Origin of the sequence: Streptomyces sp. NPDC006643 (genome assembly GCF_042870175.1) — a bacterium.
Lineage (GTDB): Bacteria > Actinomycetota > Actinomycetes > Streptomycetales > Streptomycetaceae > Streptomyces.
The window spans coordinates 1-113,637 of sequence record NZ_JBIAHA010000024.1; the positions used below are offsets into that span (position 1 = coordinate 1).

Below are 113,637 nucleotides of genomic sequence, written 5' to 3' on the forward strand. Positions count from 1 at the left end.
GCGCTTTGTGTGGCGCGGGGGGGGGGGGCCGGGCGGGGCGTGGTGTTTTTCCCGCCGCCTTGTGTCGCCCCCCCCCCCCCCCCACACACCCCCCCCCCCCCCCCCCCCCCCCCCCCCCCCCGCGCGGCGCCCCCCCCCCCCCCCGCCGGGGGGGGGGGCCCCCCCGCCGCTCGTACGAGTGGTGTGGCCCGCGGCTACTTCTGGACGCCGAAGATCGGGACCAGCGAGTCGGGAAGCTTGTCGTTGCAGGCCAGTTGGCCCGTCTTCGTCAGCGCGTCGTTCACGCACGTGTAGTAGTCGCGGTAGACGAGCTGCACGGTGAACGTCCCCGCCACGATCAGCAGCGCGAGGGACGCCGTCACGATGCCGCTCACCGCGGCCGTCGTCTGCGGCTTGTGCGTCGTCGTGCCCTGGACCGGTGCGCCCGGCGGCGTGCCCGGTACGGGCGGTGCGCCCGGCGGGGTCGGCGCGGGCGACGCCGTACCGGATCCCGTGTCGGAGTCCGTACCGGATCGCGGGCCGGACGTCGTCGTACCCACGTCGGAACGGTCGGCGCCCGTCCGCTCGGCCGTCGGACGCGGCAGCGGCGCCTTGGCCCGCAGCGAGCTGATGCCCCAGTACAGGGCGAGTGCGCCGAGGAGCAGCGCGACCTCGGGGAGGTCGAAGAGGGCGAAGAAGAACGCCCACATGCCCGAGAGGATCGAGTACCGGGCACGGCGCTGGAACGGGTCGGTCGGGTCCCAGCGCAGACCGCCCCTGCCGGGCCGGCCGTCCGGACCGTCCTGGCGGCCACCGGGGCCGTTCTGCCCGCCGCCCGGTCCGTTCTGGCCGCCGGGCCTGCCGCCGAAACCGCCCGACGAGCGGCCCGGCTGACGGCTGCTCCACTGGCTGCCCCAGGACGAACGGTCACCGCCCGACGACTGGTCGTCCGGCGTCCCGCCGCCGTTCTGGGGGTGGCGCGGCTGCCACGGCTGCTCGGGCCTGTCCTCCGGCGGCGGCGCGAACGGATTGTCGTCCGAGGATCCGGAGCTGCCCGAGGACCCGGAGGACCCCGAGGATCCCGGGCCGCCGCCGGACCCGGAGCTGCCCGAACCGCCGGAAGAACCGGAGGACCCCGAAGAGTCCCCCGGCCCGGAGCTGCCCGAGGACCCGGAGGACCCGGAGGACTCCGGGGATCCCGAAGGCCCGGAGGACGAGGACTGGCGTTCCCGCAGCAGAAGCACCGGCCCGGTGGGCTGCGGGACAGGGAGTGCCGTGCGGTGTCGTCGGTCCGGCATCTGGTGAACGTCTTCCCCTCAGACCCTTGGCGTAAGGGGTCTTGTGTCGTATGGCCCGTCCTGGAGACAGGTCCGTGTCCCCAGACGCTACCTCCCGGCCGCGCCCCCGTCCCCCGGGGGCCGTTCGGTGTGCCGGTATCGTTGCTGACGGTCGGCGCATTCGTAGAGTTCCCCGACAAGGGAGACACGACTCGTTCGTACGACCACACAAAGCCGTACGACCCGCACGACCCGCGAGGCTCTGCTCGCGTCCAGAAAGGCGTTCCGCCGTGGCCTCCCCGCCGTCCCCGCCCGCCTCCGACGACCCGATGACCCCGCCGGAACCCGGCTCCCCGGTCGAATTCGGTTCCCCGGCCCGGCTCGTGGTCCTCGTCTCCGGCTCCGGTACGAACCTCCAAGCCCTGCTCGACGCGGTCGCCGCCGACCCGCGGGGCTACGGGGCGCGGATCGTCGCCGTCGGCGCCGACCGCGACTCCATCGCCGGACTGGAGCGTGCCGAGCGCGCCGGGCTGCCGACCTTCGTCCGGCGCGTCAAGGACCACGCCACGCGCGACGAGTGGGATGCCGCGCTCACCGAGGCCACCGCCGCGTACGAGCCCGACCTCGTCGTATCGGCCGGCTTCATGAAGATCGTCGGGAAGCGGTTCCTCGCCCGCTTCGGCGGCCGGTTCATCAACACCCACCCCGCCCTGCTGCCCAGTTTTCCCGGTGCCCACGGAGTGCGTGACGCGCTCGCGTACGGGGCGAAGGTCACCGGTTGCACCGTCCACTTCGTCGACGACGGCGTCGACACCGGCCCGGTCATCGCGCAAGGCGTGGTCGAGGTGCGGGACGAGGATCACGAGGACGGTGGCGTCGCTCTCCATGAGCGCATCAAGGACGTCGAGCGACGGCTGCTCGTCGATGTCGTGGGGCGTCTCGCCCGGCACGGCTACCGCATTGAGGGACGAAAGGTAACAATCCAGTGAGCGTCGAAAAGGCCCCGGCGGAGACCGCCGCGGCAGCAGCCGTCGAAGGTACGAAGCGGCCCATCCGCCGCGCGCTGGTCAGCGTCTACGACAAGACGGGTCTGGAGGACCTGGCCCGCGGTCTGCACGCGGCCGGCGTCACGCTCGTCTCCACGGGCTCAACCGCCGGGCGCATCGCCGCCGCCGGGGTGCCCGTCACCAAGGTCGAGGAGCTGACCGGCTTCCCGGAGACCCTCGACGGCCGCGTCAAGACGCTGCACCCGCGCGTGCACGCCGGCATCCTCGCCGACCAGCGGCTCGCCTCGCACCGCGAGCAGCTCGCCGAACTGGGCATCGAGCCCTTCGAGCTGGTCGTCTCCAACCTCTATCCCTTCCGCGAGACCGTCGAGTCCGGGGCCACCCCCGACGAGTGCGTCGAGCAGATCGACATCGGCGGCCCGTCGATGGTCCGCGCCGCCGCCAAGAACCACCCGTCGGTCGCCATCGTCACCAGCCCCGCGCGGTACGGGGACGTCCTCGCGGCCGTACAGGACGGCGGGTTCGACCTGACGACGCGCAAGCGGCTCGCCGCCGAGGCGTTCCAGCACACCGCCGCGTACGACGTGGCCGTGGCCTCCTGGTTCGCGGCCGACTACGCCGCCGCCGACACCTCCGGGCTCCCGGACTTCCTGGGCGTCACGTACGAGCGCGCCGACGTCCTGCGCTACGGCGAGAACCCGCACCAGGCCGCCGCGCTCTACACCGGCGGCTCGGGTGGCGGGCTCGCGGCGGCGGAGCAGCTGCACGGCAAGGAGATGAGCTACAACAACTACACGGACACCGACGCCGCGCGCCGTGCCGCGTACGACCACACCGAGCCGTGCGTCGCGATCATCAAGCACGCCAACCCGTGCGGCATCGCGATCGCCGACGATGTCGCCGAGGCGCACCGCAAGGCCCACGCGTGCGACCCGCTGTCCGCGTTCGGCGGGGTCATCGCCGTCAACCGGCCCGTCTCCGTCGAGATGGCCGAGCAGGTCGCCGAGATCTTCACCGAGGTCATCGTCGCGCCCGGCTACGAGGACGGCGCCGTCGAGGTGCTGGCCCGCAAGAAGAACATCCGGGTGCTGCGCTGCGAGGGCGGCCCCTCCGCCGCCGTCGAGCTGAAGCCCATCGACGGCGGCGCGCTGCTCCAGGTCGCCGACCGGCTCCAGGCCGACGGCGACGACCCGTCGACCTGGACGCTCGCCACCGGTGACGCCCTGTCGGAGGCCGAGCTGCGCGAACTGGCCTTCGCCTGGAAGGCGTCCCGCGCGGTCAAGTCCAACGCGATCCTGCTGGCCAAGGACGGCGCGAGCGTCGGCGTCGGCATGGGCCAGGTCAACCGCGTCGACTCGGCGAAGCTCGCCGTGGAGCGCGCGGGCGAGGAGCGGGCCCGTGGCTCGTACGCGGCCTCGGACGCGTTCTTCCCGTTCCCCGACGGGCTGGAGATCCTGCTGGACGCGGGCGTCAAGGCCGTGGTGCAGCCGGGTGGTTCGGTGCGGGACGAGCTGACGATCGAGGCGGCGAAGAAGGCCGGCGCGACGATGTACTTCACCGGGACCCGGCACTTCTTCCACTGAGCCGGCCGAACCGTCCCACGCCGCCGAACCGCCCCGCGCCGCCGGGCTGTTACGCGGTGACGGCCGCCCCTGTCACGTACCGGGGGCGGCCGTTGTGCGTCTCGGCCGGAGCACCCTCCGACCCGGTCGAGGGCCGGGTCAGGAGTGTTCGCCGCCGGGTACGTCCTGCTGTTCCTCGGCGAGCGCGCTGCCGGTGCCGGCCGGCGGGTCGGTCAGATGGCTGAGGGTGCCGGTCAGCCGCAGGAGGCGGTCCAGGGAGGCGGGGCGCCCGTCGAGATACAGCCGCACCCCGGCCGCGTCGGTGACCCGGTGGATCGCCAGGAGGGTGGCCAGGCCCATGGAGTCGCAGGTGACCAACCGCGAGCAGTCCAGGTGCAGTTGGCGGGTGCGGGGGTGGCGGGACAGTTGTCCGCGGGTCTCGTCCAGGAGCTGCTGGCAGCTGTCGTAATCGAGGTCGCCGTCGATGCTCACGCTCAGCGTGTCTTCATCGGTCAACGAGACGGTCAGCAGCAGGCCGGCGGGCGGAATCGTCGTCATCGGAGCACTCCTGATCCGGATCGTACGGCGCGAACGGTGGGACTCGTCCGGCGCCTGTCGGGCGTGGTTGATCGACGGCCGGCCCGGACCGGCCCGTGCGAGGTTGCCGGGGACGTACTCACGCCGTGAACCTGCCCGGTCCACGTCCGCCCACCGCGCTGAGGTGGTTGTTGCGCGGGGCGGTGATCGCGACCACGGCCATGTCGTCGTGCCGTCCGCCGCGGACCCACTGGGAGGCCAGCGTCTGGATGTGCTCAACCACGGCCGCGGCCGGCATCCCGGCGCACTGGGACAGAGCGTCGTGCAGGCGTTCCTCGCCGTACTGGTCGTCGCCGCGCGGGCCGCCCCTGGCCTCGGTGATGCCGTCCGTGAACAGCACGCAGGTCTCACCGGGCGCGAGGCTGGCCTCCACCGTGACGGCCGTCGCCTCGGGCAGCGCGCCCACCAGGGTGCCGCGTGTACGTGCCTCCTCGACGTGTCCGTCGCCGCGCACGATCAGCGGGGCCGGATGCCCGGCGCTGGTCAGCCGCAACCGCACGCTGCCGGCGTGCCGTACGGCGGAGGCGAGGACGAGCGTCGCGAAGCGGGTGTGGTGCGAGTTGAGCAGGGCGCCGTTGAGCAGGCTGAGGACCCGCTGGTGGTCGTCGGCCATCGGCAGCAGCGCGTGGAGCGTGTTGCGGATCTTGCCGGTGAGTACGGCGGCCTCCAGACCCTTCCCGCACACATCACCGAGGATGACGAGGGACTCCTGGTCCTTGGCGTCGGCGGGCGCGGGGTGGACGTCGTAGAAGTCGCCGCCGACACGTTCGCTCTCGGCCGCCGGCCGGTAGGCGCCGGCGAACTCCACGCCGGAGACGTCGTGCAGCACCGGCGGCAGCAGTTCACGCATCAGCGTCTCGGTGATCGAGCTCTGTTCCGCGTACAGCCTGGCGGCGGAGAGCGCGGCCCCCGCGCGGGCCGCGAACAGCCGGGCGAAGACCTCCTCGTTCTCGGTGAACGGTGCCTGGCCCGCCCGCCGGAGCAGCACCAGGGCGCCGGCGGGCACGCCATGGCCGGGCAGCGGGGTCACCACTATCGAGCCGACCCTGCCGAAGCCGTCGGGCACGATCCAGGCGGGCGCGGCGACGGGGTCGATCCAGCGCGAGGGCACCGGCGGGAAGCCCCGGAGAGCCTCGGACAGACCGGGGACACGGTCGGGTCCGACGCCGATCTGCCGGCGCACCGGCTCACCGTCGCGCGTGCACGAGACCATCGCCAGGCCACGGCCGGCGGTCGGTTCGATCACCAGGGCCGCGTCGGCGAGGTGCCCGGCGGCGAGTTTCGCGGTCGTCGCCGTGCAGCGGGCCAGATTCAGCGACGAGAGAAGTGCGTTCGACGCGTCACCCAGAAAGGCGGTCCGTTCGCGCTCCATGCGCAGCGCCATGCGGGCCAGCAGATGATCGGTGTCGTCCACCAGCCACCACACCACCTCGCCCGCCTCCTCGCAGGTGGGGTGCGCCTCGAAGCTGCGGTCACCGATCTCACCGCGGACGGTGGAGCTGACGGCGGGCGCCGTCACGGCCGTTCCCCCGCCCGACCGGCTTCCGGCCGCGACGGAGGACAGGCTCTGGTGTGCGTTGGCCAGCCATGCGGGCACCGCGCCGCTCACGCCCACGCCGGGCCGCGCGCGCGGGAGCAGCACCGAGGCGGCGTCGTTGAGGAAGCGCACGACCCCGTGCGCGTCCGCGACGAGCACCGGATACGGCGCCAGACGGAGAACGGATCTCTTCATGCCACCACCCGTATCGGTCGGTTGTTCCGCGAAAGTCACCACACTCGTGAGGTCCGCTGCGCGGCCCCGTCACCCCTTTCCTCTCGACATCAGATCAGTTGCCCGCTGAAAACCGTCCCGCACCTCCGACTTTGGCGGCAAAGGCCAGCAGATCACAGCACAATACGCAAAAGCGTTGATAGCGCTCAAGGCCGCCGCCGTTGTGGAGTTGGGGACCTCTCATGGCAAGCTGACGTGGTGCTTGAGGACTCGGAGAACGCGGTCACAGGAACCGTTGAGAATGACGCCTTCATCGTGAAGGTCGCGGGCGGAATCGATTTCGACAGCGCGCGAGAGCTGGCGGAGGCGCTGGCGGAAGCGTGCCGGGTGGACACCGGGCGGACGGTGGTCGACCTGTCGGGGCTGCTGTTCGCCGACTCCGCCGTGCTGCACGTGCTGCTCGGCGCCCAGCGCGAACACCGCGCCGAAGGGCGCCGGATGGTGATCGCCGGACCGTTCAGCCAGACCGTGCGACGCCTCTTCGAGGTCACGGGGACCGCGGACTTCTTCACCATGGCCCCGACCCTCGACGCCGCGGTGACGTCGTAGAGCTGTGGGCAGAGCGGTGACAGAACGGCGGAACACCCGGCGCCACCGCGTGAAGACCCGCCCTCGGGGCAGGCGCGGCATGCGGTGAATACGGAACAGGCACCATACGAAGCCCAAGGCGGAGCCCCGGACGCGGAGTCCGAGCAGGCCCGGCCGCGCCAGCCCCTGCCCGAGAACGCGGCGGCGGCGCGGGCGCGGGTCATGGCGGTGCTGCGCAGCGGGTTCTGCGAGATCGACGAGACCACGCTCGACGACGTCGTGCTCGCGGACGTGCTGCTCGTCACCTCCGAACTGGTCACCAACGCGCTGCGGCACGGCGGCGGCCTGACGGACTTCGTCGCCGAACTGGCCGACGACGGGCTGCGGATCGTGGTGGCCGACGCCAGCGATCAGCCGCCGGTCACCGTCGCGCGCCAACCCGGTGAACACACCGTCGGCGGATACGGCTGGCCGCTCGTCCGCCGGCTGGCCAAGAGCGTCGCCGTCACGATGACGGGCTCGGGCAAACGGATCGAAGCGCTCCTCAGGCTCTCCTGAGGCTTTCCCGAGCGGGTGACTTCCGAGCGGGTGACTTCCGGGCCGGTGACTTCCGCGGCGGAACGCCGGAAGGCCGTAAACCCCGCCGGTACGACGGGTGTTACGGCCTTCCGGGACACGACGCGCGAGCGCGGTGCCGATCAGTAACGGGGGCGCTTGAACCATGCCGCGCCGTCCGCCTTCGACACGAAGACGATCAGCAGAATGCTGAGAACGATGTGGACGATGCCCAGGATGCCACCGAAGGGGTAGAGACCCAGGACGATGGTCAGGGCGCCGTAGACGATCAGCGCGGTACGCAGGCCGCTGCCACCGGAGTTGAACTTGATCGCCAGGACGATCGACGCGACGGCCCACGCGAACGCGATGAAGGTCATGAACCAGACCACGCCGGTCGACTGGTCGACCAGGCTCTGGAACTGCGAGTCGTCGGCCAACTCGTCGCTGTCCTTGGCCGCGTTGAGCGCGATCGCGGCGAACAGGAAGATCACACCGCCGATGAGGCTGAGACCGCCGAGGATCCAGAGGAACACCCGGGACGCCGTCACGCCGCCGGGCATCTGCTGCGGCGCGCCGCCCGTGGGGCCGCCGGGGTAGCCGCCGCCGTAGGGCTGGACCGGGGGAGCCTGCGGGTAGCCGTAGTTGGACGACGGCTGCTGGGGCTGGCCCTGCTGCGGGTAGCCGTAGCCCGGCTGGCCGCCCTGGGGCTGCTGCCCCTGCTGGCCGTAAGGGTTGTTCGGGTCGCCAAAGCTCATGGCGGGTTTCCTCCGTTGGTAATGCGGGGACTTCGCGGAACCGTAAGGAGGTGACGTCATGAAACCGAGCGGTTCTCCCCCCAACACTGCCCGCGCACTGCGCGGCTCATCGTGCTGTTCGGATCATCTTTTTGTCCAGTCGGTATCCGTATGTGTTGTGCAAGTGCAACCTGGGGCGAACGGTTGATCTTGGCCACCGGGCCCCGTACATGACCTTGGATTGGAAGAGCGGTGGGGTCATCCGCGAAGATGGGCCCATGACCGCCCAAATTCTCGATGGCAAGGCCACCGCAGCCGCGATCAAGTCCGACCTGACCGCCCGCGTGGCGGCCCTCAAGGCGCAGGGCATCACCCCGGGTCTCGGGACCCTGCTCGTCGGGGACGACCCGGGCAGCCGCTGGTACGTCAACGGCAAGCACCGCGACTGTGCCGAGGTCGGCATCGCCTCCATCCAGCGTGAGCTGCCCGACACCGCCTCCCAGGAGGAGATCGAGGCAGTCGTACGCGAACTCAACGCGAACCCCGACTGCACGGGCTACATCGTCCAACTCCCGCTTCCCAAGGGCATCGACACCAACCGCGTCCTTGAACTGATCGACGCCGAGAAGGACGCCGACGGGCTCCACCCGATGAGCCTCGGCCGGCTGGTGCTGAACGAGACGGGGCCGCTGCCCTGCACCCCGTACGGCATCATCCAGCTGCTGCGCGCCCACGGCGTCGAGATCAAGGGCGCGCACGTCGTGGTCGTGGGGCGCGGGATCACCGTGGGCCGCTCGATCCCGCTGCTGCTCACCCGTAAGTCCGAGAACGCGACGGTGACGCAGTGCCACACCGGCACCCGTGATCTCTCCACGCATCTGCGGCAGGCCGACATCATCGTGTCGGCGGCCGGGGTGCGCCACATCATCAAGGCGGAGGACGTCAAGCCGGGGGCCGCGGTGCTCGACGTCGGCGTCAGCCGCGACGAGAACGGCAAGATCGCGGGCGACGTCCACCCGGATGTCGCGGGAGTGGCAGGCTGGATCTCACCGAACCCCGGTGGAGTCGGCCCGATGACCCGCGCGCAGCTGCTGGTCAACGTCGTCGAGGCGGCGGAGCGCGCCGGAAGCGGCAGCGGAACGTGAAAGGGGCACCCATGGGTGCTGGTACGAGTGCGGGTGCCGACGCGGCGGAGGAGCCCGCCGGCGGTGGCGCCGCCGCCGACGCGAGCGAGCCGGTGCGGGCGGCGGAGGCCGAGGGGGACGGCGACGCGGCCCCCAGCACCTCGCGGCGCTTCCCGACCGTCACCCAGGACACCGCGCGCCCCGAGGGCGGCGGCCGTGCCGCGGCCGGCGACGCGCCCGCGCCCGCCAGGCAGTGGCCGCTGCTCACCGTGCTGGGCGCGACGGGGCTCGGGCTGCTGATCGTGGGGCTCGACCCGTTCGAGGAGTCGTTCCGCTACGGCACGATCCTGATCGGTGTGGCGTTGATCACCGGCGCGATCCTGCGGCGGGTCATGCCGTCGGTCGGCATGCTGGCCGTACGGTCGCGCTTCACGGACATGGTGACGTACGGCCTGCTCGGTGTGGCGATCGTGCTGCTGTCGCTGATGACGCAGCCGGATCCGTGGCTGGAGATCCCGTTCCTGGAGGATGTGGTCCACTCCACGGTCCCGTAGCCCCTTGGCCGGTTCCACGGTCCCCGTGGTCGGTCCGACGCTGTTCCGCGGGTTTCCGCAGCTCGAAGCAGCAAGACGGCGCCCATCCCCTCCCCCGAGTCAGGACGGGCGCCGTCGGCATGTGGCCAGCGTCATGGACGCGCCAAACGGGATCAAGAGGCGGCAGATGCCTGTGGCATGGAAGTGACCATTCCGCCATGGTGTGATCGTCGGGCAACGGATGCGAGACTGGGGGCCGGAATCGGAGACGGCGCGCGAGGGGGCGCGGGGACTGTCCCGAATGCTCCGGTGCACTCCCATTTCTGGAACTGACACCCCGGCTCCACGCATCCCTTGGGGTAGTCGTCGGCCGGTGTGGGGGCGCGGGCACGGCGGAGCACAATCAGGCGCGTGCGGGGGGACAAGGGGGAAGTAATGCCTCGTTGGAAGGCACTACCGGAGGAGCTCGACCCACAGGTCAGGGAGTTCGCCACGCAGCTGCGCAGGCTGGTGGACAAGAGCGGCCTGAGCATCGCCGCCGTGGCGGACCGCACCGGCTACAGCAAGACGTCGTGGGAGCGGTATCTCAACGGCCGGCTGCTCGCCCCCAAGGGCGCGATCGTGGCACTCGCCGAGGTGACCGGTACGAATCCGCTGCATCTGACGACGATGTGGGAGCTGTCGGAACGGGCCTGGAGCCGTTCCGAGATGCGTCACGACATGACGATGGAAGCGATACGGATATCCCAGGCGCGCGATGCCCTGGGCGAGTTCGGCGGCGACGGCCCCGGCGCGTCCCGTCCGGGCACCGCCGCGCGGCCCGCCGCCTCCGGGGGCTGGCACGGCCCCGAGTCCCCCGGCGCCCCGCAGAGCCCGCCGCAGTCGGCCCCGCCACGGCCTCCGGCCCCCGCAGGCCCTCCTGGCCGGGGCGGCGGCGGGCGCGGCCGGCGCCGGACGGTGATCTTCGTGACGGCCCTCGTCGGCGCGCTGCTGGTGATCGCCGGGGCCGTACTGCTGACGGACCTGGGCGGCGGTGGCGGCGACGACACGGACAAGGTCGCCCGGACGCCGTCGGCGAAGCCGAGCGCCAGCGCGTCGGAACTGCCCGCCGGAGTGAAGTGCGCCGGCGACGACTGCATTGGCGAGGACCCCGAACTCATGGGCTGCGGCGGTGAGTTCGCCGAGACGGCGACGACCGCGAAGGTCGGCACGGCGGTCGTCGAGGTCCGCTACAGCGAGACGTGCGGGGTGGCCTGGGCCCGTATCACCGAGGCGGGGCCGGGCGACACCGTCGAGATAGCGTCCGCCAAGGGCGGCGGCCCACCCCAGACGGGCACGGTGAACGCGGACAAGGACGCGTACACCCCGATGGTCGCGGTGACCTCGGCGGCGGACGCGGAGGCGTGCGCGACGCTGACGACGGGCGTGGAGGGCTGCACGACGGCGGGCGGCTGAGCGGCCCGACTCGACGCCGAGGCCGCCCCTGCCGGGGGGCGGAGCGCTCCGGCTCGCGGCGCCAGTGGACTTACGGGGTGGCTGGTCGCCGTTCCGCCGTGGGGCGGCTGTCGGGGGAGCGGTTCGGCTCGGCGCCGAGGTCGCCCCTGCCGGGGGCGGAACGCTCCGGCTCGCGCTCCGGCTCGCGCTGCGGCGGCTGTCCCGCGCGGCACCCGGTTGTGGGCGGGCCCGAGGTGGGCCTGCCGGCGCGGTGAGCGGTTCGGCTCGCGGTGGCAGTGGACTTACGGGGTGGCTGGTCGCCGTTCCGCCGTGGAGCGGCCGTTGGGGGAGCGGCCCGGCGCGGCACCCGCCCGCGGGCACCGGCCGTGGGCGGGGGCTTCATCGTGCGGAGCGGTACCGGGCCAGGGACCCCGTACCCCACCGTCCGCGACCCCGTCGCGCCCCGCAGGGCGGTACCCCCGCCCCGTCGGATAGCCTGACCGGCGGTTGTCTCTTCACGTCAAGACAAGATTCACCCGCCGTCGGAGAGATGGCCCGCACCAGGGGCAGGGCCCCTGCCGCCCGCCGTTCCACCGCTGTCTAACGGAGACCGCCATGACCCGCACTCCCGTGAATGTCACCGTCACCGGCGCAGCCGGCCAGATCGGATACGCGCTGCTCTTCCGCATCGCCTCCGGCCAACTGCTCGGCGCGGATGTGCCGGTCAGCCTGCGTCTCCTGGAGATCCCGCAGGGGCTGAAGGCCGCCGAGGGCACCGCCATGGAGCTCGACGACTGCGCCTTCCCGCTGCTTCGCGGCATCGAGATCACCGACGACGCGAACGCCGCCTTCTCCGGCGCCAACATCGCGCTGCTCGTCGGCGCCCGCCCCCGTACCAAGGGCATGGAGCGCGGCGATCTGCTCTCCGCCAACGGCGGCATCTTCAAGCCGCAGGGCAAGGCCATCAACGACAACGCCGCGGACGACATCAAGGTCCTCGTCGTCGGCAACCCGGCCAACACCAACGCGCTCATCGCGCAGGCCGCCGCCCCCGACGTACCGGCCGAGCGCTTCACCGCGATGACCCGGCTCGACCACAACCGCGCGATCTCGCAGCTCGCCGCGAAGACCGGCGCCGCCGTCACCGACATCAAGCGCCTGACCATCTGGGGCAACCACTCCGCCACCCAGTACCCGGACATCTTCCACGCGGAGATCGCGGGCAAGAACGCCGCCGAGACGGTCAACGACGAGCAGTGGCTCGCCGACACCTTCATTCCGACCGTCGCCAAGCGCGGCGCGGCCATCATCGAGGCCCGCGGCGCCTCCTCGGCGGCCTCGGCGGCCAACGCGGCCATCGACCACGTCCACACATGGGTCAACGGCACCCCCGAGGGTGACTGGACCTCCATGGGCATCCCGTCGGACGGCTCGTACGGCGTCCCGGAGGGCATCATCTCGTCCTTCCCCGTCACCACGAAGAACGGTGCCTACGAGATCGTCCAGGGCCTGGACATCAACGACTTCTCCCGTGCGCGCATCGACGCCTCGGTGAAGGAGCTGACCGAGGAGCGCGACGCCGTCCGCGAGCTCGGCCTGCTCTGACAGCTTCCCGCACGACACGGCTCCCGCGCCGCCCGCACCTGGGCGCCGGGAGCTTTGTCGTGCCAACCGCCGTACACAGCGCGGCAATTCGCGCACACTGAGTACATGAACGGATACGGAGAGGGGCTGCCGGCGTACCGGACCATCCGCATGACGGTGCAGGACGGTCCGATCGCGGCGTTCGCCGACGAGGAGGCGTGGCGGGCCCGGGAGCGTTATCCCACCATCGTGGGCATGGGGCTGCCGGTCTTCGTCGCGGCCAGGGAGTCGGAGCGGGGCGGCTGGGAGATCCTCGGGTCCGCCGTCGACGCGCCGCAGGGGATCCGCGACTCCCTCGGCTCGCACTTCCGGCGGCTGGCCAAGGAGGCGGGCGACGCCGGGCGGACCCGGGACCTGAAGAAGTGCCGCGCGGCCTACGAGAAGCTCGACTGGGTCGCGGTGGACGAGCTGACGGTGCTCGGTACGCGGTATCGCGTGGTGCGGGTGGAGCAGTTCATCCGGCTGGGTCCCGACGGGCCCGAGCCGCCGCGGCCGTCGGACCCGGACCCCGGTGAGGTCGGGGAGGCGATCCGGCTGCCCGGCCGGCTCAAGGGGTTCGTCATCGATCCGTACACCGGTACGGGCGTGGCGGAGGGGCTGCTCAAGTTCGACCTGATGCAGTTCGTGCTGAAGGCGGGCAGCGCGCCGCCCGACGTGCGCGGGGATTCGCTGCGGGCGGTCGAGACACATCCGGGCGGGGTGCTGCTGCCCGCCGAGTTCGCGATCGCCGAGTGCGGCAAGGACGGGCAGTGGAAGCCGCATTCGGGCTCGGTGGCGAGTCCGCAGGCCGCGCGGGACCGGCTGGCGATGGACTTCCGTGTCATGGCGCCTGTGCAGCGGGATCTGAACGAGGCCGAGCGCGCGGAGTACGCGAGCGCGGCGGACCGGCTGGACGAGAAACGCGGGGCCGGGATCGCGGTGGGCGGGCGGCGGTTCCGCGTGGCGCGGGTGGAGCAGTTGGTACGGATCGGGCCCGACGGCCCGGAGGGACCCCGGCCTTCGGACTTCGACCCGGAACCGCCGATCGAGGCGCACGCGAGGCAACTGCGCGAGGAGGGACTGCTGGACGACGAGGGCGGCGCGCCCGTCGAGTTCAGCGACGAGATGAAGGAGATGAAGCGGCTGATGGACAAGGAGGAGGAGAGACGGGCCGCGCGCAGGCGGGAGAGGGAGGCGAAGAAGGGCTCCACGGTGAAGAAGGGCTCCACCGGGAAGAAGGGCTCCACGGGTTCGTAAGCCTCGAACGGCTCGAAGAACTCGAAGGGTTCCAAGCGGGGCTTCGGCGCACGCGTCCGCACACAACCGCGCGGACGCCGCGAAGCCGTGCCAACCAGGCGCGAACGGGCGCGAGTTCGGCGCCCGTGCGATAGGGGCCCGCCCTAGGGGTGTGTCCGGCGAGTGCCAAATGGTGGCTTATGTCGCCGAGTTGGCCCCCTGTTTCCCACTTGTTTCGTCATGAGCATGGTTACACCGCGCTCCATCTGGGGGACCATTCCGGCGTCGGTCATCGCGCGTAGACCCGGGTGGCGACCGCACCGCTCTCTGAGGAAGCCCCGTGTCACCGGACACGGAGCGTCAACCTGTCTCCCCACCGGAGGATTTCCATGCGCCGTCGACTGGCCGTGCCGCTCGCCGCCCTCGCCCTCGCTCTCCCCGCCACCCTGATGTCGGCGAGCTCGGCCGCCGCCGCGCCGGCCGACAAGCCGCAGGTTCTGAGCAGCTGGACGCAGACCAGCGCCGCCAGCTACAACGCGTGGGTCTCCGCGCGTAACAACCAGGGCTCCTGGTCCGCGTACGGCTTCGACTGGTCCACGGACTACTGCTCGTCCTCGCCGGACAACCCCTTCGGCTTCCCGTTCCAGACGTCCTGTGCGCGCCACGACTTCGGCTACCGCAACTACAAGGCGGCCGGTTCGTTCGACGCCAACAAGTCGCGGCTGGACAGCGCGTTCTACGAGGACCTGAAGCGGGTGTGCAACGGCTACTCCGGCGCCACGAAGACCTCGTGCAACGGCACGGCGTGGACGTACTACCAGGCCGTCAGCATCTTCGGCCGCTCCGCGCTGGTCGACGGCTACAAGACCGCCGCCTGACCTGGTGACGGCACGGCGGTGTGACCCGCCGTACCCCCTGACCGAGAGCCCTTCGCCTCCCCCAGCGAGGGGCTCTCGCGCGTCCGCGAGCCGCTTCGCCTTCCGCGCGCCGAGTGACCCTGAACACTTTCGGCCAGCAATGACGCATGCTTCCCCCTTCCCTGGGCAGGGGCCCGGATCGCCAGTTGTTGCTGGTGGTGGTGGATATCGGGAACGGAAGGCCAAACGCGACGTGTCGGCACAACAGACCATCTTTGTGGGCGGAGAGTGGCGCAAAGCTGTCTCCGGCGCCACCCGCGAGATCATCGACCCCGCCGATGCCCTGCCGTTCGCGGTGGTCTCCGAGGGTGGGGCCGAGGATGTCGACGCCGCCGTCGACGCCGCGCGAAGGGCCTTCGACGGGGGTGCCGGAGAGTGGCCCCGGACGCCCGTCGCCGAGCGCTCGGCGCTGCTGCGTCGGGTCGCCGGGCTGTTGCGGCGGGACCGGGAAACGCTGGGGGCGCTTGAGAGCCGGGACGCGGGCAAGACCGTCGAGGAGGGCCGCGTCGATGTCGACTGTGTCGCCGACGCCTTCGCCTACTTCGCCGATCTCGTGGCCAACGAGGGCGGCGGCCGGGTCGTGGACGCCGGGTCCCCGGACGTGCACAGCGTCGTCGTGCACGAGCCCGTCGGGGTCTGCGCGCTGATCACCCCCTGGAACTACCCGCTGCTCCAGGCGAGTTGGAAGATCGCCCCGGCGCTCGCCGCGGGCAACACCTTCGTCGTCAAGCCGAGCGAGATCACCCCGCTGAGCACCGTCGCCCTGATCGACCTCCTCACCGAGGCCGGACTGCCGCCGGGCGTCGCCAACCTGGTGACCGGCGCCGGTGACCCCGTCGGCGCCCGCATGGCCGAGCACCCCGACGTGGACCTCGTGTCGTTCACCGGCGGACTGGCCAGCGGTACGAAGGTGATGGCCGCCGCCGCGCCCGGTGTGAAGAAGGTCGCGCTGGAGCTGGGCGGCAAGAATCCGAACGTCGTCTTCGCCGACGCCTGCGCCACCGACGAGGGCTTCGACACCGCCGTCGACCAGGCGCTGAACGCCGCGTTCATTCACAGCGGCCAGGTCTGCTCCGCCGGTTCACGCCTCATCGTCGAGGAGCCGCTGCGCGAGCGCTTCGTCGCCGAACTCGCCCGCCGTGCCGCCAAGATCCGCCTCGGCCGGGGCACCGGCGACGGCGTCGAGTGCGGACCGCTCGTGTCGGCGGGGCAGTTGGCGAAGACCGAGGAGTACGTCGCGTCCGCTCTCGCCGAGGGCGCCGTGCTGCGCTCCGGCGGCAAGCGGCCCGAGGCCGGTGAACTCCGGCCCGCCGCCGGGTACTTCTACGAGCCGACCGTCCTCGACCAGTGTCACCGCGAGATGCGCGTCGTCCGCGAGGAGGTCTTCGGCCCCGTACTGACCGTGGAGACCTTCCGTACGGAGGACGAGGCAGTCGCGCTCGCCAACGACACCGAGTACGGCCTGGCCGGCGGCGTCTGGACGGCCGACCCCGGACGGGCCCGGCGCGTCGCCGGTCGGCTGCGGCACGGCACCGTATGGATCAACGACTTCCACCCCTATCTGCCGCAGGCCGAGTGGGGCGGCTTCGGCAAGTCCGGCGTCGGGCGCGAGCTGGGACCGGCCGGTCTCGCCGAGTACCGCGAGGCCAAGCACATCTACCAGAACCTCGCGCCGCGGCCCGTGCGCTGGTTCGCGGGCTGACGCGCCGGCGGTCGACGGACGGCCGATGCCCGTCAACTGCCTTACAGCTCAGCCTCATTACGCCTCATTACGCGCGAGAACCTTGAATCACCCCAGTGAAGTGGAGTAGACGACACCCATGGCCGAACACGACGCCGCATACGACTACGTCGTCGTCGGAGGCGGCACCGCGGGATCGGTGATCGCCTCCCGGCTCACCGAGAACCCCGACATCACCGTCGCCGTCATCGAGGGAGGGCCGTCCGACATCGACCGGCCCGACGTACTGACGCTCCGGCGCTGGATGGGACTGCTCGGCGGCGAGCTGGACTACGACTACCCGACGACCGAACAGCCGCGCGGCAACTCCCACATCCGGCACAGCCGCGCCCGGGTGCTCGGCGGCTGCTCCTCGCACAACACCCTGATCGCCTTCAAGCCGCTGCCGTCCGACTGGGACGAGTGGGCGGCGGCCGGCGCCGAGGGCTGGGACGCGGCGTCCATGGAGCCGTACTTCGGCCGGCTGCGCAACAACATCGTGCCGGTGGACGAGCGGGACCGTAACCCCATCGCCCGCGACTTCGTGGACGCGGCGCAGGCGGCGCTCGGTGTCCCGCGCGTCGAGGGCTTCAACAAGAAGCCCTTCCACGAAGGCGCCGGCTTCTTCGACCTCGCCTACCACCCCGAGAACAACAAGCGGTCGTCCGCCTCGGTGGCGTATCTCCACCCGTTCCTGGACCGGCCCAACCTCCATCTGCTGCTGGAGACCTGGGCGTACCGGCTGGAGCTGGACGGCACCCGCGCGTCCGGCGTACGCGTACGGGCCGCGGACGGCACCGAGTCGTACGTACGCGCCCGGCGCGAAGTCCTCGTCTGCGCCGGGGCCGTCGACACCCCCCGGCTGCTCCTGCACTCCGGCATCGGCCCGCGCGCCGACCTGGCCGCCCTCGGCATCCCCGTCGCACACGATCTGCCGGGTGTCGGCGAGAACCTGCTCGACCACCCCGAGTCGGTCATCGTCTGGGAGACCGACGGACCGATCCCCGAGAACTCGGCGATGGACTCCGACGCGGGCCTGTTCGTCCGGCGCGACCCGGAGTCCCACGGCCCGGACCTGATGTTCCACTTCTACCAGATACCGTTCACGGACAATCCCGAGCGGCTCGGGTACGAACGCCCCGCGCACGGCGTCTCGATGACACCGAACATCCCCAAGCCCCGCAGCCGCGGCAGGCTCTATCTGACCAGCGCGGATCCCGAGGTCAAACCGGCCCTGGACTTCCGGTACTTCACCGACGAGGACGACCACGACGGCCGGACCCTGGTGGACGGCATCAGACTCGCCCGCCAAGTCGCCGCCGCCGAACCGCTCGCCAACTGGCTGACCCGCGAGGTCTGTCCGGGCCCCGGCATCACCTCCGACGAGGAACTGAGCGAGTACGCCCGTAAGTGCGCCCACACCGTCTACCACCCGGCGGGCACCTGCCGGATGGGCGCGGACGACGACGAACTCGCCGTGGTGGGACCGGATCTGACGATCCGCGGTCTGACAGGCATCCGGATCGCCGACGCGTCCGTCTTTCCCACCATGCCGGCCGTGAACCCGATGATCGGGGTCCTGATGGTCGGCGAGAAGTGCGCCGAACTGCTCACCGCTACAGCCGACGCAGCCAACACAACCGCACCGGGAGGTGATGCGTGATGACCGCCACCGAACCGGTCTTCTCCGTACGCGATCTGTGGAAGGTCTTCGGACCGAAGGCCGACCGAATACCCGGCAACAAGGAGTACGCGGCGCTGTCCGCCGAGGAGTTGCGGAAACAGACCGGCTGCACCGCCGCCGTCCGCGACGTCTCCTTCGACGTCCGCGCGGGCGAGGTCTTCGTCGTCATGGGCCTCTCCGGCTCGGGCAAGTCGACCCTCGTACGCTGTCTGACCCGGCTCATCGAGCCGACCAGCGGGCAGCTGACCATGGACGGCGAGGACGTCATCGCCATGGACAAGAACCGGCTGCGCGAACTGCGCAGGCACCGCGCCGCCATGGTCTTCCAGCACTTCGGTCTGCTGCCGCACCGCTCCGTGCTCGACAACGTCGCCTACGGCCTGGAGATCCAGGGCATGGGCCGCACCGAACGGCGCGCCAAGGCCGCCCAGGTCGCCGCCCTGGTCGGCCTCGCCGGACTGGAGGACCGCCGCCCCGGCCAGCTCTCCGGCGGCCAGCAGCAGCGCGTCGGCCTCGCCCGCGCACTCGCCGTGGACCCCCAAGTCCTGCTCTTCGACGAGCCGTTCAGCGCACTCGACCCGCTGATCCGCCGCGACATGCAGGAGGAGGTCATCCGGCTGCACCGCGAGGAGGGCCGCACCATGGTCTTCATCACCCACGACCTGAACGAGGCGCTGCGCCTCGGTGACCGCATCGCGCTGATGCGCGACGGCGGGATCGTGCAGCTCGGCACCCCGGAGGAGATCGTCGCCAACCCGGCCGACGACTACGTACGCGACTTCGTCCGCGACGTCCCGCGCGAGCAGGTCATCTCCGTACGCCGCGCCATGCGCCCGGCGCGCGACGGCGAGGGCGAGTCCGGCGTCGCGCTGGGGCCCGAGACGCTCGTCTCCGACGCGATCGAGGCCGTCGCGCGCAGCGGCGCGTACTGCCGGGTCGTGGAGAACGGCCGCACGCTCGGCGTCGTCGGTTACGAGGAACTGCTCGCCGTCGTCGCCGGTCTGGACGACGAGGCGGAACCGGAGTCCAAGGAGGTGGCGGCGGTATGAGTGCCGCGCCGCCCAATCCGGTGTTCGAGAAGACCGACCGCCCACGGCCGGACGCCGGCGCCGGGAACGACGTACGTACGGCCAAGACCGACGCGTCCGGCGACGCGGCCCCCGGCCCCTGGGCCCGCCTCGCCGGCAACCCCCGCGCGATGCTGCTCGTCGCCGCCGTCCTCGTCGCGATCGTCGGCGCCGCCGTCACCGGCAGCGGAGCATGGCCGGCCGACCTGACCGTCGACGTACGCTCGCCGCTCGACGATCTCAACCGCTGGCTCGTCGACAACCGCACCACCCACCCCCTCTTCCTCTACTTCCTCCTGCACATCAGCAACACCGCCGAAAGCTCCGTCGACGGCGTGTTCAGCCTGCTGGAGAGCCTCGGCTTCATCGGCGTGACGCTGGCAGCCGTACTGATCGCCTGGTACGCCGGCGGCGCCGGCCTGCGCCGCCGCGCCCTGCGCACCGCCGCCACCGCGCTCGCCACCTTCGCGGTGATCGGGCTGCTCGGCATGTGGGAACCGGCGATGGAGACGCTGGCCCTGATGATCGTCGCCGTCGCCGTCTCGGCCCTCGTCGGCGCGCTCCTCGGGCTCGCGGCCGGGCTCTCCGACCGCTGCCAGCGCGTACTGCGGCCGGTCTTCGACACCATGCAGGTGCTGCCCGCCTTCTCCTACCTGCTGCCGTTCGTGCTGCTCTTCGACATCGGCATCCCGTCGGTCTTCGTCGCGACCGTCATCTACGCGGCCCCGCCGATGGCCCGGCTCACCGCGCTCGGGCTGCGCGGCGCGGACGCCGCCGCACTGGAGGCGTCCGCCTCGCTGGGCGCCGACGCCTGGCAGCGGCTGGTGACGGCGCGGCTGCCGCTCGCCCGCAAGCAGATGCTCCTCGGCCTCAATCAGACGATCATGATGTGTCTGTCGATGGTCGTCCTCGCCTCGATGATCGGCGCGGGCGGGCTCGGCGACGAGATCTTCACGGCCCTGTCCACCGTCGATGTCGGCCTCGCGCTGCCCGCCGGAATCGCCGTCGTCCTGCTGGCGATCTGGCTGGACCGTACGACGGCGGCGGCCGGCGAACAGCTCGAAGACCCCGACGCGGGGCGCCGCCCGAAGTGGTGGGTGCTCTGGCCCGGGATCGTCGCGGCCGTCGCCGGCGGCGCCGTGCTCGGAGCCGTACTCGGCCGCAAGGAGTGGCCGGAGGCCTGGACCGTCGCCATCAGCGAGCCGGTCAACACCGTCGTGGACTGGATCGAGCGCGAACTGGGCTCCGGCGTACCGGTGTTGGGCGGCACCCTCACCTGGTCCGAGGGCTTCGCCAACTACGTCATCAACCCCGTGCGCGACGCGCTGCTCGCCACCCCCTGGTGGGCGCTGCTCCTGGTCGCCGGTGTGCTGGCGCTGCGGACCGGCTGGAAGGCCGTCGTCACGGTGGTGTTCTCACTGGCCGCGATCGGCGCGATGGGACTCTGGGACCGCTCGCTCGACACGCTCTCGCAGGTCCTCGCCGCGCTCGTGGTGACCCTGCTGCTCGGCTTCGCCGTCGGCATCCTCGCGGCGCGCGTCGAACGGGTCGAGCGGATCATCCGGCCGGTGCTCGACATCATGCAGACGATGCCGCAGTTCATCTATCTCATCCCGGTGATCGCGCTGTTCAGCGGTGGCCGTACGGCGGCCGTCGCCGCCGCCGTCGTCTACGCGCTGCCCGCCGTCGTACGCATCACCACCCAGGGAATCCGGCAGATCGACCCCTCCGCACTGGAGGCCGCGCGCTCGCTCGGTGCCGGTACCGGGCAGCAACTGCGCCAGGTTCAGCTGCCGTTGGCCCGGCCCGCGCTGCAACTGGCCGTCAACCAGGGCGTGGTGCTGGTCCTGGCCATCGTCGTCATCGGCGGCATGATCGGCGGCGGCGCGCTCGGGGTCGACGTGGTGCGGGGCCTGGCCAAGGGCGACCTCGGCCTCGGTATGACGGCCGGTATCGCGATCGTCTGCCTCGGGCTGCTGCTGGACCGCATCTCGCAGCCGAGCGCGGCGGCCAAGGAACGCGCCCTGAGGTGACCGGCGGCCGGCTCCCCGGCTCCCGCACCGGCTCAACCACTGAGTCGACCACCGACTCGACCACTGAGTCGACAACCGACTCGACCACCGACTCAACAACTGAATCCACAACTGAAATCGCGAACAGAAAGAACTACGACGTGACCCACAGCAAGCGGATACGCACCACCCTGGTCGCCGGAGCCGGCGCGCTCGGCATGCTCGCGCTCAGCGCGTGCGCCGCCGAGACCGAGTCGAAGTCGGCCTCCGACGAGGTCACCCTGACCGTCCCCTCCTGGGTCGGCGCGCGCGCCAACGCCGAGGTCGCCAAGGTGATCATGGAGCAGGAGCTGGACGTGAAGGTCGAGCTCCAGCAGCTCGACGAGCCGGTCGCCTTCGACGCGCTCAACAACGGCAAGGCCGACGCGATCCTGGAGGACTGGGGCGGCTCGCCGAAGAAGGAGAAGCTCTACATCGAGGACAAGAAGACCATCGTCAAGGGCGGCGACCTCGGTGTCGTCGGCCACATCGGATGGTTCGTCCCCAAGTACTACGCGGACGCCAACCCCGAGGTCACGGACGCGAAGAACCTCAACAAGTTCGTCAAGGACTTCAAGTCGGCGAACAGCGGCGACCAGGGCGAGTTCCTGGGCGCGGCCCCCTCGTACACGACGTACGACGAGCACCTCGTCAAGAACCTCAAGCTGGACCTCAAGATCAAGGAGACGGGCAACGAGGCCGCCCAGATCAAGGAGATCCAGCAGAAGTACCGCGACAAGCAGCCCTTCATCACCTACTGGTGGGACCCGCAGTGGCTCAACGCGGACATCGATCTGGTCGAGGTGAAGCTGCCCGCGTACGAGGAGGGCTGCAACGTCCCGGAGACGGCGACGGACTGCGCGTACGCCAACACCCCGCTCCAGAAGTACCTCAACGCGGACTTCGCGAAGGACGGCGGGGACGCCGCCGAGTTCATCAAGAACTTCAAGTGGACCACCGAGGCGCAGAACGAGGTCGCCAAGGCCATCGCCAAGGACAAGAAGAGCGGCCCCGACGCGGCCGAGCAGTGGGTCAAGGCGAACAAGTCCACCTGGGAGGCCTGGCTCCCGAAGAAGTAACCCGTCGCACCCGCGCGGACGGCCCGGAGGGCTCACCGGCTCCGGGCCGTCCGCGCGGGTGCGTACCTCAGAACTGGCTCAACTCTCTTGAGATCGCGGATACGCGACGGACAGGATCCAACGATGAAGCTATTCGGGCAGGACAAAGAAGAGTTCACCGTTCTCGTCGTGCGCGAGGCCGACGAGATCGCCGAGGCGGTATCCCAGGCGTTGAAGACCGCCGGTCCCGAGGAGCGGCCGGGGCTGGAGCGGGCCGCCGCACTGCTCGCCGCGGTCCGGGAGACCACCGACGCCGAGCTGCGCGGGAACTGGACGCGCCGGAAGCTCGCGGAGGCGGGGGTGAAGGGGCGCGCCGACTCCGTATCGGCGGTGAAGGCGCTCCGGGAAGCCGAGCCGGGACTGAGCCTTCTCCAGGCCACACGGCTGTCGCAGGAGGCCGCCGCGCTGGAGGACGAGGAACGGCACCGCCGCAGCGCCTGAATGCCCGAACGCGTGAGTTCTTGAACGGCCTTACGGAGCACGGGCGCCGGGGCGCGGCGTGTCGAGGGGCGTTACGCCGACTCCCGCACCACCAGCGTCGGCGTGAAGATCATCGAGGGAAGCGGACCGCTGCCGGGCGCGGCGATCTGCTTCAGCAGCAGCCTGGCCATCTCCGAGGACATCTCCTCGACCGGCTGGCGTACCGTCGTCAGCGCCGGATCGCAGGTCAGCGCGGCGTTGCTGTCGTCGAAGCCCACGACCGCGACCTCGTCCGGCACCCGTCTGCCGGCCCGGAGCAGTACCGGCAGCGCGCCCAGCGCCATCAGGTCGGAGGCGATGAACACCCCGTCCAGGTCGGGGCGTTCGGCCAGCAGACGCCGCATCGCCGCCGCGCCGCCGGTGTGTGTGAAGTCGCCCTCCGCGACCGTCACGTCCTCGATCCCGTACGAGGCCATCGCGGCCCGGAACCCTTCGAGCCGTTCCTGCCCGGCCGGCATGTCCTGCGGCCCCGCGACCGTACCGATCCGGCGCCGCCCCAGCTCCGCCAGCTGCCCGGCCGCCAGCCGCGCGCCCGCCGCCTGGTCCGCCTCCACGTATGTGAGCGGCGACGGCTGCCCCGGCCGGCCCGCCAGCACGGCGGGCAGGCGCGTCTCGTGGACCAGCCTGGGCAGCGGATCATTGGCGTGCGACGAGATCAGGACGATGCCGTCGACATGGCCCTGGCGCAGATACGAGAGCAACTGCTCGCGCGACGCGGCGTCGTCCGCCAGCATCAGCATCATCTGGACACCGGCCGGCCGCAGCACGTCGAGCAGCCCGCCCACGACCCGGCCGAAGTACGGGTCCGAGAACATCCGGCCCACGAACGGCTCGGCCACCGGCCGCCGTTCCTGCTCGGAGACGACCAGCGCGACCGAGTCGGTGCGGCGGGTCACCAGGGCCCGCGCGGCGCGGTTCGGCACGTAGTGCGTGGTCGCGATGGCCTCCTCGACGATTCGGCGCAGCGCCGGGTCCACCGTTGTCGCACCGTTGATCACCCGGGACACCGTGGCACGTGAGACGCCTGCGACGGCGGCCACGTCCTCCAGGGTCGGGCGCACGGGCGGGGAGGCGTCGGCAGTCATGCAGCCTTTATACCGGTTGGTACTTGGCGCCCAGACCGGGTCCCCGGGCCGACGACACCCCCTGCGGACGCGTCCTAGGGCGCGACGCGTTTCAGGGCGTCGAGTTCGTCCGCCCTTGACTCGACGAGCGCGGCGGCGAGCTTCTTGGCCGCCGCCTCGCTGCCCGCGTCGACCTCGGAACGGGACACGCGCGCGGAGTGCTCCAGATGTTCGCGGATCTGGACGACGAGCACCTTCTCGAAGGCCGCGCCCTTGGCGGCGCGCGCCTGCGCGAGATCGCCGGGCGTCACCATGCCGGGCATCTCATGGCCCTCGTGGACGTTGGTGGCGGGGAGGCCCAGCCGCTTCAACAGCGGGCGCATCCGGTCGAGTTCGGCGCGGTGCGCGGCGGCCAGGTCGGTCGCCCAGCCGCGCAGCCCGGGGTCGGTGGAACGGTCGGCCGCCATCGTCAGCAACTCGACCGCGCCCTCGTTCATGGGTGTCATGAGCTGGATCCACGCGGCGTCGGTCGCGCCGGAGGGGGTGCTGACAGGAGTGCCGGTGGGGGTGGCGGCGGGCGTGCTGGGCGTGCTGGGGGGCGTGCTCACGGGAGTCGGCTTCGCGCGCGGGTCCGTCTTCTGCTCCGAGGCGGCCGAGCAGCCCGTCATCACCAGGAGGGCGACGAGCGCCGCCGCCGTGGCCTGTACCACCTTCATGGGGAGTCCTTGGGTGTGTGGTGGGCGGACCGGACGCCTGTCCGGGACTGTGCGGCCCCGGACAGGATCGGACCGGTCCGTCAGGAAGGCACTCCGTTCGCACCGCACTTGATGATGGGACGGATGCAGTCACGTACGCGCCGCTCCATCTCCGCCGCGGGCCAGACGTTGAAGAAGTCGCCGTGCATCGTGTAGCCGCGGCCCGACGCCAGTGACAACCGGGCCGGATCGCCGTTCACCGGATACCTGAGCACCTGCCGCAGCTTCGGCACCGGCACCGGGTGGGTCGACGGGCAGGCGCCCGCGACCGGATACGACATATGGCTCTTGTGGTCGGCCGAGTCGAGGTCGCGGCCGTTCCAGCACTGCGGGAAGTCCAGATACGACTCCAGCATCGCCCCCGGCGGACAGTTGACGAAGTCCGTCGACGGGTTGACCTCGCCGTGGTGCAGACACGACCAGCGCGCCCGGGTGTTGTCGTTCGGACCGGTCGCCTTGGCGTTGCCCGCCACGATCCGCAGTCCGTACGGCAGCGGCTGGGTCTGGGCGATGATGTCGTCCCGTACGCCCTCACCCAGGTAGTAGAAGGTGGTGCCGGTCGGCTCCACCTCCTTCGTGCCGTCGTACAGGGTCGGGACCCAGTACGAGGAGAGGTCCTCCTTCGGCGAGCAGGTGGTGCGCCCCTTCGCCAGACTGTTGACGTCGGAACGGCCGTTGGTGGTGTCGTTGCCGAAGAAGCTGTGCATGTGCGAGGCACCGGGCAGCCCGGGGAACACGATCGGGTCGTCCGGGAGTCGGTGGCTGTACGGACATTCGGCGAGGAACTCCGAGACACGGACGACCGCGGCGCCCTTGGTACCCGCCTGCCCGGCCTTGTCGGCGGAGACGGACTCGGTGCTCGCACTGCTCATGTTGGCCTGGAGCAGCGACGCGGTGAGCGCGACGAGGGCCAGGGCGACGACGCGTCGGCGCCAGGACGCCAGTCCCGTTCGCAGGGAACGGGTGGTGCGGGAGGGTCTGTGGAGCACGGCACTCCAATCTGAGGAATGGGGGGTTCCTTGAACCTTGTTCCTTGTTCCTTGATCTTCGATCACATCAGAGAGCGCTCTCTAGGGCTGAACGTAAGAGCGGGTCACAGGGGTGTCAATAGCTGCGGCAAGCACTGTCAAGTAGGCCTGTACTCAGGCGAGTTGGTGCCTATGAGAGTGGGAGAGCGCTCTCTCAATATCACCGTCCGTGATGCGCGGTATGGCAGTCGGCGGACATGCAGAAGGCCCGGCGGACGAATCGTCCGCCGGGCCCTCGGCCCCCCGTCGGTGGCTCAGGAACGCAGCCGGGCCGCGCCCTCCCGTACCGCGGCCATCGCCTGTCGCTGGAGCCCCGGACCGAACGTGACGCGGGTGGCACCGAGCCTGCCCAGCTCCGCCGGCGCCGCCGCACCGCCCGGCGCCGCCCCGATGTTGATCGGGCCCTCGATCCCGGCCCGCAGGGTCGGGACCGCCTCCGGCGGGGCGGCGATCGGGTACACGCAGTCCGCCCCGGCGGCGACGTACAGACGGGCGCGCACGACGGCCTCGGCCGGATCGCCCACGCCACGGATGAACGTGTCGACGCGGGCGTTGACGAACAGCCGGTCCCCGGCCGCCGCCCGGACCTCCGCCAGCCACTCCGCGTGCCGGTGCGGGTCCTTGAGGGCGCCGTCGGCGGAGTCCTCCAGATTGCAGCCCACCGCGCCCGTGTCGAGCAGGCGCGCGACCAGCTCGGCCGGCGCCAGCCCGTAGCCGTCCTCGATGTCCGCGCTGACGGGCACGGGCCGGTCGCCGTGGGAGACGGCCCGGACGATACGGGCCACCGCCGCGAACATCTCGTCCGGCGGGGTGGCCCCGTCCTCGTACCCGAGCGACGCGGCGACCCCCGCGCTCGGCGTGGCGAGCGCCGGGAAACCGGCCTCCGCGAAGACGCGCGCGCTGCCCGCGTCCCACGGCCCCGGCAGGACGAGCGGGTCCTCGGGGGACCGGCCGTGGTGCAGGGCGCGGAAGGCCGCCACGGAGCCGGGCGCCGCTGCGGGGTCCGGCTCTGCGGCGGGGTCCGGCGCCGGCTCCCGGTCGGGCGCCGGCTCCCGGTCGGGCGCCGGCTCTTGGCCGGATGCCGTCACGTGGCGGGGTGCCGTCACTTGTACGACCCCGGGGTGTAGTGGCCGGGGACCATGCGTGTCGTCACGGCGAAGCGGTTCCACGCGTTGATGACCGTGATCGCGCCGATCAGATACGCGAGTTCGGTCTCCTCGAAGTGCGCGGCGGCCCGCTCGTACACCTCGTCCGGCACGAAGCCGTCCGTCAGTACGGTGACGGCCTCGGTCAGCTCGATCGCGGCGATCTCCTTCGCCGAGTAGAAGTGGCGCGACTCCTGCCAGGCGCTGAGCTGGACGATCCGCTCCATCGACTCCCCGGCGGCCAGCGCGTCCTTCGTGTGCATGTCGAGGCAGTAGGCGCAGTGGTTGATCTGCGACGCGCGGATCTTCACCAGTTCGTACAGCACCGGGTCGACGCCCCGGCGCACCGCCGTCTCCAGACCCGACATCGCCCTGGACACGTCGGGGGCGAGCTTCGCCCAGGTCAGACGGGGCTCATGGGCGGGGAGGCGGTCGGCGGCGTGGTCGTGGTGGTGGTTGTCGTTCGTCGTCATGCGTACGACGCTACGCGCTCGATGGCACAACGGTATGGTCCATTCCCATGACCGAATCGTGGGCCAATGCGGCGAGCGGCAAGCAGCGGGTGACCGCCGTCACGGTCGGCGCCGATCTCCACCTAGAGCTGCGCGGTCCCGGGCTCCGTACGGGGCTGATGGACGCCCTGCGCGAAGCCGTCCGTACGGGGAGGCTGACGCCCGGCACCCGGCTGCCCTCGTCCCGTACGCTCGCCGCCGACCTCGGCATGGCGCGCAACACCGTGGCCGACGCCTACGCCGAACTCGTCGCCGAAGGCTGGCTCACGGCCCGGCAGGGCTCGGGGACGCGCGTCGCCCGGCGGGCCGCGCCGCGCACGCCGGCGCCGAGCGGCCCACCGGCCCGGCCGGTCCACCGCAGGCCCACGCACAATCTGCGGGCCGGTACCCCCGACCTCGGCTCCTTCCCACGCGCCGAATGGCTCGCCGCCTCGCGCCGGGCGCTGACCGCCGCCCCGAACGAGGCCTTCGACTACGGCGACCGGCTGGGGCGCGTCGAACTGCGTACCGTCCTCGCCGACTATCTGGCCCGCACCCGCGGGGTGTACGCGGATCCGGGGCGGGTCGTCCTCTGCTCCGGGTTCGTGCACGGCCTGGCGCTGATGGCCCAGGTGCTCGCCGCACGGCGGGGGAGGGGCGCGGGGAGCAGCGCGGGGCGGACTCGCGCGGCGGTGGGCGTCGAGTCGTACGGGCTCGACTTCCACCGGACCATCCTGACGGCCGCCGGACTGCGTACCCCCGCCCTCCCGATCGACGAACTCGGCACCCGCACCGAGGAGTTGACCTCCGGGCAGGGCGAACTGCGCGGAGCCGACGCGGTGCTGATGACTCCGGCGCACCAGTTCCCGACCGGCGCCGCGCTCCATCCCGACCGGCGCGCGGCCGTGGTGGACTGGGCGCGCGGCGCGGGCGGACTGATCCTGGAGGACGACTACGACGGGGAGTTCCGCTACGACCGGCAGCCCGTCGGTGCCCTTCAAGGACTGGACCCGGAGCGGGTGGTGTATCTCGGTACGGCGAGCAAGTCGCTCGCCCCGGGGCTGCGGCTCGCCTGGATGGTGCTGCCCAAGGCGCTGGTGGGGGCGGTGGTCGAGGCGAAGGGCGAGGTCGCGGCCGTGCCGAGTGCCATGGACCAGCTCACGCTCGCGGAGTTCATCTCCTGCGGCGCGTACGACCGTCATGTGCGCTCCATGCGGCTGCGCTACCGGCGCCGGCGCGACCAACTGGTCGCGGCGCTGGCCGAACACGCGCCGGAGTGCCGGGTGACCGGGATCTCCGCCGGGCTGCACGCGGTGGTCGAACTCCCGGCGGGCGCCGACGAACGCACCGTGATCGAGGCGGCGGCCTGGCAGGGCCTGGGGATCCAGGGACTCTCCGGCTTCCGGCACCCCTCGGTCGCACCGGGGCGCGACGCGCTGGTCGTCGGTTACGGTGCCCCGACGGACAGCGCGTGGGCGGGTGCGCTGGACGCGCTCTGCCGGGTGTTGCCCTGACGACGATCCGAGTCGAGGAGCCGAGGAGCCGAGGAGCCGAGGAGCCGAGGATGCACGACCCCGACGGACAGGCACCACCGGCAGGGACCTCACGTGGCGCCCGGCTGGCCGTCCATGGCGCTGTCGGCACCGCGCTCTCCCTGCTCGGTGACCGCCGGCTCGCCGAGGTCGTGGCCGGCGCCGTCCCGCTGGGGTCCGGCGTGGGCGGGCGCTCGGCGGTGCTGGACGTCGAAGGGACGCGCGTCTTCGTCAAACGCGTCCCGCTGACCGACCTCGAACTGCGGCCGGAGCATCTGCGGTCGACTGCCAACATCTTCGAGCTGCCGCTCTTCTACCAGTACGGCATCGGCTCCGCCGGATTCGGCGCCTGGCGTGAACTCGCCGCGCACACCATGACCACCAACTGGGTCGTCGGCGACGCCGACGCCTACCCGGGCTTTCCGCTGATGTACCACTGGCGCGTCCTGCCCGACTCCGGTCCCGACGGCTTCATGGACGAGTTCGGCGGTCTCGACAAGGCCGTCGCGCACTGGGACGGCTCGCCCGCCGTACGCCGTCGGCTGGAGGCGATCGCCGGGTCGACGGCCTCTCTGGTGCTGTTCCTGGAGTACGTACCGCACACGCTCGCCGGCTGGCTGGCGGACCGGCGGGCCGCCGCGGCGGCCGGGGACGCGGAGGCGCCGCCGTACCCCTGGATCGAGGAGACCCTGATCCGGGGCGCCGACTTCATGGGCGCGCGCGGGCTCGTGCACTTCGACGCGCACTTCAGGAACGTCCTGACCGACGGGCGGCTGATCTACTTCGCCGACTTCGGACTCGCCCTCGGCTCACGCTTCGAACTCGCCCCGCCCGAGCGGGACTTCCTCCACGACCACCGCTCCTACGACCGCGGCTACCTCACCACTCATCTCATCCGCCACCATCTGCTCGACGGGGAGCGCGACAACGCGGAGCACGCCCGGTTCCTGCGCGACTGGGCGGCCGGCCGCCGCCCCGACGGCATACGGGCCGACATCGCCGGGCTCCTCGACCGGCATGTGCGCTCGGCGGTCGTACTGGAGGACTTCCACCGCCGTCTCCTCGGGGAGAGCAGACGGACCCCGTTCCCGAAGGCCGCGATCGAGCGCACCCTCGGGCCCGCCTCGGGCCGGGGCCGGGACCGGCGCTAGGGCGTGTCCGCGGGCCGCCTCCGGAGCGTCCCGCCCGGCACGCCCCCGGCGCATCACCTCGTCCGCGGTGTCCGTTTCCCGATCTCGGTCCCCCGCGCCGGGCCGATGCCGAAGAATGCGTACATGACTGAGGGTGGGCAGTTCCGGGAAGGGCTCGCCGCGCGCATCGCGCGCTTCGACCGGGAGGGGGCACGGCGGGCCGCCGGCCTGGCGGAGGAGGAACGGCAGCAGGTGGTGTCGTACTTTCCGCCGGAGGACTGGGAAAGGCTGGACCTGGCGCGGTACGCGTTGGGGCCCGACAGCCGCAGGAGCGGGCTCTCCTTCTGCCGGCTGATGGAGTACGGAACCGACAACTTCGGCAGCATCCGCGGCGGCAGCGCCGCGAAGCACATCATCTACCAGCACCGGTCGGGTGAGTGGCGCGTCGTCCCCGGCGCCTTGCGCGGACTCGATGTGGAGACGGCGTGGGCGCAGGTGCGCTCCGAGTTTGTGACGGCCTTCGACGCGGCGGGCAAGGAGGCGTACGAACGTCTGGACGACCTGGAGTCGCTGTCGTACGGACAGGCGCTGACCACCAAGGCCCTGGCGGTCTACTTCCCCGGCGCGTTCCTGCCCGTCTTCTCCGCCGCGCACATCCGCCACTTCACCGCGCTGCTGGGCGGCAGTCCGCGCGCGTACTCCTCCGGTGTCCGGACCTGGCGGGCCAACCGCGAACTGCTCGGACTCCTCCGTGAGTGCGAGGAGTTCGCGGGGTGGAGTCCGCACGAGGTGACGGAGTTCCTGTACGCCTTCCATGATCCGCGTCCGCGTGACCGCGTGGTCTGGAAGATCGCGCCCGGGGAACGCGCGAGCCTGTGGGACGACTGCCTGCGGACCGGTCGTATCCGCGTTGCCTGGGACGAGGTCGGCAGTCTGGGGCAGTACGAGAGCGACCAGGAGCTGAAGGCCGCACTGGACCAGCAGTGGCCGCGCAGTACCGGCGGAAACCTGCGGCTCGCACGGCAGTTGCTGGCCTTCCGTGACCTGGAGCGCGGCGATCTCGTCGTCGCGAACCGGGGAAAGTCGCAGGTGCTGGCCGTGGGCACGGTCGCGGGAGGGTACGCGTACGATCCCGGCGCCCAGACGCACCGCCACACCGTGGGCGTGGACTGGGACACCTCGTACGCCCAGAGCTTCGACGCGCCCCGGCACGCCTGGCAGCAGACGCTCGCGGTGGTGCCCGCCACGCTGATGCGGGAGATCCGTCGGGGACGGCTCGACGCCGAATTCGCCCGCCTGGTCGATGACCTCGCGCGGGACGCTGCGGCCGGAACGGGTGAGGCCGCTGCCGGGGAGAAGACCGGGGCCGTGCAGAAGGCCCCACCCGTCGGGCCGGCCGGGCAGACCGGCGACGAACTTCCCGACGACGTACGGAAGGTACGGGACCTGCTGGAGCACAAGGGGCAGGTGGTGCTCCAGGGCCCGCCCGGCACCGGCAAGACCCGGCTGGCGCTCAACGTCGCCCTCGCCCTGGCGGGGCGCGCGGACCTGATCGAGGCGGCGCCCGCCGAGCGGAGCGCGGCTCTCGCGGAACTGTCCGCGGTGCCCGGCCGGGAGACGGACGAGTCCGAGGGGACGGAGGAGTCCCGGGGCGCGCGGGCGGCCCGGCTGACGATGGTGACCTTCCATCCGTCCTACGGATACGAGGACTTCGTCGAGGGCTTCCGGCCGGACACGGCGGCGGACGGGGCCGGGCTCCATCTGAAGATGAAGGACGGGGTCTTCCTGCGGGTCTGCGCGGCGGCCGAGAAGGCCCCGGACGAGACCTTCCTGATCGTCGTGGACGAGATCAACCGTGGTGATCTGCCGCGTGTTCTCGGCGAGTTGATCACCCTGCTGGAGCTCGACAAACGGGGTTCGGTCTCCATCACCCTGCCCACCAGCGGGCGGCAGTGCACCGTGCCGCCGAACGTCCGCATCATCGGCACCATGAACTCCGCCGACCGCAGCGTGGGCCATATCGACTCCGCGATCCGGCGCAGGTTCGCGTTCATCGACGTACCGCCGGACCTGGACTCCCTGGACGGCGAGGTCGAGGGGCTGGGGCTGGCCTCGTTGCTGGAGGGCCTCAACGAGCGGCTCGACGCGCAATTCGGCCCGGACCATCTGCTCGGCCAGGCCTATCTCCTCTCCGACGACCGGCCACTCGTCACCGCGGAGCAGCTCTCGTACGCCTTCCACCACGAGATCGTGCCGCTCGTGACGGACCACTGCCTGGGCCGCCCCGAAATGCTGCGGGCCGTGCTGGGCGAGCTGGTGGATGACAGGACGGGACGCGTCGTACAGACGAATCCGAGGGACCTTCCCGGCATGCTCGCGAAGGTCTTCGTCACCGCCGGCACCGACGAGGCGGACGGGGCCGACGGGACCGACGACGAGGACGGGGCGCCGGCCGGGTCCGAATGGGACGAGGAGTGACGAGGGGTGGTGGCGCGGTGCCGCGGGGAGGTGCCAGGCGGCTGGTCACGCTGGACGAGTACGAGTCACGGGAAGTCCCGAAGTCCGATCTGAGCTCCGCCGATCTCGACAGGCTCCGTGCACTCAAGGCCGTGGGGGTGGTCGAGAGAGGGGATCACTGTGTGCTCACGGCACGGACGGTCACGGGGGTGCTGGAGCTGAGCCGTGTCCGCCTGGTGCTGCGCCCCAAGTTCCCGATCGCGGGCAACCGGCTCGTGGACTGGCTCTCCTACGCCGGCGGACAGAACAGCACCACCGACGAGGGGCTGCGCGACTGGCCCCTCGGCGAGGACGGTTACGCGGGGCTGGTGCCCGCCGCCCTGCTGTACGAGTGTCGTCTGCTGCTGCGCCGGGGTCTGCGCAGGGACTATGTACGACGGCAGCGGGTGGACACCACCCTGCGGGGCCGGCTGAACGTGGCGGCGCAGGCGACCAGGTGTTACGGCGCGGTCGACCAACTGCACGTCAGCACCTTCGAGTACGAGGACGGGGGCTGGGAGAACCTGGTGTGCGGAGCCGCCCTCGCCGCTGCGGCCGGCCAGGTGAGCGATCCGCTCCTCAAGCACCAACTGGCTCTCGCGGCAGCGGACTTCCCGGCCACCGTCGGGGGCCCGGACGCGTTGCGGCTGCTCGCCCGGGGGCGGTACTCCGTACTCAACGACCACTACCGGGCCTCTCACGCGTGGGCACGCATGGTGCTCGGCGGCGGCGGGCCCAACGACCTGCTGAACCCGTACGGCTTCGGCGCCCACGGGCTGCTGCTCAAGCTGGACGGCCTCTGGGAGAGCGTCGTCCAGCGGATGGCGGCCGATGCGGCGGCTGCCGTCGGTGGCTGGTGGGCGCGGGACGCGGCGCACAAGATCCGGACGCACGGACGGTACGGACGGGGCGGGCGAGGTGCGAGCGGTGGCAGCGGGAGCGGCGGGCACGGGCTCCGCACCCCGCCCTCCTTCAACCCCGACGTACTGCTGTCCTTCGCCCCGCCCACCGCACCCCCCGGTTCCGCGCCCTGTCTGGCCGTGGACGCGAAGTACAAGAACTACGCGAGGAAGAACGTCTCCCGTGAGGACCGCCACCAGCTCCTCACCTACATCGCCGGCTACACCGACCCCGGCAATCCCCTCGCCCTGGTGGTCCACCCCGACCCGAACGGCCCGTCCCACCACCAGCTGGAATTCCCGGGGCCGCGCGGGCTGGTGGGGCGCATCCTGGTGCTCGGCCTCAACACCCGTACGGATCCGACGACCGCGGCCGAGCCGCTGAGAAAGGCGATCGCCGACTTCGCCGCCTCGATCCCCGCCCGTGGCCCCCTCTCCGGCGCCTGACCGGAGCCCCCCGTCGGCCTGATCGAGACCGCGGCCGATGGGATCGAGCCACTTTGCCCGCTCTTGTGAAAGCGTTGTGCAGTCGTCGGTCTTCCCGGCCGGTGCGTTGGAGAATTCTGGTTCGGACGGTCCGTGCCCGCGGGCCGTCGTGCGGGTGGACCAGGGGGATCGATGAAGCACGTGGTGGAGCTGCCGGTCGATGTCGAGGGCGGGCGGCAAGGGGTCGTGCAGGTGCAGGTCGAGCAGGTCGGGGAGGGGCTGGCCGATGTGTCACGGTCCGGGAGGCTGGCGACGCGGGCCGCGCGGTCGCTCGGGGACATGCTGGCCGACATCAGGCCGGTGGCCGAGAACTTCGTCGCCGGGTTCGCCGGCATGGAGCAGGCGCCCGACGAGATCGGGCTGGAGTTCGGGCTCTCGCTGACCGCGCAGGCCGACGTCGTGGTGTCCAGCACCGCGGCTGCGGCCAACTTCAAAGTCACCCTCGCCTGGCGGAAACCCGAAGCATGAGGGCGGTGGACCAGGGCGGCGCGACATCCTTCCCGGGCACGTCCGTTCTGAGGATCTTCGGGTCCCCGCCGGAGGCCGAGCCGGTACCAGGCTTGGTGAGCGGTCCGCTCGGCGTGGGGTTCCTGGTGGACGAGTTGCACGCGGTCACCTGCGCGCACGTCGTCGCCGCCGCGCTCGGGCTGGACAGGGACGAGACCGCGGAAGGCGCGCGCCTGTACGTGGACCTTCCGCTGTCGGCCGGGTCCGGGGGCCGGGCGGCGACCGTCACCGCCGACGTCGTCCGGTGGGGTCCCGCGCCGGACGGCGGCGGGCTCGACATCGCGGTGTTACGGCTGGACAGCCCCGTACCCGGGTCGGGGCCGGCCCGGTTCGTGGACGTCGAGCCGGAGAGGCTGCGCGGGCACGCCACGCAGATCATCGGCTTTCCCGAGGGCCGTGGGCAGGGCGTCTGGCACGAGGGCGTCCTGCGCGGCGCGCAGGCCGACGGTCAGATCCAGGTCGACCAGGTCGGGGCCGGCTATCGCGTCTCCCGGGGCTTCAGCGGCAGCCCCGTATGGTCCCCGGCTCTCGGCGCCGTCGTCGGCATGACGGTCAAGGCCGAACTCGGCGACCCCGCCTCCGGGTTCATGATCCCGGTCAGTCAACTGATCGCCACCTGGGCGCCGTTGGCGGCACTCGCGCGCCCGGTGTCGCCGTTCCGCAGTCTGGAGCCCTTCGAAGAGGCCCACGCCACCGCGTTCTTCGGCCGGCGGGCCGACAGCGAGCGGCTCGCGCGGGTCGTGGGCGAACAGCGGTGGACCACGCTGGTGGGTCCGTCCGGCTGTGGCAAGTCCTCGCTCGCGATGGCGGGGGTGGCGCCACGGCGCCGCGCCGAGAGGGACGTCGTGGCGATCCTGCGCCCCGCGCACCACTCCGGCGCGCTGCGGGGCCTGGCCGCCGTACTGCTCGACCTGCTGGAGCCGGACGGAGCCGAGGCGGACAAGTTCGCCCGTGTCTCGGCGGTGGCGGACGAGATCGCCGGTCACGGGCTCCGCGGGATCGTCGCGAGTGTCCTGCGCGTACAGCGCGTCGCGCGGCTGCTGATCGTCGTCGATCAGTTCGAGGAACTGCTCGACGAGGAGCTGTTCGCCTCCCGTGACATCGACGCGCTCGCCGACGCACTCGGGGGTGTCCCGCCGGCCGGCCCGGGGGAATCGGCGAGCCGTCCCCGAAGCCCGGGGCCGCCGTCGACGCTCTCCGTACTGGCCGTACTGCGCGCGGACTTCCTCGGTCCCGTCCTCGCCCATCCCCGCCTCGGTCTGCTCGCCAGGAAGCATGTCGAGGCCCTGGAGCCGATGCGCGAGGAGCAGTTGCGTGACGTGGTCGCCAGGCCCCTGGACGCCATACCGGCCGTCACCTACGAGGACGCGCTCGTCAACCGCATCCTGGCCGACGCCGGCAACGCGCCGGGGATCCTTCCCCTGCTCAGCTTCACCCTCGCCCAGCTCTGGGACAACCAGCGCGGCGGACGCCTCACCCACGACGCCTACGACGCGCTCGGCGGGGTCGGCGGCGCCCTGGGGAGTTACGCCGACACGGTCTGGCAGCGGTACGTCGGCGACGAGCGGGACGGCGACGGCGAGGGTGGCGAACAGGACGGGGACGGGGACGGGGACGGCGCGGGTGGTGAGCGGGACCGGGACGACGCGTACGCCGAACGACTGCTGACCCGGCTCGTACGCACTCCCGTCGGGACGGACGCTCCCGTACGGCGCATCGTCGTACGCGCGGAGCTGACCGACCGGGAGTGGCGGCTCGCCCAGCGGCTGGCCGGCGCCCGGCTCCTGGTCGTCAACCGTGGCCGTGTGCACACCGGTTCACCTCCCGAAGGCCCCGAGAGCGAGGGGCCGGCTCTCTCGGAGACCGTCGAGCTGGCTCATGAAGCGCTCATCTCCTCCTGGGACAGGCTCGGTTCACGTGTCCGGGACGACCGCGTCTTCCTCGACTGGCGCGAGAACCTCCAACTGGACATGGACCGCTGGGAACGGGCCGGACGGACCAGGGACCTGCTGCCGACCGCCACCGCGCAGGAGGCCGCGGAGCGGTGGCTCCCCGAGCGCAGCGGTGAACTGGGCGACGCGCAGCGGGAGTACGTCCGCCTGGGGCGGGCCCACCGCCGGTATCTCACCCGGCGGCGGCGCACGGTGACGGCCCTGTTCGGCGTGCTGCTGCTGGCCGTCAGCATCGCCGCCGGTGTGGCGATCGACCAGCGGCAGACCGTCGCCCGTCAGCGCGACCGGGCCACCTCCGCGCAAGTCGCGGGCCTCGCCCAGTCGATGGGCCGCACCGACCCGCAGCTCGCCCGGCGGCTGGCCGTCGCCGGCGCCCGTCTCGGTGACACCCCGGAGGCGTGGTCGGCGCTCCTCGCCGTCCGCAACCAGGTGGAGAAGCGAGCCGTCAAGCTGCCGGCGTTCGATGTGACCACCTCCGCCCTGGACGAGGCCGGACGGGTCCTCGTCGCCGCCGGCGGGACCCAGGTCGGCACCTGGGACGTGGACACCGGCGAGAGGCTCGGCTCGTACCGGACCGCCGAGAGGGTCCGCAACGTGCGGGTGTCCGGTGACGGCACGACGGTCGCCGTCAGCACCGACGACGAGACGACCGTCGTGATGGAGGCTCGCGGGCTCCGGCCACGCGGTCGCCCCTACCCGACCGGACCCGCGGTCTTCTCCCTCAGCCCCGAGGGCACCTTCCTGGCCGCCAGTGTCCGGGGGAAGAAGGACGGTTACGTCGCCACGGTCTGGAACACCCGAACCGCCAAGGCCCTTCTCCGGCGTACCGGCAGCATGCCGTTCGACACCTCCTTCACCGCGGACGAGGGGCGGCTGGCGCTGACGAGCGCGTCGAAGACCGGAGCCACCGTCATCTGGGTCGACCTCCGGACCGGCAAGAACCTCCCCGTACCGGACTTCGGGATCGAGCCCGAGGACTTCCCCGGCGCGATGGCGTTCAGCCCCGACGGCCGCCGCACGGCCGTGCTGACCGAGAAGGCTCTGCGCGTGTCCGAGGTGTTCGACGACGGCGAGACCGGCTCGTACGACTTCAGGAAGATTCCGAGGGACAACTCGGATCCGGGCCTGTACGGGGAGGACGTCTCCTTCAGCCACGACGGCCGGTTCGTCGCCGCCGGCTTCTCGCTCTGGGATGCGACCTTCACCGAGGGCGTCGACCCCGTCTTCAGCTACCCCACCGACCTCAGCCACTGCGACCCCGGCACGTTCCAGTTCTCCGCAGACGACTCCGAACTGCGGTGCGTGGGCAGCGACGGGACGTTCCGGTCCGTCGACGTCTCGCGTGTCACCTCGCGCGGCGGGCAGCCCTCGGCGGCGGGTTCGGAGGTGGTGGCGAGTGAGGACGGGTCGACCCTTGCCGTCGGCGGATCGGACGCCGGCACGGTCGAGATCTGGTCCACCGCGCCGTTGGCCAGGCGGACGGAGCTCAGGGTCGCCCAAGCGGGCCGGATGCTGCTCAGCCCGGACGGCAGGCTGCTGGCGGTCGCCGACGGACCGGACACCGTAGAGATCTGGGACACCGTCAAACGCACCAGGCGCGGCACCCTGCCCGGCGCACTGGGGGGCCTGACCACGACGGTCGCGCTCTCGCCGGACGGCACGACGTACGCCACCTATGACGGCGCCGGGAACGCGGGGTCGAAGGGCTACGTCCACTCACTGAGGTTCTACGACCTCAGAACCATGAAGCTGATCCGGAAGAGCACCTTCACCCTGCGGACCGCGCTGATCGACTTCTCCACCACGGTGACGTTCCGGCCGGACGGGGAAGCCGTGACGGTCAGCCCGCTCCTGGGCACGGTGGCCGTCCCCTCCGGCAAGGTGCTCGTCCCCGGCGGGGCGGGGCTGCGTCTCGACGGCTACAGCCCCGACGGGACATCGGCCTACACCGACCCGGACAGCGTGCACAGCAGCCTGACCTTCATCGACCCGAAGACGCTGCGCCCGCGGGGGGAACCTCTCGACATCGGCGCCCCGCCCCTGTACGAGGCCCCCACGCTCCACTCCCCGGACGGCCGCCTGATCGCCGTCGCGCAGGAGGGGCCGACGGGCGGGGACGACGCCGAGGCGGCCGGGGTCACCGAGATCACGCTCTGGGACCTGCGTACCCGTCGCCGGATCGGTACCCTCTCCGGCGCCACGGGAAGTCTCGTGCCGAGGTCCTTCACCGCCGACGGCTCCGCTCTCGTCACCCAGGACGACCAGGGCGCGTTCCGTCCGTACGCGGTCGCCCCGTCCCGGCTCGTCGGCGAACTGTGCGCCCTGTCGGACGGCGGTCTGACGGAGAAGGAGTGGCGGGAGCACATCCCCGACGTTCCGTACCGCGAGACCTGCTGAGGCGACGGACGGAGGGCGAAAGGCGACGGACCGAAGGCGAAAGAGCGAAAGGCGGAGGCGGACGGACCGGACAGGCCCTAGAGCGTGGTGGCCGGCGGGGCGGCGGCCTCCAGTGCGTCGACGGTGCCCGACATGATCGTGCGCAGATGGGTGGTGATGTGCTCGACGGGCCAGTCCCACCAGGCGACGGCCAGCAGGCGGTCGACGTCCGCGTCGTCGTAGCGGCGGCGGATCAGCTTGGCCGGGTTGCCGCCGACGATGCCGTAGTCCGGTACGTCGTCCACGACGACCGCGCCCGAGGCGATCACCGCTCCATGGCCGATCCGGACGCCGGGCATGACCATGCTGCGGTAGCCGAACCAGACGTCGTTGCCCACCACCGTGTCACCCCGGCCGGGCAGCCCGCTGATGAGATCGAAGTGCTCGCTCCAGGAGCCGCCCATGATCGGGAAGGGGAACGTCGACGGGCCGTCCATCCGGTGATTGGCGCCGTTCATGATGAACCGCACCCCCTCACCCAGCGCGCAGTACTTTCCGATGACCAGCTTCTCCGGCCCGTAGTGATACAGCACGTTCCGGGTCTCGAACGCCGTCGGCTCGTCCGGGTCGTCGTAGTACGAGAAATCCCCGACCTCGATCAACTCGGACGTGATCAGCGGCTTCAGCAGCACCACCCGCGGCTGACCGGGCATCGGGTGGATCACGGTCGGGTCCGCGGGCAGGGCGGGTACGGCAGACATGGTTAATCGTTCTCCTCGGATATGGCGAGTCTCCGATCCTGCCTGACGGCGCGAGCGCGACGACAGCGAATAACTCCCGCGGACTTCTCCCGCGAACCGGGCGTGTAGATCCCTCCAAACGGCGCATAAGGCATCTAGTTGAGGAGAGTTGACGGACCGCCTTGTCCGGCGTGACGGCCGGGCATCTAATGTGTGCGGCGAGCACGGGATTGACGGGCCGACGGATCGGCCCGCAGACGGGGGAGGACGGGGCGATGGCCGCCGTAAAACAACGCAGGTTTCGGTCGAGCACGGTGGTGCTCGGCGGCATGGGGATACTCGCACTGACGGTCACCTCCTGTAGTTCGGAACCCGACCGGCGCTGCGCCGACCGGGACACCTATGAGGAACTGTCCAGCTCCGACTGCGACAGCTCCGGCTCCGGCTCGTACTACTACGGTGGCAAGAGCTCCAACGGCCGCGTTCACGACGGCAGTTTCGACAAGTCGGCGGTCGACCGGGGCGGCTTCGGCTGCTCGGGCACCGGCGGCGGCTGAGCGGGCTCGGCGCGCGATGATGGAGCGTCGGACCATCGAGCCACGCCCCGGCTGGCAGCAGACGGTCGAGGAACAGGGCCTCGTCTATCCGCTCACCCGCTATCCGGACGACTCACTGCGGCCGTACTGGGACGAGAGCGCCTACTACGTCTTCTCCCTGCCCGAGGTCGAGGCACTGGAAGTCGTCGTCGAGGAACTGCACGCGATGTGCCTCGACGCCGCCGACCACATCGTGAAGAACGACCGCTTCGCCGATCTCGGCATCACCGACGGCCGGCTGGCCGCGCTGGTCGCCGAGTCCTGGCAGCGCCGCGCCGAACTGCCGTCCATCTACGGCCGGTTCGACCTCCGCTACGACGGCACCGGCCCGGCCAAGATGCTGGAGTACAACGCCGACACCCCCACGTCCCTGGTCGAGGCCGCCAGCCCGCAGTGGTTCTGGATGGAGGAGCGCTTCCCCGGCGCCGACCAGTGGAACTCCCTCCATGAACGGCTTGTCGAAGCCTGGCGCCGCCAGGCCCACCTCCTTCCGCAGGGACCCCTGCACTTCGCCCACTCCGACGGTGACGAGCTGGGCGAGGACCTGATGACCGTCGCCTATCTGCGGGAGACGGCCCAGCAGGCGGGCATCGACACCGAGGCCCTGTCGGTCGAACAGATCGGCTGGGACAAGCTGACCGGCCGCTTCGTGGACGAACGGCTGCGGTTCATCCGCAGCTGCTTCAAGCTCTACCCGTGGGAGTGGCTGACCACGGACCGCTTCGGCCCCCAGGTGCTGGACACGCTCGACAACGGCGGCGGCACCGGCAGCACCTGCTGGATAGAGCCCGCCTGGAAGATGCTGCTCTCCAACAAGGCGCTGCTGGCGATCCTCTGGGAGCTGAACCCGGACCATCCCAATCTGCTGCCCGCCTATCTCGACGGCCCCCGTGAACTCGCCCTCACCAGTGGCTATGTCTCCAAGCCCCTGCTCGGCCGCGAGGGCGCCGGAGTCGCCGTCCACGAACCCGGCAACGCCCCGGTCGTACGCCAGGAGGCCTGCTGCTACCAGGCGTTGGCGCCGCTGCCCGACTTCGACGGCAACCGGGTCGTACTCGGCGCCTGGGTCGTCGAGAACGAGGCGGCCGGCCTCGGCATCCGCGAATCGTCGGGCCTGATCACGGACGAGTACGCCCGCTTCCTCCCGCACGTCATCCTGTAGGCCCCGGCGGGGGGAGCCAGGGACCGGTGGCCCGCGACGGCGACCGGCCCCGGCCCCACTACCGCGCGAGGACCGCCCGCAACTGCTCCAGGCCCCAGTCCAGATCCTCCTTGCTGATCACCAGCGGCGGGGCGATCCGGATGGTCGACCCATGGGTGTCCTTCACCAGCACACCCCGATCCATCAGCTTCTCGGAGATCTCCCGGCCCGTGCCGTACGACGGGGAGATGTCCACTCCCGCCCACAGCCCCCGGCCGCGCACCGTCTCCACCGCGCCGCCGGTCGTCATCAGACCCAGCTCATGGTGGAGATGATCACCCAGCTCCGCCGCCCGCTGCTGGAACTCACCGGTGCGCAGCATGGCGATCACCTCAAGACCCACCGCGCACGCCAGCGGATTCCCGCCGAACGTCGAGCCGTGCTCCCCGGGCCGGAACACCCCGAGGATCACCGCCGACGACACCACGGCCGACACCGGCACCACCCCGCCGCCGAGCGCCTTGCCCAGCACATACATGTCGGGCACCACGCCCTCGTGCTCAAGCGCGAAGGTCTTTCCGGTCCGGCCCAGGCCGGACTGGATCTCGTCGGCGATGAACAGCACATTCCGCGCCCGGGTCAGCTCCCGCACCCCCGCCAGATAGCCCGGCGGCGGCACCAGCACCCCCGCCTCCCCCTGGATCGGCTCCAGCAGGACGGCGACGGTGTTGTCCGTCATGGCGGCGTCGAGGGCCGCGAGATCCCCGTACGGAACGATCTCGAACCCCGGCGTGTACGGCCCGTAGTCCGCCCGCGCCTCCTCGTCGGTGGAGAAGCTGATGATCGTGGTCGTACGGCCGTGGAAGTTGTCCGACGCGACGATGATCTTGGCGGTGCCGTCCGGCACCCCCTTCGTCCGATAGCCCCACTTACGGGCCGTCTTCACGGCGGTCTCCACCGCCTCCGCGCCCGTGTTCATCGGCAGCACCATCTCCATGCCGCACAACTCGGCGAGCTGGGTGCAGAAGTCGGCGAACCGGTCGTGGTGGAACGCCCGCGAGGTCAGCGTCACCCGCTCCAACTGCGCCTTGGCGGCGTCGATGAGACGCCGATTGCCATGGCCGAAGTTGAGCGCCGAGTAGCCGGCGAGCATGTCGAGGAAACGGCGCCCCTCGACATCGGTCATCCATGCACCGTCCGCCGAGGCGATGACGACGGGCAGCGGGTGGTAGTTGTGCGCGCTGTGCGCCTCCGCAGAGGCGATGGCACGGTCCGTTGTCGCCACGGGTTCTCCGTTCGGTCGAGACAAGCCATCCGGTCGGGGCGGGGTGGTGCCCCTGTTTCTATCGTCACTCGCCAGTGTGGACGAAGAAACCTTGCCCCCGGCGTGCCCCGGGAGACAACCCCGCAGGCGGGCCCACCTTGATCACATGTCCAGCAGCTGCCCCCGGGGTCCCGCCTCCGGCCTGTTCCCGCCCCTGCCGAACGGTGGCCGGGGCAGCCGGCCCATCAGCGGACGCAGCACCAGCCCCAGCACCACCCCGGCCCCCAGCGCCGGTATCGCCCACCACCAGCCGTCCGTGCCTCCCGCGGAGGCTCCCGACGCCACGGGCCGCGTCCGGTCCTTTACGGGAGTGTCCTCGGCCGCCGCGTTGTCCCTCTCCTCGAAGGGCGGCACCGCCACACCCTGGCCGGCCTTCTCGCCCATGACGCCGATCTTCGTCAACAGCGCCCGCAGCGCCGCCGGTTGCTTCGCCTTGTGCCAGACACCGGCCTCCGTCCGCAGGTCCGTCGACGTGTGGATCCAGACCGTCCGGGGATCCGCGCTCGGATACACCCGGTCCAGCCGCCAGGGCTGCACGTCGTGGACCAGCCACGTCACATTGATCTGCCGGGAGCCCACCGCCGAGTCCAGGGACGCCGGGCGCTCCTTCCGGCCCTCCGGCAGCTTCCCCATCTCCTGACCGTCGAGCTGCTTCGCCAGCGCCTCGTACTCCTCGTCGCTGAAGTAGAGCGAGGCCGTCTCCGCGCTCTCCGGCGAGGTGACCAGCACGCTCGTGGGCCCGCCGGCCACCGCGCTCGGGGCGAAGAGCCAGGTCAGCGCCATCACCGCGATCAGGGCCCCGAGCCGTCGGACCGTGCTCGTGCACAGCAGTCGCATGATTTCCCCCCTGCCGACGCCGGGCCCGGACCCTCCGGACCGCCTGCGCGTCACTTCCTGTACACCGCCCGACCCGAACCGGTTCCCAACTTTCCTCCCCGTTCTGCTCCCCGTTCTCCTCCCCACTTCTCTCTTCGCACCGGCTCAGCGGATCGACTGCGCGACCGCCTTCGCCCGCTCGACAGAATCCACCCCCTCCAGCCGTAGCGTCAGCCGCTCACCGGTGCCCCCGTCCGGACCGCTGTCGTCCCACAGGAACGTCGGCCCAGCCGTCCGCGCCGAATGGGTCCAGCCCGCCCCCTGGCCGTCGAGCATCCGGAATCGCAGCAGATGAGGTTCGGCGAACCACAGCCCCGTCGACTCGTTCGACTCCCCGGCACGCAGAGGCACCCACTCCGGCATGTGCCGGATCCGCTTCGAGAACGCGGGGTCCAGACCGGCCGGGAACTCGTCCAGCCGCACGGTCGGCCCGCCCGGGTCCGTCCAGCACAGACTCACCACCGGACGGCCCGCCGAAGCCCAGGCCAGCGACACCCGGTCGGGCGCTCCCAGCTCGGCCGGCACCCGTGGCCGGAAGCCGGCCCGCCGTGCCGCCTCCTCGATCGGCATCGGATCGGCGCAGTCGGGCACCCGCGCGGCCGGACTGGGCGTGGCCTTCGGGTCGTACCGCACCTGGACGCCGCCGAAGTCGAACCAGTCGGCCACGGCGGCCCGCACCGGGGGCGTCAGCACCAGCACGACCAGCAGCCCCGAGAGCCCGGCCGTTATCACCCGCCACCTGCGGCGCAGCAGACGACGAACCCGCGCCGCACGAGTCGGCACCGGCACCACCACCGGATCCGGGGCAGAGGCAGGCACCGGGACGGGCGCCGCATCCGCGAGGAGCTGGGCCAGGACCCGCTCGGCCATCGTCTCGCCGTCGACATCCGGGACGCGCATACCGCGCCCCAGCACCCGCAGCTCCTCGGCAAGATCCTCCCCGCGCCCGTCCTCACGACGCCCGTCCTCCCCGCGCCCGTCCTCACCGCGGCGCTCCTGGTCCGCGTGCTCGCCGTCACTCATCCCCACCACCCCCTCCCCTCTCCGACCCCGACCCCGGCCTCGACCGGGGCTCCGCCGCCAGCAACCCGCCCATCAGCTTCAACGCGCGGCTGAGCCGCGACTTCACCGTGCCCCGAGGCCAGCCCAGCGCCTCCGCCGTCTCCGCCTCGTTCATCTCCAGCAGATAGCGGCACGCCACCACATCGCGGTGGTCGTCGCTCAGCTCGTCGAGCGCCGCCCACAGCTCGGCGTTCCGTTCCTCCTCCACCGCGACCACCGCCGGGTCCGCCGAGTCCGGTATCAGCGGCTCACCCCGCAGCAGCGCCGCCTCCCGCCCGGCCACGGCCCGCAGCCGGACCGCCGACCGCACGGTGTTCCTCGTCTCATTGGCGACGATCCGTATCAGCCAGGGCCGGAACGGCGCACCGTCCCTGAAGTCCCCCAGGGACAGATACGCCTTGATGAACGCGGACTGCACCACGTCCTCCGCGTCCGCGCCCGCGCCGCAGGCCACCGCCACCCGAAGAGCGATCCCCGTATACGCGCGCACCAGCTCCGCGTACGCCTCCCGCTCCCCGGAACGCACACGCGCGATCACACCCGACTCATCCGCAACCGTCAGGATGCGGCCCCCCTCCAGGGTCCCCTCCCGTGTCCTCACGCCCTTGATACACCGTTCGCCGCAGATCGGTTCCCGGCCTGTCCCGACCTGTCGGCGCCACCTGAGAGAATGGTTCCCATGGCCACTCGTCCTCGCGCGCTCTCCGGTATCCAGCCCACCGCAGGCTCGTTCCATCTCGGGAACTACCTCGGTGCGATCCGGCAGTATGTGGCGCTGCAAGAAACCCACGACGCGTTCTACATGGTCGTGGACCTGCACGCGATCACCATTCCGCAGGAGCCCGCCGACCTGCGCGCCAACACCAGGCTCGCGGCGGCGCAGCTGCTCGCCGCCGGTCTCGACCCGCAGCGCTGCACCCTGTTCATCCAGAGCCATGTGCCCGAACACGCCCAGCTCGGCTGGGTGATGAACTGTCTGACGGGCTTCGGCGAGGCCTCCCGCATGACCCAGTTCAAGGACAAGTCGGCCAGACAGGGCGCCGACCGCGCGACCGTCGGACTGTTCACGTATCCGATCCTCCAGGTCGCCGACATCCTGCTCTACCAGGCGGACTCGGTCCCGGTCGGCGAGGACCAGCGCCAGCACGTCGAGCTGACACGTGACCTCGCCGAGCGGTTCAACTCCCGCTTCGGCAGCACGTTCACGGTCCCGAAGCCGCACATCGTCAAGGAGGTCGCGAAGATCTACGACCTCCAGGACCCGTCGATCAAGATGAGCAAGTCGGCGTCCACGCCGAAGGGCCTGGTCAATCTGCTCGACGACCCCAAGGCCACGGCGAAGAAGATCAAGAGCGCCGTCACCGACACGGGCACCGAGATCCGCTTCGACGCCGAGGCCAAGCCGGGCATCAGCAATCTCCTCACGATCTTCTCGACGCTCACGGGCACGGAGGTCGCGGATCTTGAGCGGCGGTACGAGGGCAAGGGCTACGGCGCACTGAAGGTGGATCTCGCCGAGGCCATGGTCGACTTCGTCACACCGTTCCGCAGCCGTACGCAGGAATATCTGGACGATCCGGAGACGCTGGACTCGATCCTGGCCGCGGGCGCCGAGAAGGCCCGCGCGGTCGCCGCGGAGACGCTTGCCCAGGCGTACGACCGGATCGGCTTCCTGCCCGCGAAGCACTGAGCGGGACCCGAGAGGCACCGGAACGGCACCGGGGCGGGCCCGCCGAGCACGGCCCGCCCGCCCCGGACGGCCGCCCGGACCCTTATCGCATCCGCGCCGTCCGCGTACTGCTGACCAAGGACCCTGGCCAGCCGGGCGGTGCGAGCGTCACACTGGCGCGGGGACGGAACGGGCCACACCGGTGGTCCGGCCACCCGCACACAAGGACTGAGGAGAACGACGTGGGGACCGTAACGCTCGGCGTTTCGATCGCGGTCCCGGAGCCGTACGGCAGCCTGCTCCAGGACCGCCGTGCGGGCTTCGGCGACCCCGCCGCGCACGGCATCCCCACGCATGTCACGCTCCTGCCGCCGACCGAGGTCGACGCCGCGACGCTGCCCACCATCGAGGCCCATCTCGCCTCGGTCGCCACGGCGGGCCGCCCCTTCCCGATGCGGCTCTACGGCACGGGCACCTTCCGCCCGCTGTCGCCGGTGGTCTTCGTCCAGGTCGTCGAGGGCGGCTCGGCCTGCACCTGGCTCCAGAAGCGGGTCAGGGAGGCGTCCGGCCCCCTGGTGCGTGAACTCCAGTTCCCGTACCACCCCCATGTGACCGTCGCGCACGGCATCTCCGAGGAGGCGATGGACCGGGCGTACGAGGAGCTGGCCGACTACACGGCCCGCTGGAGCTGCACCTCCTTCGGCCTCTACGAGCAGGGCTCCGACGGCGTGTGGCGGATGCTGCACGAGTACGCCTTCGGCGGCGGTACGGAGATCACGGGAGTGCCCTCGCAGAGCACCCCCGCCGACCTGCCCGCGGCCTCGTCCCTGCGCCAGTAGCCCCCGCTGGCCCCGCAGCCCCCCCCCGCGGACGTCAGACCGGCAGCCGCCGGAAGAGCGGCCTCGGCAGATGCCGCAGCAGCGACATCGCCACCCGCAGCGCCCCCGGCACCCACACCGTCTCCGAACGCCGCCGCAGCCCCAGCTCCACGGCCGCCGCGACCGCCTCCGGCGTGGTGGCCAGCGGCGTCTCCTCCAGCCCGGCCGTCATCCTCGTCCGTACGAAGCCGGGCCGGACGACCATCACATGCACACCGGTGCCGTACATCGCGTCCCCGAGCCCCTGCGCGAACGCGTCCAGGCCCGCCTTGCTCGACCCGTAGATGAAATTGGCGCGCCGCGCCCGCTCGCCCGCCACGGACGACAGCACCACCAGCGAACCGTGCCCCTGCGTCTGCATCGCCGCCGCGCACACCAGACCGGCCGAGACGGCGCCCGTGTAGTTGGTCTGCGCGACCCTGACGGCGGCCGGCGGATCGGCCTCGTCGTGCGCCTGGTCGCCGAGCACACCGAAGGCGAGGAGCGTCATGTCGATGTCGCCCTCCGCGAAGACCTTGCCGAGCACCTCCGCGTGCGACTCCGGGTCGAGCGCGTCGAAGTCGACGGTACGGACGTCCGCGCCCTGCGTACGCAGCTGCTCGGCCGCGATGTCGAGCTGGGGCGACGCGCGGCCGGCCAGCCAGACGGTGCGCGTACGGCGAGCGATCAGCCGGCGCGCCGTGGCCAGCGCGATCTCGGACGTCCCACCGAGGACGAGCAGGGACTGCGGGATGCCGAAGGCGTCCTTCATGGTGCGGTGCTCCTTGCAGCGAGGGGGAGTTGGGGGAGTCGGAGGCTCGGATCGAGAGACGGCGGGGGAGAGTTGGCCGGGGGAGCCGGCGGGGGAGAGCCGGCGGGGGAGAGCCGGCGGGGGAGAGCCGGGGGCTCAGATCGAGAGTCGGCGGGAGAGATCGGAGACGAAGATTCCGCGCGGGTCGAGTTCGGCCCGCAGCGCCCTGAACTCGTCCAGCCGCGGATACATCACGGCCAGCAGCTCGGGCCGCAGCCGTGAGTCCTTCGCCAGACAGACCCGGCCTCCGGCGGCGGCGACGTCCTCGTCCAGCTCGTCGAGGAAGGGGCCGAGGCCGGTGCGCCCGGCGGGGATGTCCAGCGAGAGCGTCCAGCCGGCCATCGGGAAGGACAGCCAGCCGGGATCGCCCACGCCGAAGCGTTTGAGCAGGGCGAGGAGGGAGGGGCAGCCGCGCCGGACGATGCGCCGCACGATCCTGATCAGCGCGTCCTCCTGGCCGTCCCCGACGACGAACTGGTAGCGGACGAAGCCGCCGCGCCCGTACAGGCGGTTCCAGTGCGGTACGCCGTCCAGCGGGTGGAAGAAGGCCGAGATGGGCCGGAGTTCACCGGTCCGCCTGCGGGGCGCCCGGCGGTACCAGAGTTCGTTGAGGAGCCCCACCGTGGTCCGCCCCAGCAGCCCTTCGGGTACGTAGGAGGGCGCGCCGGGCAGCAGTCCCGGCCGGAAGGCGAGCGGCTGTCGGCGGGCGGGGGAGCGCGCCGACAGCGCGGCGAGCGGCGCGTGTTCGCCACGGGTGAGGACCGCGCGTCCCAAGGAGGAGCCACTCGCGAGCAGATCGACCCACCCGACCGCGTAGCGGTGCCGGTGGCGGCACTCGGACGCGGTGAGACGGGCCATCAGATCGTCGAGGTCCGTGGCGCGTTCGGTGTCGACGGACATCAGGGACGTCTCGACGCGGTGCAGCCGGAAGGTGGCCGCGAGGATCACCCCCGTCAGCCCCATACCGCCCGCTGTCGCCTCGAACAGCGGCGTGCCCGGCACGACGGTACGGATGGCGCCGTCGGCGGTCAGCAGGTCCAGGGAGAGCACATGGCGGGAGAACGAGCCCGCCCCCGGGTGGTTCCCGCCGTGGATGTCGGAGCCGATCGCCCCGCCCACCGTGATCTGGCGGGTCCCCGGCGTCACCGGCAGGAACCAGCCGAGCGGCAGCAGCACCTCCATCAGCCGGTGCAGGCTGATCCCGGCCTCGCACTCCACGGTCCCGGCCTCGGCGTCGACGCGCACGACGCGGTCCAGGGCCGTCATGTCGATCAAGGAGCCGCCCGCGTTCTGCGCCGCGTCCCCGTACGCGCGGCCGAGACCGCGCGGGATGCCTCCGCGCGTACCGCAGTCGCGTACGGCGCGGACCGTCTCCTCATAAGAACGCGGCCGGACGAGACGGGCGGCGGCCGTGGGGGCGGTGCGGCCCCAGCCGGTGACAGGGTCGGCGATCTCGGCAGACATGGTCGAGACGGTATCGCCCTAAACATCATTCTTTGCGTTGTAAGCCGTATTTGATGGCGTACTCGTATGAATGGGTGGTTCGGTGGGTGTCGGTGGATGATGACGTGAGAATCGGCTTCCGGGGTACCCGACCGTTGGTTCTCCGATCCGAGGGCAGGTCTCCGTCATGGACTGGCTGAAAAAACTCCCCGTCGTCGGCCCGCTCGTGGCGCGGCTGATGTTGACGCACACCTGGCGTTCGTACGAAACCCTCGACCGGGCCCACTGGACGCGGCTGGCGGCGGCGATCACCTTCATCAGCTTCCTCGCGCTCTTCCCGCTGATCACCGTGAGCGCGGCGATCGGGGCCGGGCTGCTCAGCAAGGACCAGCTCGACAGCCTCCAGCGCAAGCTCACCGACCAGGTCCCCGGCATCTCCGACCAGCTCGACCTGCACGCCCTGGTCGCCAACGCGGGCACCGTGGGGCTGGTGGCGGGCGCGCTGCTGCTGTTCACCGGCATCGGCTGGGTCGGCTCGATGCGGGAGTGCCTGCGGGCCGTCTGGGGGCTGGACGACGTGGACGAGGGCAACCCCTTCGTACTGAAGGGCAGAGACGCGATCATCCTCGTCGGCCTCGGCGTCACCGGTCTCGCCTCGATCGGCGCGTCGGCCCTCGGCTCCACCGCCGTCAGCTGGACGGCGCGCCGGATCGGCATCCCGGAGGGCGGCGCGGGCGGGGTGCTGCTCCAGATCGCGGCCGTCGCGGTGGCGGCCGTCGCGGCGTTCCTGATCCTGCTGTACGTGCTGACGCTGCTGCCCCACGTACGGCCGCCACGGCGCCGGCTGATCGTCGCCGCCGTCATCGGCGCGGTCGGCTTCGAAGTGCTCAAGCTGCTGCTCGGCGGGTATGTGCGGGACGTCGCCGGCAAGAACATCTACGGCGCGTTCGGAGTGCCCGTCGCGCTGCTGCTGTGGATCAACTTCACGGCGAAGCTGCTGCTGTTCTGCGCCGCCTGGACGGCGACGCCGAGCAAGCACGACCAGCCGGACGAGGACGACCGGCCCGACGAGGACGCTGCCGCGCCGGGCGAGGACGCCGGCGCGAGGACGCCCGGCGCGACCCGTGCGGACCGGGCGCTGCCTCCGCGCTCTAACGGCCCGGCAGGCGCTTGACCAGATCCGGCAGCGGCCACCGGCGGTTCACCAGGAACACGGCCGCCGCCAGCAGCAGCAGCGCACCACCCGTGATGGCCACCGCGATCCCCCTGCCGCTCGACCCGGCGGCCTTGTCGCCCAGCGCGGCCTGGTCCGTCCCGCCGTCGCCACCGGCCTCGCCGTCGCCGCCGCCCGACTCCTTCTGCCCCACGGCCTCCTTGTCGGAGTCACCGCCGGTGGAGCCGGGCTTCACCAGCTCGCCGACCGGCTTGACCTTTCCGGCGGCGGCGAAGCCCCAGTCCAGCAGCCGGCCCGTCTCCTGATAGACCGCCAGGCTCTCCTCCTGGGACGGGCTCATGACCGTCACCAGCAGAACCCTGCCGTCGCGTTCGGCGACACCCGTGAAGGTCGAGCCCGCGTTGGTGGTGTTGCCGTTCTTGACGCCGGCGATGCCCTCGTACGGCTCCAGACCGGCGTCCCCGGTCAGCAGCCGGTTGGTGTTCTGGATCTCGAAGGTCTCCCGCTTCGGGGCCTTCTTGCCCTTCTTCGCCTTCTTCTCCTCGCCGGGGAACTGCACCCGCACGGTCGACGAGTACTCCCGGAAGTCCTTCTTCTGGAGTCCGGAGCGGGCGATCAGAGTGAGGTCGTACGCACTGGAGACCTGGCCCTTCTCGTCGTAACCGTCCGGCGAGACCACATGCGTGTCGAGCGCCTTCAGCTCGGCCGCGTGCTTGTTCATGTCGGCGACGGTCTTCGCGACGCCGCCGTTCATCTCGGACAGCACATGCACGGCGTCGTTGCCCGAGCGCAGGAAGACGCCCATCCACAGGTCGTGGACCGTGTACGTGCTCTCCTCCTTCACCCCCACCAGGCTGCTGCCCTCGCCCACGCCCGCCAGATCGGCGCTCGTCACCTTGTGGGACTCGGTCTTCGGCAGCACGGGCAGGACCGTGTCGGCGAAGAGCATCTTCAGCGTCGACGCGGGCGGCAGCTGCCAGTGGGCGTTGTGCGAGGCCAGGACCTCGCCGCTCTCGGCGTCCGCGACGATCCACGACTTGCCGGTCACCTTCTTCGGCAGCACCGGCACACCAGCGGCGAGATTCACCTGGGTACCGGGTTTGCCGAGCAGGGTGCCACCGACCGTCGACATCGCCGCCGGCGGCTTCGGCTGCTTGTCCTCGGACCTGTCCGCGGTCGCGTCGTCGGCCAGGACGGGCGCGGCGGTCAGAACGGGCAGCAAGGCGGCGGTGAGGACCGTCAGCGCGGTCTTTTTCAATGCGGACACGGTCGAAAACGTACATGGCCTGACGGGGGATCCGAACACCGCCGGGTGGACCCGCCGCCGCCACCGCTGGGTCAGACCACTTTCCGGCCACCGCCGCCCCCGGCGAAGTGGCGGCGAGCCCTCCGGCGATACTGGATCCATGAAGCTCAGCCGCCCCGTGTCCTGGTTCCTGCTTGCCTTCGGGGTGTGGAGCTGGTTCATCTGGATCACTTTCGTAAAAAATCTATGGCAGGACGGCAGCGGGCTCGCCTTCGACGACGCCGGTGACCCCACGGGCTACTTCTGGGTCCATCTGCTGCTCGCCATCACGTCCTTTCTTCTGGGGACGGGCGTCGGGGCGGTGGGGTTCCGTGGAGTTCGCGCCTTGCGGAACGAACCCGGTGACGAGCACGTAGTACAGAGACAGCGACAGGGATAAAGGGGATCGGCTCGTGATCGTCGTGTTTGTTCTGATGGCGCTCGCCGCCATCGCGCTGGTGGCGGGCGCGCATTACTACATATGGCGGCGGCTCGTCCGCGACACGACCACGCAGGGGAGTACGGCCCGCAAGGCGGGCACCGCCGTGCTCGTCCTGCTGCCGGTCCTGACCTTCGCGGGCGTGGCCGTGGGCCGCGCGGACACGCCGTTCGCGCTGAAGCAGATCCTCGGCTGGCCCGCGTACATGTGGCTCGCGACGCTGCTGTATCTGCTGCTGGCGCTGCTGGTGGGCGAAGCCGTACGGCCGCTGCTGCGCCGGGTGCTCGAACGGCGTGCGGCGACGGCGGGCGGTACGGCGACGGAGCCGGCCCCCGTCGAGGAGCCCGCGACCGTCGGTGCACCGCCGGCCCCCGCCGCCCCGGCGGACGCGCCCGCGGACGTCCAGGCCGCTCCGGCGCCCGCCGACCCCTCCCGGCGGATCTTCGTCTCCCGCGTCGTCGGTGGCGCCGCTGCCGCCGCCGCGCTCGCCACCGTCGGGTACGGCACGGCGAACGTGCTGAGCGGTCCCGGCGTCAAACGTGTCACGGTGCCCCTCGCGAAGCTGCCGCGCGCCGCGCACGGCTACCGGATCGCCGTCGTCAGCGACATCCACCTCGGCCCGCTGCTGGGCAAGGCGCACGCGCAGCGCGTCGTGGACGCCATCAACTCCACCAACCCCGACCTCATCGCCGTGGTCGGCGACCTGGTCGACGGGACCGTCGCCGATCTGGGCCCGGCGGCCGAGCCGCTGGCCGGACTGAAGGCACGGCACGGCTCGTACTTCGTCACCGGCAACCACGAGTACTTCGGCGACGCGGGCGAATGGGTCGACCACGTACGGGAGTTGGGCCTGCACCCGCTGGAGAACGCGCGCGTCGAGATCGACGGGTTCGATCTGGTGGGCGTCAACGACATCGCGGGCGAGGAGGAGGGCGAGGGCCCCGACTTCGCCAAGGCGCTCGGCGGGCGCGACACGGCGCGGGCGTCCGTCCTCATGGCGCACCAGCCGGTCGTGATCCACGACGCGGTCAAGCACGGCATCGACCTCCAGCTGTCGGGCCACACGCACGGCGGCCAGATGTGGCCGGTGAACTACATCGCGCAGGCGTCCAACCCGACCCTCGCGGGTCTTGAGCAGTACGGCGACACCGCGCTCTACGTGACGCGCGGGGCCGGGGCGTGGGGTCCACCGGTACGGGTCGGCGCACCGTCGGACATCACGGTGGTCCAACTGGCGTCCCGCCAGGCGTAGTCCGGGCCGCGCCCGCCCGCGGAGCGCGACCCGCCCGCAGGGCTGGGCCCGCGCGCGGGGCTAGGCGCGCCCCGCGCAGCGGCTGATGTCTCGCCGGTCGCGCGGTGCGAGGCGGCGAACGGAGACACGGCGAGAGCCGCGCCTCCCTTCGCCGGCCCCGACGCGGCGCGCCTGCCGGGGCACGTGGCCCGGCGCGATCGTCAAGGCCCTTGAGGAGCTGGGCGTCCCGGGTCCGGTACGCCCGAAGGCCGGGAGGCCCGGCCCCGTGCCCCCGAGGGCCGGGCGGTCCGAGTCCCGTACTCCCCGAGGGGCCGGGCGACCCCGTACCCCTGAGGGGATCGGGGGCCCGGGCCCCGGCAGCCCCCGGCCCCCGGGCTCAGCTCGGGAGTGTCACCGTCACCGTCAGGCCCGTGCCCGGGGTTGTGCGGACCGTTACGTCGCCGCCGTGCGAGCGCACCACCGCCTGCACGATCGACATTCCGAGGCCGCTGCCGGCGGCCCCGCCCCCGGCCCGGAAGAAACGGTCGAATATCCGGGCCGCGTCCTCGTCGCTCATCCCCGGCCCCTCGTCGCGGACGCGCAGCCGCACCTCGCCCTCGGGCGAGCGGCTCAGCTCCACCCGGACGGGCGCGTCGGCGGGTGTGTGGGAGCGGATGTTCGTCAGCAGATTGCCGATGACCTGCCGCAGCCCGGACTCGTCGGCCTGGACGAGCATCGCGCCGGCCGCCGACACGTCGAGCGGCCGGTCCGGCTGCTGGGCCCGCAGGTCGTCGGCCGCGTCGCGGACCAGCCGGCTCAGGTCGACCGGGCGCAGGCGCAGCACCGGCCGCTGGTCCAGCCTGGCCAGGGTGAGCAACTCCTCGACGAGCCGCGCCATCCGGTCCGCCTCGCAGCTCATCCGGGACAGCGCGCGGCTGCGTTCGGCCGGTTCGCCCAGCATCCCCTTCTCGTACAGCTGGAGATAGCCGCGGATCGCGGACAGCGGCGTACGCAGCTCGTGCGACGCGTCGGCGACGAAGCGCCGCAGTTGCGCCGTGCTGCGCTCGCGCGTCACGTACGCCGACTCGACCTGTTGGAGCATCGCGTTGAGGGCGAGCCGCAACTGCTCGATCTCCGTGACCGGATCGTGGCGGCCGGGCACCCGGCGGGTCAGATCGCCCTCGGCGATGGCCGTCGCCGTCTCGACCATGTCGCGGAGCGGTCGCAGCGTACGGTTCGCGCTCATCAGGGTGATCAGCGCCAGCAGGACGATCAGCAGCCCGCCGAACGCGGCGTCGAACTTCAGCGCGCGCAGCAGGCTCTCCTGCACCGCCTTGGTGGACGTGGAGATCAGCACGACGGACCCGTCGCTGAGTCGGGCTCCGACCAGCCGGTAGGGGGTGCCGTTCACCATCACCTCGCGGACGCCCGTCTCCTCGCTCAGCGCCGTCGGGTCGGTGACGGCCTGCGCGAGGTCGCGCTGCCGCTCGGACGGTACGACCCCGGCGAAGCTCAGTGCCCTGCCCTGCGGGTCGACGGCGACGAAGACCGACTCGGGGGCGGGCAGCGCCCCCGCGCCCGGCTGCCGGGGTGAGATCTTCTCCACGATCGAGGCGAGCGAGCTGAGCGACTCGATCTGGTTGATCGTGAGTTCGGTGCGCTGCAACCCGTCGCGCGACATGGTCAGTTCGTTGTCGATCGCGCCCAGCAGATAGTGCCGCAGTCCGAAGAGGCTGACGGCGGTCGCGATGGTGATGCCCAGCGCCAGCAGCACCACGTTGATCAGCGTCAGCTTCGAACGCAGCGAGTGGGTACGGGGCTTGGGCCGCCGCAGGGCCCCGAGAGGCCCGAGGGGCCGAAGGAGGAAACCGACCCGCGGCATCACGAGGAGGAGCCCGGACTCGCGAGACCGTAGCCCACCCCGCGTCTCGTCATGATCAACGGCGGCCCGTACACGTCGAGTTTGCGCCGCAGATAGCTGATGTAGGTCTCCACCACCGTGGACTCGGGCGCGTGCTCGTACCGCCAGACATGCCGCAGCAGCTGCTCCTTCGTCACCACCGCGCCGGCGTTGCGCACCAGGAACCGCAGCAGCGCGTACTCGGTCGGCGTCAGCTCCACCGTGCGCCCCGCCCTGCGCACCGTGTACGTCGCCTCGTCCAGCTCCAGATCGCCGTACCGCAGCGGTGGCCGTACCGGGATCCGGTCCTCCGGCAGGGTCCTGCGCAGCACCGCCCGGACCCGGGCGACCACCTCGTCCACGTTGAACGGCTTGGTGATGTAGTCGTCGCCGAGCGAGAGCCCGCCGACGATCTCGGCGGGCGCGTCCCGCGCGGTGAGGAACACCACCGCCATCCGCGGGTGCGACAGCCTGAGTTGGCGCGCGATGTCGCGGCCGTCGCCGTCCGGGAGCATCACGTCGAGCAGCGCCACGTCGGGCCGGGTACGCCGTACCGCCTCGGCCGCCTCCCGTACCGAGCCCGCCGCCACCACCTCGAACCGGTGGTAGCGCAGGGCGATGGTCAGGACGTCGGCGATGCTCGGTTCGTCCTCGACCAGCAGTACCGTCGCCGCCGCATCCGTCATGCTCATGGCTCCAGTATCCGCGTTCCGCCCCGGCCGGCGGGCGCTGCCTTGGAGTTCCTTGAGAGTCCTGCCGACGACCCCGCACGCGCCGGTGCCGTCGGCCGATTCTGGGTCTGTCCGATGCGGACGATGCGGCCGATGCGGCCGGACAGGAGCGGGAGGAACTGATCGTGGAGGCATGGGGACGGTGGCTGCCGGGGTGGCTGGACAGGCGGCTCCCGCAGCAGGCGGTGGCGACGCCCGGCACCAACAGGCCTGCCCCCGACGGCCGCGCCACCGAGGACGCCCCCACCAGCCTTACCGACACGACCGACACGACCGGCACCACCGTCGTCCACGGCTTCGTCCGTACGGAGGAGGGCGTGCCCGTCGCCGGCGCCGTACTGACCCTGGCCGCGCCCTCGGGCACCCGGCTCGACCGGGTGGCGACGCTCGCCGACGGCTCGTACATCCTCAGCGCCCCGATCGGCGGCTCCTATCTGCTGGCCGCGACCTGCCGCGCGTACGAGCCATGGACCCGGCGCGTCACGATCGGCCGCGAGCCGCTCGTCCACGATCTGACGCTCAACCCGTGGGAGTCCGCCTCACCATCGCACCCGGCATGAACTCCACCAGCAGTTCGTGGAGTTGACGTACGACCGGACGCAGCAGCCGGTAGCGCGACAGCGCGATCACCCGGGCGACGACCGGGGTGGCCCGCACGACGAGCCGGCGGCTGCGCTCGGTGCCCGGAGTCCGGTCGTACACCCAGTACAGGACGAGGCCCATCTGCATCAGCCACAGCAAGTGCGGCAGCTGTTCGGCCAGTTCGGGGTCCGGCCGGGCCGACGAGCCGGCGAGTACCCGCTCATGGATGGCGACGGCCGCCTCGCGCGCCGGGGCGGACTCCGCCGAGAAGGGACTGAGCGGGCTCTCCGGGTCGGCGGCGTTCTTGAAGAACTGCGCGGCGAAACGGTGGTACGGCTCCGCCGTGTCCAGCCACGCCAGCAGGACGCCCCGGAGCCGGACCGTCAGATCCGGCTCCCGCGCCAGCACGCTCCTGACGGCGCTCTCGTGCTCGGCGGCGATCCGGTCGTAGAAGCCCTGGACGAGATGTTCCTTGGAGGAGAAGTAGTAGTACGCGTTCCCGACGGAGACGCCGGCCTCCTTCGCGATGGCCCGCATGGTCGTCCGGTCGTAGCCGTTCTCCTCGAAGAGGCGCAGCGCGGTTTCGAGGATCAGTGTGCGGGTCTGCTCGCTCCGGGAGGCCTTGATGTCGTTCCTGTCCTTCGGCTCTCGCCCTTCGGGGCCCGTCGCTTCCCTCATGCCGGCCGGGCCTGGACGGGGGACGGCCGGGGGCCGCACCACCCATGCGACATGATGCCGTCCGCCGTCCGATCGGGAAGAGTCGGGCCATGATGCGTGCGGAGGATGTGCTGGCCGTCCTGGATCTGCTCGACCGGGCCGGTGTCGAGGTCCGGCTGGACGGCGGCTGGGGTGTCGACGCCCTGCTGTGCGAGCAGACCCGCCCCCACGAGGACCTGGACATCGTCGTACGGGCCGAGAGCCTGGCCGACCTCGGGCGGACGATGCGCGACCACGGCTTCCGGCTGTGGCGGGACGACGGACCGTACAACCATGTGCTGACGGACGGCGCGGGCCGGCTGGTCGACGTCCACGCGGTGGATCTCGGCGTCACCCGTACGAATGAACAGGGCGTCGAGGTGTACGGCCCCGGCGGACTGCCGTACCCGGTGGGCTCGCTGAGCGGCAGCGGGCGGGTCCGGGGCCGGCTGGTCGGCTGCGGCACGGCCGCCTTCCAGATCGCCTCGCACACCGGTTACGCGCTCGACGAGGACGACGAACGCGATGTCCTGGCCCTGCACCACCGCTTCGGCGTACCGCTCGCCGGACGGGTGCGCGCGTGGCACGAGGAGGACGGCTGGGGCGTGCTGGACGCCGCCAACCTCCGGGAGGACGTGTGGGCGCACTTCTCGGCCGTCGCCGGTGACGACTACGTCGAACCGGTGGCGGGCCAGGCCGTCACGTTCTCCGTGGAGGACGAGGAGGAAGAGGAGGAAGAGGCCGGCGAGGAGGGGGCGCGGGAGGCGCGGCAGACGCGACAGGCCGGTTACCGCCGGCGCGCGGCGACCGTCTGGCCCGAAGGCGCCACGACCCCCGCCGTCCCCGCTGTCCCGGCCGTCCCCGCCTTGCCCACCGCCCCCACCGTCACATGGAGCTGAGCGAACGGGCGTAGGCGACCTGCCCCATGACCACCTGGAAGCTCTCCGGGCCGGTCGCGGGAATCATGGTCGAGTGGTGCTTGCCACCACTGGTCACCATCACCTGGATGAAGCCGGTGGTCTTCCTCTCCTTCATCAGGAGGAAGAGCAGACCGAGCAGACAGAAGATGAAGAAGACGACCGCCAGGACGATGGCGTGCGCCGGGATCTTCTCCTCCGTACGCGACATGTCCGTCGCGTTCCACACCGCGCCCTGGAGCGGCAGCGTGCCGGACGGTGTCACGATCCCGTGGTTCATGACGGTGATGTCGCCGATCGACACCAGCGGCGTGCCGCCGCCCGAGACCGCGGGAACGGGCATACCGGCGGCCATCGTCGGGTCGTAGCTGCCCTGACCGGGATAGCCGTAACCCGGAGCCGGGTTCGGATAGCCGTAACCCGGCTGCGTGGGGCCCCATCCGTACGCCCCGTCGCCACCGTCCGGATTCGGGTTCGGATTCGCCTGGCTCATGTCTCCCCGCTTCCCCTGCCGCTGCTTGGTCTGACTGAATCCTGGCACAGAAAGGGCCCGCCCCGTACGGGCCGTTACGGCTTTGTACGGAAACGGGCCCTCACCGCGTACGTGGCGGGTTTCCCGCGCTCAGAAACGCCGCGTGATCAGCGCGCGCTTCACTTCCTGGATCGCCTTGGTGACCTCGATACCGCGCGGGCAGGCGTCCGTGCAGTTGAACGTCGTGCGGCAACGCCACACCCCGTCCTTGTCGTTGAGGATCTCCAGCCGCTGCTCGCCCGCCTCGTCACGCGAGTCGAAGATGAACCGGTGCGCGTTGACGATCGCCGCCGGGCCGAAGTACTGCCCGTCGTTCCAGAACACCGGGCACGACGACGTGCACGCCGCGCACAGGATGCACTTGGTGGTGTCGTCGAACCGCTCGCGGTCCTCGGCGGACTGAAGACGCTCACGCGTCGGCTCGTTCCCGGTGGTCACCAGGAACGGCATCACGTCGCGGTACGCCTGGAAGAACGGGTCCATGTCCACGACCAGGTCCTTGAGGACCGTAAGCCCCTTGATGGCCTCGACCGTGATCGGCTTCGCGGCGCCCGTCTTCCTGTCGAACGACGTGATGTCCTTGATCAGCGTCTTGCACGCGAGACGGTTCTTGCCGTTGATCCGCATCGCGTCCGAGCCGCAGATCCCGTGCGCGCAGGAACGCCGGAAGGTCAGCGAGCCGTCGACGTCCCACTTGATCTTGTGGAGGGCGTCGAGCACGCGCTCCTTGGGGTCGATCTCGATCGAGAAGTCCTCCCAGCGGGACTCGTCGGAGATCTCCGGGTTGAAGCGGCGGATCCGCAGCGTGACCGTGATGTACGGCGATGCCGCGGACTCGGCCTCGACCTTGTCCAGTAGGGGAGTTGCCATCAGTACTTACGCTCCATCGGCTGGTAGCGGGTCTGGACGACCGGCTTGTAGTCGAGACGGATGGACTCCGTGCCGTCGTCGCCGACCTCGCGGTACGCCATGGTGTGGCGCATGAAGTTCACGTCGTCCCGGTTGGGGAAGTCCTCGCGGTAGTGACCGCCGCGCGACTCCTTGCGGGCGAGCGCCGACACGGCCATCACCTCGGCCAGGTCGAGCAGGTTGCCCAGCTCGACGGCCTCCAGCAGATCCGTGTTGAAGCGCCGGCCCTTGTCCTGGATGGACACACGCAGATAGCGGTCGCGCAGCTCGCCGATCTTCTCGACGGCCGTCTTGATCGTCTGCTCCGTACGGAAGACCATGACGTTCGCGTCCATGGTCTCCTGAAGCTCGCGGCGGATGTCCGCCACCCGCTCGTGGCCCGTCGACGCACGCAGCCGCTCGACCTGTGCCTCGACCAGCGCGGCCGGGTTCTCCGGGAGTTCGACGTGGTCGTGCTTGGCCGCGTACTCGGCGGCGGCGATGCCGGAGCGCTTGCCGAAGACGTTGATGTCTAGCAGCGAGTTGGTGCCCAGCCGGTTGGCGCCGTGCACCGACACGCAGGCGACCTCGCCGGCCGCGTAAAGACCCGGCACGACCGTGGTGTTGTCGCGCAGGACCTCACCCTCGACGTTGGTCGGGATGCCGCCCATCGCGTAGTGCGCGGTGGGCTGGATCGGGATCGGGTCCGTGTACGGCTCGATGCCCAGGTACGTACGGGCGAACTCGGTGATGTCCGGGAGCTTGGCGTCCAGTTGCTCCGGCGGCAGGTGCGTCAGGTCGAGATAGACGTGGTCGCCCTCGGGGCCGCAGCCGCGGCCCTCGCGGATCTCGGTGTAGATGGACCGCGAGACGACGTCGCGCGAGGCGAGGTCCTTCATGACGGGCGCGTACTTCTCCATGAAGCGCTCACCGTCCTTGTTACGGAGGATGCCGCCCTCACCGCGGGCGCCCTCGGTAAGGAGGATGCCCATGCGCCAGATGCCCGTGGGGTGGAACTGGAAGAACTCCATGTCCTCCAGGGGCAGTCCGCGCCGGTAGCACGCCGCCTGGCCGTCACCGGTCAGGGTGTGCGCGTTGGACGTCACCTTGAAGAACTTGCCGGTGCCGCCGGACGCGTAGATGACCGACTTGGCCTGGAAGACATGGATCTCGCCGGTCGCCAGCTCGTACGCGACCACGCCCGCCGACGTCTTGACGCCGTCGATCTCCACGATCAACTGGTCCAGGACGTAGAACTCGTTGAAGAACTCCACGCCCTCCTTGACACAGTTCTGGTAAAGCGTCTGGAGGATCATGTGGCCGGTGCGGTCCGCCGCGTAGCAGGACCGGCGGACCGGCGCCTCGCCGTGGTTACGGGAGTGGCCGCCGAACCGGCGCTGGTCGATGGTGCCGTCCGGCGTCCTGTTGAACGGCAGACCCATCTTCTCCAGGTCCAGGACCGCGTCGATGGCCTCCTTCGCCAGGATCTCGGCGGCGTCCTGGTCGACCAGGTAGTCGCCGCCCTTGATCGTGTCGAAGGTGTGCCACTCCCAGTTGTCCTCCTCCACGTTGGCGAGCGCGGCGGCCATGCCGCCCTGCGCGGCGCCCGTGTGGGACCTGGTGGGATACAGCTTCGTCAGCACGGCGGTACGGCTGCGCTTGGTCGACTCGATGGCCGCGCGCATACCGGCGCCACCGGCGCCGACGATGACGGTGTCGTACTTATGGATCTTCATTGCTCTCGTCAGCCCCGGCTTTAGCGGATGTTCGGGTCGAAGGTGAAGATCACCAGCGTGCCCAGAAGGATGGTGAACACCGTCGCGGTGTACAGCAGGCCCTTGAGCCACAGGCGCGTGTTGGCACGCTCCGCGTAGTCGTTGATGATCGTGCGCATGCCGTTGGCGCCGTGCAGCATCGCCAGCCACAGCATCAGCAGATCCCACGCCTGCCAGAACGGGGACGCCCAGCGGCCGGCCACGAAGGCGAAGCCGATCTTGCTGACGCCGCCGTCGAGGACCAGCTGGATCAGCAGATGGCCGATGACCAGGACGACGAGGACGACGCCGGACAGGCGCATGAACAGCCAGGCGGCCATCTCGAAGTTGCCGCGCGTGGACTTGGGGGTCTTCGCGGTGCGCTTGCGCGGCGGCTCGATGAACGGCGCCGGGTGGTCGACGTCGAAGACGCTCGCACCCTCGACGGGACTGATCGCGGCGGTGGAACCGGTCGCGGTGGTGTCTGCGGACATCGGTCAGCTCCCCCAGATCTCGCGTGCGGCGTGGCCGAGCACGGGGTAGATGGCGCCCAGCATCAGAACGAGCCAGACACCCACGACGCTCCAGAGCATCTGCTTCTGGTAGCGCGGGCCCTTGGACCAGAAGTCCACCGCGATGACACGCAGGCCGTTGAGCGCGTGGAAGAGGACTGCGGCCACGAGGCCGTACTCCATTACTCCGACGAGGGGCGTCTTGTAGGTGGCCACGACGTCGTCGTAGGCCTCGGGGGAGACGCGGACAAGTGCGGTGTCCAGCACATGGACGAACAGGAAGAAGAAGATGGTGACGCCGGTGACTCGATGAGCCACCCATGACCACATTCCTTCCCGGCCGCGGTACAGCGTTCCTGCCGGCACGGAAAAGCCCTCCGGGAGCGGGGATCGGGGCCGGCCGCCATCTTCTACTCGATGAAGCACAGTGGTGTCGGTCGCGCCCGGCCGGGTACGGTCCACCGGCCCTGGCCATCGTAGCGACGCTTTGTCGGTTCGATTGCGCGGGGGCCCTTCGGTGTGATCAAACAGGCAGTCAAACAGCCACGGACGGGCTATCCGGACGGCCGTAGTCGTTCGATTCCTGCGAAACACGGGGAGCGGGCGGTTCCGGACGGCGCCGCGGGGGGCGGTCCGGACGGTGCTCCGGACGGTGTTCCGCCGAGGGGCCGTCGGCCACCAGGCGCGAGACCCGGGAGCGCGCGAGCCGGCGCAGCTCGTCGGCGGCGACGGCGCGCTCCTCGTCGGGGTCGTGCGCCAGCCGCTCACGGATACCGGCCAGCACCTGGTTCAGCCGCTCCTCGGGACGGTAGCGGTCGAGGCTGATGACGAACGCGTGGCCGAAGCTGCTCTCGTACGCGGCGTGTGCCGCCCGCAGCGCGGTCCGGGCGGCGGGCGGCGCCCCGTGCTGCGGGTCGGCGGACGTCTCGTCGGCGAGCGCTCCGGCGAGGTCGGCCAGGGACAGGTCGTAACTCGCCTCGTCGGCGGCGGCGAGAAGCGCGTCGACCGTCGGATACGGGCGGTGGTCGGCGAGCCGGCGGGCCCAGCGGCGGTTCGCGCAGCAGGCCAGCAACGCGTGCTCGACGGTGTCCGCCGGGGCGTTGTTGAACCGCGTCAGACCGGCGTGGCGATCGCTGGACAGCGTGGGCTCCTCGGATGCGGCGTCACGGCTGGCAGCTCCGCGGTGTCACGGCTGGCAGAAGTGAAGGCAGATAAGGGCGGGACAGATGTTTCGCAAGGCTATCGAGGGCCGGTGACCATCGCCCGACTGATGCGCGAATTTCACCCGGATGGGACAGCCCCGGCTCGCGCGATCGGCGGGGACATGGGACGTTCGCCCTACTTCCTTCCTTCTTTTCTCCAGCCGACGGCATGCAAGGGGATGATCGCGGATGAGGTGGAACTCCCCGGGGACTCTGGTGGGCGGCGCCGCTGTCGTGGCGGCTGCCGTCACCCTCACGGCGGTGGCCTGGCCCGACGCCACCCCGCCCGACCACAGCGCACCGGCGGGCACGACCGGCACACCGCCGGCCGCCACCACCGAGGCGTCGGCGGCACGCTCCGACACCCGCCCGGCCGCCCCCACGCCCTCCAGCGGCGACGCGCTGTCCACGGCGCCGCGCACCGTGCCCTCCGTACGGAAGTTCGAGGCCGCCCGCGGCTCCGGCTGGCGCCCCGGCGGCTCCAGCGGCGTCGTCATCGCGAAGAACAGCGGGAAACTGGCCGACGAGGGCAAGCTCATCGCCAAGGAGCTGAAGATCGACTACCGGGGCGCCGTCGCGGCCAAGGCCGGTGATGTCGAGCTGGCCCTGGAGTCGGGCAAGCAGGCGGGTCCCGAGTCGTACACGCTCACCGCCCGCGACGGCCGCGTCAGGATCGCCGGACCCGACGAGGCGGGGGTCTTCTACGGCACCCGCACCCTCAAGCAGTCGGTGCGCGCGGACGGCGCGATACCCGAGGGCGTCGTACGCGACCAGCCCGACCGTCCGCAGCGCGGACTCAACCTCGACATCGCGCGCAAGTACTACACCCCCGGCTGGATCGAGGACCGGCTGCGCGAGATGGCCGACCTCAAACTCAACCAGCTGGGCCTGCACTTCTCCGACGACCAGGGCTTCCGCATCGAGTCGGACACGCACCCCGAGATCGTCTCCCAGCAGCACCTCACCAAGGCCCAGGTTCGGCAGATCATCGCCCTCGCCGGGCAGTTGCACATCCAGATCGTTCCCGAGATCGACTCACCGGGACATCTGGGCGCCGTCATGGCCCCCCACCCCGAACTCCAGCTCCGGGACGTGAACGGGAAGCCCACCCGCGGCGCCATCGACATCTCGCAGCCCGCCGCCGCGAAGATCGTGGACGAACTCCTGCGGGAGTACGACACGTTGTTCCCCGGGCCGTACTGGCACATCGGCGCCGACGAGTACCAGGCGCTCGTGGTCCGCGACCCCGAGGCGTCGTTCCCGCAACTGGCCGCCGCCGCACGGAAGAAGTACGGCCCCGACGCCAAGGTCCAGGACCTCACGACCGGTTGGATGAACGACCGCGCGGCCGTGGTCCGGGCGAAGAAGAAGGACGTCTCGGCGTGGAACGACGGCTTCTTCCCCGGCGGCGTCGTCAAGGCCGACCGGAATCTCCAGGTCGACTACTGGACCGGCAAGGAGATCGGCGCACGGCCCCCGCTGGACTATCTGCGCGAGGGCCGGTCGGTGATCAACCTCAACGACGAGTTCCTCTACTACGTGCTCGGCCAGCCGAACGACTTCGTCTACCCGACCGGGCAGCGGATCTACGAGCAGTGGACGCCGTTCGTGCTGCGCGGCACGAAGCCCGTGCCGGAGAAGTACTCGAAGCAGATCCTCGGCGCCCGGTTCGCGGTGTGGGGCGACATCGCGAACGCGCAGACACAGGACCAGGTGGCCGCCGGGATCCGGCTGCCGCTGGCCGCGCTGTCGCAGAAGGTGTGGAACCCCGTGAAACCGAACCTCAGTTGGGTGCAGTTCAAGGCACTCGCCAACAAGGTGGCCTGAGTTGAGCCCGTCGGCGATCCGGGACATTACGGTCGCCGACGGGTCTTTCTCGCGTACCGAACCCGCATTCTGGGCCACATCTGAGCCACAGGTGATGTTTTTCAGCCGCTGGGCGCTTTAATGAGCAGCACCCTGCCCGCGACGGGAGACGTGAATGAGCCTGATGGAACTGATTGTTCAGGCGGATGAGCGGGGCCTCGCCGCGAGCGGGGTCGCCTGCCTCGACCGCTGCCTGCCCCTGCTCGCCGACGAGGGCGAGGTGCTGCGCCCGCTCTGGTCGGGCATCGCCGACGGCGAGACGACCTGGGCCCCGCGTCTGGCGGTGGCCAGGGAAGCCATGGAAACGGCCGTCAGCAACGACGAAACGGCCGTCCTCGTACGGAAGATGCTCGCCGCCGCACCCTCGGAGTGGGCGGCGGAACCGCTGCGCGCCTGGTCCGACAGCTGCTCGGTCGTGGCGCTGGAGATCCACCAGCAGTTCGACGTGGTCGGCGACCGGATCGTCGGGGCACCCGGCACCGTCGCGAGCGGCGCGTACAGCGACTGGGTGATGCGCTGCCGTACGGGAGTGGCCGAGGGCCCCGACGGAAAGCCCGGCATCGGACCGTTCACGGCGGGCCCGATGGTCGCGGGCGAACTGCGCCGGCAGATCCAGATCCTGGAGATCCTGTCCGAAACGGCCGGCACGGCGGGCCTGCGCCAGGCGCTCGACCTCTCCACCGAGGGCCAACGGGTACTGCGAGCGGTCGTCTCACGCCGGGCGAGGGCGGGGAGCTGACACCTGCCCGCGCGTCAGCCGCCGCCCCCTCTTGCCGGTCCTCCGCGTGGTCCCTGCCTCCTGGTGGAGTGCCTCACCGCACCGCTCCGACCCAGCTGCCGCGGCGCGTCGTCGTTCCCCCGGCGCTGGGCCCTGGCGGCATTCGAATCGAGGGCGGCCAAGCTGGCGTTGGCGGGACCGGCCACCGAATTCCGGGGCGGAGTCCCGGTGTAGGTCTCGGCGTCGTTGGGCGGGTGTTGGGTCCGGAACCGTCCCTGGAAGTCACTTTCCTGAAAACTGCCTCCCGGGAACTGGACCGCCGACAATGCCTGGGACTGCTCGTAGGCCCGCTGTTCCGCCGTCCCGGCCATCCGCCGACTGCCATACGCGGCCTGTTCCGGGCTGAGTGTCATGCCCGCCGTATACCCCTGGGACTGATCGTCCTGGTAGCTCTGCGGGTACGCCGGAGGCTGGACCGGGGCCGTCTGATGTCGCCACGTCTCCGCCGCGGCAGCCGCAGCCGCTGCCTGCTCCGGAGTCATCGTTTCGTAGTCCCACTGGTTGAGGTTCTCCTCGGTGGGCGTCCCCAGGCCTTGTTGCCGGTTCCACTCCCTCAACTGGTTCCTGCCGTCCTCGTCGGCCGCGTTCTCCCAGGTCTGCGAGGGCTGCTCCCAGGTACTGGCCTGCGTGCGGTAGGCAGGCAGTGTCGACTCCTGCTGTGCCGGGCCCGGCTCCTCCGAATCCATCGGCGGCTGTCCCGTCCGCGCCCAGTACCGTCTGGCCTCCGCGGCCATGAGCTGTTGCGCGTACGCGGGGTCGATCGCCGCAGTCTGTCCCGCGGGGGTCTGTCCCGCCGGCTGTCCCGTCGGCGCCTCCCGACTCCACTGGCGCTGATACTCGGCCCCGTAAGGATTGTTCGAGGCGAAATTCCCCTCATTCTCACCTGGCACGCGTGCCACCTTCCTGTCATCGATGCGGCTGCCGCCAAGAACCGGCAACGGTCACCGGGCGGTCCTCCACCGGCCCCCGGCTGTCCGCACCCTCCGCCCGTCCGGTCCGGTGAGGCCGGACACCTCCCCAACGGCCGGGCGCCGCATCTGGTTCAAACCCGGGCATGCCGGAAGTCCTCTCGCGGTCACGAGGGTGTGGATGGCCGGCGCTCATTCCCGCGTTCGTCCTCGTCCCGCGCACCTGGGCCGCACACATGTCGGGCGGTGACCGACCACGCCCGACCGGCGACCACGGAGGGGCAACGACTCGGCCATTCCCTCGGCGCGATCCCGGCCGACATGTCTATTGCTTGCCTCGGCCCGGGGAGGATCGGACGGGCTTCCGGACGCACCGGTCACGCCGTGGGTTCGCGGAGCCCGTTCACACCGCGTTCCATGCCTGGTCGGAGAGCCGGAAACCAGGAGGACGACCGGGGCCGCCACCCCCCACAGGAGAGGCCCCGGTCGTCTTCGGGCGGGGACGCTCTGCGGCCCCGTACTCATGTCAGCGCCGTGGATGCGTTTTCTGTCACACCAAGGTGGGTCAGCAGGTTGTTGCGGGTTGTACGAAATATGGACTTGGGCAGCGAAGAGGCCGTAGCGTGCAGGAGCGCGTGGGGGCGCGCGGCAGTGACCAGCTGCGATTCAAGACGGGTTGTGTGGAGTGCTGGGGGACGACGCGGAGCTCACCGCCGCGGTGCTCGCGGCACAGGACGGGAACGAGACTGCGTTCCGGACTGTGTACCGTGCCGTGCACCCGCGGTTGTTGGCGTACATACGAACGCTCGTCGGCGAGCCTGACGCCGAGGACGTGGCTTCTGAGGCCTGGCTCCAGATAGCCCGCGACCTCGAACGCTTCAGCGGCGACGCCGACCGCTTCCGTGGCTGGACCGCGCGGATCGCGCGTAACCGCGCCCTCGACCACATACGGATGCGGGGCAGGCGCCCGGCCGCCGGCAGTGACGAGACGGAGCTGGCGGGCAAGGCCGCCGATTCGGACACCGCCGACGAGGCGATGGAGGCCCTGTCCACCGGTACGACGATGGCGTTGATCGCGCAACTGCCGCAGGACCAGGCCGAGGCCGTCGTCCTGCGTGTCGTGGTCGGGCTCGACGCGAAGAGCGCGGCGCGGACGCTGGGCAAACGGCCCGGCGCCGTACGGACGGCGGCGCACCGCGGGCTGAAGCGGCTGGCCGAACTGCTGGGCGCCGAGGACCCCGAACGCCTGGAGGGCGGCAGGGACGGCGTGGGCGGCAGGGACGGCGTCGACCGTCCCGAACCCGCCGCGCACGGCGGGGCGGCGAGCGGCCTGGAGCTGGGATCCGTACCGCCGCAGCGCGCCCGTTACCAGGGCGCTCCCGAGCCGGCCGGTGTGACGCATTCGCCGCCGGGGACGCAGAAGGACATGTGATGGCGCACGAGCGTGAGACGTGGCTCGACCACGGCGCCGCGGAGCTTCTGCTGCGCGGCAGGCCGGTCGAGACCACCGGTGAACACGCCCAGGCGCAGGCCGACCGGCTCGCCAGGGCTCTTGAGGAAGCCGCGCGCGTCGCGTACGCGGACGCCGCCGAACTGCCCGGCGAGGCCGCCGCGCTGGCCGCGTTCCGGCAGTCGGTCGGGACGGCGGGACAGACCGCGGCGCGGAGCTGGGACGCCCGCGCGGACGCGGGAACGGACTCGGTTACCAGCGGGGACGACGACGGGATCGGGACCGTACGCCTCGCGCCCGAGCGCCGTGGAATACGCCTGCCGCGCTTCGGACGCCCCCTGCGACTCGGCGTGGCCGCCGCCATGGCCGGATGCGCCCTCAGCGGTGTGGCCGCCGGAGCCGGTTTTCTGTACGCGCCGTCGGCGGGGGAGAGCCCGCCGAAGCCGTCGAACTCCATCTCCGACGCCCTGACACCGGCGCCCCTGGTGTCCGATCTGCCCAGCAGCAGTCTCAACCCCCCGCCCTTCTCGTCCGACCCGGCGGGCGGTGCCGGCTCGGACACGCCCGGCGCCTCGTCCGACGCGATGCCGGGCGGTTCGGCGGACAAGGACGGGAACAGCCGGGCGACGGGCGAGGGCTGGCGGCACGGAAGTGGCGAGAAGTGGTACGCCCGGCTGGTCCAGGCGTGCCAGGAGTACCGGGACGGCACGATCGCCGCCGGAAAGAGGAAGCTGCTGGAGGACGCGGCCAAGGGCCCGCAGGGGGTGACCCGTCTCTGCGACCAGCTGCTGAGTGGTGACGGCCGGCACGACGGCGCCCAGGGAACCGGCGGCAACGGCCACGGCGGCAACGGCGGTGGTGGCGGCAACGGCCACGGTGGCAACGGCCACGGCGGTGGCGGCGACGGCCCGCAGAGCAGTGGCCCGATCGAAGGTCCCGCCGAGGGCGGTACGCCCGGCGACACCGGCGGTGGTACGGACGGCGGTTCGGGCGGCACCGACGGTGGCGGTGGCACCGACGGCGGTTCGGGTGGCGGTACCGGTGGCGGTTCGGGCGGTGGGTCCGAGGGACCGCCGAGCGACTGGCCGGGCGGCGACTACGGCGAGACGATCGGGATGAACCCGCCGGAGTCCGACGCCACGGGCCAGCATCCGCCGCTGCTCCCCGCGATGCCGGGCTCCGGGACAGGCCCCGGTGCGAGCCCTGAGACGGGTCCCGAATCGGGCTCCGAGGCAAGCCCCGAGACCGGCCCCGAGGTGGACTCCGAGACGAGCCCCGCCCCCTCGGAGTCGTAGCCGCCGAGGCGCGATTTTCGGCCACGCTCGACGTCCCGAATCCATGTGTGACGTTTTTTCGCGCTGTGGCGCAGTAGAGAGTGAGCCGACTGGTCATCGGCCGCGTCTGAGCCGGGGTTCCCCCCGTACCTTCGGCTCGACGCACAATTGGCGCGGGCGGGATACGTTCCCCCGGTCCCGCCCGCGCCTCTCAACTCGCGGCCCCCGCCCCTACTTGTAGACGACGACCTTGTCGCCGGTCCGCACCTGCTCGAAGAGCGACGCGATCTTCTTCTCGTCCCGCACGTTGACGCAGCCGTGCGACGCGCCGCTGTAACCCCGGGCCGCGAAGTCCGCCGAGTAGTGCACCGCCTGGCCGCCGCTGAAGAACATCGCGTACGGCATCGGGGTGTCGTACAGCGTGGAGACATGGTGCCGGGACTTCCACCCGACCTTGAACGTGCCCTCGCGGGTCGGCGTGTACTGCGAACCGAAGCGGACGTCCATCGTCGACAGCACCTTGCCGTCGATCATCCAGGACAGCGACCGGGTGTTCTTGCTGATGCACAGCACCCGGCCCGTCATGCACCGCGGATCCGGCTTCGGCGCGGGCTTGACGGCGGCCGGCGGGCGCAGTTCGGCCGCGGTCGGCTTCTTCGTCATGCCCAGGAGCCTCTCCCAGGTGACGGTGTCGGTCGTGCCGGTGCTCGGCAGTCCGCGCTTGGCCTGGAACGACGAGACGGCCGTGGCCGTGACGGAGCCGTAGTAGCCGGTGGGCGCGCGGTCGAAGTGGGCGATCTGCCGGAGCCTGGCCTGGAGTTCACGGACCTGGTCGCCCTCGGCGCCGCTCGCCAGCACGGTCTTCGGCTTCGGCGGCGCGGGCTTCTCGCTCACGCTCTTCGACGGCTTCGCGGACGGTGTGGCCGGCGGCTTCGACGCGGCGGCCGGCTCGGCGGACGGGCTGCTCGGCGAGGAGGTCGTCGGCTCGATCCGTACGCCGGTGCCGCTGCCGCTGCCCGGCTTGTCGTCGGCGGCGCCGGCCGGGTCGGTCACCACCTGCGCCGAACAGCCGACGGTGACGGCGAGCACGGCTCCGGTGGCGAGCACGACGCGGAGCGTGGCCGTACGCGAGCGTCGCGCCCCTGTCCGCGTCCGGGTCCCGGGCCGCGTTGATGTGCTGGGCAACTTCGTCCCCCTGTCTGCCACTGAGCTGTCCGATGGCGAGTGTCCGATGGCGATCAACCGAAACTGATCAAGTAACCGACGTGTCCGAGCAAAGCATCCATGTGCCGTCAGAGACGGCGCGCATCTTCTGAGACATCTGAGAGCCCGTTCCGGTTGCCCGGACGGCGCCGTCTTCGCATAACGACTTGGCCGCGTCCGAATTCTTCCTCGGGCCGCCGATAAGGAAAGCACGTCTCGACCGGAGAGCCTTCCTGACGGACACCGCCGCGCGCAACCACGCAAAACCGGAAACGCCAAACCCGAAGCCGGAAGGAGCAAGCCGGGGCGAAGCGCGGAGGAAGCACGGCGGAAGCGCGGCGGAAGCCCGGCGGAAGCCCGGCGGAAGTACGAGCAAGCACGAACAAGCGGGAGCAAGCACGGCCGCAAGCCGAAACACCGCTACATGTGCGCCGACACTCCCGACGGGTCATATCGCCCCGACGGCGCCGCCCGCATGATGGTCGCGCGGATCCACTGTCGGCCGAGAGGCGGAGCGAATGGCGTACCAACCCGGTGACGAGGGCACGCGGCGGCCGACGCGGCGCACGGAGAGCGGGGTGCCGGTCGAGCCGGTCTACGGCCCCGACGCGCTGACCGGCTGGGACCCGGCGGAACGGCTCGGCGAGCCGGGCGCGTACCCGTACACCCGAGGTGTCTACCCGTCGATGTACACCGGCCGGCCGTGGACCATGCGCCAGTACGCGGGCTTCGGCACCGCCGTCGAGTCCAACGCCCGCTACCGGCAGCTGATCGGCCATGGCACGACCGGGCTCTCCGTCGCGTTCGACCTGCCGACCCAGATGGGCCACGACAGCGACGCGCCGATCGCGAGCGGCGAGGTCGGCAAGGTCGGGGTCGCGATCGACTCCATCGACGACATGCGGATCCTCTTCGACGGCATCCCGCTGGACCAGGTCTCCACGTCGATGACGATCAACGCACCGGCCGCGCTTCTGCTGCTGCTCTACCAACTCGTCGCGGAGGAGCAGGGCGTGCCGGCCACCGCGCTGACCGGCACGGTGCAGAACGACGTACTCAAGGAGTACATCGCGCGTGGTACTTACATTTTCCCGCCGAAACCGTCACTGCGGCTGATCGCGGACATTTTCCAGTACTGCCGTACGGAGATTCCCCGCTGGAACACGATCTCGATCTCCGGCTATCACATGGCCGAGGCGGGAGCGACGCCCGCGCAGGAGATCGCGTTCACGCTGGCGGACGGCATCGAATACGTCCGTACGGCGATCTCCGCCGGAATGGAGGTGGACGACTTCGCACCGAGGCTGTCCTTCTTCTTCGTCGCACGCACGACCCTTCTCGAAGAAGTGGCCAAATTCCGTGCCGCGCGCCGTATTTGGGCCCGGGTCATGCGCGAGGAATTCGGCGCGCGAAATCCCAAGTCCCTGATGCTCCGCTTCCACACGCAGACCGCGGGAGTGCAGCTCACCGCACAACAGCCCGAGGTAAACCTCGTACGGGTGGCGGTGCAGGGGCTGGCCGCCGTCCTCGGCGGTACGCAGTCGCTGCACACGAACTCCTTCGACGAGGCGATCGCGCTCCCGACGGACAAGTCGGCCCGCCTCGCGCTGCGTACGCAGCAGGTGCTGGCGTACGAGACCGATGTCACCGCGACCGTCGACCCGTTCGCCGGTTCGTACGCGGTGGAGAGGATGACGGACGACCTGGAGGACGCGGCGCTGGCGCTGATGACCCGCGTCGAGGACCTGGGCGGCGCGGTCGAGGCCATCGAACGCGGCTTCCAGAAGGGCGAGATCGAGCGGAGCGCGTACGCCGTCGCGCGCGAGACGGACAGCGGGGAGCGCGTCGTGGTCGGCGTCAACCGCTTCCGGCTGGACGAGGAGGACCCGTACGAGCCGTTGCGCGTCGACCCGGCGATCGAGGCCCAACAGGCGGCGCGGCTGGCGGCGTTGCGGGCGGAGCGCGATCAGGGCGAGGTGGACGCGGCGCTCGCGGAGCTGCGGGGCGCGGCGAGGGGGAGCACGGACAACGTGCTGTATCCGATGAAGCGCGCGCTCAAGGCGCGGGCGACGGTGGGGGAGGTGTGCGACGCGCTGCGGGAGGTGTGGGGCGCGTACGTGCCGACGGACACGTTCTGACGCGTGCCCCGGCGGCCGGGGAGCGGACCGGCCCGCTCCCCGGCCGCCGGGGTGAAATCGCCTCGTGGGCGCTCCGGGGCGCGTGCCATACTCCGCCGCATGCTGGGTGCGATAGAGCTGCCGACCTATCTTGTCGGCGTTGTCATGATCATTCTGTTGCCGGGGCCGAACTCGATCTATGTGCTCTCGCTGGCCGCCCGACGGGGCGTACGCGAGGGCTACCGGGGCGCCGCCGGTGTCTTCTGCGGTGACACCGTGCTGATGGTGCTCTCGGCGGCGGGCGTGGCCTCGCTGCTCAAGGCCAACGAACTGGCCTTCTCCGTCGTGAAGTACGCGGGCGCGGGCTATCTGACGTATCTGGCCGTCGGCATGCTGCGCGCGGCCTGGTCGATGTGGCGCGCGCGCCACGAGAGCGTGCCGGACGACGAGCCGGTGGCGGCCCAGGCGGCCCAGGCGGCGCAGGCTTCCCCGGCCGGCCCGGCCGGCCCGGCGGAGGACGAGCGGCCGTTCCGGCGCGCCTTCGTGATCTGTCTGTTCAACCCGAAGGCGATCCTCTTCTTCATCTCCTTCTTCGTGCAGTTCGTCGACCCGGCCTACGCCTATCCCGCGCTGTCGTTCCTGGTGCTCGGCGCGATAGCGCAGGTGGTCAGCCTGCTCTACCTCACGGCGCTGATCTTCGGCGGCACCTGGCTCTCCAACGCCTTCCGCCGCCGCAAGCGGCTCTCGGCGGCGGCGACGTCGGCGGTGGGCGCGCTGTTCCTGGGCTTCGCGGTGAAGCTGTCGCTGAGCGGCGCGTAGCCAGGACGGCCGCCGCGCCGGTTCAGACCAGCTCGGGGCGCTGCCACGGCTCGCCGAGCACATGGTGTGCCAGGAAGCCCAGCACCGTCGCGTACCAGAGGCGGACGTTGTTCGGCTTGAGGACCCAGTGGCCCTCGTCGGGGAAGTACAGGAACTTCGCCGGGACCTCGAACCGCGCCAGGTCGTTCCAGAGCGCCAGGGCCTCGCCGATCGGCACCCGGTAGTCCTTGTCGCCGTGGATCACCAGCATCGGTGTGCTGATCTTCGCGGCCCCCAGGTGCGGGGACTCGCGCTCGTATCGCTCGGTGCGCACCAGCGGGTCGCCCTGCCGTCGCATCCAGTACGCGGGGAAGTCGGTGACGCCCGCGAAGCTGTACATGTTCCACAGGCTCGCGTGGGTGACGATGGCCTTGAAGCGGTCGGTGTGGGTGGCGATCCAGTTGGCCATGTAGCCGCCGTACGAGCCGCCCATCATCGCCGTACGGTCGGCGTCCAGGTCGTCCCGCAGCAGCGCGGCGTCGGTCAGCGCCAGCACGTCCTGGTACGGCGTGCCGCCCCAGTGCGCCCAGCCGCGCTCGTGCATCCGCTGCCCGTAGCCGGTGGACAGCGCCGGGTCCGGCAGCAGTACGGCGTAGCCGGCGGCGGCGGCCACCCACGGGTTCCACCGCCAGTGCCAGGCGTTCCAGCTGGTCTCCGGGCCGCCGTGCACCCACAGCAACAGCGGCGCCGGGGCGGTGGCGTCGGCGCCGCTCGGCAGCACCAGCCAGGCGCGCAGCGCGGTGCCGTCCTCGGCGGTGGTACGCACCTCGGTGAGGCTGCCGGGCAGCGCGGCGACCTGCCCGGGGCACGGCAGCGGCACCGGCCGCTGGTCGGGGGTCGCGGCGTCGAGGCGTACGGGGGCCGACGGGCTGTCGACGGCCGAGCGCAGCGCGTACAGGGTCCGGCCGTCCGGGGCCACGACCACGTCGGAGTACGCGCCGGAGGCGGTGAGGACCGTCAACTCTCCACTGCCGGTGGAGAGTCGGAAGACCGGCGCGTGCCCGGTGCGGTCGGCGGTGAAGTAGACCACCGGCGTGCCGTCGTCGCCGGGCACCGGGGAGACGACGGGGGCGCCCGGCCACAGGTCGAGATCGGGCAGCAGATCGCGTCCCGGGTCCTGGTCGTCGGTGGCGTCCACCAGCCACAGCGTGACGTCGGCGGGAGTCTCCCAGGTGGTCCGCCGCGCGCGGGTGCAGACCAGATACCGGCCGTCCGGGGTGAAGGCGGGAGCGGCGAACTCGGCGTCGGGGGACTCCAGTACCCGCAGCCGCTCGCCCGTGGCGGCGTCCGCCACCACGACGGCGGCGCGGATCTCGTCGGGGAGGGTACCGACCGCCGCTCCGTAGGCGATCAGTGAACCGTCGGGGGAGAGCGCGATGCCGTCGTACGCGCTGAGCCGGCGCTCCCCGCAGTCCACCTCCGCGGGCTCATCGGCGGCGTTGACGGCAGCGTCGGCGGAGCCGTCGGCGGTCGGGACCGGGACGGTGAACACCCGGGGGACGCCGGGGCCGAGGTCGTGGTCCCACCTCCGTACCGGCGTCGACTCGTGCAGGATCGCCGACACCTTGGCCTTCTGCCGGGCCTCGCGGAGCCGCGCGTCCTGCTCGGAGTTCGACGCCCCGGGCAGGAGGGAGGCCGCCAGCGCGATCCGGGACGCCCCGGCGGCCGTCGCGTACTCCTCGATCCCGCCGGGCCTGGCCAGCAGTTGTGCCGCCTCGCCGCCGCCCGCGGGCAGGCTCCAGAGTGCCGCTTCCCCCTTGTCGCCGTCGGACTCACCGGGGTCGGCGACCGGGCGGGCGGAGAGGAAGAGCAGGGTCCCGTCGGGCTGGAACGCGGGGGCGGACTCGCCACGGGCGGAGCGGGTGAGACGCCGGGCGGGACGTTCCCCGGACGGGTCGACGTCCCACAGCGCGCCGATGAACCGGGTGCCGTCGGCGGAGAGTTCCTGAACCGCTGTCACCAGACGGGTGCCGTCGGGCGACAGGGCCAGCGAGGAGACGCGGGGCAGCGCGAGGAACGCCGCCAGGTCGTGGAAGGCAGTGGATTCAGGCATGGGGATCATCCTGTGCCTCGGCGCGGGAGCGCACCAGTCCTTTCCCACGGCGTGCCGTACGCCGCGCCCGTACGACGCGCCGGGCCGGGGCGCGGACTTACGAGGGTGGGGCCGGCCCGGCGCCCGCCCGGTCAGGTGAGCGTGAGCCCGTACGCGGTCAGTACCTCGTTGACCGGCTGCCAGTAGCTGATGCCTCCCGTCGTGCAGGAGGTGCTGCCGATGGACCGCAGGCCGAGGGCCAGGTTTCCGGTGAAGGACGCCGTTCCGCTCTCGGCGGGGGCGGAGCAACCGTTCGAGCGGAACAGCCCGTTGACGATGCCGTTGGAGAGGTTCACGGACACATTCACGGCCTGCACGGTGGCGGGGCGGCAGTTGTAGCCGGCGATGTTGAACGGCATGCCGACCCTGGGCTCGACGGACCCGGTGATGTCGATCTCGTTCTGCCCGCACCGGACGGTGCCCGGCCGGGGGATCTCGGAGTTGGCGTACCGGACGATCCCGTAGTCGTTGCCCGGGTAGCTGGAGCCGACCGTGGGGCCGATGTAGGTGGTGAGCGCCGGGTCCAGATACCAGTGGTTCACGTCGTTGGTGCAGTGTCCGGCGGTGATGAAGTAGTCCTGGCCGTTGTAGGCGGCGTTGAAGCCGAGCGACGCCGTGGTGTCGATGCCGTAGATGTATTCGCCGCCCTTCACGAACGGCGTCATCTCGGCGGCCCGCTCCCGCAGTTCGGCGTCGAGGACCAGCTCGCCGGGGATCCGTTCGAACGTCAGCGCGCCGGCCAACTCGCCCGTGGTGCGGCGGATGCGGGCGATCTCCCGCGCGGAGACCGTCTCGTCCACCGACACGAGCACCTTGCCGGTCACCGGGTCCACGTTCCACGCCGTGCCCGTGACGTCCGCCTTCTCCACGGCGCCGCGCACCGTGTTCAGCTCCGTGGCGCTGTACGTCCCAGCCCCGCCTGCCGAACGGCCCTCCACGGTCTGCCCGTTCGCGGCGCCGGGTGTCAGTAACCCGGCGGCCAGCGCCACCAGTGCCCCCGCGATCACCGTCGATCTGACGCGGGTGGCACGTCTGTTCCTCATGTGCGCCTCCTCCGTTCACACGACCACGCCCCTGCGGCGTTACGTGTCCACGACAACCCCTACTCAGGCCCGCCCCGGGGCACAAGGGCACTCCCGGCCGGACGCCGGATGGCCGATCCTCCGCAGCCTGCGCCTCCATGACACGGACACGGCGACCGATCCCGCGCCGCTGGCACGGGCGTTCCCCTCGGTCAAGACGCTGCGCCTGCCCCGGGTCCGGGCCACGCCCGTCTCCGCGCGGTCTTTCCGGACGCGTCGACGGTCACCGACGAATAGCTCGGTCAGCGCGACGACTTGAGAAACCCCGCCGCCGCGACGACGAAGGCTTCGCGGGCACCCTTGAACGCCTTCCAGTCAGGCGCGAGACCACCGTCCTTGTGCATCGCGGCCAGCCGCTCCAGCACCTCACGGGCCTCCCCGACGGGCCCGACACCCTCGACGGCGATGACGTTGAACGCGGCTCGGGTCGCGGCATACGCGACATCGACGGCGGCCACGGCGGCGCCGCCGTCGGGAAACCGACCGTCCAGCCGGTGCCAGGCCACATTGGACTCGGCGTCGGCGGCGGTGAGGAACGCGGCGTAGGCGTCGCGGCGTGCCACGTAGAGGAGTTCACTGCTCATGGTGGGGACTGCTCCCTGTGTGCGGGCCGGAGCGGACGGTGACGACGCTACCGGAAGCGCACAGCGGGCCGGCCCGCGATCAGCAATCCGTACCCGAGACGCCGGGGTCGTAGTACCGCACCGACCGTCCCGGCGCGCCGACCACTCCGTCACCCTCCGTCGGACCGCACGTGGCGTCCGGCGCGCACGCGGTCTGCGGGGAGCACGACTCGAAGGCGGGGTTGCAGTCGGGCAGGCAGGTGGGGGACATCGAGACGCCGGTGCCGGGAAACACGGTCTGAAGCTCCGCGCGGGCGGCGCGCATCGGCGTACCCAGATAGATGTCGGTCAGGCTCCGCTCCCGTACGTTGCCGAGCGGCATCCACCGGGCGAAGACGCACGGCCACACCTCCCCGTCCGGCGAAACGGCGAACTTGCCCCGCCCGCACCGCCCGCAGAGCCGGTCCAGCCTCGGGTCCTTGCCGTCCGCGCCCCGGCCGAACGGACGGATACGGTCGGTCCGTACGTCGCGGACGCCGAGTTGGAGCAGATCACCACGGGCCTGCGCGCCGCGCTGCCCTTCGAGTACGTCGATGACACTGCCGCGTAAGGGGATGCCGAGGCCGCGCGCCTTCTCCACGTTGGCCCGGGTGCGGGCGTGCGAGCCGCGCGTCATGGTCACGTCGTCATGGTCGGCGGGTGTGTCGCTGTAGTAGCTGAACGCCAGCCGCACGCCGGGGATCCGGAGCGCGGCCCAGACCGCTTCGCCGACGTGGGACAGATTCGAGAACACCTCGATCCGCATGCCGTTGGCGATCGCGTGCCGGATCAGCTCGGGCAGGGCCGGGTGCAGGGTGGGTTCGCCACCGATGAACTGGACGTTGCGCACGCCCATCTCTCTCAGCTCACCGATGACACGACGCCAGTCGGCCACGGTCATGCTGCCGTGATCGCCCTGGGGGGAGGAACCGGCGTAGCAGTGGCGGCAGTTCTCGTTGCAGAGGCCGGTGATCTCCAGCCATGCGAAGGTGGGGCGCAGATAGCCCATGATCGCTCATTTCGCTCGGCGGACGGGTGTCGTCCGGAGGTGCCATGAGCAGGACGTTAGGGAGCGGACACGACGAGCATTGTGAATGATTCTCGAATATTCCCGAGGCGTTTCCGTTATTCGGCGTCATTCTCATGCGGGCAGAGGCAGTCTGTGGTGCGGGACCGCGCGCGCGATGATGCTGGACGGGCAAGCCATCCCTATGAGAGGACATGGTCATGGTGCGTCGACTCCGCTTCAACGGAACAGGCTCGGGCGTCAACGGGTGCCCGGCCATCCATGAGGATCTCGACACGGGCGAGGTCATCGTGCACGGCCCGCCGCTCGCCGAGCCCGGCGACATCGCACAGCTTCGGCATCTCTCCGCCGGAGAGACGGCCATCGTCGTGCCGCGAGAGCTTCTCTCCGACTTCGGCCCCAAGGACCGCGCCCCGCACATCATCGATCTGGCCGCCTTCGACGGTCTGTTCACCACCTTCAAGCACACCGCCTGGCGTCTCGAAACCCGGCGCCGGTACGGCTCGGACGAAGTCACCGACACCTTCGCCCAGTTCACCCGCGGTGAGCCCGTCCAGTGGGACGGCGTCGACGTCGAATGGTGTGCCGAGCGGCGCGAACAGGTGGCGCTTGGGAAGACGTTCGGGCGCGTACGCATCGTGGACAGTCCGCCGACCACCGGGCAGCTGTATCTCCTTGACAACGCCAGGCGCAACAGCGCGGTCGGTGAGGACATCCGTATCCTGCGACGCGGTGACACCGACGGGCTCGGCCTGCCTGACGAGGATTTCTGGATCCTCGACTCGCGGCTCGTCGCGCTGCTCAACTTCGACGCCGACGACAATCTGGTCGACGTCGAACTGATCACGGAGCCGGCTGCGGTTCTGCGTTACGCGCAGGCGCGTGACGCGGCGCTTCATTCCGCCGTCCCCTACGAAGTGTTCGCGGCAGAGGTAGCAGCCGCAGAATAGGCAGTGACCCGGTGAGTGACTATCAAGTGGCTCGCGAGGCCCTGGGTATGAGGCTTCGCGAGTTGCGCAAGGCGGGCGATCGCACCGGGTTGCAGCTCGCGGAACGCCTCGGATGGCCGCAGTCCAAGGTGAGCAAGCTTGAGAACGGGAAGCAGACCGCGACAGCCGACGACCTGCGTCGATGGGCGCACGAGACCGCCCATCCGAGCGCGGGTGCGGAACTCACCTCGCGGCTGGCAGCTCTGGAGTCCCATACACGGTCGTGGCGTCGTCAACTGGCCTCCGGCCACCGGGCCGTACAGGAAACACTCAACGCGGAGTTCGCCCGCACACAGACCTTCCGTGCCTGGGAAGGTGCGATGGTCGTCGGGGCGTTGCAGACCGCCGACTACGCGCGGCACATCTTCACCCGCTACGCGGACCTGCATCAGTCGCCGCGCGACATAGAGGACGCCGTGCGCGCACGCATGAAACGACAGGCCGGTCTGTACGAGCCCGGTGGCAGGTACCGGATCGTCATGTGGGAGGCGGCCCTGCGCGCCCTGGTCTGCCCACCCGCCGTACTCGCCGCGCAGCTCGACCGGCTGACGGGTGTGATCGGTATGGACACGGTGGAACTCGGGATCGTTCCGTTCAGTGCCCCGTTGAAGATTCCGCCCGCCAACGGCTTCTGGATCTTCGATGAAAGGCTCGTCATCGTCGAGGACTGGCACGCCGAACTGTGGATAGACGACGCCGTCGGCATCGCCACCTACGAACGCGCCTGGAACACGCTCCAGGCATCCGCCGTCTACGGCGCCGACGCCCATCACGTCATCTCGCGCGTCCGGCGCGAGCTCGGTTCCGGAGCAGGCTAGGACCTGTCTGACAAATGATTACCCCGTGGACTCGCGGAGCCAGAGGATCAAGGAAGCCAGGACAACTCCGGCACGGTAGCGGTCGCCGAGCTTGTCGAACCGGGTCGCGATCGCGCGGAACTGCTTGAGGCGGGCGAAGCATCGTTCGACGCCGTTGCGGTCGCGGTAGATGACCTTGTCGAAGGTCGGCGGCCGGCCGCCGAGGGCTCCGCGTCGGTGGCGGTTCGCCGCCTGGTCGCGGCGCTCGGGGATCGTGGCAGCGATGCCCCGGCACCTCAGCAGATGGCGGATGGCCCTGCTGGAATACGCCTTGTCACCCAGCACACGGTCCGGTGTCGTGCGCGGGCGGCCCGTGCCGAGGCGCGGGGTGCGGATGCCGTCGAGGACCTGGCCGAACGCCGTCGCGTCGTTGACGTTGCCGGGCGTGAGCACAATCGACAGGGGCGGGCCCCGGCCATCGACGGCGAGATGGACTTTGGTGGTCAGTCCGCCTCGGGAGCGGCCGAGGGCCTGGCGCGCCTGCGAGCGGCCCGGATCTTCCAGTTCGTCCCCGTTCACATCCCCCTTTTGCGGGCGCCGACTGCGTGCTGGTGGGCTCGGTTGATGGTGGAGTCGACGGAGACGGTCCATTCCACCCGGCCCACCGCGTCATCGCGGACCTGAACGTGCTCCGGCAACCGTGCCCAGGTGCCGTCCGCCTCCCAGCGGGCGAACCGCTCGTAGACGGTCTGCCACGGCCCGAACCGGCCGGGAAGATCCCGCCACGGAGCCCCGGTCCGCAGCCGCCACAGCACCCCGTTGACCACCTGCCGGTGATCACGCCACGGACGGCCCCGTCCGTCCACCTGAGGCAAAAGGGGCTCTATCCGCCTCCATGCCGCATCCGTCAACTCACCTCGACCTGCCACAAGATCAATTATCAGACCGGCTATAGAGTCCTGCCCGTGGCGAATCATCAGGACGAGACCAGGACGGCCTACGAGGGTGTCGTCGAGCTGTACGCATCGCTGTTCGCAAACCGGCTGGAAACACAGCCTTTCTCCCGGGCCATGATCGGCACCTTCGCCGAACTGGTGCGCGCGACGGGCAACCTGCGGACAGCGGACGTCGGGTGCGGGCCCGGACATCTGACAGCCATGCTGCACGAACTCGGCCTGGACGCCTTCGGACTAGACCTTGCCCCCGGCATGGTCGACCACGCCCGGCAGGCCCATCCGGCGCTGCGCTTCCAAGAGGCGCGGATGGAATCCCTGCCGATCGAGGACGCCGCGCTCGGCGGCGTGCTGGCCCACTACTCAATGATTCACACCCCTCCGGGGGAACTACCGGAGCTGCTCGCCGAACAGGTACGCGTCCTGGCACCGAACGGTCTGCTCCTGGTCTCCTTCTTCGGGACCGACGGACAAGTACCGGTCCGGTTCGACCACAAGGTGGCGCCCGCCTACAGCTGGCCGGTGGATCGCCTCGCCGAACTGCTGGGCGATGCTGGGCTCGATCCCTTCGCCCGGCTGCTCCACGATCCATCCTCTGATCGGGGCTTCCTCGACACCCATCTACTGGCCCGCCGTTCGTAGCCACTGCCCAGTCCGCCCAGCCGATCGGCGCACCTCCGGATTGCCAGCTCAGCCGAATCTCGCTGATCAGACCGGAATTGTCAGACACCCCCTAGTCCCTGTCCCGCACGGGGCCCCCGCCGTCCGTGCCTTCCTAGAGCGTGCCGCTCCACGCCTGGCGGTTCTCCCGTCGGCGCACATGGCCGCGCCAGCCCGCGAGCAGTGTCATGCCCGTCCATGCGGCGACTCCCGTGACGAGGCCGCCGAGCCTGCCTTCGGGGTCGACGTCCACGGCGTCCTCCAGCGGGACGGCGCCTTCCGGGTCGCGGAGGATCTCGATGCGGTCGCCCACCCGGTAGCCGGGGTTGCTCCCCCGGTACTCAAGGGTCTCGTCGAGTTCACCGTCCGGCCCGACCAGTGTGAACCGGTGGTTCTTGCTCGCCGTTCCCGCCGCGCTGTCCGCGGTGATCGTGACGGTCTCGCGGACGCCACGGCGGTCGAGCGCCGCCTCGGGGGCGTACTGGACGGATCCGACGAGAATGAAGAGCGCGGGGACCACGGAGAGGAGGGCGAGCCACCACGCCCTGTGGAGCAGTCGCAGCACGATCAGGAAGACCAGGCAGCCGAGCACGCCCGCCGCGATCGGGACGAAGTCGATGCCCAGCGTGACGTAGGCGAGTCCGGTGTTGCCGGCGGCGATCCCCCAGGCGACCAGCAGCACCCAGAGCGTGGCGAGTACGGACGCCCCGGCGCTCCTTCCCGTGCGCCGCCCACCTGGAGCGGGCACTCCGGCCCCGGCCCCGGCCCCGTCCGCGTCCCCGACGCCGCCCGCCACGGGCGCGTTCATCCTCTGATCGCTCATCAGCGCAGCATACGAGGCGACCCGAACGCCGTACCCACGTGGCCCTGAACCGGTGTCAGTTGCGTGCGCCGCTCGGGGGGTACGGGCCGTACTCGCCGAGCGGCGGATACCGCTCGATGAACTCCCGCTCCGAATCAGCCAGTTGCACGCGAGTCACCCAGGAACAGGAAGGTGTACCTGTCCGGGCCCCGCCACGCAGGCAAGACTCGCGGACCGATCACGATCCAATGCGCTCCCTAGCCGGGCAGGTCCTCCAGTGCCGGTATCCGGCTGTGGATGTCCTTGAGGAGGTTGCGCATCGCCAGGTGGAAGATCCCCGCCTGGTGGTCGCCGATGAACGCCGTGTGGCCGAACACCTCCAGCACGACCAGGCCGTGCATATGGCCCCACGCGCTCATGAACAGCGCGATCACGGGCGGCGGCAGGTCCCCCAGGCCGCCCGGGGGCAGGTGGTCCGGGTGGGCCCGGAGCGGGGGTGGGAGGGGCGGGGTCGAGACGGCGGCGAGTTGGGACGGGGTGAAGTCCCCGAACAGTTCGCGCAGGAAGATCGCGCTCATCCGGTTCATGGCCTCGGTCGTCGGACCGTCGAGCGGCGCCTCGTACTGGCGCAGCGGTGTCCCGTAGAGCAGTTCGAACAGCTCGGGATTCTCAATGGCCCAGCCGCGGTAGCCCTCGGCGGCGATCACCAGGCCCGGCCGGTCCGAGTCCGCCGGCGCGGTGTCGACGGCTGTCCGTACGGCGGTGGCCAACTCGTCGTACGCCTTGGTGATCAGCGCCGTCAGCAGGGCGTCCCGGCTGGGGAAGTAGTGGTACAGCGCCTGCACGGTCATGCCGAGGCTCCGGGCCACCGCGCGCAGTGACAGGGCCGCGGAGCCGTGTTCGGTGACCTGGGACTCGGCCGCGTCCAGGATCTCCCGGGTGGCGGTGGCCCGCCGCCGCTCACGCAGCGAGGGCAGGGGCGGGGGCGGGGGCGGTACGCGGTCGTCTTCGTCTGGCATCCCGCGACCGTACGACGACACCCCGCACAGGTCACCAGGAACGGCGGAAGTGTGAGGAAAATCTAACACTGCCAAATCTTCCGCTCCCTGGCTAACGTCTCTCACGGCGACGAAGAGTGCGACACCGCACCGGTCCCACCCACCCTGGAACCTCTCCGAAGGAGAACCTGCGCGTGTTTGATCGCATAGCCGAACTGGCAATTCGCCGGGCCCGGTTGATACTCGTCGTCGCCGTCGTGGCCGTGGCCCTCATGGGCGCCGTCGGCGCCGGCGCGTTCAGCGTGCTCAAGGGCGGCGGTTACGACGACCCCGCCTCCCAGTCCAGCCGGGCCGGCAAGGTCATCGAGGAGAAGTTCGGCGGCGAGACCAATCTGATCCTCCTGGTCCGCACCGCCGAGGGCCGCGTCGACAGCCCCGCCGCCGAGAAGAGCGGCCAGGCCCTGGTGGCCGAACTCAAGGCGGAGAAGGGCCTCGACAACGTCCTCTCCTACTGGGAGACCGACAGCCCCGACCTCCGCTCCGAGGACGGCCGCGAGGCCATGGTCCTCGCCCATGTGAAGGGCGAGAAGACGGAGCAGGAGAAGCGCGCCCAGAGCATCATCGACACCTACGGCGGGAAGTACGAGGGCGGGCTCACCATCCAGGCGGGCGGCGGCACCGCCGTCGGCGCCGACCTGTCGGCCCAGGTGCCCAAGGACCTCCTGCTGGCCGAGGCCATCGCGGTTCCGCTCACACTCGTCCTGCTGCTCGTCGTCTTCGGCAGCGTCGTCGCCGCCCTGCTGCCCCTGGTCATCGGGACCATCGCCATCGCGGGCACGTTCGCCGAACTCGCCCTCCTCGGCGGCGTCACCGACGTCTCCAACTCCGCGACCAACCTGACCACCGCGCTCGGCCTCGGACTGGGCATCGACTACGCCCTGTTGATGATCAGCCGGTTCCGGGAACAGCTCGCCACGGGGGCGAGCGTCGACGACGCCGTACGGCACACGGTGCGCACCGCGGGCCGTACGGTCGCGTTCTCCGCCGCCACGGTGGCCGTCGCCCTGGCGGCGCTGCTGGTCTTCCCGCAGTACTTCCTGCGCTCCTTCGGCTACGCCGGCGTCGGTGTCGTCGCCATCGCCGCGATCAGCACCCTGCTCGTGATGCCCGCGCTCTTCGTCGTCCTGGGCCACAAGGTCAACAACGGGCGGCTGCCGTGGGCCAAGAAGCCCCGCGCGCAGACCTCCACACCCCTGTGGGGACGCCTCGCCCGCACCGTCATGCGCCGCCCCGCGCTCACCGCGCTGCCCGTACTCGCGGTGCTGCTGCTCGCGGCGAGCCCGCTGCTCGGCATCACCCTCGGCACCCCGGACGAACGCGTCCTGCCCGAGGACGCCAAGAGCCGCCAGGTCTCGGAGGTCCTGCGGGAGAAGTTCAACGGCAACGACGAGGCGGCCATCCACGTCGTACTCGACAAGGCCGTCGACAAGGCCCCGCTGGAGTCCTACGCCACCGAACTCTCCACCCTGCCGGGCGTCGTCCGCGTCGAGGCCGGCACCGGAACGTACGCCGACGGAAAGGCCGCGGCGCCCGGCCCCGGCAGCGCCGCCCTCAGCCGCCCCGACGCACAGCGCCTCAACGTGGTCAGCGATCTGGAGCCGAAGTCCGACGACGCCCAGACCCTGGTCAAGGAGGTACGCGACGTCGCCGCACCGGCCGGGGTGGCGCCCCTGGTGGGCGGTACGGACGCCGTGCTGATCGACTCCAAGGACTCCATCAGCGGCCAGATCCCGCTCGCCCTGGCCCTGGTCGCCGTCACCACCTTCATCCTGCTCTTCCTCTTCACAGGAAGCGTCGTCCAGCCGATCCGCGCACTGGTCCTCAACGTGATCAGCCTGGGCGCCACCCTCGGCGTCATGACCTGGATCTTCCAGGACGGCAATCTCGCCTCCCTGCTCGGTGTCACACCGCAGCCGATGGAGGCGTCGATGACGGTGCTGATGTTCGTCATCGCCTTCGGACTCTCCATGGACTACGAGGTGTTCGTCACCAGCCGGATCAAGGAACTCCACGACCAGGGCGAGGACAACGAGTCCGCCGTCACCAACGGCCTCGGCCACACCGGACGCATCGTCACAGCCGCGGCCTGCCTGCTCGCGGTGAGCTTCTTCGCCTTCGGCACGGCCAAGGTCAGCTTCATGCAGATGTTCGGCCTGGGCAGCGGGCTGGCGATCCTCATCGACGCCGTTGCCGTACGTGGTGTCCTCGTCCCGGCCGCGATGCGCCTGCTCGGCCGCTCGGCCTGGTACGCGCCGCCGCTGCTGCGGAAGTTCCACGGGCGGTACGGCCTGAGCGAGTCCGGCCCCGCGCCGGCGCCCGTACCCGAGCCCGCGGCGGAGCCGCCGTACGCGAAGAGCCTCTAGCCTCGCGACGCGATGGTGCACGGATGACCCGCCCGGTCTCGGGCGGGTCATCCGTGCAGCGACAGTTCCGCCCAGACCAACTTGCCTGGCCCGTTACGGTCCTTGACCCCCCAACTGTCCGCGAGCGCCGCGACGAGCGCGAGCCCTCTGCCGTCGGGCGACTCCAGGTCCGGTTCGCGGACCTCGGGCCACACGGGCGAGGCGTCGTGCACCTCGATACGGAGCGTGTCGGACATCCGCACGTACCAGGTCTCGATCTCCCGCCCCGGCGATACGTGGGCATGGCGCCCGGCGTTGGTCAGCAACTCGGACAGCACGAGCACGGCGGCCTCCTCAAGCGGCGCGAGCCCCCACCCGGCGAGCGCCCTCCGCAACTCCCAGCGCGCGAGGCCGACACAGCGCGGGTGACGGCTCCAGCGGAGCACCACCGAATCTCCGAGGCCGGGGTTCATTCGGCCACCTCCAAAGTTGCTCTCTGTGACATTTCACTTACAGAGTGGGGTGGTGGTCGCTAGCCTGGAAGGGGTTCGATCTTGACAAAGCGCACATCAAGGGCGGGAGTTGATCGCATGTCGGTGCAGCGGGTACCGCGCAGTCCTCGGGAGAAGTACGGGGAGGAACTGAAGCTGCGACGCATCGCGGCCGGGATGACGCAGGAGGCGTTGGCGCAGTTGGTGGTGTGCTCCCACACACTGATCAGCCACTTCGAGGCGGGCAGGCGGCTGCCGAGCCCGTCGGACGCGAAGCGGATCGACCAGGCGTTGGGGACGGACGGGTTCTTCGAGCGCTGGTTGGAGGACCTGGAGTCGAAGTACCCCCAACACTTCTCTGCCGCAGCCGAGTTGGAGAAGCAGGCGATCAAGATCTGTCAGTACGGGCTCTCGCTGGTGCCTGGCCTGCTTCAGACCGAGCCCTATGCGCGGGCGGTGTTTCGTTCGTACCACGCGAACTTCCGGACGGACGAGATTGACCGGCGCGTGGTCAACCGCATGGAACGGGCACACATCCTTGAGGGCACGTCAGGCCCAGTACTGTGGACGCTGCTGGACGAAGCCGTAATTCGACGCCCAGTCGGAGGTGCGCTCACCATGGCCGCGCAGCTACGCAAGATCGCAGGTATGGCCGAGGTGGGGCGTCTGCGGCTTCACGTGCTGCCGTTCGGCCTTGGGGCGCACGCCGTGATGGAGAGCCTGCTCACCTTGATGAGTTTCGAGGACGGCGCACCGATCGCGTACGTCGAGGGTCTCTACACGGGGAACCTGATGGACGATCCGGCCCTGGTGGGCAGGTGTCAGGCGGCTTACGATCTGGCCTTGGGCGATGCGCTGTCGCACCAGGAGTCAATGGGCCTGATGCGGGCCGTAGCGGAGGAATACGAACATGGTCAGCAGTGAGCGCTTCACGGTGTGGCGCAAGTCGAGCTACAGCGGCGGCGCCGGTGGGGAATGCCTCGAAGTCGCCGACGGCCACCCCGTCGTCCCCGTCCGGGACTCCAAGCTCGCCCACGGCGGCCCGGTGCTCGTTTTCCCCGCCGTCAGCTGGTCGGCCTTCATCTCGGCCGTGCAGAAGGGGAGTTACGCCCGCTGAAGGACCTCGCCTCCGCCCCCGTCCCCTCAGAAGTCGATGTTGATCGTCGTCGCTACGGGGACGAACTTCGTCTCGCCGTCCCGCGTCGTGAGCAGCGCGGAGATCGTCCAGTCGCCCGTGTACGTGCCCTCCGCCTCCTCCTCGGTCAGCCGTAGCGTGTAGGTGCACGTGGACTTCTCGTCGTCGACGCGCTCGCAGACCGCGTTCTCGGCGCTCTCCATCTCCTCGGCCGTCGGCTTGAGGTCCGACGCGTTGGGCCAGGCCAGCACCTTGAGGCTCTTGGCACCCGAGTCGTCGGCGACGTCCGCGGCGAAGGCGAACGCGCCCTCGGTGGTTTCGGACGGTGCGAGAAAGCGGGCCGAGGCGTTGTCGACGGTCGGCGCCGTGGGGGTGCTGGCGGACGCGATGCCGGCGACGGCGAGACCGCCGACGGCGGCGGCACCGGCCAGGGACGTGAGGGCTGTGCGCTTGGAGATTCTGGACATGGGGATCCTCCTCAGGACATCCGGGTCCCGGAACATGTGGTGTGGGGCCGGCGGGCTGTGACTCGTTCCGCGCCGTGTTTCAAAACTAGGTCCGGGGTGTCCGCCGAGCGTCGGGCCTGGGGATGACTGCCGTGTCTGCCCAGAGATAGAGCCGGCCGCGCGGGCAGGGTGGAGGCGAGTCCGGTTGAACCGGTCCTCTCGTCGGGACGTTGTCTCCCAAACAAGGGCAACACGGAGTTGGTGAGCCCAGCTTCCGGGGAGTCAACAAGAAGGAGAGTCGGCGGAAATGCCTTCACGCGGCAGCGGTTCCAGCAATCACAGCGACGTCAGTGACGCCAGCAGCTACGAGTCGGCGGGTGGCTATTACACCGACGCCCAGCGAGAAGGGCTGGCCGAGCTCAGGGCGCTGTTCAACAGCAACGAACGGCGTGGCTGGCGGGATCACTTTCGTGCCAACCCCATGGACGACGAAATGGAGGCGGCGCTGTCGAATGCGCAGAACACGCTGCAATCTTTCATAGCGACCGGACGTGAAGTCCAGTCCACCATGGCGTCGTACGACCGTCACCCGGATTCGCAGAGGCGGTATGACGCCTACGCAGCCGCCTCGGAAGCGCACGGTCAGGCTACCGACCAGTGGATAAGGTACGGGACCCACTTCCACCGAGAAGTGGCGGTCGGCTTGAATTTCCGGGACGCCGACGAAGCCCGTATGGCCCAGCTGCCCGCCGTAACAGCCCACGCGAACGTGGCGCAGACGCTGGGACAGCTGAATTACCCCGAGCAGCAGACGGGGGCTCAGGCGCCGCAGCAGAGTAACGGCGCCAACGGCAACAACGGCGTTCGGTCCAACGGGAATCGCGACCGCAGCAGCGGTACCCGGCACAACGGAAGCTCGCACAGCGGGAGTTCAAACAGCGGATCGAATCGGAGTTCCCGGCGCACCCATTGACGCCTGGCAGCGGCTGACGGACCCGCCCCGGCCGATCACGGCGGACCGTGCCCGCCTCTCCCCCGGGGAGGCGGGCACGGTTCATCCCCGGGTGTCCGCCTGCGCGGGCGCGCGGTGCGGGCCCAAGCCCCGGAGCGCGTCGGTGAGTTGGCCGGCCGTCAGCGCGGGGGCCGGCAGTGCCCGGTCTCCGGGGGAGGGGCGCAGGCCGGCCAGGAGAAGGGCGAGGGGGCGGCGCCAGGAGTCGGGGCCCGCCGCGGTGGTGAGGGACGGGACCGCGCGGCCGAGTGCCGCCAGGGCGAACAGGACGTCCTCGGTCGTCACGTCCGCGCGGACGGAGCCCTGCTCACGGCCGCGCCGCAGCAGTACGCGGATGGTCTCCCGGTTGTGGGCGTGGACGTCCCGCAAGGAGTCGACGCCGTCCAGAGCCGTGGTCATCAGGTCGTTCGTGCCGCGATCGGTGGCCAGCCCCGCGAAGACCTCGTCCAGATACTCCGTCAGCCCCGCCCACGCGTCGTCCGCGTCACGCGCGCGCCGGCCGGCGGCCGTCGTGTCCGCCAGGGTGTCGCGGAAAGCCGCGTCGACGAGTGCGGCCCGGGTGGGGAAGTGCCGGTAGAGCGTGGCGTTGCCGATGCCCGCGCGGCGGGCGATCACGTCCAGCGGGGCTTCCAGGCCCTGTTCGGCGAAGACCGCGTGCGCCGCCTCGACCAGCAGGTCCCGGTTGCGCCGTGCGTCGCGCCGACGCGCCGGCTCCCGTACGGGCCCCCGCCCGGCGCCGGTGTCCGCCTCCTCCGTCATCCCGCTCCTCCCGCTCGCCCCGCTCCTCCGGACCCGTACCGGGGAGCGGTCCCCACTACCGATGCTATCGTCGCCACCCTAAACGGGGAAGGCTCCCCACTTACGCTTCGACGGGGGAACGACATGAGCGACACGACCCTGGTACTCGGCGGGGGCGGCCCCGTCGGCGGCGCCTGGATGATCGGCGTCCTCGCCGGTCTGGCCGACTCCGGTGTCGACGTCACCCGTGCCACCACCCTCATCGGCACATCCGCCGGCGCGATCTTCGGCTCCCGGCTGGCGGCCGGCGAATCCCCGGGGGAGCTGTACGCACGCCAACTGGCCGGAGCCGACCGGGTGGACCTGGGCGTCACCGCCGGTCAGACCCTGCGCTTCCTGTGGGCCGCGCTCGGCTCACGCGATCCGGAGCGTTCCGTACGGCGCCTGGGCCGCGCCGCCCTGGCCGCCCGCACCGGAGCGGACCGGGCGCGGGTGCTGGAGACGGTCGGCACCCTGCTGCGCGACGCCGAGGACTGGCCGGCCGGGCGCGCGCTGCGGATCACCGCCGTCGACGCCCACGACGGGCACGTCCACGCCTTCGACGCCGACTCGGGGCTCCCGCTCCTGGAGGCGGTCGCCGCGAGCTGCGCCGTCCCCCTGGTCTGGCCCCCGGCCCACGCCGCCGGCCGCCGCTGGATCGACGGCGGGTCCCGCTCCACCACCAACCTCCAACTCGCCCACGGCCACCGGCGGATCCTGGCCGTCGCACCCATACCGGCCGCCGTCGGCCCCCACCCGCACGCCGAGGAGCAGGCCGCCCGGCTCACCGCCGAAGGCAGCGGCGTCACGCTCATCACCCCCGACCGGGCGTCCCGGCGCGCGATGGGCCGCGACATGGCCTCCGACCCGCGTCGCCCGGCCGCGGCCCGCGCCGGGCACGCCCAGGCCGTGGCTGTCGCGCACACCGTCGCCGACGCCTGGCGGGCCTGACCCCTCCCCACCTGCCCCGCCTCGCGCGACCATTTTTCAGGCTCCACTCGTTCCTCCTGTCGACGCGGTCAGTTCACCTTCCCGTCGCGCGGGTTTCCTAGCCTGTCGCCCGACCCGCAACCTGATCGCGGGCAGACAGACGCTGGGAGCACCATGACGAAGGTCCGCAACCGATGGCTCAGGCCGCGCGACGGGGACAGCCCTGCGGGGCCGCCCGACGGGGCCGGGAATGTCCCGGGTCGGGGGGACCGGATCACACCGACCGAGCTCGACGTGTGCCTGCGCGCCTGCGCGGTGCACAGCGGGAAGATGGTCGGCAGCCTCGACCGCAAGCGCGTCGAGCTGGCCGAGAAGCTGCGCCTGGTGCTCGCCGCCCACGCCAGCGGCTCCGGCGAGAGCGCCCAGGCCGCGCCCGCCGGCACCCCGCTCATCCGGGGTCTGGCCAAGAAAGTGGTCGCCGGGCCGACCGGCTCGCTCAGCGGTGAGCTGCTGGACGCCCTGCTGGCCGCCGGCAACAAGGGCCTGGAGTGCGGGTACGCCGACGAGCTGAAGCTCTCGCTGCTCATCAGCGACGCCGTGCTGACCCAGCGCAAGAACTCGCGCGCCGGCTGGCGGCTGCGCGCCCGCACGCTGGAGGCCATGGGCGACGAGCCCGCGACCATCGCCGCCTACGAGCGCTATCTCGCCCTGACCGAGGAGGACGGCTTCGGCGTCGCCCCCCGGATCGCCGGTCTGAACAGGGCCGGTGAGCAGCAGGACGAGCTGCTGGGGCTGCTGGAGCGCGGCTGCCCGCAGGCGTCGGTGTACGCGGACGGCCCGGCCACCGATCTGTGGGCCGAGGGCGTCGCCCTGCACGAGGCGGGCGACCGCGCCGGCGCCGAGGCGCGGCTGATCGGCGCGCTCCTCGCGATGCGCGGCGCCGACAGCCCGGTGACGGACCTCCAGGTGTCCATCGGCCAGTATCTCGATCTGCGCCTCGCCCACGGCGGGCCCGTCGACGAGCCCCAGCTGATCGAGGAGACCCGCCAACTCGCCGAGCTGTACGGCGAGATGCGCCGGGGCAGGCAGCGCGGCCCGGTCCCGGACCCCACCTTCGGCGACGTGCAGTGGCTCACGCTCGGCGAGTTCCGCAACCAGATCGCGGGCAAGTCCATCTGTCTGATCGCCAACTCGCAGAGCGTCGGGCGCGGTTCGCTGGGGCCGGAGATCGACGCGTACGACCTGGTGGTGCGCTTCAACTCGTACAAGATCGACGCACCGGCCACCGGACGGCGCACCGACATCCACACCTCGATCCACAAGCACGGTTTCAACTGGGACCAGAAGGTCACCACCCGGCTGATCTTCGGCGGCCTCAGCGGCGACTGGAAGAACTCGCTGCGCAACCGTCTCGTCCCCGGCGCGCAGACCTATGTGAACGACGAGTCGCTGCGCTGGCCGCTGCGCAACATCGGCCGCGTCGGCAACGACACCTGGCCCGCCATCCCGACCACCGGCTTCAACATGCTCTGGCTGCTGAACTTCCTGGACGCCAGCCCGAAGCTCGACCTGATCGGCTTCGACTTCTACGAGAGCGGCGCGTACCGCCTCAAGGACGCGATGAAGATGCCGATCACGTCCGTGCACGAGTACACCAGCGAAAAGGCGTGGGTCATGGAACGCGCCCAGAGCGTGACCGACACGAGGATCTCCCTGCGATGACCGCCACCCCCCTCGCCCCGGCTGCCGCCACCGCGCCGCTGTCCGCCAACGCCCTCACCGGCAAACGACGTCTGGCCTTCGCGTCCTTCGTCGACGAGAACTATCTGCCCGGTTTCCTGGCGCTCCTGCGCAGCCTCGCGCTCTCCAACCCCGGTGTGTGCGAGGACTTCATCGTCCTCCACGACGATCTGCGGCCCCAGTCGGTCGCCTCGATCCGCGCGCTGCACCCGCGGGTCCGGTTCCACCGCGTCGACGCCGCGCGCTACGACAGCTACGAGAAGGGCGACCAGGACAACTACCTGGTCCGCAAGGCGTACTTCATCCTCGACGTCTTCCGGCTGCGCGACTACGACACCATCATCACCCTCGACACCGACATGGTCGTCCTCGGTGACCTCACCGAACTGCTCCAGCTGCGCGAAGGCCTCGCCGCCGTACCGCAGTTCTTCTACGGGCAGCACAAGCTCAACAGCGGACTGCTCGTCATCCAGCGCGAGTATCTGAGCGACGAGTTCTGCGCGCGGATCGACGCCACCGGCCGCAGCGGCGACTACGAGCTGGACAAGCACGACCAGGGCATCCTCAACTCCGTGCTGGACGGCGACTTCGTCCAGCTCGACTCGCGCTACAACTTCGTCAAGCGGCGGCTCTCCGGCGACAAGCCCGTCCCCGACGACACCGCGATCCTGCACTTCACCGGCCGCCACAAGCCCTGGCAGGGCGGCGAGTCCGGCTACACGCAGGCCGAGGACCGCTGGCGCGAGTTCGAGCTGTCGGACACCGACTTCTACGCCGCGTACATGGCGGTGTCCGGCACCATGCACCGCGACCTGGTCGTCAAGTACGGCACCGAGCACGTCAAGCGCACCGGTGACGTCGAGGCCGCCCGCAAGGTCGCCCACGCGCACATCAACTCGGGCGGGTTCCAGGAAGCCGCCGACATCCTCACCAGCGTGCACATCCCGGTCGACGACACCTGGCCGCACGAGGTGCTGGGACACGCCCTGATGAGCGTCTCGCGCTACGACGAGGCCGAGATCCAGCTGCACCTCGCGGCGGGCTCGCCCGTCCGCGCCGCGACGTCCTTCGGGCGGCTCGCGCAGATCGCCTGGATCCACGGCGACGACGCGACGGCCCACGCGTACGCCATGCGCGGCCTGGCCGTCGACCCCACCCACCGGCCCAACCGGCTGATGCGGCTGCGTACCCAGGGCCACGAGCTGCCCGCCCCGCGCGAGGGCGCGCCCGGGGACCAACTCGCCCATGTGGCCTTCTACATGCCGCAGCAGGGCAACGCGGGCGACAAGCTGCTGCCCGAGTCCGTACGGCTCGCGGTCGGCACCAGCACCGGCCCGAACGGCGGCGCCGACATCGAGACGGGCCCGGCCCGCTGGCACTCCATCCACGCCCACCGCCTCTTCGACAAGGCCGCGCTCCGGCGGGTCAACGAGCGGCGCGGCCTGGTCATCGGCGGCGGCGGCCTGTTCATCCCGGACACCGCGCCGAACGGCAACAGCGCCTGGCAGTGGAACGTACCGGACGAGAACCTGAACGGCATCGACGTCCCGATCGTCGTGTACGCGGTCGGCTTCAACGCCTTCGACGGCCAGTCCTACCGGGCCGGGCGCTTCAACTCCTCCCTGCGCCAACTCGTCGAGCGCAGCGCCTTCTTCGCGCTCCGCAACCACGGCTCGATCCAGAAGGTCCGCGCCCTGCTGCCGGCCTCGCTGCACGACAAGGTGCGCTTCCAGCCCTGCCCGACCACGGTCACCCGCCAGCTGGTCGACGGCTGGACCGACCCGGCCCCCGGGCAGCGCGAGAACACCGTCATGATCAACGCCGCGTACGACCGGGCGGGGCTGCGCTTCGGCCACGACTACGACCACTTCCTCGCCGAGATGGCGAAGGCCGTACGGGCGCTCGGCAGGCACACCGAGGTCCAGTGCGTGGCGCACTCCCTGGACGACGAGAAGATCGCGTTCGACCTGCGGCGTGAGCACGACGTCTCGCTGCCGGTCATCCCGATGTACGACTTCGACAACGACGCGATCAGGGACACCTACGCCCGTACGAAGCTGGTCATCGGGATGCGCGGCCACGCGGGGATGATCCCGTTCGGCTGCGGCACCCCGATCATCTCGCTGATCTCGCACCCGAAGATGGCGTACTTCCTGTCGGACATCGACCGCCCCGAGTGGGGCGTCTCGGTCCACGACAAGAACCTCGGGTCGGTCCTCACGGAGCGGGCGCTGGGGCTGCTGGACGACCACGCCGCGTCGGTGGCCGACGTGCACGGCAGGCAGCAGGAGCTGTGGAAGGTGACCCAGTCGAACGCGGCGGACCTGCGGGCGATCCTGGGGAGCTGACCGACTGACGCCCCGTCAGTAGTGCACCGGCGAGGGGAACGTGGCGGTGGGGCTGAACAGCGCCGCGTACGCCTCCTCGTGGTGTCTGCGATGTCGGCCCGCCCGGTTCGCCTCGGCGGTCTGGGTGGCCGACGGCGTCAGCATCCCGTTGTCGGCCAGGGCCTGGACACGGAGCAGCAACGCCCGGATGTCCAGGCCCAGTTCGCCCGCCACCGTCTGGAGATCGAGGCCGGACTGCCAGCTCCAGAGCAGCACCGAGTCCATGCTGGCGGACCAGACGACCGGGGTGGTCTCGGCCTCCGTCGCGTGGAGCACGGGGGAGGCGGCCTCCTGGTGGTGGGCCATCTCCTGGAGCGGGGCACCGCTCTCGGTGCGGGGGTGCGGCAGATGCACCTCCGCCGGGGCGCCCCGGTGGGACTGCTGCTGGTACGCCTGCTCGGAGAAAGGTTCCTCCGACGGCTGCGCGGGTGGCGTCGCGGCGGGCGCCTGCGCCTGCGGAATCGGCTGCGTATGGGCCTGCGGATAGCGGTCCAGCAGCTCCTCGGCGACGCTGCGCGCGTCGCTCTTGCCCACCGTGCGCCGCGCGATCCGCACCTCGCGCTCCGGCAGGCCCATCAGATCCGCCACGGCACCGTCGTTGCCGACGGTGACCGCGAAGGCGGCGAGGGTACGGCTCCGCTCCGCCTGCGCCTCGTCCAGTACGGCCTGGGCCTGCCGCACCTGCTCGTCGCTGGCGCAGAAGGCCTCGGCGAGGACGCTGTTCCGATCCCAGAGTTCACGTGGTTCCACGTGGCTATCAACGCCGCCGGGGCGGTCCGGAAAGGGACAGTCCGCCGAATACCTCCAAATGGACCAAAAGTTCACTATCGCCCAATAGGATGGCAGAAGTGATAGCGGGCGCCTGCAACCAGGCGCGCCGCCGGACCGCCGTGATTATGCGCGCAACCGAAGCACTGCCCGGCGCAGCCGCCGCGCCCGGCGCACCACCCGCTGCGCCGCCGCGTTCTGCGGGATACGGACCAGCTGTGGCCCGACCGCGCCCGGCAGACCGAGCGTGGTCAGCCGTCGCCGCTTGAAGTAGCGCAGCGTGTGCGCGTCCTGCCGGCCGGCCAGGAAGGTCTCCACCGCCGGCCGCAGCCCCGGATGCATCTGAGGCTGCATCACAAAGCCGACAGCCGCGACCAGTTCGGCGGGTTGCGCCTCGGTCCGGAATGTACCGTCGTCGTCCAGCGGCGGGACGAGCGCGTTCACCAGCGTGACGGGCACCCGGTTGCTGTTCTGGTACGGCGAGAGCCGGTCGAGCAGCATCTCCGTGCCCGTACGGGCCACCGGGATGCCGAAGAACGCCGACGCCGTGAACAGCGCCGTCGAGAAACAGCCCACCACCAGGGCCGGCTTGAGCCGCCGGTACAGCACCTCGGCGAGCACCGGGCTGTCCAGCACGGTCAGTTGGGCGCCGAGCTTCGACGCCTCCTCCTCCAGCCGCCGCGACCAGCTGGCCGGGGCGGTGGGGTGCGGCTTGAACACCACGTTCTTGTGGCCGAGTCCGACCACGCCCCGCACCATCCGCAGATGCAGCTCCTCCTCCTCGCGCTCGGTGATGAGGCCGAGCGTGGAGAGGTACTGCCCGAGCAGCAGCGCGGGCGCGACCTCGGGAGTCTCGAACTCCCGCGCGGTGTGCTCAAGTTGGTCGAGCACCCGCAGGAAGTCCGCCGTCGGGACCGTCTCGGACGGCACGCCGAACTCGGTGAGCAGCAGCGGCACCAGACCCGGTACGAGATCGAGGTGCAGCAGCCGGCGGATCCGCGCGCCGACCTGGAGATCGAGCCGGTTACGGGTGGGGCCGTAGCTCATCAGCCCGTCCGCGTACACCTCGATACGGGCGGCCGTGAAGATCTCCGCCAGCGTCAGCGCCGGGCTGACCTGGATCGATTCGAGGACCAGCTCCACGGTGTCGTCGCCCAGGCCCCAGGCGAGCCGCAGATGGCGCTCCCAGATCGGCAGGTCGTCCTCGCGGGGGACCCAGCCGCCGGGGTGGAACGGCGCGATGGTCTCGTTCCACGACAGCACGGAGTCGAAGCGGTGACGCAGCGCCGTGAAGCCGGGCATCTCATGGACGGCCGGGGTCAGTTCGGGCGTACCGGCGTTGTTGCTCACGACCAGGACCGTCCGGTCGACGGCCGGGAACAGACCGGCGTCGAGCGCGGCGGCCAGGGTGGCGGCGCCGTACAGGGTGGAGGCGTAGAAGACACGCGTCGTACGGGCCGGGGACGCGGGCGCCCCGGGGGAGGCGGGCGATCCGGGCGAGAGGGTGCTCATCAGGCCGCCGCCTTCCCGGTCGCGCCCCTGCGCAGCCGGCGCAACTGGGTGGAACGGTCCAGGTCCATCGAGTTCAGCGCTTCTCTCAGTACGTCCTGCGGCAGCCGTCTCATCGCGGCGGCGCTCATCGTGCGCAATTTCCGGGCCACGGCCGGTTCGAATCGTTCCTTCGCGCCCAAGTGGTGCGAAATGATCGCCAGATAGGTGCGTACGGCCTTCAGAAGAAACCGTTCACCTTCGGGATCCGCCGCTGTTTCCTCGATCACCTGGTCGAACGCGCGAATGAAGTCCAGCTGGCGCACATCACCGATCTGCGTGAGCGACGAGGCGACACCGCGCCGGTAGAAGATCCCCAGCAGCCCCACGGCGGCGAAGGACTCCGCCTCGCGGTGCAGCCGCCAGATCCACGGCCGGTCCTCGGCGGTCCGCAGCCCGTCCGTGAAATGCAGCAGCCCCCGGTCGGCGAGCCGCCGGTGGTAGATGCCGGCCCAGGCGTACGCGTAGTCCACGGACGTCGTCTTGTCGGCCGGCAGGATCGTCTCGCGGGGCTTCAGGACCTGGTCGCGCGGGCCGACCGGGACGCGGTGCACCGTGCGGGCCTTGCCGGTGAACTGGACATGGTCGGTGCGTACGAAGTCGCAGCCCAGCCCCTCGATGGTGGCCAGCAGCCGCTCGTAGTAGCCCGGCACCACCCAGTCGTCGCCGTCGAGATAGGTGACGTACTCGCCGCGCGAGGCGTCGAGCCCGGTGTTGCGCGCGGTGGCCAGCCCGCCGTTCCTCTCGTGTCTCAGCAGGACCGCGCCGGGCAGCTCGCGCTCGGCGCGCCGCAGGAGCTCGGGGGTCCCGTCGGTCGAGCAGTCGTCGACGAGCAGGAACTCGAAATCCTCCCGCGTGTTCGCCAAGAGGCTTCGAAGGGTTTCTGGGACGTATGTCTGCACGTTGTAGAACGGCACGACGACAGAGAGCTTGACCACCCCGGTGACGGTAGGCGGCGGCCCGGCATTCGTTCCGACATCCGCGAAGATGCGAGGTGAACGAAGGATGGCGGAACGGTTAACCAGAGCCGCTCCTGGGCCATTTCGCTCGCTGTCGACCCTCTGTTAACCCTTTATTGCTGTTGTGTTGGGCCGCCAATCGGAATGCCTTTCTAACGTCCAACACGTGCCATCACGTACCAGCAAAGCGGTCCGGGTCGCCGTGCTCGCCGACTCCGACACCAGGTGGAAGTGGGGCGCGCTGACCGCGCGCCGCATCGCACCCGACGACCGCGACATCGAGCTCAGCGGATTTCTGCTGCGCGGACGAGCGACCCCCACCGCCCGTCAGCTGGAGGAGGTGGGAGCCGAGGCCGACGCGCTGCGCGAGATGACCGGGACGGAATTCCTGGACGTCCTGCGCGCGGAGTCGTACGACGTGGTCGTCCTCGCCCTCGTCGGAGGCGCCGTCCAGGCCATGCTCCACGGCATATCCGCGCTGGACCTGCCCGCCCGGCCGGCGCTCGTCACCGGCTATGTCGGAGTCGTCTACGAGAAGCTGTCCGACGGACTCCTGCTGCGCCACGGCGCGGACATCGTCCTCGCCAACTCCCGCCACGACGCCCAGCGTTTCCGCGCCGTGTACGAGGGAGTGGGCGCCTCGTCCGACTCGGTGACCGAGGCCGCGCTGCCCTTCCTCGGCGGCTCCCGCTACGCCCCCGAAGAAGGCCGGGACACCGTCGTCTTCGCGGCCCAGCCGTCCGTCCCGCTGACCCGCGCCGACCGCGTGTACCTGCTGCGACGGCTCGTCGAACACGCCAGACTGCACCCGCGCCGCGAGGTCCTGCTCAAGCTGCGCAGCCGCGTGGGCGAGCAGACCACGCACGTCGAGGAGTATCCGTACCAGCGCCTCGCCGAGAAGCTGCCCGGCGGACTGCCGCCCAACTTCCGCCTGGTGTACGGGAACATGGGCGAGGTCCTGGACGGCACCGACCTGCTGGTCACCGTCTCCTCGACCGCCGCGCTGGAATCCCTGCACCGCCGGATCCCCACCGCGATCCTCACCGACCTCGGGATCCGCGAACCGCTCGGCAACCACCACTTCATCGGCTCCGGCTGCCTCGCCTCCTGGGACCAGCTCGACGGCGGACAGCGGCCGAAGGCCGACCCCGTCTGGGCGGACCGGCAGGGCGTCGTCGCCGACGGCGGCTACGCCTCCGCGTTCGACACCGCCCGCGACCGCGTCGCGAAGCTGCTGGCCGACGGCGAACTGCCGCCCGTCACCCCGTACTACACGGCGACCACCGCGCCCGGCTATCTGCCTGGCCTCCTCGCCCGCTACCACCTCGCGCCCGACGGCCACCCGCTGACGGCGTCCAACCGCGGCGCGCAGGCCGGCACCACCGGTGTCCGCCGCGTCGTCCGCGACACGGTCCGTGCGGCGGCCCGCGGCGCCTACCGGCACGGGGTGCAGCGCGTGGCCCCCGTGATCCGCCGGATGGGCGACCTGTGACGGGGCGCCGGCCGGACGCGGCTTCGGCGAGCGGCTCCGCGAGCGGCGTGCCGGCACCGGAGAGCGATGTCCGGGCGCCCCGGGTGCCCCAGGCACCGGTGGACGCCGCGCCCGCGCCGCACGGCGCGACCCCCGCACCCAACCCCCGCCCGCGCGTACGCCGTCGGCCCCTCCCGGCCGACGTACTCGCCGGTTACGGCTGGTCCGGCTGGTCCGACGAGCGCCCCGCGAACGAGCGGGTCGCACCGAACCAGGACGACGCGGTGCACAAGCACGGCGCAGTGCACGAGCACGACGCAGTGGACCAGCACGACGCGGTGCACGAGCACGACGCAGTGGACCAGCACGACGCAGTGCACGAGCACGACGCAGTGAACCAAGGAGACCCGTCCATGACCGTCCTCGCCGTGATCCCCGCCCGCGGTGGATCCAAGGGCGTCCCCGCCAAGAACCTCGCCCAGGTCGGCGGCGTGCCGCTGGTCGTACGGGCCGTACGCGCCTGCCGCGCCGCCCGGAAGGTGACCGACGTCGTCGTCTCCACGGACGACGCGGCCATCGCCGACGCCGCCCGCGCCGCCGGGGCCGAGGTCGTACTGCGCCCCGCCGCCATCGCCGGGGACACCGCGACCAGCGAGGCAGCCGTCCTGCACGCCATGGACGCGTACGGCGCGATGCGCGGCGCCGCCCACCGCACCGAGGTGGTCCTCCTCGTGCAGTGCACCAGCCCCTTCATCACCCCCGGCGACCTCGACGGCGTCGTGTCCGCCGTCACCGAGGGCGGCGCCGACAGCGCGCTGACCGTCGCCCCCACCCACGGCTTCATCTGGCGCTCCGAGAGCGACGGCTTCGGCGTCAACCACGACAAGTCGAACCGGCCCCGCAGGCAGGACCGCCCCCAGGAGTTCCTGGAGACCGGCGCCGCCTACGCGATGCGCGCCGAGGGCTTCCGCGAGGCCGGCCACCGCTTCTTCGGCCGTACCGAACTCGTCTCCACCGACCCCGAGCGCGTCCTGGAGATCGACGACCCGCACGACCTGGAGCGCGCCCGCGCCCTCGCGCCGCTCCTGGACACCCCCGCGCTCCCCGGCCGCGCCGACATCGACGCGGTCGTCCTGGACTTCGACGGCACCCAGACGGACGACCGGGTGCTCGTCGACTCGGAGGGCCGCGAGACCGTCGCCGTACACCGCGGTGACGGCCTCGGCATCGCCGCCCTCCGACGCGCCGGCCTGGAACTGCTCATCCTCTCCACCGAGCAGAACCCGGTCGTCGCCGCACGCGCCCGCAAACTGCGCGTGCCGGTGCTCCACGGCATCGACCGCAAGGACCTCGCACTGAAGCAGTGGTGCGACGAGCACGAGGTCACACCCGACCGGGTGCTGTACGTCGGCAACGACGTCAACGACCTCCCGTGCTTCGCGCTCGCCGGCTGGCCGGTGGCCGTCGCGAGCGCACACGACGCCGTACGCGCGGCGGCGCGCGCCGTCACCACGACCCCCGGCGGCGCCGGCGCGATCCGCGAGATCGCCACCTGGCTCCTCGGACCCGGTCTGGACGTCAACACCCCCGCGACCCCCCATGGCACCACCGCCGACATCTCGACCAGTTAAGGAACCCTCACAATGAGCACCAACTCCCGCCTGCGCACCCTCGGCACCCGTACCGCGGGTCCCGGCCGCCCCGTCTACGTGACCGGCGAGATCGGCATCAACCACAACGGCGACATCGACAACGCGCTCGCCCTGATCGACGCCGCCGCCGAAGCCGGCTGCGACGCCGTCAAGTTCCAGAAGCGCACCCCGGAGATCTGCACCCCGCGCGACCAGTGGGACATCGAGCGGGACACCCCCTGGGGCCGGATGACGTACATCGACTACCGCCACCGCGTGGAGTTCGGCGAGGAGGAGTACAGCACGATCGACGCGCACTGCAAGAAGCGCGGCATCGACTGGTTCGCATCGCCGTGGGACACCGAGGCCGTCGCGTTCCTGGAGAAGTTCGACGTGCCCGCCCACAAGGTGGCCTCCGCGTCGCTCACCGACGACGAGCTGCTGCGCTCGCTGCGCGCCACCGGCCGCACGATCATCCTCTCCACGGGCATGTCGACGCCGAAGCAGATCCGCCACGCCGTCGAGGTGCTGGGCAGCGAGAACATCCTTCTCTGCCACGCCACTTCGACCTACCCGGCCAAGGCCGAGGAGCTGAACCTGCGGGTCATCAACACCCTCCAGGCCGAGTTCCCGAACGTGCCGATCGGCTACAGCGGCCACGAGACCGGTCTCCAGACCACCCTCGCCGCCGTCGCGCTCGGCGCCGCGTTCGTCGAGCGTCACATCACGCTCGACCGCGCCATGTGGGGCTCCGACCAGGCCGCCTCCGTCGAGCCGCAGGGCCTGACCCGGCTCGTCCGCGACATCCGCACCATCGAGGCCTCCCTCGGTGACGGTGTCAAGAAGGTGTACGAGTCGGAGCTCGGCCCGATGAAGAAGCTCCGCCGCGTCGCCGGTGTCGTCGCCGAGGCCGCGGACGGCGCACAGCCCGTGGCGGTCTGACAGCCATGAGCCGTCCCTCCGGGGTGCGCACCCCGTCCCCTCGCGCCATCGCATTCGTGGAGAGCCCGGTCCAACTCCTGAACGTGCTGGAGTGGGCGCGGGCGAGCGCGACCGGTGCGGAACTCACCGTGGTCGTCCTGTCGCCCACCGATCCCATGTCACGCGGCCAGCTCCGGCGGATGGCCGAACTGGCCCGTGACGCGGGCTTCACCGTGCGGTGGCAGGAGGCCCGGGGCGGCGCGAGCGCGCCGCTGCGGACGATACGGGAGCTGGCTCCGCTGCTGCGCAAGGCGGAGCGGATCGTCATCGGGGACCCGTTCTCCCGCTACGTACAGCTGCTGCTGACCCTCGTCAGCAGCAAGGAGCTGACCGTGGTGGACGACGGGACGGCGACGATGGAGTTCATCGCGCAACTCGTCCACGGCGAGCCGCTGGTGCGCTGGCACCGGCGGGGCGGCAGGCGCGGACCGCGCGAGCTGGTCCTCGCGCCGGTCTCCGCCGTCGCGCGGCGCCGGCTCACACCGTCGCGCACCCGCAGCGTCGAGGTCTTCACCTCGATGCCCGTGGAGGCGCCGGAGGGCATCACGGTCACGGCCAACACCTTCGAGTGGACCAAGGCGACCTTCGGGCCGCCGCGGATCGCGAAGGGCGCCGACATGGTCGGCACCTCGCTCGTCGAGACGGGCGTGGTCGATCTGGAGCAGTACGTGACAGCGGTCGGCTCACTGGCCCGCACCCACGGTGCGACGCGGTACTTCGCGCACCGCAGGGAGAGCGTGGAGAAACTGCACCGGCTGGCCACGGAGACGGGCCTGGAGATCGTCCGCCCCGACCTCCCGCTGGAACTGATCGCCCGGCGCGGCCCGATCGGCTCGACCGTGCTGAGCTTCCCGTCGACGGTCGTCCACACCCTGCCACTCGCGCTCGCCGGCACGGGCGTGCGGGTGGCGGTGTGGGACATCGCCCCGGAATGGCTGAAGGACAACGCCTCCCCACGCGCCCAGGGCTTCCTGTCGGGCGTCACGGGCACGGCGAAGGACGTCCACCGCCTGCCGAGCGTGGCGTCGGCCTGAGCCAACAAGCGGGCGGCCCCCGGGCCGCCCGTCACGCCTACACCGCCGGGACCAGGGAGGGCTCGGGCTCCAGCCCGCCACCGTTGTCGCACTTCAGCTCCTTGGCCAGGGCCAGGGCGAAGGAGTGGGCGAGGGTGGCGTAGGCGTTCTTGAAGGCACGTTCGTCACCGTCGGGCCCGGTGCGCATGGTGGCCTCGGCCGAGGCGCTGATGTAGTCGGGCGAGGAGTTCGGCTGGTCCTTGTCTCCGCAGGCGAAGGTGACGTAAGCCGCGTCGTGGGAGGCACCGGCGTCCAGGCCCATGGGAAGAGCGGTGAACCTCTCGGCGGAGGGCCCCCTCGGAGGGGTGCTCATCAACTCCCACCGTATGCGCACCTCTTTGGCGGAATCCTCGGGGTAGATCCGGCAGACGTCTCCGAGTTCGTAGTTGCGGTACGTGGCCTTCTCGGCCAGCTCCTCGGCCGCGTCGGCGACGGTGGAGTCCTCTCCGGATGCCGCGAACCGGTTCTCACCGGTGATCACTTGGAGTGCTTTCGCCGCGGCTTTGTTCACGGCTCCGCCGCCGCAGAGTTTGTCGGCCGTCACGGACGCGTCGGCCGGTTTCCCGTCGGTGTCGTCGCTGCACCCTGCGGCCAGAAACACCAGGGAGCCGGCCACTGCCGCGCACAGGGGCCTGCGCGTCCTTGTGCGGGTGGTCACGGCGCCGGGATGAGAGAGGGTTTGGGCTTCAGTCCGGCGTTGTCGTCGCAGTCCAGTTCCTTGGCCATGGCCAGGGCGAAGGAGTGGGTGAGAGTGGCGTAGGCGTTCTTCAGCGGCCGCACATCTCCCTCTGCCTCCGTGGGCAGTGCCCGTGACTGCGCCCAGAGGCTGACATGGTCGGGCGATGCGAGAGGCCTGTCCTTCGGCGAGCAAGGGAACGTGACGAACGCTGAGTCGTGAGCCGCACCGGCTTTCTCGCCCATGGGAAGCCTGGTGAATTTCCGGGCGGTGTCTTCCTTCGGAGGGGTGCTGCTCACTCTCCAGACGATGCGAATCTCATCGGCCGGGCCATCGGATTCGGGACGCGGAAAAATGCTACAGACATCCCCGGTTCCGGAGCCCATGGGTGCGGCCACTCCGGTCAACTCCCCGGCTGCGGCGGCGACGGCGGATTTTCCGCCGGTGGGAGCGAACAAGGTCGCACCGGTGATGACTTCGAGTGCTCCGACCGCGGCTTTGTTCACGGCTCCGCCGCCGCAGAGTTTGTCGGCCGTCACGGACGCGTCGGCCGGCTTCCCGTCGGTGTCGTCGCTGCACCCTGCGGCCAGAAACACCAGGGATCCGGCCACTGCCGCGCACAGGAGCCTGTGCGTCCTCGTGCGGGTGGTCACGGCGCCGGGATGAGAGAGGGTTTGGGCTTCAGTCCGGCGCTGTCGTCGCAGTCGAGTTCCTTGGCCATGGCCAGGGCGAAGGAGTGGGCGACGGTTGCGTAGGCGTTCTTCAACGGGCGCATATCACCCTCGGGCTCGGTGGGCCTGCCGGTGGCTTCGACCCAGGCGCTGACGTAGTCGGGCGAAGAGCCGCCCTGGTCCTTGTGTCCGCAGGCGAAGGTGACGTAAGCCTTGTCGTGAGCGGCACCGGCTTCCTCCCCCATGGGGAGAACGGTGAATTGCGGGTGGGGAGGTCCCTTCCGAATGATGTTGTCCAACTCCCACCGCACACGAAGCTCGTTGACAGGGGCATCGGGGTAGATGCGACAGATGTCTTCGCGTTCGTAGGAGGAGGTCATGGCCTCGCGGGACAACTCCTCGGCCGCGTCGGCGACGGTGGAGTCCTCTCCGGATGCCGCGAACCGGGTCTCACCGGTGATCACTTGGAGCGCTTTCGCCGCGGCTTTGGTCACGGCTCCGCCGCCGCAGAGTTTGTCGGCCGTCACGGACGCGTCGGCCGATTTCCCGTCGGTGTCGTCGCTGCACCCTGCGGCCAGAAACACCAGGGAGCCGGCCACTGCCGCGCACAGGAGCCTGCGCGTCCTCGTGCGGGTGGTCACCATCGGGTTCCTTCTGTGTCGATTCGGTCGAGGGAGAGGCTCAGGACGTTTCGGGGTCGTGGCCCTGCTGGTTCTCACGGGCGTTGCCTTGGTCGTAGCCAAGTCCCCTTGATTCTGTGAGGTCCTGCTCGAAGGTTTTGTCGACGGCGTGCCCATTCCGCTTCAGGAACTCCTCCATCGGAGCCTCGGACAGGCTTTCACCCGCTGAGTAGATCCCGGTCTTCTCCTCCCGGATGCTCTCCTCGACATCTTCCTTGTTCTCGTCCACCGAGTCCTCGGAGACGCCGCCGACGAACTGACTGAAGACGCCTTCGACCACGGTGCCGCCGGCGTCCGTCGCAAGCGGGATGAGAACCGCTGCCGCGCCGACGGCCGGGGCGACGGGCAAGAAGGCGACAGACGCCGCCACTCCGACGCCGGCCCCCATCTCGATCCAGCCCTGGCGTTTGGCGACCGCTTTCTCGTAGTCCTCGTGGGTCTTGAGGCCGTCGGCTTCGACCTGGTCGGCCCGTGACTGGTCGAGCATGCCCTGCACCTCGGCGCCGACGAAGACCGCCGACCTGGCCCCTCCCTCGTCGATCTTGCCGTCCGGGCCGACCTGTCCCTCCAGGACGCTGCGTGTGTAGGCCTGCTCTGCCGTCGAGAGCGTGGCGTACGCGTCGGGATGCTGGCCCAGGGCGCTGAGGAAGCCGCGGGCGACGCTCCTTGCGTGGTTGCCTTCGTTGTCCGCGTAGTCGAGGCGACCCTCTGAGTCTCCGCCCGATGCGAAGACACTGCCCGGATCGTTCTTGTGCAGCGCCCAGTTGATGTCGTTGATGTACCCCGCGCCCATGGTGCCGAGGCTGTCTGCCAGCGCCTCCTGGTGGTCGAGCAGGCCCACGTCCAATCCGTACTTTTCCATGACCGCCCGCATGATCGCCGCGTTGTCCGCGTCCCGGACGACGTCGCCAACGGGGTGGCCCGCCGGGTAGCCGAGGGTCGCGGCCTCCAGCGCCCTGCCCAGGGCGTCGGGCATGTGATTGCGTGCCTTGGAGTCGTCACCCGCATTGTGCTCGTTGGTGTCGGGGAAGCCTTCCCACTTCTCGTTGCCGAAGAAGTCGAGGTAGTTGTCGATCGCGGTGCCGTCGGTCTTCCCGAGGTCGGCCGTCGCGCCGGCCTTGACCGTGCCGTCCTCGTTGTACGCGGTCGGCGGGTCGGTGAAGAACTGCTTTGCCGCGTCCGGGCTGTTGCCGAGGGCCTCCAGCATGGCGGTCATCGGGTCGTATCCCGCGCCGCTCACGCCCGAGGGGTTGTACGGGTTCGTGAACGCGCCCGCGCCCCTGGAGCTGAACTGGGTCGGGTCCTTCTGGTGGAGCTGTGCCACGTGTTCGGCCATCGGGTTGAGGAACTTCGGGTCGTAGTTCCCGCTGCGCATGATGCCGCCGAGGAGTTGGTACCCGAAGGCCCCGTTGTAATCGCCCTTGTACAACGGGATGCGTTCCGTGCCCAGTTTGCGCAGCTCCGGGCCCCACTCGGCGGTGAACTTCGAGTCGTGGGAGGCGTTGGCCAGGTTGAGCCCCAGGTTCTTCTGGAGTTCCTGTACGTCCTTCAGCCGCTGCTTGTCGACATCGCCGCCGAACTTGGACGTGTCGGTGGCGAGCGCGCCGAAGAACGCGAGGGACTTCTCCGGGCCGAGCTTCTCGTAGAAGTTCTTCGAGAACTCCACGGACTTGCTGTTGTCCGCCAGCAGTTCGTTGAGCGCCTGGAGTTCGGTGTGGGTGAGGTCACGGCCCTTGCCGGCCAGGGTGGCGGCTCGTGCGGCCTCCTCCTGGTCCAGTGTCGTGTACTTCGGCCCGCTGAAGTCCTTGCGGTCGGTGACATTGGCCTCAAGGGCGTTCTTGAACGCCACATCAGTGTCGTCGCAGTTGTCGACGATGCGGTCGATCTTCGCCTGCCAGGCGGCGATGTTCTGCTTCTCCCGCTGGAGGGTCTCCTGGTAGCCCGGGTCATGGGCGCGCTGGTACGGCGTGAGCTCCTGGATCGAGTTCCGGGCAGTGACCCTGCCCTTGGCGTCCACGTGGATGCCGGCCGCCGGCCCTTCGTGGTCGCGGATGCTCAGCAGGTCGTCCCTGGCCTTCTTGATGGCCGCGTAACCGTCGTCAAGGATCTGCATCACGCCCCTGGCCTCGGCCGCCGCGTCCTTGAATTCCTTGGCCGTCTTGGCGATGAACTCTTTGGTGACGCCCGCGTTCACGCCCTCCCACGCGGCCTTTTCCGCCCTGGCCCTCATGCCGTCCCAGGCGTCCGGCACCAGCCGGTCCAGTCTGGCCGTCATCTTCGTCCAACTATCGGCGGCGGCCTTCAGCTTCGCCACCGGGGCGTTGATGATGTCCTCGTACGTCAGCATGCCGAACGTCCCCCGTCGTCCCCCGCGTGTGGTGCGCTACTTCATGTAGTCCGTCAGTGCCGAGATCGGGGCGATGTCACCCTCGATCTTCACGTCGTCCTTGGCATGCTGCGCCTTGGTGTAGTCCAGATGGTTCGAGATCCGCGCGCAGGCGTCCAGCAGCGTCTTGACATGGGTCTGCCACCGGTCGTTCACCTTGAGCAGCGCGGAACCACTGGCGAACTGCCCGTTGGTCAGTGCGATCGCCGCGTCGTGGGTGGCGGGACGCGCGTGGTCGCCGTCCCTGGAGAGCCCGACCCGCAGGGTGTACGCGTCGTTGCCGATACGGCCGAGATCGTCCCGGTTGACGACAAGATTTCCGCCCCCGCCCTCGGCCGGCAGGCCGTTGAGCCGCATCGAGTGACGCTGGGCCGCCGCGTCACGGAGCTGGGCCCATTCCTCGTCGAACGCCATGAGATCCCCCGTTCCTGTGTCGGCCGACTCCTCGACTGGGCCGACCACGCGCCCACACAGTGTATCGACCCGGTTACCGACAAGTGCCCCGGGGTGGGCGGCAGTTGGCCCCGTCGCCCGGTCCGGGGCCGTGTGTGGCGGGGACCGGCCGCAAGTGGACGGTGGGGGGTGTGGGGTGGGTGAGGGGTGTCCGGATTCTGGATGGAATCGACACTCTCCGTCTCCATCTCGTGACGGATGGGCGAGTCTACCCGGCGCGGCGTCGCGTCACTCGTCTACCGGCCCACTTTCTTACGCCTTTGGGCCTAAGTTTGTTGATCGTCGGGCAGTTGCCCCCTCAGGGGGCCTACGATTCAACAGGTGAACCAGTTGATGTCCCGCGAGTCAGAAGCCGACCTCTCCGGTGAGCCCAGCGCCTCCGCGCTGCCCGGTACGCTGCCCGAAACGCTGCGTGCCGAGCTGATCGCCTTCCGTAGAGACATGCACATGCACCCGGAGCTCGGCAATCAGGAGTTCCGCACCACCGCCGCGCTCAAGCACCGCCTGGAGGCGGCCGGGCTCGCGCCGCGGGCGCTCAAGACCGGTACCGGACTCGTCTGTGACATCGGCGTACCCGAGGGGGTCGCGCCCGCCCGGCCCATGCTCGCCCTGCGCGCGGACCTCGACGCCCTGCCCATCCCGGACACCAAGACCGGGGTCCCGTACCGCTCCACCGTGCCCGACCGCGCGCACGCCTGCGGGCACGACGTGCACACCACCGCCGTCCTCGGCGCCGGGCTGGTCCTCGCCGAGCTGGACCGTGAGGGGCTGCTGCCGCAGCCGGTGCGGCTGATCTTCCAGCCCGCCGAGGAGGTGCTGCCCGGCGGCGCGCTCGACGCGATCGAGTCCGGCGTCCTGGCCGGTGTCGGCCGGATCATCGCCGTGCACTGCGACCCGCGCGTGGACGTCGGCACCATCGGGCTGCGCACCGGCCCGATCACCTCCGCCTGCGACCGGCTGGAGGTCTCCCTGGACGGTCCCGGCGGCCACACCGCACGCCCGCATCTGACCACCGACCTGGTCACCGCCGTCGCGAAGGTCGCCAGCGAGGTGCCCGCGCTGCTGGCCCGCCGTGTCGACGCCCGGTCCGGGCTCGCGCTCACCTGGGGCCGTATCGCCGCCGGCCACGCCTGCAACGTCATCCCGCAGCACGCCGAACTGTCCGGCACCGTCCGCTGCCTGGATCTGAAGGCCTGGCGCGAGGCGCCGGACCTGGTGCACGCCGCGATCGACGAGATCTCCGCGCTCTACCACGCCAAGTCGCAGATCAACTATGTGCGCGGGGTGCCGCCGGTCGTCAACGACCTGCTGATGGCGGAGCTGCTGCGCGACGCCCAGATCGCGCGCCGCGGCCCGCAGTCGATCGAGGACACCGAGCAGAGCCTGGGCGGCGAGGACTTCTCCTGGTATCTGGAGCAGGTCCCCGGCGCGATGGCGCGGCTCGGCGTACGGACCCCGGGCGACACCTCCCGACACGATCTGCACCGGGGCGATTTCGACGCGGACGAACGGGCGATCCAGGTCGGTGTGGAGCTCTTCACCGCGGCGGCGCTGATCGACGGCGACCGTTCGTAACCAGTCGTGACCTGTCGTAATCAGTTGTAATCAGTCGTACGACGGTGGGAGCCGCGCCCCGCTCCCGGCCCTCCGCCTCCCACGCGAATGCCGCCCGGACCGTGTCCGGGCGGCATTCGCGTTCCGCGGGCTAGATCCGCCAGACTTCGGAACCCACCTGGTAGACACCCACGTTGGGGTTGTCCGAGCACTTCTTGCTGGACGTCTGGGCGTTCTTCTTCATCGGGCCGAACATCGTGGTCTTCGTGCCACGGGAGTCGATACAGATGACCTTCACCCTGAAGCGGTCGAGCACGGTCATGCCGGTGCACTTGGCATAACCGGTGTACGGCGCGCTGTTCGACACCCACGTGTTGCAGTCGGCGGCTGCCGCGGCCGGCGTGGCCCCGGGGCCAATCATCAATAGTGACCCCGCCAGGGCGAGCCCCATTGTGCTCGCTATTCCTGTTCTCTTGTTCATGCTGCTATCCCCTCGTTCGGCCGGGAAAATACACCACAGGTCAATTGGTGTGACCCGTTCTCGTTAATTCCCGGCCCTTGGCAGTCGCACATTCCTACCAGTCGACTACTTTGCGGGTCAAGGTCGCCACGCCGCTCCGACGTGCCACGACGGGGCGGGTGTTGGGCGCGGAGAGCGTCTCGCGGTGCCTTGCCGAAAAGGTGTTGACCCACCGACAGTGACGCTGCTACTAATTTTGGACCTGCCCAGCCGGCTGTGCCGGGGATCTATTTTCCTTGCGCATAGTGTTGGTAATGTGTTAGCAATGTGCAGGCTGCTCGGTGAGATGGGAATTGCCGAGCCCAATTCCGTGGGATCTGAGAAATGAACGGGGATTAGTAGAATGAGGCTCAAAATCGCAGGTCTGCTCGGTCTCGTCCTGGCGGCCGGTTCCCTGACGATGGGATCGACGACCGCTGTGGCCGACCCCATCGCGAGCTGCAACACCTGGAAGTCCAACAGCGCCCCGTGGAGCGGTTCCGCGAACTGCACGGGGCTGGGGATCTCCGACACGTTCCGGGTGAAGGTCACCTGTATCGACTCCCGCGGCACCAAGACCGTTCTCTACGGCCCGTGGAAGCGGAACCACCAGACGTCCACGAAGAAGTGCTCGGACAACCCCAACGTCGGTGTGTACAAGGCCGGCTACGAGCTCGGTCAGTAGTCGCCCGGTCGCCCTGTGCGACAGCGGCCGGAGGCGTACGCGTTTCGCGAAGCCTCCGGCCGCTCAGGCGTGTACGGGCCCGGCCGCGGGTGGCTGATTCATTGGTCCGGGGCCCTGGCGGAAGTGCTCCCCGGTGTGGCAGGTTGCCCTCGCGCGACGATCAGGTAACGACTCATGAACGGGCCATTAACTGACATCTACGCGCGTTACGATCGCCGCGAAACCAGCGCCGGAAGAGGCGCCTTAGGTCGCTTTGAAGGAGCCTCCCTTGCGCCGCGTACAGAAATTCGCCGCCGTGAGCGCCGCCACCGTGGCGCTCGCCCTCACCGCCACCGCGTGTGGCGAGTCGTCCACCGAGAGCTCCGGCTCCGACAAGGACGAGCTCAAGATCGGCATGGCTTACGACGTCGGTGGCCGGGGTGACAACTCCTTCAACGACTCCGCCGCCCGCGGACTCGACAAGGCCAAGGCCGACCTGGGCGCCACCACCAAGGAACTGACGGCCAAGAACGGCGAGACCCCCGCCGACCGCGAGACGCGTCTGGCCTCGCTCGCCGAGGGCGGCTTCAACCCCGTCATCGGTGTGGGCTTCGCCTACAAGGACGCGATCGACAAGGTCGCGGCCAAGTTCCCCGACACCAACTTCGGCCTCATCGACTCCGTCTCGGAGGCGAAGAACGTCGACAGCATCGTCTTCACCGAGGAGCAGGGTTCGTACCTCGCCGGTGTCGCCGCGGCGCTGAAGTCGAAGGACGGCAAGATCGGCTTCATCGGCGGTGTCGACCTCCCGCTGATCAAGAAGTTCGCCGCCGGTTTCCAGCAGGGCGTCAAGGACACCAAGCCGGCCGCCTCCGTACAGATCCAGTACCTGTCCTCCGGCTCCGACCTCTCCGGCTTCGGCAGCCCGGACAAGGGCAAGGCGGCGGCCAAGGGCATGCTCGACAAGGGCATCGACGTCATCTTCGCGGCGGCCGGTGGCTCCGGCGCCGGCGCGATCGAGGCCGTCTCCGCCCAGCCCGGCGCGTGGGCCATCGGCGTCGACTCCGACCAGGCGCTCGACCCGGCCCTGGCGAAGTACAAGGCGTCGATCCTGACCTCCGTCGTCAAGAACGTCGACACCGGTGTCTACGACCTGGCCAAGTCCGTCGCCGACGGCAAGCCGCTGACCGGCACCCACGCCTACTCGCTCGCCGAGGACGGTGTCAGCCTGACCACCACGGGCGACCACCTCAAGGACGTGCAGGCGAAGATCGACGAGGCGAAGAAGAAGATCGTGGACGGCTCGATCAAGGTCAAGTCCACGCTGTAAGGCCGACGGCCTTCGTCTGGAACGTGCCCTGATCCAACCGATATCCGCGGGCCCGGTGAGCGGTTTCCTCCGCCCACCGGGCCCCGGTCCGCATCAGCCTCGGGGCAGTCCGATCCCAAGTCGACACTACGCGCGTAGCGTTCAACTGCGCACGGTAGTTTCGATGGCCATCACTGCCCCTGCTCTTCCGCTCCTGTCCTGGAGAGTGCGCCATCAAAGCGTCCAGCAGCCCCCATGCCGTGGAGCTTCACGGCATCACGAAGCGATTCCCCGGCGTGGTCGCCAACCACGACATCGACGTCTCCGTACGCTCAGGCACCGTCCACGCCCTCGTCGGTGAGAACGGCGCCGGCAAGTCCACCCTGATGAAGATCCTCTACGGGATGCAGAAGCCCGACGAGGGCACCATCGCGGTCAACGGCGAACCGGCCACCTTCAACAACCCCGGCGACGCCATCGCGCGCGGAATCGGCATGGTGCACCAGCACTTCATGCTCGCCGACTACCTGACCGTCCTGGAGAACGTCGTCCTCGGCTCCGAGAAGCTGTACGGCATCGGCGACCGGGCGCGCACCAGGATCAAGGAGATCTCCGACGCCTACGGCCTGGGTGTCCGTCCCGACGCCCACGTCGAAGACCTCGGTGTCGCCGACCGCCAGCGCGTGGAGATCCTCAAGGTCCTCTACCGCGGCGCCCGGATCCTGATCCTCGACGAGCCCACCGCCGTCCTCGTACCGCAGGAGGTCGACGCCCTCTTCGACAACCTGCGCGAGCTGAAGGCCGAAGGCCTCACCGTCATCTTCATCTCCCACAAGCTGGGCGAGGTGCTGTCGGTCGCCGACGAGATCACCGTGATCCGCCGGGGCACGACCGTCGGTTCGGTCCTGCCGGCCGACACCACCCCCAAGCAGCTCGCCGAACTCATGGTGGGCAGCGAACTGCCGTCCCCGCAGACCCGCGAGTCGACCGTCACCGACGTCCCCATGCTCACGGTGAAGGATCTGCGGCTGACCGCGACCGACCCCGACGGTGTCGTACGCGCCGTACTGGACGGCATCAGCTTCACCATCCACAAGGGCGAGGTGCTGGGCATCGCGGGAGTGGAGGGCAACGGCCAGTCGGAGCTGGTCGAGGCGATCATGGGCATGCGCGACCTCGACACCGGCACGCTCACCCTGGACACCGCCGACATCTCCCACGAGTCGACGCGCAAGCGGCGCGAGGGCGGCATGGGCGTCATCCCCGAGGACCGCCACCGCCACGGACTGCTGCTGGAAGCCCCGTTGTGGGAGAACCG

101 protein-coding genes and 1 pseudogene (1 of these 102 only partly in view) are annotated in these 113,637 nt (G+C 70.6%); 55 read left to right on the forward strand and 47 right to left on the reverse strand.

Features of this window, described 5'->3' with window-relative positions; genetic code table 11:
* Positions 1–194: 194 nt before the first annotated feature.
* Positions 195–1,277, reverse strand: coding sequence for a hypothetical protein (locus tag ACFYNU_RS29095; protein WP_356591532.1), 1,083 nt, complete (start codon positions 1,275–1,277; stop codon positions 195–197).
* 308 nt (positions 1,278–1,585) lie between these two features.
* Between ACFYNU_RS29095 and purN the strand changes: the two genes are divergently transcribed.
* Together purN and purH are read left to right on the forward strand one after the other, a co-directional pair.
* The gene (gene purN / locus ACFYNU_RS29100) at positions 1,586–2,245 is read left to right on the forward strand and encodes a phosphoribosylglycinamide formyltransferase (protein ID WP_356591779.1); all 660 of its coding nucleotides are present in this window, start codon (positions 1,586–1,588) and stop codon (positions 2,243–2,245) included.
* Complete coding sequence (gene purH / locus ACFYNU_RS29105; RefSeq protein ID WP_356591534.1) at positions 2,242–3,846, forward strand: bifunctional phosphoribosylaminoimidazolecarboxamide formyltransferase/IMP cyclohydrolase; 1,605 nt, start codon at positions 2,242–2,244, stop codon at positions 3,844–3,846. The genes purN and purH overlap by 4 nt, the downstream gene beginning before the upstream one ends.
* Before the next feature lie 138 nt (positions 3,847–3,984).
* Here the strand turns inward: purH and ACFYNU_RS29110 are convergent, their stop codons facing one another.
* On the reverse strand, positions 3,985–4,383 hold the full coding sequence (locus ACFYNU_RS29110) for an STAS domain-containing protein (protein WP_356591536.1): 399 nt from the start codon (positions 4,381–4,383) through the stop codon (positions 3,985–3,987).
* 118 nt (positions 4,384–4,501) lie between these two features.
* A complete protein-coding gene (locus ACFYNU_RS29115) occupies positions 4,502–6,154 on the reverse strand; it encodes a PP2C family protein-serine/threonine phosphatase (RefSeq protein ID WP_356591538.1) in 1,653 nt (550 codons plus the stop codon).
* A 237-nt stretch (positions 6,155–6,391) separates the two neighbouring features.
* On the opposite strand from ACFYNU_RS29115, the gene ACFYNU_RS29120 reads away from it, so the two are divergent.
* Together ACFYNU_RS29120 and ACFYNU_RS29125 are read left to right on the forward strand one after the other, a co-directional pair.
* Positions 6,392–6,742 (forward strand): STAS domain-containing protein, encoded by a 351-nt coding sequence (locus ACFYNU_RS29120; RefSeq protein WP_356591540.1) that lies wholly within the window; start codon positions 6,392–6,394, stop codon positions 6,740–6,742.
* Positions 6,743–6,826: 84 nt separating this feature from the next.
* Complete coding sequence (locus tag ACFYNU_RS29125; protein WP_356591542.1) at positions 6,827–7,279, forward strand: ATP-binding protein; 453 nt, start codon at positions 6,827–6,829, stop codon at positions 7,277–7,279.
* A gap of 140 nt (positions 7,280–7,419) precedes the next feature.
* Here the strand turns inward: ACFYNU_RS29125 and ACFYNU_RS29130 are convergent, their stop codons facing one another.
* The gene (locus ACFYNU_RS29130; protein WP_356591544.1) at positions 7,420–8,034 is read right to left on the reverse strand and encodes a hypothetical protein; all 615 of its coding nucleotides are present in this window, start codon (positions 8,032–8,034) and stop codon (positions 7,420–7,422) included.
* Between the two features lie 257 nt (positions 8,035–8,291).
* On the opposite strand from ACFYNU_RS29130, the gene ACFYNU_RS29135 reads away from it, so the two are divergent.
* From ACFYNU_RS29135 to ACFYNU_RS29190, 12 genes are all read left to right on the forward strand, one after another.
* A complete protein-coding gene (locus ACFYNU_RS29135; RefSeq protein ID WP_356591546.1) occupies positions 8,292–9,158 on the forward strand; it encodes a bifunctional methylenetetrahydrofolate dehydrogenase/methenyltetrahydrofolate cyclohydrolase in 867 nt (288 codons plus the stop codon).
* An 11-nt stretch (positions 9,159–9,169) separates the two neighbouring features.
* Positions 9,170–9,691 (forward strand): DUF3017 domain-containing protein, encoded by a 522-nt coding sequence (locus tag ACFYNU_RS29140; protein ID WP_356591548.1) that lies wholly within the window; start codon positions 9,170–9,172, stop codon positions 9,689–9,691.
* A gap of 414 nt (positions 9,692–10,105) precedes the next feature.
* Positions 10,106–11,125, forward strand: coding sequence for an XRE family transcriptional regulator (locus ACFYNU_RS29145; protein WP_356591550.1), 1,020 nt, complete (start codon positions 10,106–10,108; stop codon positions 11,123–11,125).
* A gap of 594 nt (positions 11,126–11,719) precedes the next feature.
* Positions 11,720–12,709: a malate dehydrogenase gene (locus ACFYNU_RS29150; protein ID WP_356591552.1), complete on the forward strand. Its 990-nt coding sequence runs from the start codon at positions 11,720–11,722 to the stop codon at positions 12,707–12,709.
* A 105-nt stretch (positions 12,710–12,814) separates the two neighbouring features.
* Positions 12,815–13,984: a DUF5954 family protein gene (locus ACFYNU_RS29155; RefSeq protein ID WP_356591554.1), complete on the forward strand. Its 1,170-nt coding sequence runs from the start codon at positions 12,815–12,817 to the stop codon at positions 13,982–13,984.
* A 368-nt stretch (positions 13,985–14,352) separates the two neighbouring features.
* The gene (locus ACFYNU_RS29160) at positions 14,353–14,841 is read left to right on the forward strand and encodes a phospholipase (RefSeq protein ID WP_356591556.1); all 489 of its coding nucleotides are present in this window, start codon (positions 14,353–14,355) and stop codon (positions 14,839–14,841) included.
* Between the two features lie 232 nt (positions 14,842–15,073).
* Positions 15,074–16,582 carry an aldehyde dehydrogenase family protein gene (locus tag ACFYNU_RS29165; RefSeq protein ID WP_356591558.1) on the forward strand — a complete coding sequence of 503 codons (1,509 nt, stop codon included), beginning with the start codon at positions 15,074–15,076 and terminating at the stop codon, positions 16,580–16,582.
* A 118-nt stretch (positions 16,583–16,700) separates the two neighbouring features.
* Positions 16,701–18,263 (forward strand): GMC family oxidoreductase N-terminal domain-containing protein, encoded by a 1,563-nt coding sequence (locus tag ACFYNU_RS29170; protein ID WP_356591560.1) that lies wholly within the window; start codon positions 16,701–16,703, stop codon positions 18,261–18,263.
* Complete coding sequence (locus ACFYNU_RS29175) at positions 18,263–19,333, forward strand: glycine betaine/L-proline ABC transporter ATP-binding protein (protein ID WP_356591562.1); 1,071 nt, start codon at positions 18,263–18,265, stop codon at positions 19,331–19,333. Before ACFYNU_RS29170 ends, ACFYNU_RS29175 begins: the two co-directional genes overlap by 1 nt.
* Positions 19,330–21,384, forward strand: coding sequence for an ABC transporter permease subunit (locus ACFYNU_RS29180; RefSeq protein WP_356591564.1), 2,055 nt, complete (start codon positions 19,330–19,332; stop codon positions 21,382–21,384). Before ACFYNU_RS29175 ends, ACFYNU_RS29180 begins: the two co-directional genes overlap by 4 nt.
* Before the next feature lie 140 nt (positions 21,385–21,524).
* On the forward strand, positions 21,525–22,481 hold the full coding sequence (locus tag ACFYNU_RS29185) for a glycine betaine ABC transporter substrate-binding protein (protein ID WP_388767630.1): 957 nt from the start codon (positions 21,525–21,527) through the stop codon (positions 22,479–22,481).
* Between the two features lie 123 nt (positions 22,482–22,604).
* Positions 22,605–22,961 (forward strand): hypothetical protein, encoded by a 357-nt coding sequence (locus ACFYNU_RS29190; RefSeq protein WP_356591566.1) that lies wholly within the window; start codon positions 22,605–22,607, stop codon positions 22,959–22,961.
* A gap of 71 nt (positions 22,962–23,032) precedes the next feature.
* Here ACFYNU_RS29190 and ACFYNU_RS29195 read toward each other — a convergent pair whose 3' ends face one another.
* The 5 genes from ACFYNU_RS29195 to ACFYNU_RS29215 form a co-directional block, all read right to left on the reverse strand.
* On the reverse strand, positions 23,033–24,085 hold the full coding sequence (locus ACFYNU_RS29195; RefSeq protein WP_356591568.1) for a LacI family DNA-binding transcriptional regulator: 1,053 nt from the start codon (positions 24,083–24,085) through the stop codon (positions 23,033–23,035).
* A gap of 74 nt (positions 24,086–24,159) precedes the next feature.
* Positions 24,160–24,780, reverse strand: coding sequence for a DUF305 domain-containing protein (locus ACFYNU_RS29200; protein WP_356591570.1), 621 nt, complete (start codon positions 24,778–24,780; stop codon positions 24,160–24,162).
* A gap of 80 nt (positions 24,781–24,860) precedes the next feature.
* Positions 24,861–25,808: a DUF1996 domain-containing protein gene (locus ACFYNU_RS29205; protein ID WP_388767633.1), complete on the reverse strand. Its 948-nt coding sequence runs from the start codon at positions 25,806–25,808 to the stop codon at positions 24,861–24,863.
* A gap of 293 nt (positions 25,809–26,101) precedes the next feature.
* Positions 26,102–26,827 (reverse strand): isocitrate lyase/phosphoenolpyruvate mutase family protein, encoded by a 726-nt coding sequence (locus tag ACFYNU_RS29210; RefSeq protein ID WP_356591782.1) that lies wholly within the window; start codon positions 26,825–26,827, stop codon positions 26,102–26,104.
* A gap of 122 nt (positions 26,828–26,949) precedes the next feature.
* The gene (locus ACFYNU_RS29215) at positions 26,950–27,465 is read right to left on the reverse strand and encodes a carboxymuconolactone decarboxylase family protein (RefSeq protein WP_356591572.1); all 516 of its coding nucleotides are present in this window, start codon (positions 27,463–27,465) and stop codon (positions 26,950–26,952) included.
* 47 nt (positions 27,466–27,512) lie between these two features.
* On the opposite strand from ACFYNU_RS29215, the gene ACFYNU_RS29220 reads away from it, so the two are divergent.
* From ACFYNU_RS29220 to ACFYNU_RS29245, 6 genes are all read left to right on the forward strand, one after another.
* A complete protein-coding gene (locus ACFYNU_RS29220) occupies positions 27,513–28,997 on the forward strand; it encodes a PLP-dependent aminotransferase family protein (protein ID WP_356591574.1) in 1,485 nt (494 codons plus the stop codon).
* Positions 28,998–29,047: 50 nt separating this feature from the next.
* On the forward strand, positions 29,048–30,166 hold the full coding sequence (locus ACFYNU_RS29225) for a protein kinase family protein (protein WP_356591576.1): 1,119 nt from the start codon (positions 29,048–29,050) through the stop codon (positions 30,164–30,166).
* Positions 30,167–30,289: 123 nt separating this feature from the next.
* Positions 30,290–32,623, forward strand: coding sequence for an AAA family ATPase (locus ACFYNU_RS29230; RefSeq protein WP_356591578.1), 2,334 nt, complete (start codon positions 30,290–30,292; stop codon positions 32,621–32,623).
* A gap of 17 nt (positions 32,624–32,640) precedes the next feature.
* Complete coding sequence (locus ACFYNU_RS29235; protein ID WP_356591580.1) at positions 32,641–33,987, forward strand: PE-PGRS family protein; 1,347 nt, start codon at positions 32,641–32,643, stop codon at positions 33,985–33,987.
* A 171-nt stretch (positions 33,988–34,158) separates the two neighbouring features.
* Positions 34,159–34,494: a CU044_2847 family protein gene (locus ACFYNU_RS29240; RefSeq protein ID WP_356591582.1), complete on the forward strand. Its 336-nt coding sequence runs from the start codon at positions 34,159–34,161 to the stop codon at positions 34,492–34,494.
* Positions 34,495–34,589: 95 nt separating this feature from the next.
* Entirely contained in the window at positions 34,590–38,882 is a 4,293-nt protein-coding gene (locus ACFYNU_RS29245; RefSeq protein ID WP_356591584.1) for a trypsin-like peptidase domain-containing protein, read from the forward strand.
* Positions 38,883–38,959: 77 nt separating this feature from the next.
* Here the strand turns inward: ACFYNU_RS29245 and ACFYNU_RS29250 are convergent, their stop codons facing one another.
* Positions 38,960–39,622 (reverse strand): CatB-related O-acetyltransferase, encoded by a 663-nt coding sequence (locus ACFYNU_RS29250; RefSeq protein WP_356591586.1) that lies wholly within the window; start codon positions 39,620–39,622, stop codon positions 38,960–38,962.
* A gap of 308 nt (positions 39,623–39,930) precedes the next feature.
* Here ACFYNU_RS29250 and ACFYNU_RS29255 point away from each other — a divergent pair, with 308 nt between their 5' ends.
* Together ACFYNU_RS29255 and ACFYNU_RS29260 are read left to right on the forward strand one after the other, a co-directional pair.
* Positions 39,931–40,158, forward strand: a complete 228-nt coding sequence (locus tag ACFYNU_RS29255; RefSeq protein WP_356591588.1) for a hypothetical protein — start codon at positions 39,931–39,933, stop codon at positions 40,156–40,158.
* 19 nt (positions 40,159–40,177) lie between these two features.
* On the forward strand, positions 40,178–41,359 hold the full coding sequence (locus tag ACFYNU_RS29260) for a glutathionylspermidine synthase family protein (RefSeq protein WP_356591590.1): 1,182 nt from the start codon (positions 40,178–40,180) through the stop codon (positions 41,357–41,359).
* A gap of 58 nt (positions 41,360–41,417) precedes the next feature.
* Here ACFYNU_RS29260 and rocD read toward each other — a convergent pair whose 3' ends face one another.
* From rocD to ACFYNU_RS29280, 4 genes are all read right to left on the reverse strand, one after another.
* Positions 41,418–42,623 (reverse strand): ornithine--oxo-acid transaminase, encoded by a 1,206-nt coding sequence (gene rocD / locus ACFYNU_RS29265; protein WP_356591592.1) that lies wholly within the window; start codon positions 42,621–42,623, stop codon positions 41,418–41,420.
* A 141-nt stretch (positions 42,624–42,764) separates the two neighbouring features.
* Positions 42,765–43,499 (reverse strand): hypothetical protein, encoded by a 735-nt coding sequence (locus tag ACFYNU_RS29270; RefSeq protein ID WP_356591594.1) that lies wholly within the window; start codon positions 43,497–43,499, stop codon positions 42,765–42,767.
* Positions 43,500–43,643: 144 nt separating this feature from the next.
* Positions 43,644–44,561: a hypothetical protein gene (locus ACFYNU_RS29275; RefSeq protein WP_356591596.1), complete on the reverse strand. Its 918-nt coding sequence runs from the start codon at positions 44,559–44,561 to the stop codon at positions 43,644–43,646.
* Positions 44,554–45,201, reverse strand: coding sequence for a sigma-70 family RNA polymerase sigma factor (locus ACFYNU_RS29280; RefSeq protein ID WP_356591598.1), 648 nt, complete (start codon positions 45,199–45,201; stop codon positions 44,554–44,556). The genes ACFYNU_RS29275 and ACFYNU_RS29280 overlap by 8 nt, the downstream gene beginning before the upstream one ends.
* A gap of 69 nt (positions 45,202–45,270) precedes the next feature.
* On the opposite strand from ACFYNU_RS29280, the gene trpS reads away from it, so the two are divergent.
* Both trpS and ACFYNU_RS29290 read left to right on the forward strand, forming a co-directional pair.
* Positions 45,271–46,290, forward strand: coding sequence for a tryptophan--tRNA ligase (gene trpS / locus ACFYNU_RS29285; protein WP_388767639.1), 1,020 nt, complete (start codon positions 45,271–45,273; stop codon positions 46,288–46,290).
* A 221-nt stretch (positions 46,291–46,511) separates the two neighbouring features.
* Positions 46,512–47,108: a 2'-5' RNA ligase family protein gene (locus ACFYNU_RS29290; protein WP_356591602.1), complete on the forward strand. Its 597-nt coding sequence runs from the start codon at positions 46,512–46,514 to the stop codon at positions 47,106–47,108.
* Between the two features lie 34 nt (positions 47,109–47,142).
* Here ACFYNU_RS29290 and ACFYNU_RS29295 read toward each other — a convergent pair whose 3' ends face one another.
* Positions 47,143–47,898: a decaprenylphospho-beta-D-erythro-pentofuranosid-2-ulose 2-reductase gene (locus ACFYNU_RS29295; RefSeq protein WP_356591604.1), complete on the reverse strand. Its 756-nt coding sequence runs from the start codon at positions 47,896–47,898 to the stop codon at positions 47,143–47,145.
* Positions 47,899–48,033: 135 nt separating this feature from the next.
* On the reverse strand, positions 48,034–49,401 hold the full coding sequence (locus ACFYNU_RS29300; protein WP_356591606.1) for an FAD-binding oxidoreductase: 1,368 nt from the start codon (positions 49,399–49,401) through the stop codon (positions 48,034–48,036).
* A 166-nt stretch (positions 49,402–49,567) separates the two neighbouring features.
* Here ACFYNU_RS29300 and ACFYNU_RS29305 point away from each other — a divergent pair, with 166 nt between their 5' ends.
* Positions 49,568–50,554 (forward strand): YihY/virulence factor BrkB family protein, encoded by a 987-nt coding sequence (locus ACFYNU_RS29305; protein WP_356591608.1) that lies wholly within the window; start codon positions 49,568–49,570, stop codon positions 50,552–50,554.
* On the opposite strand, the gene ACFYNU_RS29310 is transcribed toward ACFYNU_RS29305, so the two are convergent.
* On the reverse strand, positions 50,532–51,821 hold the full coding sequence (locus ACFYNU_RS29310; RefSeq protein ID WP_356591610.1) for a D-alanyl-D-alanine carboxypeptidase: 1,290 nt from the start codon (positions 51,819–51,821) through the stop codon (positions 50,532–50,534). The two genes, ACFYNU_RS29305 and ACFYNU_RS29310, sit on opposite strands and share 23 nt — an antisense overlap.
* A gap of 139 nt (positions 51,822–51,960) precedes the next feature.
* Here ACFYNU_RS29310 and ACFYNU_RS29315 point away from each other — a divergent pair, with 139 nt between their 5' ends.
* Both ACFYNU_RS29315 and ACFYNU_RS29320 read left to right on the forward strand, forming a co-directional pair.
* Entirely contained in the window at positions 51,961–52,239 is a 279-nt protein-coding gene (locus ACFYNU_RS29315; RefSeq protein WP_356591612.1) for an SCO4848 family membrane protein, read from the forward strand.
* Between the two features lie 13 nt (positions 52,240–52,252).
* Complete coding sequence (locus ACFYNU_RS29320; protein ID WP_356591614.1) at positions 52,253–53,530, forward strand: metallophosphoesterase; 1,278 nt, start codon at positions 52,253–52,255, stop codon at positions 53,528–53,530.
* A gap of 376 nt (positions 53,531–53,906) precedes the next feature.
* On the opposite strand, the gene ACFYNU_RS29325 is transcribed toward ACFYNU_RS29320, so the two are convergent.
* Positions 53,907–55,391 (reverse strand): HAMP domain-containing sensor histidine kinase, encoded by a 1,485-nt coding sequence (locus tag ACFYNU_RS29325; RefSeq protein ID WP_356591616.1) that lies wholly within the window; start codon positions 55,389–55,391, stop codon positions 53,907–53,909.
* On the reverse strand, positions 55,391–56,095 hold the full coding sequence (locus ACFYNU_RS29330) for a response regulator transcription factor (protein WP_356591783.1): 705 nt from the start codon (positions 56,093–56,095) through the stop codon (positions 55,391–55,393). The genes ACFYNU_RS29325 and ACFYNU_RS29330 overlap by 1 nt, the downstream gene beginning before the upstream one ends.
* Before the next feature lie 170 nt (positions 56,096–56,265).
* Here ACFYNU_RS29330 and ACFYNU_RS29335 point away from each other — a divergent pair, with 170 nt between their 5' ends.
* Positions 56,266–56,700 carry a carboxypeptidase-like regulatory domain-containing protein gene (locus tag ACFYNU_RS29335; protein WP_356591618.1) on the forward strand — a complete coding sequence of 145 codons (435 nt, stop codon included), beginning with the start codon at positions 56,266–56,268 and terminating at the stop codon, positions 56,698–56,700.
* On the opposite strand, the gene ACFYNU_RS29340 is transcribed toward ACFYNU_RS29335, so the two are convergent.
* The gene (locus ACFYNU_RS29340) at positions 56,660–57,400 is read right to left on the reverse strand and encodes a TetR family transcriptional regulator (RefSeq protein ID WP_356591620.1); all 741 of its coding nucleotides are present in this window, start codon (positions 57,398–57,400) and stop codon (positions 56,660–56,662) included. The genes ACFYNU_RS29335 and ACFYNU_RS29340 overlap by 41 nt on opposite strands.
* An 89-nt stretch (positions 57,401–57,489) precedes the next feature.
* Here ACFYNU_RS29340 and ACFYNU_RS29345 point away from each other — a divergent pair, with 89 nt between their 5' ends.
* Entirely contained in the window at positions 57,490–58,317 is an 828-nt protein-coding gene (locus ACFYNU_RS29345) for a nucleotidyltransferase domain-containing protein (RefSeq protein ID WP_356591622.1), read from the forward strand.
* Here the strand turns inward: ACFYNU_RS29345 and ACFYNU_RS29350 are convergent.
* The 6 genes from ACFYNU_RS29350 to ACFYNU_RS29375 form a co-directional block, all read right to left on the reverse strand.
* Entirely contained in the window at positions 58,304–58,828 is a 525-nt protein-coding gene (locus tag ACFYNU_RS29350; RefSeq protein WP_356591624.1) for a hypothetical protein, read from the reverse strand. The two genes, ACFYNU_RS29345 and ACFYNU_RS29350, sit on opposite strands and share 14 nt — an antisense overlap.
* 129 nt (positions 58,829–58,957) lie before the next feature.
* Positions 58,958–59,737: a succinate dehydrogenase iron-sulfur subunit gene (locus ACFYNU_RS29355; protein ID WP_356591626.1), complete on the reverse strand. Its 780-nt coding sequence runs from the start codon at positions 59,735–59,737 to the stop codon at positions 58,958–58,960.
* A complete protein-coding gene (sdhA, locus tag ACFYNU_RS29360) occupies positions 59,737–61,491 on the reverse strand; it encodes a succinate dehydrogenase flavoprotein subunit (protein WP_356591628.1) in 1,755 nt (584 codons plus the stop codon). The genes ACFYNU_RS29355 and sdhA overlap by 1 nt, the downstream gene beginning before the upstream one ends.
* 20 nt (positions 61,492–61,511) lie before the next feature.
* On the reverse strand, positions 61,512–62,003 hold the full coding sequence (locus ACFYNU_RS29365) for a succinate dehydrogenase hydrophobic membrane anchor subunit (protein ID WP_356591630.1): 492 nt from the start codon (positions 62,001–62,003) through the stop codon (positions 61,512–61,514).
* 3 nt (positions 62,004–62,006) lie between these two features.
* The gene (gene sdhC, locus ACFYNU_RS29370) at positions 62,007–62,387 is read right to left on the reverse strand and encodes a succinate dehydrogenase, cytochrome b556 subunit (protein WP_078494216.1); all 381 of its coding nucleotides are present in this window, start codon (positions 62,385–62,387) and stop codon (positions 62,007–62,009) included.
* A gap of 169 nt (positions 62,388–62,556) precedes the next feature.
* Positions 62,557–63,162, reverse strand: a complete 606-nt coding sequence (locus ACFYNU_RS29375) for a 2-oxo-4-hydroxy-4-carboxy-5-ureidoimidazoline decarboxylase (protein ID WP_388767680.1) — start codon at positions 63,160–63,162, stop codon at positions 62,557–62,559.
* A 250-nt stretch (positions 63,163–63,412) separates the two neighbouring features.
* On the opposite strand from ACFYNU_RS29375, the gene ACFYNU_RS29380 reads away from it, so the two are divergent.
* Together ACFYNU_RS29380 and ACFYNU_RS29385 are read left to right on the forward strand one after the other, a co-directional pair.
* Positions 63,413–65,050, forward strand: coding sequence for a family 20 glycosylhydrolase (locus ACFYNU_RS29380; protein WP_356591632.1), 1,638 nt, complete (start codon positions 63,413–63,415; stop codon positions 65,048–65,050).
* Positions 65,051–65,204: 154 nt separating this feature from the next.
* Positions 65,205–65,828 carry a hypothetical protein gene (locus ACFYNU_RS29385; protein WP_356591634.1) on the forward strand — a complete coding sequence of 208 codons (624 nt, stop codon included), beginning with the start codon at positions 65,205–65,207 and terminating at the stop codon, positions 65,826–65,828.
* A 14-nt stretch (positions 65,829–65,842) separates the two neighbouring features.
* Here the strand turns inward: ACFYNU_RS29385 and ACFYNU_RS29390 are convergent, their stop codons facing one another.
* Entirely contained in the window at positions 65,843–66,757 is a 915-nt protein-coding gene (locus ACFYNU_RS29390) for a hypothetical protein (protein WP_356591636.1), read from the reverse strand.
* A gap of 703 nt (positions 66,758–67,460) precedes the next feature.
* Here ACFYNU_RS29390 and ACFYNU_RS29395 point away from each other — a divergent pair.
* On the forward strand, positions 67,461–68,207 hold the full coding sequence (locus ACFYNU_RS29395) for an RNA polymerase sigma factor (RefSeq protein WP_356591638.1): 747 nt from the start codon (positions 67,461–67,463) through the stop codon (positions 68,205–68,207).
* Entirely contained in the window at positions 68,207–69,520 is a 1,314-nt protein-coding gene (locus tag ACFYNU_RS29400; protein ID WP_356591640.1) for a hypothetical protein, read from the forward strand. The genes ACFYNU_RS29395 and ACFYNU_RS29400 overlap by 1 nt, the downstream gene beginning before the upstream one ends.
* 210 nt (positions 69,521–69,730) lie before the next feature.
* On the opposite strand, the gene ACFYNU_RS29405 is transcribed toward ACFYNU_RS29400, so the two are convergent.
* Entirely contained in the window at positions 69,731–70,606 is an 876-nt protein-coding gene (locus ACFYNU_RS29405; protein ID WP_356591642.1) for a L,D-transpeptidase family protein, read from the reverse strand.
* 614 nt (positions 70,607–71,220) lie between these two features.
* On the opposite strand from ACFYNU_RS29405, the gene ACFYNU_RS29410 reads away from it, so the two are divergent.
* Positions 71,221–72,840 (forward strand): methylmalonyl-CoA mutase family protein, encoded by a 1,620-nt coding sequence (locus tag ACFYNU_RS29410; RefSeq protein WP_356591644.1) that lies wholly within the window; start codon positions 71,221–71,223, stop codon positions 72,838–72,840.
* Positions 72,841–72,939: 99 nt separating this feature from the next.
* Positions 72,940–73,638 carry a leucine efflux protein LeuE gene (gene leuE / locus ACFYNU_RS29415; RefSeq protein ID WP_356591646.1) on the forward strand — a complete coding sequence of 233 codons (699 nt, stop codon included), beginning with the start codon at positions 72,940–72,942 and terminating at the stop codon, positions 73,636–73,638.
* Positions 73,639–73,660: 22 nt separating this feature from the next.
* Here leuE and ACFYNU_RS29420 read toward each other — a convergent pair whose 3' ends face one another.
* From ACFYNU_RS29420 to ACFYNU_RS29435, 4 genes are all read right to left on the reverse strand, one after another.
* Complete coding sequence (locus ACFYNU_RS29420; RefSeq protein WP_356591648.1) at positions 73,661–75,730, reverse strand: S9 family peptidase; 2,070 nt, start codon at positions 75,728–75,730, stop codon at positions 73,661–73,663.
* Between the two features lie 131 nt (positions 75,731–75,861).
* The gene (locus ACFYNU_RS29425; protein WP_356591650.1) at positions 75,862–76,812 is read right to left on the reverse strand and encodes a S1 family peptidase; all 951 of its coding nucleotides are present in this window, start codon (positions 76,810–76,812) and stop codon (positions 75,862–75,864) included.
* 281 nt (positions 76,813–77,093) lie between these two features.
* Entirely contained in the window at positions 77,094–77,435 is a 342-nt protein-coding gene (locus tag ACFYNU_RS29430) for a hypothetical protein (RefSeq protein WP_356591652.1), read from the reverse strand.
* Positions 77,436–77,514: 79 nt separating this feature from the next.
* Positions 77,515–78,462: a radical SAM protein gene (locus tag ACFYNU_RS29435; RefSeq protein ID WP_356591654.1), complete on the reverse strand. Its 948-nt coding sequence runs from the start codon at positions 78,460–78,462 to the stop codon at positions 77,515–77,517.
* 218 nt (positions 78,463–78,680) lie between these two features.
* On the opposite strand from ACFYNU_RS29435, the gene ACFYNU_RS29440 reads away from it, so the two are divergent.
* Complete coding sequence (locus ACFYNU_RS29440) at positions 78,681–79,430, forward strand: DUF6879 family protein (protein ID WP_356591656.1); 750 nt, start codon at positions 78,681–78,683, stop codon at positions 79,428–79,430.
* Positions 79,431–79,477: 47 nt separating this feature from the next.
* On the forward strand, positions 79,478–80,287 hold the full coding sequence (locus ACFYNU_RS29445) for a helix-turn-helix transcriptional regulator (protein ID WP_356591784.1): 810 nt from the start codon (positions 79,478–79,480) through the stop codon (positions 80,285–80,287).
* Here ACFYNU_RS29445 and ACFYNU_RS29450 read toward each other — a convergent pair.
* Positions 80,284–81,195 (reverse strand): annotated as a pseudogene (locus ACFYNU_RS29450) (IS5 family transposase). The gene ACFYNU_RS29445 and the pseudogene ACFYNU_RS29450 sit on opposite strands and share 4 nt — an antisense overlap.
* 36 nt (positions 81,196–81,231) lie before the next feature.
* Here ACFYNU_RS29450 and ACFYNU_RS29455 point away from each other — a divergent pair.
* Complete coding sequence (locus tag ACFYNU_RS29455; RefSeq protein WP_069627400.1) at positions 81,232–81,861, forward strand: class I SAM-dependent methyltransferase; 630 nt, start codon at positions 81,232–81,234, stop codon at positions 81,859–81,861.
* A gap of 133 nt (positions 81,862–81,994) precedes the next feature.
* On the opposite strand, the gene ACFYNU_RS29460 is transcribed toward ACFYNU_RS29455, so the two are convergent.
* Positions 81,995–82,702: a hypothetical protein gene (locus ACFYNU_RS29460; RefSeq protein WP_356591658.1), complete on the reverse strand. Its 708-nt coding sequence runs from the start codon at positions 82,700–82,702 to the stop codon at positions 81,995–81,997.
* A 236-nt stretch (positions 82,703–82,938) separates the two neighbouring features.
* Complete coding sequence (locus ACFYNU_RS29465; protein WP_356591660.1) at positions 82,939–83,700, reverse strand: TetR/AcrR family transcriptional regulator; 762 nt, start codon at positions 83,698–83,700, stop codon at positions 82,939–82,941.
* Positions 83,701–83,873: 173 nt separating this feature from the next.
* Here ACFYNU_RS29465 and ACFYNU_RS29470 point away from each other — a divergent pair, with 173 nt between their 5' ends.
* Entirely contained in the window at positions 83,874–86,102 is a 2,229-nt protein-coding gene (locus ACFYNU_RS29470; protein ID WP_356591662.1) for an MMPL family transporter, read from the forward strand.
* A 47-nt stretch (positions 86,103–86,149) separates the two neighbouring features.
* Here the strand turns inward: ACFYNU_RS29470 and ACFYNU_RS29475 are convergent, their stop codons facing one another.
* Complete coding sequence (locus ACFYNU_RS29475) at positions 86,150–86,554, reverse strand: ATP-binding protein (protein ID WP_356591664.1); 405 nt, start codon at positions 86,552–86,554, stop codon at positions 86,150–86,152.
* A gap of 117 nt (positions 86,555–86,671) precedes the next feature.
* Here ACFYNU_RS29475 and ACFYNU_RS29480 point away from each other — a divergent pair, with 117 nt between their 5' ends.
* Entirely contained in the window at positions 86,672–87,496 is an 825-nt protein-coding gene (locus tag ACFYNU_RS29480; protein ID WP_356591666.1) for a helix-turn-helix transcriptional regulator, read from the forward strand.
* The gene (locus ACFYNU_RS29485) at positions 87,483–87,689 is read left to right on the forward strand and encodes a DUF397 domain-containing protein (protein ID WP_356591668.1); all 207 of its coding nucleotides are present in this window, start codon (positions 87,483–87,485) and stop codon (positions 87,687–87,689) included. Before ACFYNU_RS29480 ends, ACFYNU_RS29485 begins: the two co-directional genes overlap by 14 nt.
* A gap of 26 nt (positions 87,690–87,715) precedes the next feature.
* Here ACFYNU_RS29485 and ACFYNU_RS29490 read toward each other — a convergent pair whose 3' ends face one another.
* On the reverse strand, positions 87,716–88,174 hold the full coding sequence (locus ACFYNU_RS29490) for a DUF5707 domain-containing protein (RefSeq protein ID WP_356591669.1): 459 nt from the start codon (positions 88,172–88,174) through the stop codon (positions 87,716–87,718).
* Positions 88,175–88,460: 286 nt separating this feature from the next.
* Here ACFYNU_RS29490 and ACFYNU_RS29495 point away from each other — a divergent pair, with 286 nt between their 5' ends.
* Positions 88,461–89,126 carry a hypothetical protein gene (locus ACFYNU_RS29495; RefSeq protein ID WP_356591670.1) on the forward strand — a complete coding sequence of 222 codons (666 nt, stop codon included), beginning with the start codon at positions 88,461–88,463 and terminating at the stop codon, positions 89,124–89,126.
* An 81-nt stretch (positions 89,127–89,207) separates the two neighbouring features.
* Here ACFYNU_RS29495 and ACFYNU_RS29500 read toward each other — a convergent pair whose 3' ends face one another.
* Positions 89,208–89,921 carry a TetR family transcriptional regulator gene (locus tag ACFYNU_RS29500; RefSeq protein WP_356591671.1) on the reverse strand — a complete coding sequence of 238 codons (714 nt, stop codon included), beginning with the start codon at positions 89,919–89,921 and terminating at the stop codon, positions 89,208–89,210.
* 123 nt (positions 89,922–90,044) lie between these two features.
* Here ACFYNU_RS29500 and ACFYNU_RS29505 point away from each other — a divergent pair, with 123 nt between their 5' ends.
* From ACFYNU_RS29505 to ACFYNU_RS29515, 3 genes are all read left to right on the forward strand, one after another.
* On the forward strand, positions 90,045–90,890 hold the full coding sequence (locus ACFYNU_RS29505; protein WP_356591672.1) for a patatin-like phospholipase family protein: 846 nt from the start codon (positions 90,045–90,047) through the stop codon (positions 90,888–90,890).
* Between the two features lie 153 nt (positions 90,891–91,043).
* The gene (locus ACFYNU_RS29510; protein WP_356591673.1) at positions 91,044–92,591 is read left to right on the forward strand and encodes a hypothetical protein; all 1,548 of its coding nucleotides are present in this window, start codon (positions 91,044–91,046) and stop codon (positions 92,589–92,591) included.
* Positions 92,588–94,957, forward strand: coding sequence for a glycosyltransferase (locus ACFYNU_RS29515; RefSeq protein ID WP_356591675.1), 2,370 nt, complete (start codon positions 92,588–92,590; stop codon positions 94,955–94,957). Before ACFYNU_RS29510 ends, ACFYNU_RS29515 begins: the two co-directional genes overlap by 4 nt.
* A gap of 15 nt (positions 94,958–94,972) precedes the next feature.
* Here ACFYNU_RS29515 and ACFYNU_RS29520 read toward each other — a convergent pair whose 3' ends face one another.
* The 3 genes from ACFYNU_RS29520 to ACFYNU_RS29530 all read right to left on the reverse strand — a co-directional run bounded on the left by ACFYNU_RS29520 (position 94,973) and on the right by ACFYNU_RS29530 (position 98,250).
* Positions 94,973–95,746: a hypothetical protein gene (locus ACFYNU_RS29520; protein WP_356591677.1), complete on the reverse strand. Its 774-nt coding sequence runs from the start codon at positions 95,744–95,746 to the stop codon at positions 94,973–94,975.
* 144 nt (positions 95,747–95,890) lie between these two features.
* The gene (locus tag ACFYNU_RS29525) at positions 95,891–97,276 is read right to left on the reverse strand and encodes a polysialyltransferase family glycosyltransferase (protein WP_356591679.1); all 1,386 of its coding nucleotides are present in this window, start codon (positions 97,274–97,276) and stop codon (positions 95,891–95,893) included.
* The gene (locus tag ACFYNU_RS29530; RefSeq protein ID WP_356591681.1) at positions 97,276–98,250 is read right to left on the reverse strand and encodes a glycosyltransferase family 2 protein; all 975 of its coding nucleotides are present in this window, start codon (positions 98,248–98,250) and stop codon (positions 97,276–97,278) included. Before ACFYNU_RS29530 ends, ACFYNU_RS29525 begins: the two co-directional genes overlap by 1 nt.
* Before the next feature lie 187 nt (positions 98,251–98,437).
* Here ACFYNU_RS29530 and ACFYNU_RS29535 point away from each other — a divergent pair, with 187 nt between their 5' ends.
* From ACFYNU_RS29535 to ACFYNU_RS29550, 4 genes are all read left to right on the forward strand, one after another.
* A complete protein-coding gene (locus ACFYNU_RS29535; protein ID WP_356591683.1) occupies positions 98,438–99,763 on the forward strand; it encodes a DUF6716 putative glycosyltransferase in 1,326 nt (441 codons plus the stop codon).
* 392 nt (positions 99,764–100,155) lie between these two features.
* Positions 100,156–101,373, forward strand: a complete 1,218-nt coding sequence (locus ACFYNU_RS29540) for an acylneuraminate cytidylyltransferase (RefSeq protein WP_356591785.1) — start codon at positions 100,156–100,158, stop codon at positions 101,371–101,373.
* A 12-nt stretch (positions 101,374–101,385) separates the two neighbouring features.
* Positions 101,386–102,315, forward strand: a complete 930-nt coding sequence (locus tag ACFYNU_RS29545; RefSeq protein ID WP_356591685.1) for an N-acetylneuraminate synthase family protein — start codon at positions 101,386–101,388, stop codon at positions 102,313–102,315.
* A gap of 5 nt (positions 102,316–102,320) precedes the next feature.
* Positions 102,321–103,388 carry a hypothetical protein gene (locus ACFYNU_RS29550; protein ID WP_356591687.1) on the forward strand — a complete coding sequence of 356 codons (1,068 nt, stop codon included), beginning with the start codon at positions 102,321–102,323 and terminating at the stop codon, positions 103,386–103,388.
* A gap of 37 nt (positions 103,389–103,425) precedes the next feature.
* Here ACFYNU_RS29550 and ACFYNU_RS29555 read toward each other — a convergent pair whose 3' ends face one another.
* The 5 genes from ACFYNU_RS29555 to ACFYNU_RS29575 all read right to left on the reverse strand — a co-directional run bounded on the left by ACFYNU_RS29555 (position 103,426) and on the right by ACFYNU_RS29575 (position 108,254).
* Positions 103,426–104,085, reverse strand: a complete 660-nt coding sequence (locus ACFYNU_RS29555; protein ID WP_356591689.1) for a hypothetical protein — start codon at positions 104,083–104,085, stop codon at positions 103,426–103,428.
* On the reverse strand, positions 104,082–104,756 hold the full coding sequence (locus tag ACFYNU_RS29560) for a hypothetical protein (protein ID WP_356591691.1): 675 nt from the start codon (positions 104,754–104,756) through the stop codon (positions 104,082–104,084). Before ACFYNU_RS29560 ends, ACFYNU_RS29555 begins: the two co-directional genes overlap by 4 nt.
* On the reverse strand, positions 104,753–105,373 hold the full coding sequence (locus ACFYNU_RS29565; RefSeq protein WP_356591693.1) for a hypothetical protein: 621 nt from the start codon (positions 105,371–105,373) through the stop codon (positions 104,753–104,755). The genes ACFYNU_RS29560 and ACFYNU_RS29565 overlap by 4 nt, the downstream gene beginning before the upstream one ends.
* Positions 105,374–105,455: 82 nt before the next feature.
* Positions 105,456–107,801 (reverse strand): hypothetical protein, encoded by a 2,346-nt coding sequence (locus ACFYNU_RS29570; RefSeq protein WP_356591695.1) that lies wholly within the window; start codon positions 107,799–107,801, stop codon positions 105,456–105,458.
* 36 nt (positions 107,802–107,837) lie between these two features.
* A complete protein-coding gene (locus ACFYNU_RS29575) occupies positions 107,838–108,254 on the reverse strand; it encodes a hypothetical protein (RefSeq protein WP_356591786.1) in 417 nt (138 codons plus the stop codon).
* Positions 108,255–108,626: 372 nt separating this feature from the next.
* Between ACFYNU_RS29575 and ACFYNU_RS29580 the strand changes: the two genes are divergently transcribed.
* Complete coding sequence (locus ACFYNU_RS29580) at positions 108,627–109,868, forward strand: amidohydrolase (protein ID WP_356591788.1); 1,242 nt, start codon at positions 108,627–108,629, stop codon at positions 109,866–109,868.
* A gap of 130 nt (positions 109,869–109,998) precedes the next feature.
* On the opposite strand, the gene ACFYNU_RS29585 is transcribed toward ACFYNU_RS29580, so the two are convergent.
* Positions 109,999–110,268 (reverse strand): hypothetical protein, encoded by a 270-nt coding sequence (locus ACFYNU_RS29585; RefSeq protein ID WP_356591697.1) that lies wholly within the window; start codon positions 110,266–110,268, stop codon positions 109,999–110,001.
* Positions 110,269–110,710: 442 nt separating this feature from the next.
* Between ACFYNU_RS29585 and ACFYNU_RS29590 the strand changes: the two genes are divergently transcribed.
* The 3 genes from ACFYNU_RS29590 to ACFYNU_RS29600 form a co-directional block, all read left to right on the forward strand.
* Positions 110,711–111,031 carry a hypothetical protein gene (locus ACFYNU_RS29590; protein ID WP_356591699.1) on the forward strand — a complete coding sequence of 107 codons (321 nt, stop codon included), beginning with the start codon at positions 110,711–110,713 and terminating at the stop codon, positions 111,029–111,031.
* Positions 111,032–111,299: 268 nt separating this feature from the next.
* Positions 111,300–112,340, forward strand: a complete 1,041-nt coding sequence (locus ACFYNU_RS29595) for a BMP family ABC transporter substrate-binding protein (RefSeq protein ID WP_356591701.1) — start codon at positions 111,300–111,302, stop codon at positions 112,338–112,340.
* Between the two features lie 239 nt (positions 112,341–112,579).
* Positions 112,580–113,637 carry the 5' portion of an ABC transporter ATP-binding protein gene (locus ACFYNU_RS29600; RefSeq protein WP_356591703.1) on the forward strand. 460 nt of this gene lie beyond the right edge of the window, so 1,058 of the gene's 1,518 nt are visible here — the first part of the coding sequence; the start codon lies at positions 112,580–112,582; its stop codon lies off the right edge, out of view.

Excerpts from the sequence above, each read along its gene's own strand:
- ACFYNU_RS29095 (WP_356591532.1), bottom strand. The coding sequence starts at position 1,277 with ATGCCGGACCGACGACACCGCACGGCACTCCCTGTCCCGCAGCCCACC.
- purN (WP_356591779.1), top strand. The coding sequence starts at position 1,586 with ATGACCCCGCCGGAACCCGGCTCCCCGGTCGAATTCGGTTCCCCGGCC.
- ACFYNU_RS29110 (WP_356591536.1), bottom strand. The coding sequence starts at position 4,383 with ATGACGACGATTCCGCCCGCCGGCCTGCTGCTGACCGTCTCGTTGACC.
- ACFYNU_RS29115 (WP_356591538.1), bottom strand. The coding sequence starts at position 6,154 with ATGAAGAGATCCGTTCTCCGTCTGGCGCCGTATCCGGTGCTCGTCGCG.
- ACFYNU_RS29130 (WP_356591544.1), bottom strand. The coding sequence starts at position 8,034 with ATGAGCTTTGGCGACCCGAACAACCCTTACGGCCAGCAGGGGCAGCAG.
- ACFYNU_RS29135 (WP_356591546.1), top strand. The coding sequence starts at position 8,292 with ATGACCGCCCAAATTCTCGATGGCAAGGCCACCGCAGCCGCGATCAAG.
- ACFYNU_RS29140 (WP_356591548.1), top strand. The coding sequence starts at position 9,170 with ATGGGTGCTGGTACGAGTGCGGGTGCCGACGCGGCGGAGGAGCCCGCC.
- ACFYNU_RS29145 (WP_356591550.1), top strand. The coding sequence starts at position 10,106 with ATGCCTCGTTGGAAGGCACTACCGGAGGAGCTCGACCCACAGGTCAGG.
- ACFYNU_RS29150 (WP_356591552.1), top strand. The coding sequence starts at position 11,720 with ATGACCCGCACTCCCGTGAATGTCACCGTCACCGGCGCAGCCGGCCAG.
- ACFYNU_RS29155 (WP_356591554.1), top strand. The coding sequence starts at position 12,815 with ATGAACGGATACGGAGAGGGGCTGCCGGCGTACCGGACCATCCGCATG.
- ACFYNU_RS29160 (WP_356591556.1), top strand. The coding sequence starts at position 14,353 with ATGCGCCGTCGACTGGCCGTGCCGCTCGCCGCCCTCGCCCTCGCTCTC.
- ACFYNU_RS29170 (WP_356591560.1), top strand. The coding sequence starts at position 16,701 with ATGGCCGAACACGACGCCGCATACGACTACGTCGTCGTCGGAGGCGGC.
- ACFYNU_RS29175 (WP_356591562.1), top strand. The coding sequence starts at position 18,263 with ATGACCGCCACCGAACCGGTCTTCTCCGTACGCGATCTGTGGAAGGTC.
- ACFYNU_RS29180 (WP_356591564.1), top strand. The coding sequence starts at position 19,330 with ATGAGTGCCGCGCCGCCCAATCCGGTGTTCGAGAAGACCGACCGCCCA.
- ACFYNU_RS29190 (WP_356591566.1), top strand. The coding sequence starts at position 22,605 with ATGAAGCTATTCGGGCAGGACAAAGAAGAGTTCACCGTTCTCGTCGTG.
- ACFYNU_RS29195 (WP_356591568.1), bottom strand. The coding sequence starts at position 24,085 with ATGACTGCCGACGCCTCCCCGCCCGTGCGCCCGACCCTGGAGGACGTG.
- ACFYNU_RS29200 (WP_356591570.1), bottom strand. The coding sequence starts at position 24,780 with ATGAAGGTGGTACAGGCCACGGCGGCGGCGCTCGTCGCCCTCCTGGTG.
- ACFYNU_RS29215 (WP_356591572.1), bottom strand. The coding sequence starts at position 27,465 with ATGACGACGAACGACAACCACCACCACGACCACGCCGCCGACCGCCTC.
- ACFYNU_RS29220 (WP_356591574.1), top strand. The coding sequence starts at position 27,513 with ATGACCGAATCGTGGGCCAATGCGGCGAGCGGCAAGCAGCGGGTGACC.
- ACFYNU_RS29225 (WP_356591576.1), top strand. The coding sequence starts at position 29,048 with ATGCACGACCCCGACGGACAGGCACCACCGGCAGGGACCTCACGTGGC.
- ACFYNU_RS29230 (WP_356591578.1), top strand. The coding sequence starts at position 30,290 with ATGACTGAGGGTGGGCAGTTCCGGGAAGGGCTCGCCGCGCGCATCGCG.
- ACFYNU_RS29240 (WP_356591582.1), top strand. The coding sequence starts at position 34,159 with ATGAAGCACGTGGTGGAGCTGCCGGTCGATGTCGAGGGCGGGCGGCAA.
- ACFYNU_RS29250 (WP_356591586.1), bottom strand. The coding sequence starts at position 39,622 with ATGTCTGCCGTACCCGCCCTGCCCGCGGACCCGACCGTGATCCACCCG.
- ACFYNU_RS29255 (WP_356591588.1), top strand. The coding sequence starts at position 39,931 with ATGGGGATACTCGCACTGACGGTCACCTCCTGTAGTTCGGAACCCGAC.
- ACFYNU_RS29260 (WP_356591590.1), top strand. The coding sequence starts at position 40,178 with ATGGAGCGTCGGACCATCGAGCCACGCCCCGGCTGGCAGCAGACGGTC.
- ACFYNU_RS29270 (WP_356591594.1), bottom strand. The coding sequence starts at position 43,499 with ATGCGACTGCTGTGCACGAGCACGGTCCGACGGCTCGGGGCCCTGATC.
- ACFYNU_RS29275 (WP_356591596.1), bottom strand. The coding sequence starts at position 44,561 with ATGAGTGACGGCGAGCACGCGGACCAGGAGCGCCGCGGTGAGGACGGG.
- trpS (WP_388767639.1), top strand. The coding sequence starts at position 45,271 with ATGGTTCCCATGGCCACTCGTCCTCGCGCGCTCTCCGGTATCCAGCCC.
- ACFYNU_RS29295 (WP_356591604.1), bottom strand. The coding sequence starts at position 47,898 with ATGAAGGACGCCTTCGGCATCCCGCAGTCCCTGCTCGTCCTCGGTGGG.
- ACFYNU_RS29300 (WP_356591606.1), bottom strand. The coding sequence starts at position 49,401 with ATGTCTGCCGAGATCGCCGACCCTGTCACCGGCTGGGGCCGCACCGCC.
- ACFYNU_RS29305 (WP_356591608.1), top strand. The coding sequence starts at position 49,568 with ATGGACTGGCTGAAAAAACTCCCCGTCGTCGGCCCGCTCGTGGCGCGG.
- ACFYNU_RS29315 (WP_356591612.1), top strand. The coding sequence starts at position 51,961 with ATGAAGCTCAGCCGCCCCGTGTCCTGGTTCCTGCTTGCCTTCGGGGTG.
- ACFYNU_RS29325 (WP_356591616.1), bottom strand. The coding sequence starts at position 55,391 with ATGCCGCGGGTCGGTTTCCTCCTTCGGCCCCTCGGGCCTCTCGGGGCC.
- ACFYNU_RS29330 (WP_356591783.1), bottom strand. The coding sequence starts at position 56,095 with ATGACGGATGCGGCGGCGACGGTACTGCTGGTCGAGGACGAACCGAGC.
- ACFYNU_RS29340 (WP_356591620.1), bottom strand. The coding sequence starts at position 57,400 with ATGAGGGAAGCGACGGGCCCCGAAGGGCGAGAGCCGAAGGACAGGAAC.
- ACFYNU_RS29345 (WP_356591622.1), top strand. The coding sequence starts at position 57,490 with ATGATGCGTGCGGAGGATGTGCTGGCCGTCCTGGATCTGCTCGACCGG.
- ACFYNU_RS29350 (WP_356591624.1), bottom strand. The coding sequence starts at position 58,828 with ATGAGCCAGGCGAATCCGAACCCGAATCCGGACGGTGGCGACGGGGCG.
- ACFYNU_RS29355 (WP_356591626.1), bottom strand. The coding sequence starts at position 59,737 with ATGGCAACTCCCCTACTGGACAAGGTCGAGGCCGAGTCCGCGGCATCG.
- sdhA (WP_356591628.1), bottom strand. The coding sequence starts at position 61,491 with ATGAAGATCCATAAGTACGACACCGTCATCGTCGGCGCCGGTGGCGCC.
- ACFYNU_RS29365 (WP_356591630.1), bottom strand. The coding sequence starts at position 62,003 with ATGTCCGCAGACACCACCGCGACCGGTTCCACCGCCGCGATCAGTCCC.
- ACFYNU_RS29380 (WP_356591632.1), top strand. The coding sequence starts at position 63,413 with ATGAGGTGGAACTCCCCGGGGACTCTGGTGGGCGGCGCCGCTGTCGTG.
- ACFYNU_RS29385 (WP_356591634.1), top strand. The coding sequence starts at position 65,205 with ATGAGCCTGATGGAACTGATTGTTCAGGCGGATGAGCGGGGCCTCGCC.
- ACFYNU_RS29400 (WP_356591640.1), top strand. The coding sequence starts at position 68,207 with ATGGCGCACGAGCGTGAGACGTGGCTCGACCACGGCGCCGCGGAGCTT.
- ACFYNU_RS29410 (WP_356591644.1), top strand. The coding sequence starts at position 71,221 with ATGGCGTACCAACCCGGTGACGAGGGCACGCGGCGGCCGACGCGGCGC.
- leuE (WP_356591646.1), top strand. The coding sequence starts at position 72,940 with ATGCTGGGTGCGATAGAGCTGCCGACCTATCTTGTCGGCGTTGTCATG.
- ACFYNU_RS29420 (WP_356591648.1), bottom strand. The coding sequence starts at position 75,730 with ATGCCTGAATCCACTGCCTTCCACGACCTGGCGGCGTTCCTCGCGCTG.
- ACFYNU_RS29425 (WP_356591650.1), bottom strand. The coding sequence starts at position 76,812 with ATGAGGAACAGACGTGCCACCCGCGTCAGATCGACGGTGATCGCGGGG.
- ACFYNU_RS29430 (WP_356591652.1), bottom strand. The coding sequence starts at position 77,435 with ATGAGCAGTGAACTCCTCTACGTGGCACGCCGCGACGCCTACGCCGCG.
- ACFYNU_RS29435 (WP_356591654.1), bottom strand. The coding sequence starts at position 78,462 with ATGGGCTATCTGCGCCCCACCTTCGCATGGCTGGAGATCACCGGCCTC.
- ACFYNU_RS29440 (WP_356591656.1), top strand. The coding sequence starts at position 78,681 with ATGGTGCGTCGACTCCGCTTCAACGGAACAGGCTCGGGCGTCAACGGG.
- ACFYNU_RS29445 (WP_356591784.1), top strand. The coding sequence starts at position 79,478 with ATGAGGCTTCGCGAGTTGCGCAAGGCGGGCGATCGCACCGGGTTGCAG.
- ACFYNU_RS29460 (WP_356591658.1), bottom strand. The coding sequence starts at position 82,702 with ATGAGCGATCAGAGGATGAACGCGCCCGTGGCGGGCGGCGTCGGGGAC.
- ACFYNU_RS29465 (WP_356591660.1), bottom strand. The coding sequence starts at position 83,700 with ATGCCAGACGAAGACGACCGCGTACCGCCCCCGCCCCCGCCCCTGCCC.
- ACFYNU_RS29475 (WP_356591664.1), bottom strand. The coding sequence starts at position 86,554 with ATGAACCCCGGCCTCGGAGATTCGGTGGTGCTCCGCTGGAGCCGTCAC.
- ACFYNU_RS29480 (WP_356591666.1), top strand. The coding sequence starts at position 86,672 with ATGTCGGTGCAGCGGGTACCGCGCAGTCCTCGGGAGAAGTACGGGGAG.
- ACFYNU_RS29485 (WP_356591668.1), top strand. The coding sequence starts at position 87,483 with ATGGTCAGCAGTGAGCGCTTCACGGTGTGGCGCAAGTCGAGCTACAGC.
- ACFYNU_RS29490 (WP_356591669.1), bottom strand. The coding sequence starts at position 88,174 with ATGTCCAGAATCTCCAAGCGCACAGCCCTCACGTCCCTGGCCGGTGCC.
- ACFYNU_RS29495 (WP_356591670.1), top strand. The coding sequence starts at position 88,461 with ATGCCTTCACGCGGCAGCGGTTCCAGCAATCACAGCGACGTCAGTGAC.
- ACFYNU_RS29500 (WP_356591671.1), bottom strand. The coding sequence starts at position 89,921 with ATGACGGAGGAGGCGGACACCGGCGCCGGGCGGGGGCCCGTACGGGAG.
- ACFYNU_RS29505 (WP_356591672.1), top strand. The coding sequence starts at position 90,045 with ATGAGCGACACGACCCTGGTACTCGGCGGGGGCGGCCCCGTCGGCGGC.
- ACFYNU_RS29510 (WP_356591673.1), top strand. The coding sequence starts at position 91,044 with ATGACGAAGGTCCGCAACCGATGGCTCAGGCCGCGCGACGGGGACAGC.
- ACFYNU_RS29515 (WP_356591675.1), top strand. The coding sequence starts at position 92,588 with ATGACCGCCACCCCCCTCGCCCCGGCTGCCGCCACCGCGCCGCTGTCC.
- ACFYNU_RS29525 (WP_356591679.1), bottom strand. The coding sequence starts at position 97,276 with ATGAGCACCCTCTCGCCCGGATCGCCCGCCTCCCCCGGGGCGCCCGCG.
- ACFYNU_RS29540 (WP_356591785.1), top strand. The coding sequence starts at position 100,156 with ATGACCGTCCTCGCCGTGATCCCCGCCCGCGGTGGATCCAAGGGCGTC.
- ACFYNU_RS29545 (WP_356591685.1), top strand. The coding sequence starts at position 101,386 with ATGAGCACCAACTCCCGCCTGCGCACCCTCGGCACCCGTACCGCGGGT.
- ACFYNU_RS29550 (WP_356591687.1), top strand. The coding sequence starts at position 102,321 with ATGAGCCGTCCCTCCGGGGTGCGCACCCCGTCCCCTCGCGCCATCGCA.
- ACFYNU_RS29570 (WP_356591695.1), bottom strand. The coding sequence starts at position 107,801 with ATGCTGACGTACGAGGACATCATCAACGCCCCGGTGGCGAAGCTGAAG.
- ACFYNU_RS29575 (WP_356591786.1), bottom strand. The coding sequence starts at position 108,254 with ATGGCGTTCGACGAGGAATGGGCCCAGCTCCGTGACGCGGCGGCCCAG.
- ACFYNU_RS29580 (WP_356591788.1), top strand. The coding sequence starts at position 108,627 with ATGTCCCGCGAGTCAGAAGCCGACCTCTCCGGTGAGCCCAGCGCCTCC.
- ACFYNU_RS29585 (WP_356591697.1), bottom strand. The coding sequence starts at position 110,268 with ATGATTGGCCCCGGGGCCACGCCGGCCGCGGCAGCCGCCGACTGCAAC.
- ACFYNU_RS29590 (WP_356591699.1), top strand. The coding sequence starts at position 110,711 with ATGAGGCTCAAAATCGCAGGTCTGCTCGGTCTCGTCCTGGCGGCCGGT.